The 114,012-nt window shown below is 59.3% G+C and carries 103 protein-coding genes, 1 tRNA gene and 1 pseudogene (1 of these 105 only partly in view); 50 read left to right on the top strand and 55 right to left on the bottom strand.

The window, feature by feature from the left end; genetic code table 11:
- On the bottom strand, positions 1-120 hold the 5' end (the start) of the coding sequence (locus tag Q0859_RS17470) for an anti-sigma factor (RefSeq protein ID WP_299153625.1). It extends 573 nt beyond the left edge of the window; 120 of the gene's 693 nt are visible here — the first part of the coding sequence; it begins with the start codon at positions 118-120; its stop codon lies off the left edge, out of view.
- Positions 117-674 carry a sigma-70 family RNA polymerase sigma factor gene (locus tag Q0859_RS17465; RefSeq protein WP_299153622.1) on the bottom strand — a complete coding sequence of 186 codons (558 nt, stop codon included), beginning with the start codon at positions 672-674 and terminating at the stop codon, positions 117-119. The genes Q0859_RS17470 and Q0859_RS17465 overlap by 4 nt, the downstream gene beginning before the upstream one ends.
- Positions 675-790: 116 nt before the next feature.
- On the opposite strand from Q0859_RS17465, the gene Q0859_RS17460 reads away from it, so the two are divergent.
- Complete coding sequence (locus tag Q0859_RS17460) at positions 791-1,642, top strand: DUF4394 domain-containing protein (protein WP_299153620.1); 852 nt, start codon at positions 791-793, stop codon at positions 1,640-1,642.
- A gap of 941 nt (positions 1,643-2,583) precedes the next feature.
- On the opposite strand, the gene Q0859_RS17455 is transcribed toward Q0859_RS17460, so the two are convergent.
- From Q0859_RS17455 to Q0859_RS17445, 3 genes are all read right to left on the bottom strand, one after another.
- The gene (locus Q0859_RS17455) at positions 2,584-3,489 is read right to left on the bottom strand and encodes a malectin (protein WP_299153618.1); all 906 of its coding nucleotides are present in this window, start codon (positions 3,487-3,489) and stop codon (positions 2,584-2,586) included.
- 414 nt (positions 3,490-3,903) lie between these two features.
- Positions 3,904-5,406 (bottom strand): alanine/glycine:cation symporter family protein, encoded by a 1,503-nt coding sequence (locus tag Q0859_RS17450; RefSeq protein WP_299153615.1) that lies wholly within the window; start codon positions 5,404-5,406, stop codon positions 3,904-3,906.
- Positions 5,407-5,466: 60 nt separating this feature from the next.
- On the bottom strand, positions 5,467-5,901 hold the full coding sequence (locus Q0859_RS17445) for a universal stress protein (RefSeq protein WP_299153613.1): 435 nt from the start codon (positions 5,899-5,901) through the stop codon (positions 5,467-5,469).
- 496 nt (positions 5,902-6,397) lie between these two features.
- Between Q0859_RS17445 and Q0859_RS17440 the strand changes: the two genes are divergently transcribed.
- From Q0859_RS17440 to Q0859_RS17425, 4 genes are all read left to right on the top strand, one after another.
- Positions 6,398-8,128 carry a type I secretion system permease/ATPase gene (locus Q0859_RS17440; protein ID WP_299153609.1) on the top strand — a complete coding sequence of 577 codons (1,731 nt, stop codon included), beginning with the start codon at positions 6,398-6,400 and terminating at the stop codon, positions 8,126-8,128.
- Positions 8,128-9,441 (top strand): HlyD family type I secretion periplasmic adaptor subunit, encoded by a 1,314-nt coding sequence (locus tag Q0859_RS17435; RefSeq protein WP_299153606.1) that lies wholly within the window; start codon positions 8,128-8,130, stop codon positions 9,439-9,441. The genes Q0859_RS17440 and Q0859_RS17435 overlap by 1 nt, the downstream gene beginning before the upstream one ends.
- A 442-nt stretch (positions 9,442-9,883) precedes the next feature.
- Positions 9,884-10,417: a helix-turn-helix domain-containing protein gene (locus tag Q0859_RS17430; protein ID WP_299153604.1), complete on the top strand. Its 534-nt coding sequence runs from the start codon at positions 9,884-9,886 to the stop codon at positions 10,415-10,417.
- A gap of 295 nt (positions 10,418-10,712) precedes the next feature.
- Positions 10,713-11,597: an NAD(P)-dependent oxidoreductase gene (locus Q0859_RS17425; RefSeq protein ID WP_299153601.1), complete on the top strand. Its 885-nt coding sequence runs from the start codon at positions 10,713-10,715 to the stop codon at positions 11,595-11,597.
- A 65-nt stretch (positions 11,598-11,662) separates the two neighbouring features.
- Here Q0859_RS17425 and Q0859_RS17420 read toward each other — a convergent pair whose 3' ends face one another.
- The 3 genes from Q0859_RS17420 to Q0859_RS17410 form a co-directional block, all read right to left on the bottom strand.
- A complete protein-coding gene (locus tag Q0859_RS17420) occupies positions 11,663-12,832 on the bottom strand; it encodes an amidohydrolase (RefSeq protein ID WP_299153596.1) in 1,170 nt (389 codons plus the stop codon).
- Positions 12,833-13,557: 725 nt separating this feature from the next.
- On the bottom strand, positions 13,558-14,958 hold the full coding sequence (locus Q0859_RS17415; protein WP_299153595.1) for a hypothetical protein: 1,401 nt from the start codon (positions 14,956-14,958) through the stop codon (positions 13,558-13,560).
- Positions 14,959-15,138: 180 nt separating this feature from the next.
- Complete coding sequence (locus Q0859_RS17410) at positions 15,139-17,733, bottom strand: G8 domain-containing protein (protein ID WP_299153593.1); 2,595 nt, start codon at positions 17,731-17,733, stop codon at positions 15,139-15,141.
- A 332-nt stretch (positions 17,734-18,065) separates the two neighbouring features.
- On the opposite strand from Q0859_RS17410, the gene Q0859_RS17405 reads away from it, so the two are divergent.
- Positions 18,066-18,821 carry a LysE family translocator gene (locus tag Q0859_RS17405; protein ID WP_299153589.1) on the top strand — a complete coding sequence of 252 codons (756 nt, stop codon included), beginning with the start codon at positions 18,066-18,068 and terminating at the stop codon, positions 18,819-18,821.
- A 340-nt stretch (positions 18,822-19,161) separates the two neighbouring features.
- Here the strand turns inward: Q0859_RS17405 and gap (Q0859_RS17400) are convergent, their stop codons facing one another.
- The 3 genes from gap (Q0859_RS17400) to gap (Q0859_RS17390) all read right to left on the bottom strand — a co-directional run bounded on the left by gap (Q0859_RS17400) (position 19,162) and on the right by gap (Q0859_RS17390) (position 21,519).
- Complete coding sequence (gap, locus tag Q0859_RS17400; protein ID WP_299153587.1) at positions 19,162-20,166, bottom strand: type I glyceraldehyde-3-phosphate dehydrogenase; 1,005 nt, start codon at positions 20,164-20,166, stop codon at positions 19,162-19,164.
- Between the two features lie 129 nt (positions 20,167-20,295).
- Positions 20,296-20,439 (bottom strand): hypothetical protein, encoded by a 144-nt coding sequence (locus Q0859_RS17395; RefSeq protein WP_299153585.1) that lies wholly within the window; start codon positions 20,437-20,439, stop codon positions 20,296-20,298.
- A 78-nt stretch (positions 20,440-20,517) separates the two neighbouring features.
- Positions 20,518-21,519 (bottom strand): type I glyceraldehyde-3-phosphate dehydrogenase, encoded by a 1,002-nt coding sequence (gene gap, locus Q0859_RS17390; protein ID WP_299153583.1) that lies wholly within the window; start codon positions 21,517-21,519, stop codon positions 20,518-20,520.
- 205 nt (positions 21,520-21,724) lie between these two features.
- Between gap (Q0859_RS17390) and Q0859_RS17385 the strand changes: the two genes are divergently transcribed.
- From Q0859_RS17385 to Q0859_RS17365, 5 genes and pseudogenes are all read left to right on the top strand, one after another.
- On the top strand, positions 21,725-22,693 hold the full coding sequence (locus Q0859_RS17385; protein ID WP_299153580.1) for a DUF808 domain-containing protein: 969 nt from the start codon (positions 21,725-21,727) through the stop codon (positions 22,691-22,693).
- A gap of 344 nt (positions 22,694-23,037) precedes the next feature.
- Complete coding sequence (locus Q0859_RS17380) at positions 23,038-23,469, top strand: universal stress protein (RefSeq protein WP_299153578.1); 432 nt, start codon at positions 23,038-23,040, stop codon at positions 23,467-23,469.
- Between the two features lie 12 nt (positions 23,470-23,481).
- A pseudogene (locus tag Q0859_RS17375) lies at positions 23,482-25,037 on the top strand (alanine/glycine:cation symporter family protein).
- 453 nt (positions 25,038-25,490) lie between these two features.
- Entirely contained in the window at positions 25,491-26,798 is a 1,308-nt protein-coding gene (locus tag Q0859_RS17370; protein WP_299153576.1) for a sulfatase-like hydrolase/transferase, read from the top strand.
- A gap of 82 nt (positions 26,799-26,880) precedes the next feature.
- Positions 26,881-27,699: a glycosyltransferase gene (locus tag Q0859_RS17365; protein WP_299153573.1), complete on the top strand. Its 819-nt coding sequence runs from the start codon at positions 26,881-26,883 to the stop codon at positions 27,697-27,699.
- A gap of 267 nt (positions 27,700-27,966) precedes the next feature.
- Here Q0859_RS17365 and egtD read toward each other — a convergent pair whose 3' ends face one another.
- The 6 genes from egtD to Q0859_RS17335 all read right to left on the bottom strand — a co-directional run bounded on the left by egtD (position 27,967) and on the right by Q0859_RS17335 (position 34,251).
- Positions 27,967-28,932: an L-histidine N(alpha)-methyltransferase gene (gene egtD / locus Q0859_RS17360; protein WP_299153570.1), complete on the bottom strand. Its 966-nt coding sequence runs from the start codon at positions 28,930-28,932 to the stop codon at positions 27,967-27,969.
- 2 nt (positions 28,933-28,934) lie between these two features.
- Positions 28,935-30,194 (bottom strand): ergothioneine biosynthesis protein EgtB, encoded by a 1,260-nt coding sequence (gene egtB / locus Q0859_RS17355; RefSeq protein ID WP_299153568.1) that lies wholly within the window; start codon positions 30,192-30,194, stop codon positions 28,935-28,937.
- A gap of 601 nt (positions 30,195-30,795) precedes the next feature.
- Positions 30,796-32,124: a hypothetical protein gene (locus Q0859_RS17350; RefSeq protein ID WP_299153566.1), complete on the bottom strand. Its 1,329-nt coding sequence runs from the start codon at positions 32,122-32,124 to the stop codon at positions 30,796-30,798.
- Entirely contained in the window at positions 32,124-32,894 is a 771-nt protein-coding gene (locus tag Q0859_RS17345) for a methyltransferase domain-containing protein (RefSeq protein WP_299153563.1), read from the bottom strand. Before Q0859_RS17345 ends, Q0859_RS17350 begins: the two co-directional genes overlap by 1 nt.
- Entirely contained in the window at positions 32,891-33,292 is a 402-nt protein-coding gene (locus tag Q0859_RS17340) for a GtrA family protein (RefSeq protein ID WP_299153560.1), read from the bottom strand. The genes Q0859_RS17345 and Q0859_RS17340 overlap by 4 nt, the downstream gene beginning before the upstream one ends.
- A gap of 2 nt (positions 33,293-33,294) precedes the next feature.
- The gene (locus tag Q0859_RS17335; protein WP_299153558.1) at positions 33,295-34,251 is read right to left on the bottom strand and encodes a glycosyltransferase family 2 protein; all 957 of its coding nucleotides are present in this window, start codon (positions 34,249-34,251) and stop codon (positions 33,295-33,297) included.
- Between the two features lie 252 nt (positions 34,252-34,503).
- On the opposite strand from Q0859_RS17335, the gene Q0859_RS17330 reads away from it, so the two are divergent.
- From Q0859_RS17330 to Q0859_RS17320, 3 genes are all read left to right on the top strand, one after another.
- On the top strand, positions 34,504-37,284 hold the full coding sequence (locus tag Q0859_RS17330; protein ID WP_299153556.1) for a protein kinase: 2,781 nt from the start codon (positions 34,504-34,506) through the stop codon (positions 37,282-37,284).
- 87 nt (positions 37,285-37,371) lie between these two features.
- The gene (locus tag Q0859_RS17325; protein WP_299153554.1) at positions 37,372-38,307 is read left to right on the top strand and encodes an aminotransferase class IV; all 936 of its coding nucleotides are present in this window, start codon (positions 37,372-37,374) and stop codon (positions 38,305-38,307) included.
- A gap of 191 nt (positions 38,308-38,498) precedes the next feature.
- Positions 38,499-39,731 (top strand): Tm-1-like ATP-binding domain-containing protein, encoded by a 1,233-nt coding sequence (locus Q0859_RS17320; protein WP_299153551.1) that lies wholly within the window; start codon positions 38,499-38,501, stop codon positions 39,729-39,731.
- On the opposite strand, the gene hpaR is transcribed toward Q0859_RS17320, so the two are convergent.
- Positions 39,728-40,165 (bottom strand): homoprotocatechuate degradation operon regulator HpaR, encoded by a 438-nt coding sequence (gene hpaR / locus Q0859_RS17315; protein ID WP_299153549.1) that lies wholly within the window; start codon positions 40,163-40,165, stop codon positions 39,728-39,730. The two genes, Q0859_RS17320 and hpaR, sit on opposite strands and share 4 nt — an antisense overlap.
- A gap of 159 nt (positions 40,166-40,324) precedes the next feature.
- On the opposite strand from hpaR, the gene hpaE reads away from it, so the two are divergent.
- From hpaE to Q0859_RS17285, 6 genes are read left to right on the top strand one after another with little or no spacing between them, the layout of a single operon-like run.
- Positions 40,325-41,836, top strand: a complete 1,512-nt coding sequence (hpaE, locus tag Q0859_RS17310) for a 5-carboxymethyl-2-hydroxymuconate semialdehyde dehydrogenase (RefSeq protein WP_299153547.1) — start codon at positions 40,325-40,327, stop codon at positions 41,834-41,836.
- Positions 41,836-42,819 carry a 3,4-dihydroxyphenylacetate 2,3-dioxygenase gene (hpaD, locus tag Q0859_RS17305; RefSeq protein WP_299153545.1) on the top strand — a complete coding sequence of 328 codons (984 nt, stop codon included), beginning with the start codon at positions 41,836-41,838 and terminating at the stop codon, positions 42,817-42,819. Before hpaE ends, hpaD begins: the two co-directional genes overlap by 1 nt.
- A gap of 48 nt (positions 42,820-42,867) precedes the next feature.
- Positions 42,868-43,503: a paraquat-inducible protein A gene (locus Q0859_RS17300; protein WP_299153543.1), complete on the top strand. Its 636-nt coding sequence runs from the start codon at positions 42,868-42,870 to the stop codon at positions 43,501-43,503.
- Positions 43,504-43,514: 11 nt separating this feature from the next.
- Positions 43,515-44,147 carry a paraquat-inducible protein A gene (locus tag Q0859_RS17295; RefSeq protein WP_299153701.1) on the top strand — a complete coding sequence of 211 codons (633 nt, stop codon included), beginning with the start codon at positions 43,515-43,517 and terminating at the stop codon, positions 44,145-44,147.
- The gene (locus Q0859_RS17290; protein ID WP_299153541.1) at positions 44,140-46,224 is read left to right on the top strand and encodes an MlaD family protein; all 2,085 of its coding nucleotides are present in this window, start codon (positions 44,140-44,142) and stop codon (positions 46,222-46,224) included. The genes Q0859_RS17295 and Q0859_RS17290 overlap by 8 nt, the downstream gene beginning before the upstream one ends.
- A gap of 2 nt (positions 46,225-46,226) precedes the next feature.
- Positions 46,227-46,793 (top strand): ABC-type transport auxiliary lipoprotein family protein, encoded by a 567-nt coding sequence (locus Q0859_RS17285; RefSeq protein WP_299153539.1) that lies wholly within the window; start codon positions 46,227-46,229, stop codon positions 46,791-46,793.
- Here Q0859_RS17285 and Q0859_RS17280 read toward each other — a convergent pair.
- From Q0859_RS17280 to Q0859_RS17265, 4 genes are read right to left on the bottom strand one after another with little or no spacing between them, the layout of a single operon-like run.
- Positions 46,790-47,434: an ABC-type transport auxiliary lipoprotein family protein gene (locus tag Q0859_RS17280; protein WP_299153537.1), complete on the bottom strand. Its 645-nt coding sequence runs from the start codon at positions 47,432-47,434 to the stop codon at positions 46,790-46,792. The genes Q0859_RS17285 and Q0859_RS17280 overlap by 4 nt on opposite strands.
- Positions 47,431-48,759, bottom strand: coding sequence for an MlaD family protein (locus tag Q0859_RS17275; protein WP_299153535.1), 1,329 nt, complete (start codon positions 48,757-48,759; stop codon positions 47,431-47,433). The genes Q0859_RS17280 and Q0859_RS17275 overlap by 4 nt, the downstream gene beginning before the upstream one ends.
- Before the next feature lie 24 nt (positions 48,760-48,783).
- A complete protein-coding gene (locus tag Q0859_RS17270; RefSeq protein ID WP_299153532.1) occupies positions 48,784-49,560 on the bottom strand; it encodes an ABC transporter ATP-binding protein in 777 nt (258 codons plus the stop codon).
- On the bottom strand, positions 49,557-50,681 hold the full coding sequence (locus Q0859_RS17265) for an ABC transporter permease (protein ID WP_299153529.1): 1,125 nt from the start codon (positions 50,679-50,681) through the stop codon (positions 49,557-49,559). The genes Q0859_RS17270 and Q0859_RS17265 overlap by 4 nt, the downstream gene beginning before the upstream one ends.
- A gap of 222 nt (positions 50,682-50,903) precedes the next feature.
- Between Q0859_RS17265 and Q0859_RS17260 the strand changes: the two genes are divergently transcribed.
- The 4 genes from Q0859_RS17260 to Q0859_RS17245 all read left to right on the top strand — a co-directional run bounded on the left by Q0859_RS17260 (position 50,904) and on the right by Q0859_RS17245 (position 56,357).
- On the top strand, positions 50,904-52,466 hold the full coding sequence (locus Q0859_RS17260) for a peroxidase family protein (RefSeq protein WP_299153526.1): 1,563 nt from the start codon (positions 50,904-50,906) through the stop codon (positions 52,464-52,466).
- Positions 52,467-52,654: 188 nt separating this feature from the next.
- Positions 52,655-53,620 (top strand): hypothetical protein, encoded by a 966-nt coding sequence (locus Q0859_RS17255; RefSeq protein ID WP_299153524.1) that lies wholly within the window; start codon positions 52,655-52,657, stop codon positions 53,618-53,620.
- Between the two features lie 51 nt (positions 53,621-53,671).
- Complete coding sequence (locus Q0859_RS17250) at positions 53,672-55,504, top strand: peptidoglycan-binding protein (RefSeq protein ID WP_299153523.1); 1,833 nt, start codon at positions 53,672-53,674, stop codon at positions 55,502-55,504.
- A gap of 85 nt (positions 55,505-55,589) precedes the next feature.
- The gene (locus Q0859_RS17245; protein WP_299153521.1) at positions 55,590-56,357 is read left to right on the top strand and encodes a hypothetical protein; all 768 of its coding nucleotides are present in this window, start codon (positions 55,590-55,592) and stop codon (positions 56,355-56,357) included.
- Here Q0859_RS17245 and carB read toward each other — a convergent pair whose 3' ends face one another.
- From carB to Q0859_RS17225, 4 genes are all read right to left on the bottom strand, one after another.
- The gene (gene carB, locus Q0859_RS17240) at positions 56,358-59,690 is read right to left on the bottom strand and encodes a carbamoyl-phosphate synthase large subunit (protein ID WP_299153519.1); all 3,333 of its coding nucleotides are present in this window, start codon (positions 59,688-59,690) and stop codon (positions 56,358-56,360) included.
- A 145-nt stretch (positions 59,691-59,835) separates the two neighbouring features.
- Positions 59,836-60,201: a hypothetical protein gene (locus Q0859_RS17235; protein WP_299153518.1), complete on the bottom strand. Its 366-nt coding sequence runs from the start codon at positions 60,199-60,201 to the stop codon at positions 59,836-59,838.
- A gap of 128 nt (positions 60,202-60,329) precedes the next feature.
- Positions 60,330-61,571, bottom strand: coding sequence for a cyclopropane-fatty-acyl-phospholipid synthase family protein (locus Q0859_RS17230; protein WP_299153516.1), 1,242 nt, complete (start codon positions 61,569-61,571; stop codon positions 60,330-60,332).
- A 65-nt stretch (positions 61,572-61,636) separates the two neighbouring features.
- Entirely contained in the window at positions 61,637-62,401 is a 765-nt protein-coding gene (locus Q0859_RS17225) for an alpha/beta fold hydrolase (RefSeq protein WP_299153514.1), read from the bottom strand.
- 75 nt (positions 62,402-62,476) lie between these two features.
- Here Q0859_RS17225 and Q0859_RS17220 point away from each other — a divergent pair, with 75 nt between their 5' ends.
- Positions 62,477-62,851: a hypothetical protein gene (locus Q0859_RS17220; protein ID WP_299153512.1), complete on the top strand. Its 375-nt coding sequence runs from the start codon at positions 62,477-62,479 to the stop codon at positions 62,849-62,851.
- A gap of 65 nt (positions 62,852-62,916) precedes the next feature.
- Here Q0859_RS17220 and glyA read toward each other — a convergent pair whose 3' ends face one another.
- Entirely contained in the window at positions 62,917-64,212 is a 1,296-nt protein-coding gene (gene glyA / locus Q0859_RS17215) for a serine hydroxymethyltransferase (protein ID WP_299153510.1), read from the bottom strand.
- Positions 64,213-64,383: 171 nt separating this feature from the next.
- On the opposite strand from glyA, the gene Q0859_RS17210 reads away from it, so the two are divergent.
- A complete protein-coding gene (locus tag Q0859_RS17210) occupies positions 64,384-65,145 on the top strand; it encodes an NAD kinase (RefSeq protein ID WP_299153508.1) in 762 nt (253 codons plus the stop codon).
- Positions 65,142-66,389: a Coenzyme F420 hydrogenase/dehydrogenase, beta subunit C-terminal domain gene (locus Q0859_RS17205; protein WP_299153507.1), complete on the top strand. Its 1,248-nt coding sequence runs from the start codon at positions 65,142-65,144 to the stop codon at positions 66,387-66,389. Before Q0859_RS17210 ends, Q0859_RS17205 begins: the two co-directional genes overlap by 4 nt.
- 50 nt (positions 66,390-66,439) lie before the next feature.
- Here Q0859_RS17205 and Q0859_RS17200 read toward each other — a convergent pair whose 3' ends face one another.
- The 3 genes from Q0859_RS17200 to Q0859_RS17190 are packed head-to-tail and all read right to left on the bottom strand — an operon-like array spanning position 66,440 to position 68,022.
- Positions 66,440-67,000: an SCO family protein gene (locus tag Q0859_RS17200; protein WP_299153505.1), complete on the bottom strand. Its 561-nt coding sequence runs from the start codon at positions 66,998-67,000 to the stop codon at positions 66,440-66,442.
- The gene (locus tag Q0859_RS17195) at positions 67,001-67,561 is read right to left on the bottom strand and encodes a hypothetical protein (protein ID WP_299153504.1); all 561 of its coding nucleotides are present in this window, start codon (positions 67,559-67,561) and stop codon (positions 67,001-67,003) included.
- Positions 67,558-68,022: a hypothetical protein gene (locus Q0859_RS17190; RefSeq protein WP_299153502.1), complete on the bottom strand. Its 465-nt coding sequence runs from the start codon at positions 68,020-68,022 to the stop codon at positions 67,558-67,560. Before Q0859_RS17190 ends, Q0859_RS17195 begins: the two co-directional genes overlap by 4 nt.
- A gap of 172 nt (positions 68,023-68,194) precedes the next feature.
- On the opposite strand from Q0859_RS17190, the gene Q0859_RS17185 reads away from it, so the two are divergent.
- A complete protein-coding gene (locus Q0859_RS17185) occupies positions 68,195-69,211 on the top strand; it encodes a hypothetical protein (protein WP_299153501.1) in 1,017 nt (338 codons plus the stop codon).
- An 11-nt stretch (positions 69,212-69,222) separates the two neighbouring features.
- On the opposite strand, the gene Q0859_RS17180 is transcribed toward Q0859_RS17185, so the two are convergent.
- From Q0859_RS17180 to Q0859_RS17155, 6 genes are all read right to left on the bottom strand, one after another.
- Positions 69,223-70,617: an SPOR domain-containing protein gene (locus tag Q0859_RS17180; RefSeq protein WP_299153499.1), complete on the bottom strand. Its 1,395-nt coding sequence runs from the start codon at positions 70,615-70,617 to the stop codon at positions 69,223-69,225.
- Positions 70,618-70,685: 68 nt separating this feature from the next.
- A complete protein-coding gene (upp, locus tag Q0859_RS17175; protein WP_299153497.1) occupies positions 70,686-71,318 on the bottom strand; it encodes a uracil phosphoribosyltransferase in 633 nt (210 codons plus the stop codon).
- A gap of 141 nt (positions 71,319-71,459) precedes the next feature.
- Positions 71,460-72,629 (bottom strand): phosphopentomutase, encoded by a 1,170-nt coding sequence (locus tag Q0859_RS17170; protein ID WP_299153494.1) that lies wholly within the window; start codon positions 72,627-72,629, stop codon positions 71,460-71,462.
- The gene (locus Q0859_RS17165; RefSeq protein WP_299153492.1) at positions 72,629-73,936 is read right to left on the bottom strand and encodes a thymidine phosphorylase; all 1,308 of its coding nucleotides are present in this window, start codon (positions 73,934-73,936) and stop codon (positions 72,629-72,631) included. The genes Q0859_RS17170 and Q0859_RS17165 overlap by 1 nt, the downstream gene beginning before the upstream one ends.
- Positions 73,933-74,334 (bottom strand): cytidine deaminase, encoded by a 402-nt coding sequence (locus Q0859_RS17160; RefSeq protein ID WP_299153699.1) that lies wholly within the window; start codon positions 74,332-74,334, stop codon positions 73,933-73,935. Before Q0859_RS17160 ends, Q0859_RS17165 begins: the two co-directional genes overlap by 4 nt.
- Positions 74,335-74,352: 18 nt before the next feature.
- The gene (locus Q0859_RS17155; protein WP_299153490.1) at positions 74,353-75,444 is read right to left on the bottom strand and encodes a cupin domain-containing protein; all 1,092 of its coding nucleotides are present in this window, start codon (positions 75,442-75,444) and stop codon (positions 74,353-74,355) included.
- A gap of 191 nt (positions 75,445-75,635) precedes the next feature.
- On the opposite strand from Q0859_RS17155, the gene Q0859_RS17150 reads away from it, so the two are divergent.
- From Q0859_RS17150 to Q0859_RS17140, 3 genes are all read left to right on the top strand, one after another.
- Positions 75,636-77,909 carry an NADP-dependent malic enzyme gene (locus Q0859_RS17150; RefSeq protein WP_299153488.1) on the top strand — a complete coding sequence of 758 codons (2,274 nt, stop codon included), beginning with the start codon at positions 75,636-75,638 and terminating at the stop codon, positions 77,907-77,909.
- A gap of 145 nt (positions 77,910-78,054) precedes the next feature.
- Entirely contained in the window at positions 78,055-78,309 is a 255-nt protein-coding gene (locus Q0859_RS17145; RefSeq protein ID WP_299153486.1) for a hypothetical protein, read from the top strand.
- Between the two features lie 215 nt (positions 78,310-78,524).
- Complete coding sequence (locus Q0859_RS17140; RefSeq protein WP_299153481.1) at positions 78,525-80,414, top strand: AMP-binding protein; 1,890 nt, start codon at positions 78,525-78,527, stop codon at positions 80,412-80,414.
- Between the two features lie 254 nt (positions 80,415-80,668).
- Here the strand turns inward: Q0859_RS17140 and Q0859_RS17135 are convergent, their stop codons facing one another.
- Positions 80,669-81,100 (bottom strand): hypothetical protein, encoded by a 432-nt coding sequence (locus Q0859_RS17135; protein WP_299153479.1) that lies wholly within the window; start codon positions 81,098-81,100, stop codon positions 80,669-80,671.
- On the bottom strand, positions 81,097-82,725 hold the full coding sequence (locus tag Q0859_RS17130; protein WP_299153476.1) for an AMP-binding protein: 1,629 nt from the start codon (positions 82,723-82,725) through the stop codon (positions 81,097-81,099). Before Q0859_RS17130 ends, Q0859_RS17135 begins: the two co-directional genes overlap by 4 nt.
- A 107-nt stretch (positions 82,726-82,832) precedes the next feature.
- Here Q0859_RS17130 and Q0859_RS17125 point away from each other — a divergent pair, with 107 nt between their 5' ends.
- The 3 genes from Q0859_RS17125 (at position 82,833) to Q0859_RS17115 (ending at position 85,157) form a co-directional block, all read left to right on the top strand.
- A complete protein-coding gene (locus Q0859_RS17125; RefSeq protein ID WP_299153474.1) occupies positions 82,833-83,474 on the top strand; it encodes a Type II secretory pathway, pullulanase PulA in 642 nt (213 codons plus the stop codon).
- 194 nt (positions 83,475-83,668) lie between these two features.
- Positions 83,669-84,331 (top strand): Hint domain-containing protein, encoded by a 663-nt coding sequence (locus tag Q0859_RS17120; RefSeq protein WP_299153472.1) that lies wholly within the window; start codon positions 83,669-83,671, stop codon positions 84,329-84,331.
- A gap of 166 nt (positions 84,332-84,497) precedes the next feature.
- Complete coding sequence (locus Q0859_RS17115; RefSeq protein ID WP_299153469.1) at positions 84,498-85,157, top strand: dimethylsulfonioproprionate lyase family protein; 660 nt, start codon at positions 84,498-84,500, stop codon at positions 85,155-85,157.
- 70 nt (positions 85,158-85,227) lie between these two features.
- Here the strand turns inward: Q0859_RS17115 and Q0859_RS17110 are convergent, their stop codons facing one another.
- From Q0859_RS17110 to Q0859_RS17070, 9 genes are all read right to left on the bottom strand, one after another.
- Positions 85,228-87,429, bottom strand: a complete 2,202-nt coding sequence (locus Q0859_RS17110; protein ID WP_299153467.1) for a 3-hydroxyacyl-CoA dehydrogenase NAD-binding domain-containing protein — start codon at positions 87,427-87,429, stop codon at positions 85,228-85,230.
- A 93-nt stretch (positions 87,430-87,522) separates the two neighbouring features.
- Positions 87,523-88,734, bottom strand: a complete 1,212-nt coding sequence (locus tag Q0859_RS17105) for an acetyl-CoA C-acetyltransferase (RefSeq protein WP_299153465.1) — start codon at positions 88,732-88,734, stop codon at positions 87,523-87,525.
- Positions 88,735-88,839: 105 nt separating this feature from the next.
- The gene (locus tag Q0859_RS17100) at positions 88,840-89,472 is read right to left on the bottom strand and encodes a glutathione S-transferase family protein (protein ID WP_299153464.1); all 633 of its coding nucleotides are present in this window, start codon (positions 89,470-89,472) and stop codon (positions 88,840-88,842) included.
- 310 nt (positions 89,473-89,782) lie between these two features.
- Complete coding sequence (locus Q0859_RS17095) at positions 89,783-90,940, bottom strand: acyl-CoA dehydrogenase family protein (RefSeq protein WP_299153462.1); 1,158 nt, start codon at positions 90,938-90,940, stop codon at positions 89,783-89,785.
- A 27-nt stretch (positions 90,941-90,967) separates the two neighbouring features.
- Positions 90,968-91,180 (bottom strand): hypothetical protein, encoded by a 213-nt coding sequence (locus Q0859_RS17090; protein WP_299153460.1) that lies wholly within the window; start codon positions 91,178-91,180, stop codon positions 90,968-90,970.
- Between the two features lie 274 nt (positions 91,181-91,454).
- Entirely contained in the window at positions 91,455-93,236 is a 1,782-nt protein-coding gene (locus tag Q0859_RS17085) for an acyl-CoA dehydrogenase C-terminal domain-containing protein (protein ID WP_299153457.1), read from the bottom strand.
- Between the two features lie 90 nt (positions 93,237-93,326).
- Positions 93,327-93,728, bottom strand: a complete 402-nt coding sequence (locus Q0859_RS17080) for a MerR family DNA-binding transcriptional regulator (protein WP_299153697.1) — start codon at positions 93,726-93,728, stop codon at positions 93,327-93,329.
- A 193-nt stretch (positions 93,729-93,921) separates the two neighbouring features.
- Positions 93,922-94,707: a hypothetical protein gene (locus tag Q0859_RS17075; RefSeq protein ID WP_299153454.1), complete on the bottom strand. Its 786-nt coding sequence runs from the start codon at positions 94,705-94,707 to the stop codon at positions 93,922-93,924.
- A gap of 118 nt (positions 94,708-94,825) precedes the next feature.
- On the bottom strand, positions 94,826-95,206 hold the full coding sequence (locus Q0859_RS17070) for a MerR family DNA-binding transcriptional regulator (RefSeq protein ID WP_299153452.1): 381 nt from the start codon (positions 95,204-95,206) through the stop codon (positions 94,826-94,828).
- 132 nt (positions 95,207-95,338) lie between these two features.
- On the opposite strand from Q0859_RS17070, the gene Q0859_RS17065 reads away from it, so the two are divergent.
- From Q0859_RS17065 to Q0859_RS17055, 3 genes are read left to right on the top strand one after another with little or no spacing between them, the layout of a single operon-like run.
- Positions 95,339-95,767: a PaaI family thioesterase gene (locus Q0859_RS17065; RefSeq protein ID WP_299153449.1), complete on the top strand. Its 429-nt coding sequence runs from the start codon at positions 95,339-95,341 to the stop codon at positions 95,765-95,767.
- A complete protein-coding gene (locus Q0859_RS17060; RefSeq protein WP_299153447.1) occupies positions 95,764-96,264 on the top strand; it encodes a PaaI family thioesterase in 501 nt (166 codons plus the stop codon). The genes Q0859_RS17065 and Q0859_RS17060 overlap by 4 nt, the downstream gene beginning before the upstream one ends.
- Positions 96,265-96,269: 5 nt before the next feature.
- Positions 96,270-97,583 (top strand): MATE family efflux transporter, encoded by a 1,314-nt coding sequence (locus tag Q0859_RS17055; RefSeq protein WP_299153695.1) that lies wholly within the window; start codon positions 96,270-96,272, stop codon positions 97,581-97,583.
- 52 nt (positions 97,584-97,635) lie between these two features.
- Here the strand turns inward: Q0859_RS17055 and Q0859_RS17050 are convergent, their stop codons facing one another.
- The 3 genes from Q0859_RS17050 to Q0859_RS17040 are packed head-to-tail and all read right to left on the bottom strand — an operon-like array spanning position 97,636 to position 99,457.
- Positions 97,636-98,679 (bottom strand): quinone-dependent dihydroorotate dehydrogenase, encoded by a 1,044-nt coding sequence (locus Q0859_RS17050; RefSeq protein WP_299153444.1) that lies wholly within the window; start codon positions 98,677-98,679, stop codon positions 97,636-97,638.
- On the bottom strand, positions 98,676-99,113 hold the full coding sequence (locus Q0859_RS17045; protein ID WP_299153441.1) for a DUF1330 domain-containing protein: 438 nt from the start codon (positions 99,111-99,113) through the stop codon (positions 98,676-98,678). The genes Q0859_RS17050 and Q0859_RS17045 overlap by 4 nt, the downstream gene beginning before the upstream one ends.
- Positions 99,110-99,457 (bottom strand): DUF952 domain-containing protein, encoded by a 348-nt coding sequence (locus tag Q0859_RS17040; RefSeq protein ID WP_299153438.1) that lies wholly within the window; start codon positions 99,455-99,457, stop codon positions 99,110-99,112. Before Q0859_RS17040 ends, Q0859_RS17045 begins: the two co-directional genes overlap by 4 nt.
- Before the next feature lie 141 nt (positions 99,458-99,598).
- On the opposite strand from Q0859_RS17040, the gene Q0859_RS17035 reads away from it, so the two are divergent.
- Positions 99,599-101,158, top strand: coding sequence for a 5'-nucleotidase C-terminal domain-containing protein (locus tag Q0859_RS17035; protein ID WP_299153436.1), 1,560 nt, complete (start codon positions 99,599-99,601; stop codon positions 101,156-101,158).
- Positions 101,159-101,304: 146 nt separating this feature from the next.
- On the opposite strand, the gene Q0859_RS17030 is transcribed toward Q0859_RS17035, so the two are convergent.
- Positions 101,305-102,000 (bottom strand): NAD-dependent deacylase, encoded by a 696-nt coding sequence (locus Q0859_RS17030; RefSeq protein ID WP_299153434.1) that lies wholly within the window; start codon positions 101,998-102,000, stop codon positions 101,305-101,307.
- Positions 102,001-102,065: 65 nt separating this feature from the next.
- On the opposite strand from Q0859_RS17030, the gene Q0859_RS17025 reads away from it, so the two are divergent.
- Positions 102,066-102,776 carry a site-2 protease family protein gene (locus Q0859_RS17025; RefSeq protein WP_299153432.1) on the top strand — a complete coding sequence of 237 codons (711 nt, stop codon included), beginning with the start codon at positions 102,066-102,068 and terminating at the stop codon, positions 102,774-102,776.
- Here Q0859_RS17025 and Q0859_RS17020 read toward each other — a convergent pair.
- Positions 102,773-103,735: a LysR family transcriptional regulator gene (locus Q0859_RS17020; RefSeq protein WP_299153429.1), complete on the bottom strand. Its 963-nt coding sequence runs from the start codon at positions 103,733-103,735 to the stop codon at positions 102,773-102,775. The two genes, Q0859_RS17025 and Q0859_RS17020, sit on opposite strands and share 4 nt — an antisense overlap.
- A 149-nt stretch (positions 103,736-103,884) precedes the next feature.
- Here Q0859_RS17020 and Q0859_RS17015 point away from each other — a divergent pair, with 149 nt between their 5' ends.
- From Q0859_RS17015 to Q0859_RS16985, 7 genes are all read left to right on the top strand, one after another.
- A complete protein-coding gene (locus Q0859_RS17015) occupies positions 103,885-104,775 on the top strand; it encodes a carbon-nitrogen hydrolase family protein (RefSeq protein ID WP_299153428.1) in 891 nt (296 codons plus the stop codon).
- An 82-nt stretch (positions 104,776-104,857) separates the two neighbouring features.
- On the top strand, positions 104,858-105,076 hold the full coding sequence (gene infA, locus Q0859_RS17010; RefSeq protein WP_005978431.1) for a translation initiation factor IF-1: 219 nt from the start codon (positions 104,858-104,860) through the stop codon (positions 105,074-105,076).
- A 9-nt stretch (positions 105,077-105,085) separates the two neighbouring features.
- The gene (locus Q0859_RS17005) at positions 105,086-105,655 is read left to right on the top strand and encodes a Maf family protein (protein ID WP_299153426.1); all 570 of its coding nucleotides are present in this window, start codon (positions 105,086-105,088) and stop codon (positions 105,653-105,655) included.
- Positions 105,652-106,674, top strand: a complete 1,023-nt coding sequence (locus tag Q0859_RS17000; protein WP_299153424.1) for a ribonuclease E/G — start codon at positions 105,652-105,654, stop codon at positions 106,672-106,674. The genes Q0859_RS17005 and Q0859_RS17000 overlap by 4 nt, the downstream gene beginning before the upstream one ends.
- On the top strand, positions 106,671-106,841 hold the full coding sequence (yacG, locus tag Q0859_RS16995; protein ID WP_299153422.1) for a DNA gyrase inhibitor YacG: 171 nt from the start codon (positions 106,671-106,673) through the stop codon (positions 106,839-106,841). Before Q0859_RS17000 ends, yacG begins: the two co-directional genes overlap by 4 nt.
- A 105-nt stretch (positions 106,842-106,946) precedes the next feature.
- Positions 106,947-107,021: transfer RNA gene (locus tag Q0859_RS16990), tRNA-Phe, on the top strand.
- Positions 107,022-107,290: 269 nt separating this feature from the next.
- A complete protein-coding gene (locus tag Q0859_RS16985) occupies positions 107,291-108,106 on the top strand; it encodes an RES family NAD+ phosphorylase (RefSeq protein WP_299153420.1) in 816 nt (271 codons plus the stop codon).
- A gap of 25 nt (positions 108,107-108,131) precedes the next feature.
- Here the strand turns inward: Q0859_RS16985 and Q0859_RS16980 are convergent, their stop codons facing one another.
- Complete coding sequence (locus tag Q0859_RS16980; RefSeq protein WP_299153417.1) at positions 108,132-109,772, bottom strand: RNA-directed DNA polymerase; 1,641 nt, start codon at positions 109,770-109,772, stop codon at positions 108,132-108,134.
- A 153-nt stretch (positions 109,773-109,925) separates the two neighbouring features.
- On the opposite strand from Q0859_RS16980, the gene Q0859_RS16975 reads away from it, so the two are divergent.
- Positions 109,926-110,273 carry a DUF3768 domain-containing protein gene (locus Q0859_RS16975; protein WP_299153415.1) on the top strand — a complete coding sequence of 116 codons (348 nt, stop codon included), beginning with the start codon at positions 109,926-109,928 and terminating at the stop codon, positions 110,271-110,273.
- A gap of 955 nt (positions 110,274-111,228) precedes the next feature.
- On the opposite strand, the gene Q0859_RS16970 is transcribed toward Q0859_RS16975, so the two are convergent.
- Positions 111,229-111,570, bottom strand: a complete 342-nt coding sequence (locus Q0859_RS16970; protein WP_299153412.1) for a helix-turn-helix transcriptional regulator — start codon at positions 111,568-111,570, stop codon at positions 111,229-111,231.
- Positions 111,571-111,716: 146 nt separating this feature from the next.
- Between Q0859_RS16970 and Q0859_RS16965 the strand changes: the two genes are divergently transcribed.
- Complete coding sequence (locus Q0859_RS16965; protein ID WP_299153409.1) at positions 111,717-111,941, top strand: hypothetical protein; 225 nt, start codon at positions 111,717-111,719, stop codon at positions 111,939-111,941.
- Between the two features lie 115 nt (positions 111,942-112,056).
- Entirely contained in the window at positions 112,057-112,194 is a 138-nt protein-coding gene (locus Q0859_RS16960) for a hypothetical protein (RefSeq protein WP_299153407.1), read from the top strand.
- A gap of 162 nt (positions 112,195-112,356) precedes the next feature.
- Here the strand turns inward: Q0859_RS16960 and Q0859_RS16955 are convergent, their stop codons facing one another.
- The gene (locus Q0859_RS16955) at positions 112,357-112,758 is read right to left on the bottom strand and encodes a hypothetical protein (RefSeq protein ID WP_299153405.1); all 402 of its coding nucleotides are present in this window, start codon (positions 112,756-112,758) and stop codon (positions 112,357-112,359) included.
- 319 nt (positions 112,759-113,077) lie between these two features.
- Here Q0859_RS16955 and Q0859_RS16950 point away from each other — a divergent pair, with 319 nt between their 5' ends.
- On the top strand, positions 113,078-113,980 hold the full coding sequence (locus tag Q0859_RS16950; protein WP_299153403.1) for a hypothetical protein: 903 nt from the start codon (positions 113,078-113,080) through the stop codon (positions 113,978-113,980).
- Positions 113,981-114,012 lie beyond the last annotated feature (32 nt).

Genomic DNA, 114,012 nt, shown 5'->3' with positions numbered 1-114,012 from the left:
GGCGGCAAAGACGGGATCAGACATGGCACGCTCGCGCGCCTCGTCAAGGGCGGCGTCTTCGAGAAGCCCGATAGCATATTCCGCAGCCAGCATGTCATCTGTGTCCGGATTGTCGATCATTGGCTCATACACTCCCGCAGGGCGATCAATCCGCGCCGCAACCAGGTGCGCATGGTGTTGAGCGGCACCCCGGCTGCGTCGGCCAGGTCAGAATAGCTGTAGCCCTCAAGGTAGGCTCCCTTTATCGCGGTTGCCCGGTCCTGTGGCAGAGTGGAGATGCACTCGGCCAACCGACCGGCCTCTGACGCGGCGATGGCCGCTTGTTCGGGCGTCGCGCCGGGGGCGGCCAGAACATCGTGATAGTCTGCCAGATCCTTGTGGCTGCGCTGCGCACGCAAGCGGTCGATGGCCGTGTTGCGTGTGACCGTGATCAGCCAGGTCATCGGCGAGTGGCCAGTTACGCGGTAGCGCCCGGCATTGTTCCAGATCTTGATGTAGGCGTCCTGCATGGCGTCCTCCGCAATGGGCGTCTTTCCCAATACACGGACGCAAACGGCAAAAAGTTTCGCGCTGGTCGCTTCATAAAGCGCCTCGAACGCAGAGCGATCCCCCAAAGCGCATTTGGCAATCATGGCCTCAACGTATTCCGGAGTCAGAGTTTTTCCGCCTGTCATGGGTCCATCAGAAAAAAAATGACGCACAGCTGAAACTTTCGTCCTCGATCCCACGTGACTTAGGCAATCGATCTGCAAATGCGCAGGTCATTGCAACCGAAAAGGACGACAACATGATGATCCAGAAGACCGCCGCCGCCGCTGTGCTGACACTTTCGCTGGCATCGCCGGCCTTGGCGATGGGGCACGCCGGAACCAAGGGCTATGCGTTGGCCGAAAACGGCAGCACGCTTGTCACCATGGCCGACATCGCAGCCCTTGACCAGATCCAGACGTTTGCGCTGGACACGCCCGTGCGCGCGATTGCCTACCGTCCCGTGACCGGGCAGCTCCTGGGCTATGCCGATGGTGCGATCTACAGCATTGATCTTATGACCGGAAAGCTGACGGACCTTGGGGCCGCCTTCATGGAGGATGCCGTAATCGGGGATGGCGCTGTCGCGTTTGACTTCAATAACCAGATTGATGCTGTGCGCGCAGTGGGTGCGGATGGGGCAAACCTGGTTTATTTCCCCGATGGGTTCGGTGATGGCGATGAACGGGCCAATTCGGTGCGTCGCTTTTCGGACGCATTCTATGTGGAGGGTGACAGTTCTGTGGGTGCCGATCCGTTGATCTTTGCAAATGCATATACGAATGCAATCGCCGGGGCGACGGCGGCATCCACAGCCCAATATGCACTGGACGCCCGTGCCAATACGCTTGTCACGCTCGCCAACAATGCAGGAGAGCTGGCAACCGTGGGTCTGCTGACGATTGATGGCAAGGCTGTCGATGTGACCGACGCCGGTGGCTTTGACATCGTATCACCCACGGAGGGCACTGATATGGCCTATGCCGTGTTGCAAATCGACGGCGAAGATACGGCGGGTCTCTATCTGGTCGATCTTGGCTCGGGTGCGCTGACCGATCTTGGTGACCTCGGCCTGAGTGGCTTTACCGGCTTTGCTGTATCACAAGGTATGTAAGGAACGTTGGGTGAGGTCTTGTTTTGACCCGCCTTGTGACAGTGAAGGAAGTGCCTCTGGCCAAGCAAGGCTGGGGGCACTTTTTTTACCAGCGGTGTTGAAGACTTATCGCCGGTACCGCGTTCCAAAACAGTCTATATTGGTGATCAGTCGGGCGGGGATGACAGGAACAGACCGTAGGGTTCCAGCAAATCTGGCGGAGCTCTCCCGTGGAACCGGCGTCGGATGAGTGATCTGTCAATGTCTGCCTCTGGAGAGCCGCAAAGCCGCGTGCGATAACTCCTCCAAAGCCAGCTCCGGGCGGTACGCAAGGCATTGCGACCATGCCGCGATGCATCCGACGTTGGGTATTGAGTCCAATTTACCGGATGCTGTACTGCAGCAAATGTCCGCTACAGTAATTCGCGCACGTCGGGACTGATCGTGGAGACACATACATTTGGATGTGTGATCCATGGTAGTTCTGTTTTCGTGTTCGCTCTCGTTTCGATCATGGGTTTGGTGGTCCACGGAAAGCGAACTCGGGTAGATTCGAATGTTCGGGCACCTCCAATACGTTTGTTTCTGCTGCTATGCGCACGCGCTGCATCTATCTGGGGCTTGCTGCATATGCTGGCCTAAATGGTTTAGAGCGGGGTTGGTTCGAGGAACAGATTTCCTGTCCTTCGCCGTGGCCGGAGCCTCGATCGATCAGGGATCTTCGTTGAGGTACTAAGGTGGCGAAAATCAAAGACTGGACCCGTCGCGGTTTCGTTCCGCCCCAAGTGCTCGTTTAAGCCACCTTACGCTCGAATGCGACGGGCTTTCCAGCCCTGACCCTATGTGCGAGCAAAGGCGCGGATCGTTTCAGGAGGCAGGGTGGTTTCAATGGGTCTTTGCGCGGATCACCTCAGATAATGTTCAGGGCAAGCACTGGTGATCCAAGGCGTAGATCGGGTGCTTCAAAAACTGAGATCGTCATAGAGTGAGCCTTGTGAAAACCCCTTATCTTTGACCTCTTCAGCTTCCCATACCGAAAAGCCGGAGATTTTCGGGTTCTGAACTTCTCCGCTGATCCGAATGGTGAGCGATCCATCGTCCACCGCCACCTGACCGACCAGATCAAGGGCAGTGTTGAAGCCCGCCTCATCCGTGATGTCCAGATTGTTGAAAACAAGTTCGTCTTCCACGAAGACATCAAACACACGTTTGCCGGATGTCGCAGCACCAGACCAAATTTCGGCAAAATTCAACTCGACATCATAGGTGCCGTTGTCGACTTCCAGATCATAGGTAAGGCTGTTCGCGCTCCAGCGTTCCGACTGATAAAGAGCGTCATCGCCTGTTGTACCAGCGATATCTGTGCCGGTTTGATGCGACCGACCGTTATTGAAATCGTCGGCCTGATATTTTACGCCGTTTTCTGCTGTAAACGCATCGCCGCCCGCATTCACCGCATAGACCAGCGTTGGCAGGGGGGCCGCTCCGCCGTCGGTCGTGTCGCCGGTTTCATCCAATTCGAAGGTGAATAGCTGCCGGGTGCCATCTTCGCGGTCACTCAGTCCAAAGGACAAAGTGCCATTGGCCGGATCATGGCCTGCACCAACATTGATTGTGAAGATATTGTCCACCGTATTTTCGTTAAAGACATATTGTCCGTTATTGTCGCGCGGGCCGTTATCGTCGTGGATGATGATTGGGTAGGCGTTTCCCATGAAGGTCACCGCATCGATGTGCCTGCCGTTGGACCATTCGCCCTTGGTATCAAGCAGCCTCGCATAGTCAAACTCAAGGTAGAGGTCACCCGAGGTCGGATCATAAGTTGCTGCGGACAAGGGTGAGATGTGGTCGGTGGCCAATTCGAACATGTTTCAATTCTCCTACAGATGGGACAGGTGGCGTGACGGGTCCTTGTATCGAACCGGCGCGGCGCAACTGTCAAAGATCTTTCGACTATCAATAGGTTGAGGGCGAGATGCTGCCAAAACGCATCTGGTGGCGCGCGACAATTCTCTTAGATGGCCGCAGCTTGCCAGCGTCTGGGACTTTCACAGCGTTGGTCCAGGTATCGGGGGGGGTGGTGCCGCTGCCGCAACGTATACGAGCGCCTTATGTGGCTTTGCCTTCAGGGTTGGGCCGTCAATATGGCTCAACAACTCTTGCAACCAGCAACTGTTCGGTCTGCTCCGCACAAGCTTGCATTTTTCACTGGAGCAAAGTCCCCAACATCAGCGATATGTATCGACGTGCATATCGTTGATGTTGGCGACGTTTCCTTTTGTTCAGTGGCTATATCTCTTGATCTCGCCGTTGGCCAAACGTGCCTTATAGCTTAGCATTTCACGCCGCACGATTGGTGCGAGGAAGTACAGACCCAGAATGTTCGGCACACAGATCAGGAAGACCAGAGCGTCCGAGATATCCAGGATCGGTCCCAGTTGCACCATGCAACCCAGTGCCACAAACGCGCAGAACATCAGCTTGTAGATCGTCTGCCCCATATGGCCTTCACCAAATAGATAGGTCCAACCCTTCAACCCATAGTATGACCACGAAATCATTGTCGAGAATGCAAAAAGCAACGCACCAAAGGCCAGCGGTAGCGGGAACCAGCTGATCTGCCGCTCAAAGGCAGCCGATGTCATCGCCACGCCTGTGGCATCACCGGCAAAGTTCGGGTCCGCAACCTGACTTGTTCCGATGACCAGTGCCGTGATCGTACAGATGACAATGGTATCAATGAACGGCTCCAACAGCGAAACGTAACCTTCGGTCACGGGTTCTGGTGTTCTCACGGCGGCGTGCGCGATGGAGGCCGACCCGATGCCCGCCTCGTTCGAAAAGACGGCACGTTGGAAGCCGATGATCAGTGCACCAATCGCACCACCTTGCACGCCTGCACCTGTAAATGCACCGGAGAAGATATTGCCAATCGCAGCGGGGATCGATGTGAAATTCATCAGGATGACGATGATCGCGAACACGCAGTAAAAAATCGCCATGAAGGGGACGATCTTTTCCGTCACGCGGGCGATGGACTTGATACCACCTATAATGACCATGAAGACGACCGCGGCGAGGATCAGGCCGACCAACCAGCCCAGCCCGTCAAGTGCGCCCCCTGCGACGGTATTCAACTGCACATAGGCCTGATTGGATTGGAACATATTGCCGATGCCCAAGGCACCAACAAAGATACCGATCGCATAGAACGTGCCCATGAACCTTCCGAAACCGCCCATGCCGCGTTCTTCAAACCCTTTGCGCATATAATACATCGGGCCGCCCGACACGGATCCATCGGGGTTTTCCTGCCGGTATTTGACCCCTAGCGTGCATTCTACAAACTTGGTGGACATGCCCAGAAAACCCGCGACAATCAGCCAGAAGGTGGCCCCCGCGCCACCAATCGTCACGGCCACAGCAACCCCACCGATGTTACCAATGCCGACCGTGCCAGACACGGCTGTGGCAAGCGCCTGAAAGTGTGACACCTCACCTGGACTGTCGGGATCGGCATAGTCCCCACGGACGAGTTGGATCGCGTGTTTGAAGCCGCCGATGTTCACGAAGCCCATATAGAATGTGAAGAATACCGCCCCGATCACGAGCCATAAGACAACCAGCGGAAGCCCGGCTCCCAAAACGGTGATCTTGAAAAACACGAAACTGCCGATCGCTGATGCGATGGGTGCCGTGATTTCGTTGATTGTATCGTCAAAGCCTGCATGTGCGGCCAATGTAGAGAGCAGTAGAGCCGTAAGCGTTGCCAGGAACCTCATCATAACTTGTCTCTCCATTTTTTTGTTGGCTCACCACCTGTGGGTGACCTTTGCAGCGGGGTATCAGGGCACGACGACAACAGGTACGGGCGAGGTCTGGACCAAATTGCCCGCAACGCTCCCGAACAGCAGGTTCTTGATGCCCGACTGCCCACGCCGTCCGATTACAATCTGCTGCACACCAAAGTTTTCCGCGAGTTTGATCAGTGTTTCCGCTGGTGGCCCATGCCGGACAACCGTTTCATACTCGATGCCCTCGGTCGCCAGCTGCTTTGCTGCGGGTTCGACGACGCCGGAGGTCGCCCTGTCGATCTCTTCCTCGCGGCGCATGTGACGCTCTGCGTTCTCTTCGGGTGTATTGAATGAATAAGGTGACCATTCGATGACGTATGTTATGATCAACTTTGCGCCGCCAAGCTTGGCCCGCTCACTTGCATACCGAAGTGCCCGCTGGCCACCGTCACTACCATCTATCGCAACTAAGACCGAATTCGTCATAAGACTTCCTCTCAAACTGCATCTGGCTTTGGCTGCATCGCCTGCAAACGGTAGAAAACCAACACAGCTTGTCAGGAAGTGTTGATCAAAAAACACATTTAGACAAGCCGCGTGACTCATAAGGTCGATATGGACGCAAGATCGACTGGAACAATCAGGCCAAAGCGGCACATCAGGTACAAAGTGTGCGTAGATTCTGAGCAGAGGACCGTAATGCATGACGGCTGAGGTCACGCTTATCGCGGAGCTTGATGAAGGCGACATAATCGTGGCGTGGCGGGCTCAATTCCTGAAATGTTGCCCGGACAGGTCGGCATAGGTGGATCCGGGGTCCGGAATTGCCCGTTGAAGCGGTAACGGCAACGGCTGATTTTATCACTCCTTACAGGTTTTCGGCGGAAATCCGACGTGAATGCGTGGTGACGCAATAAGGCCGTGACATTCCAGATATCGGCGATCAGGTTGCGAAAAAATCGATCAGTGTGGCGTTGAACAGATGAAAGCGAATACCAAACCGGGGTTTCCCGAGCTGCGCGAAGCCCGCCGGGAAGGCATCTGGCTTTTGTGGGCTGTGTTCCTGTTCAGCATCTTTGTGAACCTGCTGATGCTCACAGGCCCACTGTTCATGCTGCAAGTCTATGACCGGGTGCTGGGATCGCGTTCCGAAGAGACGCTGGTGGCTCTTTTTGCGCTGGTGGGTGCGCTTTATGGCCTGATGGCAATGCTGGATTATGCGCGTGGGCGGGTGCTGGCGCGCTTTGGGGCACGCTTTCAGTCACGGCTGGATGATCGGGTTTTCGATGCGGTGCTCAAACGCGCGTTGTTGCCCAAGGAACGTGCTAACCCGGCCAGCGGTTTGCGTGATCTGGAATCTGTTCAGGGTCTTTTCACCTCGCCGGTGATGTTGGCGCTTTTTGATATCCCCTGGACGCCCTTCTTTCTGGGCGCGATCTTTATTTTCCATCCCTGGCTGGGCTGGGTGGCCGTTTTTGGGGGTGGGATGTTGATTGTCATCACGCTGCTGAACGGATTTTTGACGCGGAGCAAGACGATGGAGGCCCAGACCGCCTCCAGCCATGCCAGCGGTTTTGCCGAACAGGCCCGCCGATCCTCCGAGGTCGTGCGGGCACAGGGGATGGGTCCGGCGGTGTCCGCACGCTGGCACAGCATGCGCGACGTGTCCCTTCAGCAGACGATGAAATCCAGCGATTGGACGGGTCTGTTTTCAGCTGCGACAAAGTCCTTCCGGCTGTTCCTGCAATCCGCCATGCTGGCCGTGGGGGCCTATCTGGTGTTGCAGGGGGAAATGACGGCCGGGGCGATGATCGCAGGCTCTATCTTGCTGGGCCGCGCATTGGCACCGATTGAGCAGACCATCGGGCAATGGGCAATGGTGCAGCGTGCGCGCGCGGCCTGGTCCGCGCTTGGCGCTTTGTTGGAAATCACGCCGCCAGCCCCCAAAACGCTGACCTTGCCGCAACCCGAGGCGAATATCTCCTTTGCGGGTGTGTCCGTCATGGCCCCGGGGGCCAAATCCCCGACCCTGAGAAACGTCTCTTTCTATCTAGGTGCGGGGGAGGCTTTGGGGATCATCGGCAAAAGCGGGTCGGGCAAGACGACACTGGCCAAAACACTTTTGGGCCTGACACGTGTGGCGACCGGAGAAGTGCGGTTCGGCGGAGCAACGCTGGATCAATATGATCCCGATGATCTCGGATCCTATATCGGCTACCTGCCACAAAACGTCGTGCTCTTTTCGGGAACGATTGCGGACAACATCGCGCGCATGTCGACCGAACCTGATGGGACAAAGGTTGTCGAAGCCGCAAAGCGGGCCAATGCCCACGACATGATCCTGACGCTGCCGGATGGGTACGATACGATTGTGCACGGCGATGACAGCCAGTTGTCGGGGGGGCAGCGTCAGCGGATTGCTCTGGCCCGCGCGTTTTACGGGGACCCGGTTCTGTTGATCCTGGACGAGCCCAATTCCGCGCTGGACAATGATGGCTCTTTGGCGCTGAACCGCGCGGTCAGTGAATTCAAGGCGAGCAATCGCGCAGTCATCATCACAACGCACCGCCCCTCTGCGATTTCCGAATGTGACCGGCTGATGGTCATTGATGGCGGGCAGGTCAAGGCGGACGGCCCTCGCGACGAGGTGCTGAAATCCATGGTGAGCAACGTGCAGAAAATCAAACAGTCTTTGGCAACGGCAAACGAATAATGAACGCATCCCCTCAAATACCCGGGACATGGACGGCAAAGGGTCCTTTGTTCGTCGGCGCTTTGGCACTGCTGATCCTGGTCGGCGTGTTGGGCGTGTGGAGTGTGCAGGCCCGCATCTCAGGGGCCGTCATCGCCTCGGGCATGATCCAGGTGGAATCGAACCGTCAGGTGCTCCAGCATCCCGAGGGCGGTGTCGTCGGGGCCCTTATGGTGAAGGACGGGGATCAGGTTGCCGCCGGGGACGTGGTGTTGAAGTTTGACGATACACGGCTGGTGTCCGAGTTGGCGGTCATCGAGGGACAGCTTTTTGAAATCCTCGCCCGCAAGGCACGGCTAAAGGCCGAGCGGGACGGGCTTTCGGCCTTGGTGGTCTCGGATGAATTGCAGGAACTGGCCGCCGAAGACCCCGAAGTACAGGCGCTGATCGACGGGCAGGCGCAGCTGTTTGAGGCGCGCGCCACATCCTTGCAGCAAAGTTCCGAGCAGATCCTTGAACAGATCGCGCAGGCCGAAAACCAGATCGAAGGGGCGTCTGCACAGCTTGCAGCCCTGGAGACGCAACAGGGCCTGATCGAGAGCGAACTTGGCGACAGCCAGCAGCTCTTTGAAAAGGGCCTTACGCCGGCGTCGCGCGTTTCTTCGCTGCAACGGGAACAGGCGCGACTGTTGGGAGAGATCGGCAGCACCACTGCCAGCGTGGCGCAATTGCGCGGGCAGATTGCCGCGTTGAATATCGAACGCATCGCGCTGACCTCGCGTCTGCGCGAAGAGGCGATCACCGCCCTGCGTGACCTCCAGTTTCAGGAAGTGGAACTGGTGCAGCAACGCTTGATCACCAAGGATACCCTGTCCCGCATGGATGTGCGGGCTCCGGTCAGCGGCGTGGTTTACGGCAGCCGCATCTTTGCCCTGCAATCGGTGGTCTCACCCGCAGAAGCCATCATGTATATCATCCCGCAGGACCAGCCGATGGTGGTCTCGTCTCGGGTTGATCCCATCGATGTGGATCAGGTCCATGTGGGGCAGGATGCGTCCTTGCGTTTTGCCGCGCTGGACCAGCGCATGACGCCGGAAATTTTCGGGCAGGTAACGAAACTGTCCGCAGATGTGTTTGTCGATGAGGCCACAGGCGCGTCCTATTATCAGGTCGAACTGGTGCCCAAAGAGGGCGAGATGACGAAACTGAACGGCCAGATCCTGTTGCCCGGCATGCCGGTCGAAGCCTTCATCACAACCGCCGAAAGATCGCCACTGAATTACCTGTCCAAACCGCTGACCGACTATTTCACCCGGGCCTTCCGCGAAGGCTGAGGGCCGGACGCACCAACATCAAAAAGCGGGCTTTCGAGTTTGGTGCGGACGATATCGGTGTTGCAATTCCACCGAAAGCTCTTGGGGTCAGAACCGATTGATCTCAAATATGCGGCCCGATTGACGGCTCGAACAACGAGCGTCGAACATGTTTGACCTTTGCTGGTCGAGCGACGCAAAAATGGCAGGTCCTGAGCGGGGCTATCCTCGTCAAGCTTCGCAATAAATGCAATTGCTGCAATATGCGCGAATGGCGGCCTCTTGGCGGCGGCACCGCACCTTTCAGGGTAAGATGAATGTCTGCAAGGGACCGACATCGCCTCAGAGATCTTTGGAACACAAACAGTTTCTTTCGCTTGACGAAGAAGCAATCAAGCGTCGTCGGGTCCACGGTTCTGCGGAGCGGTCGTCGATGATTTTCAAACACGGTACTCCGCTTGGCATGAAAAGCTTTATTGTCCAGAAACTTTTGTCCCTCGTGACTGTGATCAGCGAGGCGCGCACGCCGTTGACCTTTTCCGAACTGGTCGCGCAAACGGGGCTGAACAAGAGCACGCTGCATCGTCTGCTCAGCATCGCGGCTGATGAACAGCTGGTGCAGCATGTCAAAGAGTCCAAGGTCTATCTGCTCGGCCCCAAGGTGTTCGACCTCGTGCGCAATGCCTATGCGGGATACGACATTCAGGCGGTCGCCTTGGACGAGATGATGCGCCTGCATGGTCTGTTTGAGGGCAATCTGACCCTTGGGGTGCAGAATGGAACCGATGTCGTGTACTTGCGCCTGATTGAGGCCAAGGGATCATTGGGCGGGATACAGCGCCCCGGCATGCTGGAACCTGTGCATTGTTCTGCCTCGGGCAAAGCACTGATGGCCTACCTGCCGCCCGCCGTGCGGGACGGGATTACCCGATATCGAGGCATCGTCAGTGTCTTTCTTGACCCGTTGGACTGGAGTGTCGCGAAACAGCGTGAGTGATACGGACGTGGTCCTTTGCTGCACCCAAGCTGCGACGCAACGTGTTCGTACATGCGAGAAGGCCGTGTTTGCGCGCAAAACGCCGCATATGTGATCGGGACAGTCTTTTCTTTCCCGTTGAGCGACTGGCTCTGTATTGAAGGTGGGGGGACGCACGCCGTCTAAATGACTCTTGCGACGGGGTCCGGCCAACAAGCGACGGTTGACCTGCAAGGTCTTGCCGCCCTTGGGGCTTGTGGTTCATCTTTGCCGTTTGGTGCGACGGGCATCAAGATACACATTATTGGAGGGCGCAATGCGGGTACTTTTTACAGGTGGAAGCGGCAAGGCAGGCAAATGGGCCATCCGGCACCTGCGGGCGCGGGGCCACCGCGTGGTCAATCTGGACCAAGTGCCCTCGGGGCTGGACTGCGCTGAATTACTGGTCGACCTGTGCGATGCGGGCCAGGTGATCGGAGCCATGAGTCAGTTCACAGACGGCACGGAACTGGACGAGGGGACGGGCGTTCCCACTTATGATGCCGTCGTGCATTTCGCCGCCGTCCCGCGTGTTATGATCGGCACTGATGGCGAGTGTTTCCGGCAAAATAGCCTGAGCACATACAATGTGATTGAGGCGGCCGCGAAACTTGGCATCCCGAAGGTGATCTTTGCAAGCTCCGAGACCACCTATGGCATTTGCTTTGCAGATCGAGAGCTGAAGCCCGATTTCGTGCCCGTCGATGAGACCCATCCGACCGTGCCACATGACAGCTATGCCATGTCCAAAGTCTGCAACGAGATGACGGCGAGGTCGTTTCAGGCGCGCACGGGCGCGGACATATACGGGTTGCGGATCAACAATGTGATTGAGCCGGATGAATATGCCGGGATGTTCCCCGCCTTTGTGCAGGACCCGGCGCTGCGTCGTCGAAACATCTTTGCCTATATCGATGCCCGAGACCTGGGGCATATGGTGGATTGCTGCCTGAAAACGGATGGGTTGGGTTATGAGGTGTTCAATGTGTCCAATGATGACATGTCGGTGGACCTTACCGCTGACGAGGTGATCGCACGGTTCTACCCCGGTGTCGAAGTGCGGGGCGAGATGGGACCGAATGAGACGTTTTATTCGAACAAGAAGGCCAAGGAGATGGTGGGCTTTGCGCCGAAACGTTCCTGGCGGGACGTGTTGCGCTAACTGGTCCCGCGTCTTGGGTTCGCCATGATGCAACAAACTGTGCGTCTGCGCGCGTGGGTGCGGCCCTAGCCCCCTTGCGCATCCCTTAGCAAGTTGCGCGCTATGCGTTCAAAGATTGCGCTGCCGATCGGGATGAGATCATCGGGAAAGTCATAGTCCGGGTTATGCAGGGCGGCATGATCTTCGCCCGGTCCCAAACACAGCATGGCCGCCTTTGCCCCCCAACCGAACACGCCAAAATCCTCGGACGCTCGCATGGGGACGTTTTCCTCGCCATGGGGGACACCGATTGCATCCATCGCCTTGGTCGCCACGTTATAGGCCTCCGGGTCATTTACAGATGCGGCGAAGTGGTCGTGAACCTCGAACGTCACGTCCAGCCTGAATTCCTCTGCCACTGAAGTGGCAAGGGTACGCGCCGCCGTCTCAAGGCCGTCCAGACCTGCATCACCGGCCGTGCGCAGGGTTGCGAAAATCTCGGCCTCACCCGGAGCGATGCCAAATGTCGGCTCTCCGATATTGGCATGGGTAATTGTCACGAGGCGGAAATCATCGTTGCGCGGGCCGCCCTCACCGTGGCCCAGAGCATCCAGCGCGGGGATCAGTTTGGCGACCGCCAATGCAGGCGACACACCGTCCTGCGGATCGGCGGCATGGGCGGTTTTCCCTTTCAGCGCAATCTTCAGACCCAGAGATGCACAATTCATCAGCCCGACACGGGTAGAGACAAACCCAAATGGGCTTCCCGGCTCGTTGTGAATGGCAAAGGCCCAGTCCGGTTTGATGTCTTGATAGGCGGGGTCCGCGACAACCGCCTTTGCGCCGCTTCCATCTTCCTCGGCGGGTTGGAACATCAGGACAACGCGGCCTCGTACCACCGGCCTGCGCGAGATCAGACGGCCCAGGGCAAGTAGCATGGTCATGTGCCCATCATGGCCACAAACGTGGCTTTTGCCCGGGATTTGTGAGGGCCACGCGATGGTATCATTGCGTTCGTGGATGGGCAGGGCGTCAAGTTCGGCCCGAAAAAGCACTGTCGGGCCATTCTGTCCGCTGTCGAAAATTGCAGCCACGCCATGGCCGCCAAGCCCCGCAATGATGCGCGTGGGGTTCATTGGCCGCAGTGCTGCCACTATGGTCTTTGCGGTTTCCATTTCTTCGCCGGAAACCTCGGGGTGGCGGTGAAGCGCGCGGCGAAATTCGGTCAGTTCAATCAGGTCACTATTTGTCAGCATTTTTCGCTCTGTTTTCGAATTCGGAACCGATGATCCCTTTGGTTTCAGATCACAGGGCAAGGGTACACTGTTGAAACTGTGAATAACATCGTTCAGCCCTGCCGCCACCCAAGGTGGAAACCTAAGTCCTGCCGCGAAAGTTCACTTCTCTAATCGGGCGTTTGGTGGCCTGCTGCTGGTTTCGTGGACGGCAACTTCAGCTTTCATAGCTCGCAGACCCAATGGCGAGCGCTGCTGCAGGCTTCCATGCCGATCAAACAGGGCTCTAGCTTCGCAAACGCGACGGCCATAGCTTCCTCGTCTTCGCTCGGAACGGTTAAGCGTGGTTCTTTCGGTCCAGTCTTCTGATCTTCAACCGTTTTGCGCTTGCGCCACTGTCTTGGGATTAGGCCCCAGTTCCCGGCTCAGTTCCGGGATCGAAGCTTGCGATCATTGTATCGCTGCTCGGACAGCGTGCGTGGTCGTGACGCTGCCATGACGAATTTGTCCCATAGTGTTTCCTTCCAGTCTTGCGAAAGGATCACACCATCAAACCGCGGGATCAAACACCTAGGTCAGATGTTGAACTGTATAACGCAAGAAGCCCGCCATAGCAGCGGGCTTCTCTTCTGTGTTTTGGACGGAACAGGATCAGACGTCTGGTTTCCAAATCAGATGCCGGGACGGTGTGGTCCCACCAGATGAAGCGGTATCGCAAGTTTGATCCAATGCGGTGTCCGCTCTGATCATGCGAGGAAGTCGAACATATCTGCTCTCGAGAATTGATCGCCACCTTCGGTCAGGATGCCCAGCATCCCGACATCGGAAATATCAATGATCTCGCCTGATCGGGCGTCCTTCGTATAGTCCAACGCAAAATCACGTGCGAGATCATCACCGATCGACTCTGCAATACCGTCAGCAGGTCCACGGACAGAACTGTTGTTATTCTGGTTTTCCAAGGAAATGAGGAGTGAGTCCTCAACAAAGCTGTCTTCGATGGAAGAGAGCGTGCTTGTATCCAGCCCGGTCATCAGGATGTCGAAGGCCTTGTCATGGAGGTCCTCATAAAAGCCCTGAACGGATGGGTTCGTGACGGACTGACCCGCTCCGGATGTGCTGTTGTTGAAGAACGCGCGTCCCGGATCCCGCACGATGTCCAATGTGTCATCACCATCATTGTCGCCGCCATGTGTGACCTGTGAAAACCCACCCTCCAAGAGCCATTGGGCTTTTGCGATCTGGTCTGGACCCTGTGCGTCATCAAGCCAATCGGAGACGACCTGGCCTGCGAACGTCGTGGGTCCGCCAGAGACAACAATCATTTGCTCGTTGTTGTCGAAGGCTGTCTCCAGCGACGCCGTCATATCCCGTGTCAGAGCAAATTCACCTGCGCCCACGTCGATGTCAGACCGTGGGGAATAGACGGGTATATCATAGGCGTCAGACGCAGCCGAGGCTACCTTTTCGACATCGTCAAACCATTGGCGTGCACCACCCCGATCCGTGTCGATGAATGCGCCTTCCAAGATCATAGTTTCGGAGGAGCCTGTGATATTGGCATCGCTGTCCGCGATGTTCTTCGCACCCAACATCAATGCCGCAGTGGACGCCGCATCGTCAATTTCACTGATGTCATTTGCCACCCAAAGCCGAACGCCCGCAAAGTCATTTTCAGTACCGATCGATTCCCCTTCAATTGGGTCAGGGTCAACCGGTGTGGGATCCGGGTCGGGATCAGGGTCAACCGGCGTGGGGTCAGGATCCGTGTCTGGTTCGATGCTGAACGAGACAGTCTCTGACAGCAGCGTCTCACCTTGTCCGCGAGCACCGGAAAACACATCAAAGCTGAATTCGAAGGTACCCGCAGAAAGTGCTTCACCCGTCAGGAAGTCACCGTTGGAGTCACCAAACAACGCATAGGGTTCAACATTCTCCAAACGCGTCTGATCGCCCAAGTTCAGGCGCATACTTCCAACCTCATCGGCCAATGTTGCGTCATTTACTTCGACGGAAAGGGTCACGTCCTTTCCGGCCAAAAGGTCTTCGGAGATAGCCTCGCCCGGTGTGAGCGTTGCAATAGCAGAATCCGTCTCGGTATCGATGATTGAGATCGTCAGATCATCGATAGTCAATTGAGGTTGCATCTGGTCGTTTCCTTCTTCTGGATGGGGCAGAGGCCCCGGGTTAAAGCTGTTCAGGTCTCATCCAATGACATTATCGGTGACTGGGTTTTGGGGGTGGTCAGCGCGGGAGGCTTTATGCGCAGCCGGATCCCGCCCCGGTATTTTGCTTTGCAACGTCATGCGGTCATTGAGGTGGCGGGATCAGACAATCTCGATCCCGGTGAGATTGAGAAATGGTTCGAGATTGATATCGGCCGTGGGATCATCACCCTCCAGGGTAAGAGTGAAGTCGTTCTGATGCGGGCTGTCCTCCTGGCCGACCTGGAACAGTCCCTCGTTGATCACCAGAAGGTAGTCCGTGACCAAATCGATATCTTGGGTATCTTCGACGATCAGCGCGCCGCCATTCACAATGATCCCGGCCACCTCTGCATCGGTATCCAGCACGAGCGTTTCGCCTTCACCCACGACCACGATGTCACCAACATCCGGGAGTGATCCTGCCCAGGTTGACGCATCTGACCAGCGCGCGTCATCCGGGGCGATGTCCACTGTGTCCGAGGTGGATTGCGCACGCTCTGGACGGGTGATCTGATCGGCATCCACGGTGCCGTAAGGGACCGTTCGGCCCAGATCACGGGGTTCGCTGGCATTGTCCCCCTGATCGCGCCCGCCACCAGACACCACCGTTATGCTGTCAGAAAAGGAGCGTTGATCGATGGCCGGGCTGCCGCTGCTGCTGTCATAGTCAAATTCGGTGGCAACGAGCTTGAGGTAGGTGTCTCCGCCTTGCCGGAAGACAGATGATCCGGTCGCCTGCATCAAAGCGTCAAGGCTATCGACGCTATCAGCCCCCTGGATGGATGTATTTGGCGACAGATCAACGTAGCGCAAGACGACGGATGCGCCGAGCGGCAGATCGGTGACATCGACCGAAAAACGAGAGTCCGGTGCGCCCTGATGATCAACCGTGTAGATCAGATCCTGATCTGCAAAAACAAGAAATTCCGTCCGGTCATCAGCATTCAGATTGGAAAGCTGCGGACCATCTGAGCGCGTGACCGTCATGGGAACGCTGGTGCTGGTATGTTCCAGAACACCGATTGTCGTGCCAACGGGGTTCACCCATGCGCCAATGGATTGATCATAGGTTGCACCCTCTCCCGCATTGAATCCAGGCTGATCCACCCTGACGAACTGGCCGCCGACATCGTCGATGCGCGGTGTAAGGATCTGTCCCGGCGTGCCAGTGATCGACCCGTCAATATCAACAAGCCCTACAGAGAAGGTGCCTTGCTCATCCGTGATCCCCTGACGATCCCGATTGGTAAAGGGGTTGGTGCCATCGTTCTCAAACGTCACATTTTCGATACTGTGCCGGGTTGAGTTATCAACACCGATATGTTGCGAAAACGCGCCGTCATCGGTGCCCGAAAATCCGGCGAAATGACTGTCACGGATCGCGAGCGCCTCGTCATAGAGCGAGATGCCATGACGCTCTCCTCCCCGAATTGGGCTGCCATCATCATTGTCAGATGCACCAACGATCAAGCTGTCTTCGACGGTCTGCAATCCGCGCAGGAAGGTTGCGCGCCCGTTATCCGCCAGGATCATGTTTTCGAACGCGCCGCCAAAGCCGCGAACCCAAACCGCATCACCACCGGATTTATAGCCCTCGAAATCCTGGATGAGATAATCCACCGCGTTGTTCTGACCATCGCGTTGGGTGATGTGGAACGGCGTATTCGGAGAAACCGCACCCGTCGTTTCATCAACCTGTCCACCGATCCGCAGCGCGGATTGATTGTTCGCGTGCGCTACGTTCCCCTCGAAGATGCCGAAGGCCTGGTCACGCGGCACATAGCCATCATAAAGCCCCGTTGCCGCGGATTGGTCGATCACGGCCTCTCGCGATAGGACCCAAAATCCGCTGTGATCAGAGCCGACAGCCCGGTTGCCGATGAGGTGATTGTCAGGGTTCTGAATCCAGAAACTGGAGACCGCAGTGGCATCCGACGCGATCGGGGCGTCACGAACGTTGTCCGCGGCCCGCTGAACAAATGCAAGGTTGTCGATAAGGACGTTGCCAAATTCCGCCCCATCCTCAAGGAAGTAGCCGTGTCCGATCGTGTCAAAAACGACATTGTCTTCCAGCCAGGCATTCTGGGTTCCGTGGATCGTGACCCCCTTGTTGTAGCTGTGATGGATGGACGAGTTTTCTACGTATTGACCCGAGACATCCGCCTGAAGGTGCCAATGAAGGGGATAGCGTCCAAGCGCGCCTTCCTGCCCCATCCGCGCAAATTCTGCACCGGAAATGTGTATGTCAGCACCATCCATAACCATCGAATGGCCGCCAAAGCCGTCTTGGGTACTGTCCTCATCGCCCTGGATCGTGACATTGCGACTGAGCAGGGCGACCTCTGCGCGCTGATCAACCGTCCACTCCCGCGCATCCTGACCTGATTTGCCGTTCTGATAGGTTTGGGCATCGCCGAAATGGTCGTTGACAAGGGGTTGATCCAGCACAACCGTTCGCCCACCGTCCCGCACCTCCACGATGGTGCGTTCCTCGGCGTCTTCCATATTCGTTCCGGTGGATGCGATGGCGATCCGGTCGCCAACCTCCCAGCCTGTCTCAAGCTCCAATTGCAGGACATTTTCTCCGCGCCCGGCGGACTGGTTAAGCTGGGTCCAACTCTCTTTTTCCGCGTCCGCGCCGTGAACTTCAATTCTGCTGCCTTCTCCGATGGCCATCAGGAAGGCGTCGTTATTCTCAATTTGGGTGACGGGCATCATCGTTTCTCCAAGATGTGTTTCCGACAAAAGTCTGGCCGTCACGGACTTGATCGGGCACCATGGCAATGGATCACCATGCGTCCAGATCTGCGGCTAACCTCTGTCTTCGACAGTCGTGTTGTTTCTCACACTCGGTATTGGTTGGAGGGCACGGCCTCCAACGATCATTCGGGATGCGGGGATTCTGGCAATTCCGTGCTGGAGATTCCGGAAGGCATTGGCAAAATTTAGCCCGTAAAAATACCAACTTAGCCAGAGGCATGTAGTTGCCGGTCCCTGTGGGCAATTCCGGCCATTTTCCGGAGGGGCGAACACGGTTGCGTGAAGTGATGAACGCGTTCGCATGCTGCGCGCGGTTGATCATCAATCAGATTTGCGATGTGGTGGCAGATGACAGCATCGACACCGTGACCGCGAGCGGTCGGTCAAAACATACGCGCCATGTAAAGTGGGGATTGGGAATGACATTCGAGACCTGGTTGTCCTATGCCGTCGCCTACACCGTTCTTTCGCTGATACCCGGCCCAAGCGTTTTGATGGTCTTGGGGCAATCTTTGTCACGAGGCATGGGAGCAGCCCTTTTCTGCATCCTCGGTGACGTGCTTGGCGGGGTTGTCGTGATGTCTGCCTCGTACATTGGACTTGGCGTGATACTGGCAACGTCAAGCGCAGCGTATCAGGGCCTCAAATGGGCTGGAGTGGCGTACATGGCGTGGTTGGGCATTTCCCAGATTATTGCGGCGCGGCGGCTTGTGGAAGGTGACCTTCTGGAAACCGCGCATTCGGTCCCACGGGCTGCAAGCCTGCGTGCCGGTTTCCTGACCGGCACTCTGAATCCCAAGGCGATCCTGTTCTACGTCGCTTTTCTCGCTCAGTTCATGGATACGGCCTATCCGATGACTCCACAATTCCTGATCCTGATGGCCACCTCCATGATGGTGGTGTTCATCGTGCTGGCTGGATATGCGTTGCTGGCGTCGCAGGCGCGAGAGATGATGCGCAGCATCAAGGCTCGAAAGCGAATGGGCTATGGAAGCGGTTCCTTACTCCTCGGGGGTAGCGCGTTGATGGCGACCAGCCGCTAGAGCAAATATTGACCGAATGCTGCGAACGACCGGAATGTGCCCACCCTGTGAGTTCATGTGAGGCCCGGCAAATGCCTGCTTCAATCTGTTTGAATTGCCGTCTTGAACCTCTGAGCGTACCTCGCTGGTGATATGAAAAGCATGCCCAGCAGAAATTTCGATGGCATGATGGCCACGCAATCAGGTGCGCGAATGGTTTTTTCCGGGCAAGCCGAATGCAAACTGCATCGCGAACGATGATCATCTGGGATCAAAACTGTTATCCGCTGCGAAAAACCAGATGTGCTCACAAAAAAGGCACCGCCGGGACGGTGCCTTTTTCGAAAGAGAGACTGTTGGTTTACAGATATTTGCCCATCTCGACAGCGGTATCGCCCATCCGGTTGGAAAAGCCCCATTCGTTGTCGTACCACGACAGGATCCGCACCATGTTGCCGCCCATGACCTTGGTCTGATCTGTGGCAAAGATTGACGAGTGGGGGTCGTGGTTGAAGTCCATCGACACCAGTTTCGCGTCCGTCACCTCAAGCACGCCTTTCAGAGGGCCGGCAGCCGCAGCTTCGGACATCGCGGTGTTGATCTGCTCGGCGGTGACATCGCCATCGACCTCAACTGTCAGGTCCACACAAGACACGTTGGGCGTGGGCACGCGGATTGCAACGCCGTCCAGCTTGCCGTTGAGTTCGGGCATTACGAGGCCCACGGCCTTGGCCGCCCCGGTTGAGGTCGGGATCATCGACAGGGCCGCCGCGCGGGCGCGGTAGAGGTCCTTGTGCATCGTATCCAGCGTCGGCTGGTCGCCGGTATAGCTGTGCACAGTGGTCATAAATCCGCGCTTGATGCCGAACGTGTCGTGCAACACCTTGGCCACGGGTGTCAGGCAGTTGGTCGTGCAGGATGCGTTCGACACGATCACATCATCGCCCGACAATTGATCGTGGTTTACCCCGTAAACGATTGTTTTATCCGCGTTTGTGCCAGGGGCCGAGATCAGAACCCGGTTTGACCCGTTTTCCAGATGTGCCTGGCAGGCGTCTTTGGATGTGAAGATGCCCGTGCATTCCAGCACAATATCCACGTGGCCCCAGGGCAGGTCGGCAGGGTTGCGCATCGCAGAGACCTTGATCGGGCCGGTGCCCACATCGATACTGTCCGCGCCGGTTTTGACCTGCACCGGAAAGCGGCCATGCACGCTGTCGTATTGCAGCAGGTGTGCATTGGTCTCGACCGGACCCAGATCGTTGATCGCCACGACCTCGATATCCGTCCGCCCGCTTTCGATGATCGCGCGCAGCACATTGCGGCCAATGCGGCCAAATCCGTTAATCGCAACTTTGATGGCCATGATAGCCCCCGTATCTGGTGTCAGAATGCAGTTTCAGGCACGCCGCGTCTGGCGTTGCGTGCCGTTATCGCTAACAACGCCATTTGGGCAGAGGTGTCAACCGGGCAGGGCGGATCGCCGCCCGTCTGCTCAGCGCCAGAAAGCCATCCATTCCAGCAGTTCGGCCAGCTTTTTGGCAAGGAAAATAAGGTGTTCGTTCCCGTACAGTGTCACGTCGACAACGATTGCGATCACGATGATCAACCCAAGGAAAAATGCGATGCGGTTGGTCATGGCGCGCTGCGGTCCTGAAACGAAAAAGGCAGCGCCGTTGTGACAGCACCGCCTCATCCTTGCAAGCCGTGTGCGCGCCTAGTTCAGCCGTCCCATCGCGACGGCCACATCCGCCATACGGGCCGAAAATGCCCATTCATTGTCATACCAGGCCAGCACCCGCACCAACCGCTTGCCCACGACCTTGGTCTGGTCGGGCGCAAAGATAGACGAGTGTTCGGTGTGGTTGAAATCGACGGACACCTTTGCCTCGTCGTCATAGGCCAGCACCCGGCCCATCGGCCCGCGCGCGGCGTCTGCCATGGCCGCATTCACCTCTTCGACCGTCACATCACGCCCCGCCTCGAACGTGAGATCCACGGCCGAGACATTGGGCGTCGGCACCCGCATGGAGGTGCCATCGAGCTTGCCTGCAAGATTTGGCAACACCTCGCCAAGTGCTTTGGCGGCCCCGGTCGAGGTCGGGATCATTGCCATCGCCGCCGCCCGCGCGCGGTACAGATCGTCGTGGCGGCGATCCAGGGTTGGCTGGTCCCCTGTGTAGCTGTGGATCGTGGTCATCACCCCGCGTTCGATCCCGAATGCCGTGTCCAGCACCGATGCCAGCGGTGCCAGGCAGTTGGTGGTGCACGACCCGTTCGAGATCATTCGGTCATTGGCCGCCAGCAGATTATCGTTGACCCCGAACACGATGGTCTTGTCCACGTTCTTGCCCGGGGCGGACAGCAGAACCTTGCCCGCACCGCGATCCATGTGGACGGCGGCCTTGTGCCCGTCATTGAATTTCCCGGTGCATTCCAGAACCACATCCACACCCTCCCAATCGAGGCTGCTCATGTCGTAGGTCGACATCATCCGGATCGGGCCGCGCCCCAGATCCATGGTGTTGTTCGCAACCGTGATATCGTTTGGGAACCGGCCATGAATGCTGTCATATTTCATCAGATGGGCCGCGGTTTCGAGCGGCCCCGTCGCGTTCACGGCTACCACGTCGATGTCGTTTCGCATGGAGGTGACGATGTGGGACAAGGTACAGCGCCCGATGCGCCCGAACCCGTTAATGCCAACTTTGACTGTCATAAAACGTGGTCCTTCGTGCCGCGCCGCGTTAAGTGTTTCGGAACTCTTAGCGGTCACACCTTGGCCTGAGAACCCTGAAAGGGGCGAAAAAACAAAGTGTTAGCGATAAAGGTGTCCAATGGTATACAGTTGGCGCTAACACGTGGTGGAACTTTTTGGCCTGTCGGACGCTAACACGAACAGGCATACAATCGGAGCGGGCAATATGAGCGGTCTTTTGGCACTTTTGGACGATGTGGCGGGAATCGCCAAGATCGCGGCGGCCAGTGTTGATGACGTCGTTGGGCAGGCGGTCAAGGCAGGGTCCAAGGCCGCAGGGGCCGTGATCGACGACGCGGCTGTGACTCCCAAATACGTCCAAGGCTTTTCCGCAGACCGCGAATTGCCGATCATCTGGCGTATCGCCAAGGGCTCCATGATCAACAAGCTGGTCTATTTGCTGCCTGCCGGTCTCGCCTTGTCCGCCCTTGCACCCTGGGCCATTCCACCGCTGTTGATGCTGGGTGGCGCATATCTCTGTTTCGAGGGCGCAGAAAAGGTCACCCATGTGCTGGGGTGGGGGCACGGGCACGAGGATTACGAGGGCAAAGAGAACGAAGTTCAGGACCCCGCCCATCTTGAGGAAGAAAAAGCCAAGGGCGCGATCAAGACCGACTTTATCCTGTCCGCCGAGATTATGACCATTTCGCTGGCCGCAATCCCCGAGAGCAATTTCTGGATGGAAGCCGCGACGCTGGCCGCTGTCGCCATTATGATCACCGTTGCCGTCTATGGTTCAGTCGCGCTGATTGTGAAGGCGGATGATGTGGGGCTTGCCATGTCCAACCGGGGTCGTCTGGGCCTGACCCGCGTGCTTGGGCGCGGCATCGTCAAGGTGATGCCGGGGTTTATGAAAGCGCTGACAATCATCGGCACCACGGCCATGCTGTGGGTCGGCGGGTCGATCATCGTGCACGGGCTGGCCGAAATGGGCTGGCACGGCCCCGAAGACGTGATCTATGGCGCGGGCAAGTCGGTGGCGGCGGCGCTCGGGGATGCGTCCGGTACGGTGGCGTGGTTCACCAAGGCCGCAATCGACGGCGTGCTTGGTCTGGCGTTGGGTTTTGTGCTGATCCCGGTGGGTGAGAAAGTGATCACGCCCCTGTGGCGACGCGTGGCACCGAAGGCGATTTAAGGGGCAGGGGGCGCAGGATGTCCGGCCCACGCCGCGCTGCATCACTGCAAACCGCGTCGTCCTTTGGGAAAGACCAAGCCACCAACTGATCCACTGCACACAAGACGCATCAGGCCATTCGCGACCTCGCCAAGGGCAGCAACGACACAACGCGATTTCATGTCAAAGGCGCGTAACTGGCGAACAAATGTCGGATATGCCCTCATGTTTCTGGCCGCAAAACGAAACGTTGGGTGGAATTTCATTCTGTAGCGTACGGTCGACCCGATGGGAGGCGTGCCGGATCAAGCGGCTCCCCGACCAGAAAGCCTAGTCATAAGGCCAAATTATCAGGGATGAAGAATATGAAATTAGTTATTGGACTTGATGGTCAGAGTTCGGGGAAGAAAGCCCTTGAATTCGCCACCGGCGTCGCGGCGAACAGCGAAACCTGTGAGTTGATCGTTGTTTATGTGATCGAATGGTCGCCGTTTTCCTTTCAGACAGCCGAAGAGAATGCGCAACGCCATAAACGGCGCGAGGAAGAGATTTCAATCGCGATGGAACGCGTCGTCGATCCGGCTGTCGCTGCGCTGAAAAAGGCGGGGCATTCGGCAAAGGCGATTGTGCGCCACGGTGATGTTGCCGACACCATTGATGAGATCGCCCATTCCGAAGGTGCCTCCCAGATCGTCGTTGCACGCTCGAGCGCGGGTGGGCTGACGTCGCGCCTGTTTGGCAGTTCAACCGCAAATCTCGTGATGAACGCGCGCGTTCCCGTCACTGTCGTCGCATAAGGATTTGATCAAATAAAGTACTTTCAATCACTTCTCCGGGCTTTTGTGGCCTATATCGTCGTCGCATTGCCCGCGTCTGCCCAAGACGCCGCCGCCTCGCTTGATGCTCGCGTAAACGAAGCGTTTTCGAACGCAACAGGCTGGTTCGTCAACTTCATATTCATGTCGGTCCCGGGCACGAATTTCCCTGGATCGTGATGTGGCTGGTCGTCGGTGCCACCATCTTTACAGTTTACTTTGCTGGGGTGCAGTTCCGGTTCTTTGGCCATGCCATCAGTTTGGTCAAGGGCGGCTATTCCGACCCCGGAGATGCGGGCGAGGTGAGCCACTTTCAGGCGCCTGCCACGGCCCTGTCGGGCACAGTCGGTCTGGGCAACATTGCAGGTGTCACGGTGGCTGTCGGGATTGGTGGGCCGGGCGCGACGTTCTGGATGATCCTGGCCGGTTTGCTGGGTATGGCGTCCAAGTTCACCGAATGCACCTTGGGTGTGAAATATCGGAACGAGTACCCCGAGGGGACCGTTTCCGGTGGCCCGATGTATTGCATCTCGAAAGGGTCTGACGAATTGGGCCTGCCCGGCGGCAAGATCCTTGCAGTGCTGTTTTCGGTGTTCTGTATCCTTGGCGCGTTGGGTGGCGGAAACATGTTTCAGGCCAATCAGGCGCATGCGCAGATCACGCAGATCTCCGGCGATTTCCCGGGCTGGATCACGGGGCTTTTCTTTGCGGCTTTGGTCTTTGCCGTCATCGTGGGCGGGATCAAATCCATCGCGCGGGTCACCGAAAAAATCGTGCCGTTCATGGGCATTCTCCATGTGGGGGCCGCGATTATCGTCTTGATCGTGAACTTTGACATGATCGGATAGGCCTTTGGTCAGATCTTTGCAGGTGCGTTCACGGGTCTTGGTGTGGTGGGCGGATTTGTCGGCGCGTTGATCCAGGGGTTCAAGCGTGCGGCGTTCTCGAACGAGGCGGGTGTGGGTTCCGCAGCGATTGCTCATTCGGCGGTAAAGACCAAAGAGCCAATCACCGAAGGCTTCGTATCCCTGCTGGAGCCGCTGATCGATACGGTTGTGATTTGTACGATGACGGCGCTGGTCATCATCATATCGCAACAGTTGATCATCGATGAGGCCACGGGCAACTACATGCTCAACGAAGCGGGCACAGCCATTGCGACCGTGGATGGTAATGGAGGGGTGGCGCTGACCTCGGCGGCCTTTGAGTCCGCAATTGGGTGGTTCCCGTTGGTACTGGTCGTTGCTGTGGTCCTGTTTGCGTTCTCCACCATGATCTCGTGGTCGTATTCCGGCCTCAAGGCGTGGACCTACCTGTTTGGCGAAAGCAAGATGACTGAGCTGATCTTCAAGATCATCTTCTGTATCTTCATCGTGATCGGTGCGGCGGCCAGCCTTGGGCCGGTTATCGACTTTTCGGATGCGGCGATCTTTGCGATGGCGGTCGTCAATATCTTCTGCCTGTACTTCCTGATGAAAGTGGTGCGTGCCGAGTTGACCTCCTACAGCGCACGCCTGAAATCGGGCGAGATCAGAAAGTTCACCCACTAAGACTGACGATCCAAAACCAGATGGGGGCCGCGCGTTGTGCGCGGCCTCTTTCATGTCCAAATCGGCCCAAATCTGGACCCCATGCGGCGTGGATGTGGTTGATGCGACACATAATGCCCAACTTGCCGCCGTCCCGACCTCAATAATCAAGGGCATCTCTGGGTGTAATACCCTCCGCCTCACCGACCGTCAGAACGTCACGGGGCTCAAAGGTCTCCCGGTGGCGTTGGATCAAAGCCAGTTGGGTCTTTTTAGTGCAAACTCCATGAGCACGAGTTGCTTGGTAAGGCCGCCTTTCTGATGCGTGCATATACCTGATACCCACGGATCGGGGGCGCACCCATACACCCTTGTCCCTTGAAATACGGCTTAAACTGTCCGACAACGAGGCCAATAGCAGTCCCGCCACCAATGGCAGGGTCACAAACGGCATGGCAGACGGGGCGGTAACAGGTGTCTCAATCAAAAAAGAACATTGTCTTTTTCAGTTTTGACGATGCATTTTCGTTTTGGCGGTATCGCAATATTTTCGGGGTCGAGCTGAAGACGCCCAATCTGGATCGCATCTGTGCGGAGTCCACCGCGTTTCATGCGGCCTATTGCCAGTCGCCGCTGTGCGGCCCCTCGCGATCAAGCTTTATGTCGGGCAGGGCCCCACCCGAGACAGGTATCTATGACAACAAGCAAAAGGTATATGACACCGTCCCGCCCCAAGAAATGTGGCAGTACAAACTCAAGGAAAGCGGCTATTTCTGCTCGTCAGGGGGCAAGGTGCACCACGGGTTTCGACCGCTGCCCGAACACGTTCAGAAAATCCTCTATTCGGATGAGCGCAAAGGCTTTCGCATCGACATAAAGCTGCGGCCCGAATTTGCGCAGTCGCGAAACGGGGGCAGTGGCGGTGGCATTTCGACCACCGATCCCAAGGATGACGGGTATTACTACGACGCCCAAAGTGCGGACTCATTCATCGAGTTCCTGGACAACTACGAAAGCGACCAGCCGTTTTATCGCGAGGTCGGTTTTTTCAGTCCTCATAGTCCGTTCATCACCCCTGTGCCCTACAAACAGATGTATCCTTTCATGGAGTTCGAGTACCCGCCCGAATGGCAGCGGGGGTTTGAACGTGGTCCCTATGCGGACGCAGTGCTTGGGCCCACATTCAAGACCCATGATCGGCGACATTGGCGCAAAAGTGTGCGCAACTATTTTGCAGCGTTTTCACATGGTGATCACCATCTGGGCCGGGTGTGGGATGCGCTGAAGGCGTCAAAGCATGCCGAAAATACCATTTTCGTTATTTTAACGGATCATGGGCATCATCTGGGCGAAAATGGCCGTTTTGGGAAATCGACATTGTGGGAACAGACCTCGCTTGTGCCCCTGATCGTGCACGATCCAACCGACCCGACCGCGCGGGTGGTGACGGACCCTGTCGCCTTGCTGGATGCAGGGCCCACGGTGCTTGATTACGCAGGGTTGGATCCAGGTGAAAACGAGATCCGTAAGTCGCTACGGCCCATCGTTGAAGAGGGGGCAGGCGACCCGGATCGCGCCGTGCCGACCTTTAACCCGCACGGGTCCGCAATCCGCAAGGGCAAGTATCGCTATATCAGGTACAATGACGACACGACCGAGCTTTATGACCTTGAAACCGACTGGTGGCAGCAGGAAAATCTGGGCGCGATACACCCGGCGCATGCCGAAATGGCGCAAGCGCATGTGGAATGCTGTCGGGCGCACGGACTGGTGTTGGAGTGACCGTGGCGCGGTCAGAATTCAGACTGTGCAACGCAATTATCGTTGATTATGCTGCACATGGCCGACAGGGAGAGACGTGAACATGCACATGATTTATCAGACCCGTTATTCATTCTTTAACCCCTCGCCGGGCTGGCGGTCCAAGGCCAGCAAGGACATGGAAATCCTGTTCGACACCGAGCGGTTGAAGCGGCGGCAGTACTTTTTCGAGAAGGTGACGTTGCGCTCGCTGGCCGATCAGACCAACAAAAGCTTTGTGCACAACATTCTGAGTTCGACGTTCCTGCCCAAGACCTTTCAAAAGCAGCTCAAGGCGATGTGCGGGGACATGCTTGGGGACCGGGCGCATGTGATGTTCTGCGACCCTGATCCGACGCACGTGCATTTTCGCACCTACCGCTGGCAGCATTTTACGGCCGATCCCTGGTCCTGTCAGGTGGTGCTTGATGACGATGATGCACTGTCGGTCGACTTCAACGAAAAGCTCCACGCAGAGGCGGCAGCGGCCAAGAATTTGCGCGCACGGGGCGAAAAATATTCTTGCATTTCACATGCTTGCGGTCTGACGGGGTTATTCAAGAACGGCAAGCTCAGTTTGCATCCAAGGGTCAGTGCCACAACCAATCTGGGCCTTGCGATCGTTGCGCCAAGCCCGTCGCGCTACAGCCTTTATGATATCTCGCACAAGAACATCATGCGCGACCGACCCACGCGCGTTCTGTATTCACAGCGGCCCTATTACATCCGTGCGGTGCATGACGATAATGACAGTCGCGGCTTGTATGACAAACCGTTGGTGCCGGATGACCAAATCCCCGAGATGTTTGAATATTTTCCGCTTTTGCATGACCTGTCCAAGGACTGGGTGACCGACTTTTCCCCGCAAGCCAAGGCGTCCTGAATGGGTCGCTTTGCCGGGGACGAACGCTCAACCTGAGGTCAGGCGTACCCGTGCGCTCAATGGGCTGACGGCGATATCAAAGCGACCTTTGTCTTCTTTGGGCTGATCAAGTGCGGATGCTAACGCATCGCCATCTTCTGCCCGAATGTGCCAAATTGCTGCTTCGCAAATCCGCAATGGGGTCCGCGAATGTACTGGCGATAACAGATGTTCTGACGCTGATCGAAGATGTGCGGCCCGGAACCGTGCGCCCGGACCATCTATGATCTAGACAGGGCTTTGTGCTTTCAGGACAGCGACCGCGAAGTTGGTTTCGGGGTCGGTCACCACCTCGTGCACGGCCCACCCCGCGGCGTCGGCAAGGTTTTCCAGACTGTCCATCGTATATTTACGGGACTGACTGACGGCGATGGACTCTTGATTGGCAAAGCGAATGTCCTGCCCGCCAAGCGACACGTGATGATCGACCTGTGCCATCAATGACATCTGGATCTGTGCGGCGTCCGCGTTCCACTCAGCGATGTAGTCAAACCGGTCCACATCGAAATCAGCACCCAATTCAGCGTTCATCCGCGTCAGGATGTTGGTGATGAAGCGGGCCGTCACACCCGCCTTGTCATCATAGGCATCGATCAGGACCTGGGGGTCCTTCACCAGATCGGCCCCGAGGATGAACGTCTCGATCCCCGGCCACGCGCGGGCGCGGACCAGCAGGGCAATCGCATCCAGGGGGTCGAGGTTCCCGATGGTCGAGCCGGGAAAAAACCCAACCTTGGGCAGGTCGTGCAAGGCGGCGGGCAGTGCGATGGGGTTGGCGAAGTCCCCGACCGTGGGATGTACCGCCAGATGTGGATAGCGGGTGTGCAAATCGTCCGCTGTGGCGTGCAGGAACGCGGCGGAAATATCGATTGGCACGTAGGCTGCGATATGCGGGCCCGCGTCGAGCAGCAGCCGGGTCTTGATGCTTGCGCCTGATCCCAACTCGACCAGCGCGCCGCCTTCAGAGATGTAACCCGCCAAGTTGGCGGCATGGGCCCGCAAGATCGAGATCTCAGTGCGGGTCGGGTAATATTCCGGCAGGCCAGTGATCTCTTCGAACAAGGCGCTGCCCGCATGGTCATAGAGCCACTTGGGCGGCAGGGATTTGCGCGCGCCTGTCAGCCCGTGGATCGCATCACGCAGGAACGCGCGCGCTGTTTCATTGTGCAAAGAGGGGGTATTGGCGAGTGTCATGGTCATACATCCTTTGCCAGGCGCAGGCCCAGCATTTGCCAGCGTTGATGGGGGTAAAAGAAGGTGCGGTAGGTTGGGCGCATCTGTTCGCGTGGGGTGACGCAGGACCCGCCGCGCAAGACCCGCTGATTGACCATGAACTTGCCATTATATTCGCCAAGCGCCCCTTCGGGCGGGCGAAAACCGGGATAGGGCGCGAAATCGGAGGCTGTCCATTCCCACACACCGCCCCAGATGCCCGCGCCGGGCAGAGGGCGCAGCGCGCCGATAGCGCCTGCATCGCCCATCAGGTTGCCGGTGATGGGCATGGCACGAAATGCGACCTCATGTTCGGCCTCTGTGGGCAGTCTTGCCCCGGCCCACCGGGCAAAGGCGTCGGCCTCATAATAGCTTATGTGCACAACCGGCGCGTCCAACGCCACGGGCTGTGGACCCCGCAAGGTATAGGTCCACCATTGATCGTATTGCTGCCACCAATAAAGTGGATGCTCCCATCCTTCGCGCGCCGCGACCGCGTGACCTTCCATCAGCCAATGGCGCGCATCGCCGTAGCCGCCATCCTGCATGAAGGCGATCCAGTCGCGGTTGGTTACGGGGCGGTCAGCAATGTCGTAGGGGCGCAGGAACACCTTGTGGCGCGGCCCCTCGCAGTCATAGGAAAACCCCGACCCCCCATGCCCGATATCGACCAGCCCACCGTCATGGCGGGTGAATGTCAGTTCCACCTCGTTCGTGACGGGCAGCGGTTCGGGATCCTTGTAGATCGGCAACAGCGGATTGAAGCTGAGGCCATGCAACAGGTCGGTGACCAGCAGTTCCTGATGCTGCATTTCGTGATGGCACCCAAGCTCGACCAAGGCGGCAATGTCGTCGGTATCGTCCCGCGCGCCTGACATGAGGGTCGCAAGACTGTCCTCCACATGGGCGCGATAGTCGCGCACCGCCTGCCCATCCGGGCGCGACACAAGGCCCCGCCGATCACGTGCATGCCGTGGACCGGCCTGGGTGTAGTAGCTGTTGAACAGAAACGCGAAACGGTCGTCGGGCGAGCAATAGGCGGGCAGGCGCGGTTTGAGGATGAACTCCTCGAAGAACCACGTGGTGTGGGCCAGGTGCCACTTTGCGGGCGAGGCATCCTCCATGCTTTGCAGCATCATGTCCTCGGGGTTCAGGGGGGCGACCAGCGTATCTGTGCGCGCCCGCGTACGCTCGAACAAAGACAGCGCCTCGCGCGGGTGGATGTGGGCAAGGGATGTTGTCACTGTCGATACTCCGGTCTGTTGGCAGGGGCGGGACCCACGAGCCACGTTCGGTAGGATATGTGCGGGCGAGGCGGCAAAAACAGGCCCAGGCAGCCCAACTTGTCGTGAGAACGCGGATATCTGCTTGTTTTGATGCAAGGGTGGTGACGGCTGTGGTGATCGCACCTGCAAATCCGAACGTTTTTGGGTTTCTGTGCGAAATACTTCGCCGCATCGGAGCGAAAACGATCCACGCGTGCACAAATGAGGGATGATGGGCTGGGTCAACATGTGCATCCCTCTGACGATCCTCGGGGTGGGTGGTTTGCGCCGTGCTGCGGGGGTGGTATGCGTCAATGCGGGGCCTGTCTGATCGCTCGGCCAAGGGGCACCGCATCACTCAATCCGGTGAAGTGCTGTTGCCTCAGGCCCAAGGCGGGGAGCGATGCATGCCTGCGTTACCGCAGCCATGGTGTTGCCCGCTGCGATCTGCCTTCGTCCTTTGCCCATGTGCTGTTCGCCCCGCTTTCTGTCGCCTTCAGCACGCAGGACCTCGCAGTTCGGGTTGATGTGATCGGCACGGATCACGCAGCAATACGCGGAATCTGAGGCTTGATTATGCTCAGTTCTGATCCAGGTGCAGCGCCGTGTCTGAACAACTTGCGTCTGGCGCACAGAGCGTCACAGTTTTGCCTGTCAGATAGTGCAGCCGAAACACCAGCGCGGTTGGGTCCTGCACCCCGGCCAACTGCGCCGAGGGATACTGCATCACATCGCCTGCAATTTCCACCGGCCCCTCGACAGCTTTGACCGCAGGTGCCAATGCGCGCGTCTCGGCCTGCCAGCCGCGATAGGTGGTGTATTGCACAAAGGTTTGCAGCAGGTAGCTGCCCACGACCAACAGCACGAAGTTAAGCACCAACCGGGCTGCCAGATTGGGCGTCACGCTGAGGACTTGTGCTGCGCGCACGATGATCACGGCGTAAATGATCCACGCAAACAGAAAGGACCGGGCAGGCACAATCGCCCCCATCTTGAGGATCTGCACCACCACCAGTGCCATGCCCATCCACAATCCGGCATGCAGATACAGCGCCTCTTTGGGGACGTGGCGCGCCAGCACCAGCGTCCCACCCACAAGCATTGCCAGATGGAACCAGACGGCCGGGGCAAAGCTGAAGCTCGCCTTGATCATCAGATCACTGAGGGATTGGGTGACAAGCGGGATATTCTGGATCATCCCCGCGATATCAGAGGCCGGGGACGCCGCGCGCCAGGCCGCCAAGGGCACGCCGAAGATGCCGTGAACCTGATAATTGATCGTATAGACAATCAGGACCGCCGCCGCGAAGGAGGCGACGAACACGCCAAGCAGCCCGGCCAGGTCGCGCACTGATTTCTCAGGGCTGCATATGAGCGCCATGGCGAGGATCAAAAGCGGATAGGTCGTGTAGGACATAAAGCTCGCCACGACAAAGATGGGCATCAGCAGCCGATGCGTGCGCGGGCGCAGGACGCACCCAAGCAGCCCATAGACCGTGACCAGTGCGAGGCCGGGCATCAACGTGTTGAACCACAGCGATATCAGCGTTGCAGGTGGTGCGACCAGGATCAGCAAGGCCAGGATCGGCCCGTGGCGCGCAGCCCCGGTGGCTGCAAAGGCGATACTGGCCGCAAATCCCGCCCAAAGGGCCTGATAGACCACGAAATTCAGCCACGCCGGAGTCACGACCTCGCGCAGATGCCACAGATAGTTCAGCCACCGCCCCTCATGCAGCGTCTTGGGCCAGAACCCGGATGGATCGGCCAAAAGAGCGGGGAAATCGTCATAGCGCAGCATCGGGTCGCGCAGGTTGGGCAGGCTGACCAATAGGGCGGCGATGACGGTGATGGCCATCAGCAGCCACAGACCCCGCGCGGTCGGGATCGCAATGGCCGTGGCCGGGGGCATTATGACAGGCTCGTGCGGGTGTTCATCCGCCGGGCATTCGCGGCCAGCACGGCGGCGCGGGCCTGCGCAATCCGCGTGACAGCCCCTTGGGGCAGGTTGGCCACAACCGCGCGCCGCGCCCGCCACGCCAGATCACCGGCGTTTTTGACCTGCACGCCATCGGCAAGCGCATGGGTGCGGATCGCCTCGGGTAGGTGCGCGGCACCCGCCTCGTTCACATAGAGGATGGCGTTGTAGCGATACCATGGCTCAACCGAGCGATCGGACTTCAGATGCGGGCGCAGGCAGTCATAGGCCTGATATCCGCGCGCTTCGAACTTGGCTTGCCAAAAGGAAAGGGGCTGTTCGTTGACGTGAAATTCGCCCCCCTGTCCGACAACGGCTGCCGAAAACAACACTCGGTCCGAGGCGTGAGTGAGGCTGTCCACCAGCGCATCGGAGGCGGCGGTTGGCAGGTGTTCCCCGACCTCAAGGCTTTGGGCCAGATCAAAGCGGCGGTCAAGATCCAAAGGCTGGGTCAGATCGCCTGCGTGGAACAGGGCGGCATCAATTGCCAACTGGCTGCGGTCGACATAATCGCCGTCCACACCCAGCACATCCGAGGCACCCGCGCGCTGCCATTCATTCAGCCACACGCCGCGCCCGCATCCAAGATCAAGCACGCTTTGCGGAGCCAGCCACTTGGTCATCAACGTGGTCAATGCTTTGGCCGAACGCCGCGCGCCCTGATCAATATAGTCGAAGAATGTATCGTTATAAATATGCGTCATTGGGAAGTCTCCGCAGGATTTGATCCATACGCGAAAACCCACCGCGACATGATCAGGTAATTCTGGATTGGTAGCACAAGCGTCACAATCACCGCGGCACCCCAATGCGGCAGGCCGAGCGCGGGCTGTGCAATACCGGTGATAAGCGCAGAACTGAGCAGCCCGCAGCCTATCATTGCAACAAATCGCGTGATCTGTGGCCCATCCTTGAGGGGCGCGCGAAAGGTAAAGGCGGCTTGGCCTGCATATTGTACAGCAACGGCCAGCAGGAACGCGGTGCTGTTGGCAACAGGTTGGGCGAACGCGAGTGCCAAAAGGCCGAGATAGAGCGCGATGTAAAGCAGAGCGACCGTCGCCCCGACGCAGGTAAAGCGCAGAATTTTTGCAGGGTGCCCCATGATCACGCCCGTGTTTGCAGCCGGGCCGAGGCGTCCACAACCGTGCGCGACTCCTCCGCGATGAAGTAAAGGGGGCGGTTTTTGGCCTCGACATAAAGCCGTCCGATATATTCGCCCAGGATGCCCAGTGTCAGCAATTGCACGCCCGAGAATGCCGCAATCGCCAGCACAACCGAGGCCCAACCGGGCGCGGTCTGGTATAGGATCAACGAGCGGAACACGTAGATCATCATCAACCCGGCCACACCGAGGCTGACAAAGGACAGCCGTGTCGCCAGCTTGAGCGGTTTGGTGGAAAATGCGGTCATCGCATCGATGGCAAAGCGCAGCATCTTGCGGAACGGGTATTTGGTTTCGCCCATGTGCCGTGGGGCGCGGGCGTATTCGATGCCAATCTGGCTATAGCCGACCCATGCAAACATGCCGCGAATGAAGCGCGCCCTTTCGGGCATGGCCAGAACCGCATCCAATGCGCGGCGGCTGACCAGCCGGAAATCACCGGTGTCCTTGGGGATCGGCACATCCGACATGGTGTTCAACAGGCGGTAAAACACATGCGCGGTGGTACGTTTGAATATCGTCTCACCCTGCCGTTCGGCGCGCCGCCCGTAAACCACATCGTGACCCCGGTCCATCATTGCCATCATGTCAGCCAGCAATTCAGGTGGATCCTGAAGGTCCGCATCAAGCATGAAAATGCGTGCACCGCGTGCCGCTTCAAGCCCTGCGGTCAAAGCGACCTGATGCCCGCGGTTGGAGGACATGCGCAAGCCGCGCAGTTGCGGGCAGGTCGCCTGCGCCTTGGTGATGGCCGCCCATGTGCCGTCGTTCGACCCATCATCGACCAGCACGATTTCGGCGCGATCCTTGTAGGGCTCAATGGCCTGAACAAGCCGATCCACCAGATAGGGCAGCGACTCTTCTTCGTTCATGCACGGAACCACAACAGACAAATACATGTGCTTTACTCCAACTTACGAAGACCTGTTTGCCTGTGGTTTGTGGCGATTATTGGACCAAGGTTGGAAAAATACTGTTCACAATCAATGAACAACGCCACCCTCGGTTGTGATCTTGGAAAATAGTGCCCTATCCTTGTCGCAGGTCAGTCGATCTGCTTAGTCTTGCGCTGTGCCTTGGCGAGATGTGCGGGGCTTGGCGGCAGTGCTGCATTTTTTTGAATGAATACGGCTTTGCATTAAGGAATTATGATGGCTGATCTCAGCACCGAGCAGATGTCGTTTCTGACGACCCACCTTGCCTACGACTCCAAGGGATACTTTGCGAAACGCAACATGGCCGCCCGGCTGAAGGAGTTTTGGCGTCGCCGCGACAAGGCCGAGGCCGAATTGGGGGTGCTGCCACCCGAACATCCACAGCGCGCTGTCGTCGAAAAGGGGATCGCGGACGCCACCAAAAAGGCCGAGAGTGGCGACCTCAAGGGGGCTTACGGCGACCTCAAGGCGATCAAGGAAAGCGCGCGTGCGGCGGCCAATACGGTCAAGAACGGTCTGAACCCGGGGGTGATCGGCGCGGATATTGCAACGCTCAGGAACAAGATCCAGACGATGTTAACGGCCAAGCAGGCGCTGATCCTTGATACCGACAGCCAAAGCCAGGACGTGATTGACCGCTGTGCCTTGATCATCGATCCCGCCACCGGCGCGGATCGCGAAGAAATCCTTGGCCTGCTTGGGGCGGCGCAACGCGAGAAGCTGGTCTTGATCGGACAGATGGATGCGCTCCAGACGGCTGTGTCCGGGCGGCTGGACGCGTACGGCGCGATGCACGCCAGTGCGCCGATGGTCAAATCGCTGATCGGATTGATCGGGCACAACATGGCGCTGCTGAACAAGGAACAGCCCGGACGGCTGCCCATGAGCTACAATGGGGACTACATGGCCGCCCACGAGACGGCGCGCACACATCACCTGAGCGGAAACGGAGCCGAGTTGCGCACTGAACTGGAGGCGCAGCTCAAAGAGCGGCGTCTGGCTCTGCTGAACGCCCTTGCGGCCAAAACGACACCCCCACCGATGGAGGTCAGTACCAGCACAGATGGTGACGGGACCGCCCTGACAGGTGATGCGGCCAAGCAAGCCGAGGCCGACATGGCCGAGCGGTTCAAGGTGGTCGAGGCAAGGCAGGCGGAACGCTGGGCGCAGGCACAGGAGCAATACCGCCAAGCGGTGTTGCAGGACAATTTCGCCCTTGGGCTAACGGATGCGGTGGGTTTGCCAACCAACAGCAAGACACGCGAATTTTCGACCGTAGATTTCTTTGAGGACATGGATATTGATTTGACCGACACCAGTCGCACCGCAGACGAGATGGCGTTGGTGGCGGGCAATGGGATCACATCAGCATTGCAGAGCCTGCTTGCCACCCCGGGGCCCATGCCGGACGAGGCGTTTGAAATGTGCGCGCGTGGCTACGAGGACTGGTGTGTGGAGGCCGCACGGGCCTCCGGCATCGCGTTTGATCCCGAGAACCCCAAAGACACCGATCCGGATCAGCTTGCCCGGCTTCAAGCTGCGGCCAAAGCAATGAACAAGGCCGCTTTTGATGCCTTCCCGAACAAGGCGGCCTTTGACGACACCGGCACACCGACCTCGTTCGTGATGGACGGTGTGACCTTTGACGACATCACGTTTCTGGGGCGCGGGGGCGGTGGCAAGGTCTTTCGCGCGGTCCATCCGGTTACCGGTGCGCCTGTTGTTCTCAAGACTCCCATTGCGGCCAACTTTGACGCGGGCAGCACGGATGAAACCATGCACGAGAATTTCCGCTCCGAGGCGTTGAATCATCGCGCTGCCACGGGCGGAGAAGACGGGGAATGCCACGACAATATCCTCGACATGAAGGGGATGGTGCTGGCCCCCAATGGTATCCCGCTGATCGTGATGGATATGGCGGATGCGGGCGATGCACATGCCTATACCGACGCGATGGCCGCTTGCGAGGATACGGGCCTGATGTCCGAAGACGCCCGTCAGGCGATGATGGCGGCCCAAATGCGCGATGTCGTCAAGGGGATGCAGGCCATGCAGCAGGGGGGCATGACGCACCATGACCTGAAAGAAGCGAACATCTTTCTGACCTCGGACGGGACCTTCAAGGTGGCGGATTTCGGATTGGCCCATCATGTCGACAGCGGCACGGATGTGGTGAGCGACCTGGACGAATGGACGCCCGGCTATCAGCCGCCCGAATTACAGGGAGAGGGGGATGTGACCCAAAAATCCGACAACTTCACCTTGGGTGAAATCCTGCAACGCATCACCGACCCGATCCGCAAGCAGGGGGAATACAGCGAAAGATTTTCCAGTTCGAACCCGGTTGCGAACCAGAAAGTTGACGGCGCGGGCGAGGCGACATCGGCCTCTGCGCTGGATCGTCTGATCAACAGCCTGAAGCAGCCCGATCCCGCCAAGCGCCCCACTTTGGATGCCGTTTTGATGTCGAGTTATTTCGACGATATCGATTCCAGCTATACCGCCGAAAATGTGGATCGCCTCAAGGCGGCGACAGCCGAATATGCGCGCACGGCGGGTCGTAAAACAGGTGAGATCGCTGCGCATATCAACGCATTGAAGGGTGATATCCAGCGCCTCGAGCTGAGCAAAACAGATGCGTTGATCGAGGTTCAGATCAGTCACTTTGAGCGCTTGCAAGCCGACCGTGAGAGCGAACTGGCCGTCACAAAATCAAAAGTGGCAAATGCCTTTGATGAAATGAAAAAGGAGCAACTGGGCCAGCGCGTGGCAAGTCTTGAGAAAACCATCGCCGGTATCGCAGAGAAAATTACTGGTTTCCGGCAGAAACTTGGCGCCCCCAAAGACCGGGTGGAGATCGAGGCCATCGACAAGAAAATCGCGGCCACACGTGCCGAGATCATCGCGATGGAAAAGCAGATCGCGGAGATCCATGACGATCCGCGATACGCCGCCATGCTTGCCGAGCTTGCAGAGGCCAACGCCGCCTTTGCCTGATATGCGTGCTGCCGCTGCGGATTGCGCTGTTGTCGCATCATCACCTGCGCCATGTTGGGGCCTGACCATATCTGCGAAGGACCCGACATGACCGACACACATATTTCGACCCATGATGCGGCCATGGATGCGCGCAATGACGACATCCTGATCTATGTGGACGGGGCCGTGGTGCACCGGGACGAGGCCAAGGTGTCAGTCTACGATTCCGGTTTTATGCTGGGCGACGGGATCTGGGAGGGGATGCGGCTCTATGACGGGCACATCTCGTTTCTGACCGAACATCTGGACCGGCTCTATGAGGCGGCGCTGTACCTCGACCTTGATATTGGCAAGACGCGCGGTGAGTTGACGGACGCGATCTGGCAGACGCTGAATGCCAATGCGATGACAACGGATGTGCATATCCGCCTGATGGTCACACGCGGGCGCAAGAAAAAACCGTTTCAGCATCCGCATCTGAGCGTCTACGGACCTACGATTGTGATCATTGCTGAACACTCCAAACCCGACACAAGCATCGTGGATCGCGGCATTCGCTTGCACACGGTGCCCCATCATCGTGGCCTGCCGCTGACGCAGGATGCCAAGCTGAACTCGCATTCCAAACTGAACTGCATCATCGCGCTGAACCACGCGGTTCGCGCTGGTGCTGATGAGGCGCTGATGCTTGACCCGTTTGGCTTTGTGAACACCACCAACGCCTGCAACTTCTTTATCGTGCGCAAGGGGGCGGTTTGGACCTCGACCGGGGATTACTGCATGAACGGCATCACCCGCCAGAAGGTGATTGACCTGTGCCGCGCCAACAACATCCCCGTGTTCGAGCGCAACTATTCCCTCGTCGATGCCTACGGCGCGGACGAAGCGTTTTTGACGGGCACGTTCGGGGCTCAGTCGCCCGTGTTCGAAATCGATGGACGCGTGATTGGGGGCGGCACTGCGGGGCCTGTCTTTCACGCGATCCGCGCGCATTACAAAGCATTGATTGCCGACGCCGGTGCAGCGGAGGCCCCGCTTTGACTGTGCTGGCAGATCTGAGGAGGCGGCCTTTTGAGGTGCCGGACGTGCCGCACACGGCAAGAGGTGACCGGGCAGGGTGAAGTGATGGCGCTGTCGGATAACGGACATGACAATGTCCTGTAGGCCCACAGATAAGGGCACGAAGGTCAGGCGGCCTCACTCGAACCTCAGCCTGTGAAAGGGATGCGCCCATGGCACGCAAAACCGTTCTGGTGATCGGCACCTATGACACCAAAAACGACGAGCTGACGTTTCTGGCTGAGGTGATCCGCGGACAGGGAGGGCAGGTTGTCACGATGGATGTGTCGGTGCTGGGCGATCCTGCTGCGCCCACCGATCATTCCAAACACGACGTGGCCGCCGCCGGGGGCAGCTCGATTGCGTGGGCCATTGCGTCGGGCGAGGAAAACGAGGCGATGCAGATCATGGCAAAAGGCGCAGCAACCCTGACCGTGCGTCTCTTTGCCCAAGGTGTCTTTGACGGGGTGATCGTCTTGGGCGGCACCATGGGCACGGATCTCGCCCTTGATGTCTGTGCGGCCCTGCCCTTGGGCGTGCCCAAATATATCGTTTCGACCGTGTCCTTCTCTGCGCTGATCCCACCGGACCGGGTGGCGGCGGATGTGCAGATGATCCTGTGGGCAGGCGGCCTTTATGGGTTGAATTCGGTCTGCAAGGCCACGTTGGCCCAAGCCGGGGGGGCGGTGTTGGGGGCGGCACGCGCGGCCCGGAAACCGCAGAGCGGCCCGCCTCTGATCGGGATGATGTCGCTTGGCACGTCTGCCTTGCGCTATGTGATCCCCCTCAAACCTGCGCTTGAGGCGCGTGGATACGAGGTGGCGGTGTTTCACGCGACGGGTATGGGGGGCCGGGCCTTTGAAAGCCTTGCCGCGCAGGGGGCCTTTGCCTGCGTGTTTGATTTCTGCACCCAGGAGGTCGGCAACCATCTGCACGGCTCAAGCATATCGGCCGGGCCTGACAGGCTGACAGGCGCGGGGTTGGCCGGGACACCCCAACTGGTGGCACCGGGCTGCTACGATCTGGTGGATATTGTGGGCTGGGCACCCGTTCCCGACAAATGGAGCACACATCCCCAACGGGCCCACAACCGCCTGCTGACCAGCGTGGTGATCGATGCGGATGAACGCGGTGCCGTCGCCCACGCCCACGCCGCGCAATTGGCCAGGGCGACGGGACCGACCGCGCTGTTGCTGCCCGAGCGGGGGTTGGGCGAATGGGACCGGGCGGGGGCGGATTTGTACAACCCGTCCGGCCTTGCGCAATTCCTCGACACGCTTGAGGCCGATGCCCCGGCAAACGTGGATGTGCACCGCATTGATGCGCATATCAATGACGCAGCCTTTGCGGACCTCGCCTTGCAGATCTTTGACGGATGGCGGGCGGATGGGACGGTGCGCCCTTAACCACGCGCGCCGGGGTCCAGACGGGCCAGCAAGTCCAGCAAAGTCTCGTATTGCGCATCGCCCAGTGTTTCGCGAAAGCCTGCAACAATGCGAGCGGCCTGTGCGGTGTGGTCATCGATGATCTTCTGGCCTGCATCGGTAATCTGGATGAACTGACGCCGCCGGTCATCGCTGTCGCGGGTCTGGGTGATCAACCCCTTTTCGCGCATCGTGGTCGCAATCCGGGTCAGGCTTGGAAACAGCAGGCTGGCCCGGTCCGCAAGGGTGGATGTATCCAGCGGCCCGTATTCGGACAGCACCCGCAACACCCGCCACTGCTGTTCCGTGATCCCGGTATCGGCCAACATGTCACGGATCGGGGCCATGACCCCTTCGCGCGCACGGATCAGCGCAATGGGCAAGGACCGCGAGGTTGAGGGAAGTCGGGGGGGCATCTGGATCCTTCAATACGCGCAACATGTGCTGTCTGTGCTGCCAGGTCGAGCGTGACAGTGTAGGTCGCATTTACGCCCTTCACAATAATTAACATGTTAAATAAGATGAGTGCTGGATCAGCCGGGGCTGGTCCCATCCTTGCAGCCGGAGGCCCATGAATGAGCGCGTTGGACGACAATCTCACCAAGCTGGGCGGCTATCTTGATCGGTTCCGTGCGTACGGAATTCCCAACCGGATCGCCGGGCAGGATGTGGCCGGGTCAGGCGGGGTGTTCCAAACCCACACGCCCGTCGACAAGAGCGTGATTTGCGACGTTGCCCATGGCACTGCGGCGGATATCGACAAGGCTGCTCGGGCCGCCGCGGCAGCCTTTGCCGACTGGCGTGACATGCCCGCCAAACAGCGTTGCGATATCTTGATCAGGATCGCCGAAGGGATCGAGGCGCGCGCCGAAGAGATCGCCTTGTGTGAATGCTGGGATACCGGTCAGACCATCAAATTCATGTCCAAGGCAGCCCTGCGCGGGGCCGAGAATTTCCGCTATTTTGCCGATCAGGTGGTGCGTGCGCGCGACGGGCAACACTTGCCATCGCCCACGCTGATGAACGTCACAACCCGCGTGCCCATCGGCCCTGTCGGAGTGATCACGCCGTGGAACACGCCCTTCATGCTGTCCACATGGAAGATCGCGCCGGCCCTGGCGGCGGGTTGCACGGTTGTTCACAAGCCGGCCGAAGTCTCACCGCTGACCGCGCGCCTGCTGGTCCAGATCGTCGAAGAGGCGGGTCTGCCCCCCGGTGTGCTCAACACCGTCAACGGCTTTGGTGACGAGGCAGGCAAGGCGCTGTGTGAACACCCGCTGATCCGGGCCATCGCCTTTGTGGGCGAAAGCCGCACCGGCAGCCTGATCACCAAACAGGGGGCGGATACGCTCAAGCGCAATCATCTTGAGCTGGGGGGCAAGAATCCGGTGATCGTGTTTGAAGATGCGGACCTCGATCGCGCGATGGATGCGGTGATCTTTATGATTTACTCAATCAACGGAGAGCGGTGTACGTCCTCGTCCCGCTTGCTGGTGCAGGACACGATTCGATCCGAGTTCGAGGCCAAATTGGTCGAGCGTGTGAACCGCATCAAAGTGGGTCATCCGCTGGACCCGGCAACCGAGATCGGCCCGCTGGTCAGCAAGGAACACTTCGACAAAGTGACCCGCTATTTCGACATCGCGCGCGAGGATGGGGCGAGGGTTGCTGCCGGTGGTACTGCCGTCGGTACCGAAGGTTATTTCGTACGCCCCACCTTGTTCACCGATGCCACCAACGACATGCGCATCGCGCAAGAGGAGATATTTGGCCCCGTCCTCACCTCTATCCCCTTCAGAACCGAGGAGGACGCGTTGCACATGGCCAATGACACGGCCTATGGGCTAACGGGCTATGTCTGGACCAACGATCTGACGCGTGCCTTGCGCTTTACCGACTGCCTCGAGGCGGGAATGATCTGGGTCAATTCGGAAAACGTGCGCCACCTGCCCACCCCCTTTGGCGGGGTCAAGGCCAGCGGGATCGGGCGGGATGGCGGCGACTGGTCCTTTGAGTTCTACATGGAGCAAAAGCATGTCGGCTTTGCCACTGGCCAGCACAAGATCACTAGATTGGGAGCCTCCTGATGCCCGTCCCCGCCCCGAACCTCTATCCCGATTTCAACACGATCCGGCTGAGCCACGTCTGCCTGAACGTCGCTGATCTGGCTGCAAGCCGCGCGTTCTACACAGATATTCTGGGCCTTCAGGTCACGGACGAGACCGATGCCCACGTCTATCTGCGCGCGATGGAGGAACGCGGCCATCACTGCGTGATCCTGCAAAAGTCCGATCAACCCGGCACGGTTGAGGTCATGGGTTTCAAGACATTTGACGAGGACGATCTGGACCGGGCCGAGGCTTATTTTGCGGGCAAGGGGCACCCGACCGCGTGGATTGAACGGGCGTATCAGGGTCGAACCCTCCTGACCTCGGACAACGCGGGCATCCCGCTGGAATTCTATCACCAGATGGACCGCCTGGCCCCGATCCACCAGCAATACGCGCTTTATCGTGGGGTCAAACCGCTGCGTATCGACCATTTCAACTGCTTTTCCCCGGATGTGGATTCGTCCGTCGCGTTCTACGGCGATATCGGTTTCCGGGTGACCGAATATACCGAGGATGAGGACAGTAAAAAGCTGTGGGCAGCGTGGATGCACCGCAAGGGCGGGGTGCATGATATGGCCTTCACCAACGGGACCGGGCCGCGCCTGCATCACGTGGCGTTCTGGGTGCCGACCCCGCTCAACATCATTGACCTGCTCGACCTGATGGCGACGACGGGGCATGTGGGCAATATCGAACGGGGGCCGGGGCGGCACGGCATCTCGAACGCCTTTTTCCTTTATATTCTGGATCCGGACGGGCACCGGATTGAGATCTATTGCTCGGATTATCAGACAGTCGACCCGGATCTGGAACCGATCAAATGGGATCTCAAGGACCCGCAGCGCCAGACCCTTTGGGGGGCACCCGCGCCGCAAAGCTGGTTTGAACATGGCAGTGCCTTTGTGGATACGCCAACGTCTGAGCCTGCGCTGAAGGCGACTCCCATCGTTGCACCCTGATGATCCATCACGCCTGTGCGCGCCTGCGAAACCTGCTAAATCAGAGGAATGAGCACAGCGCCCCCGATTCCCCTCGACAAGCTGATCGTGTGTACCCATTGCGATGCGGTCTATGCGCTTGAACGGCCCTCGGCGGGGCAAAAGGCGACATGCGCGCGTTGTGGTACGGTGCTGATCACGCCGCGGCGCAAGGCAGGCTTGCAGATCATCGCAGTCTCCAGTGCGATTGCGATCCTGATCGTGGCGGCGACCGTCTTTCCGTTCCTGTCGATTTCAGCGGGGGGGACCACCAATTCGGTGTCGATCCTTGATGCGGCATTGGCCTTCAGCGACGGGCTGTTGATCGCGCTGGCGCTGGCGACGGCGGCGCTGATCATTTTTGTGCCGCTCGCGCGGGTCTTGCTGACGCTCTACGTGCTGATCCCCATCGTACTCGATTACCCGCCCGTGCGCGGGTCGACACAGGCGTTCCGCTTTGCCGAGGCACTGCGGCCCTGGTCGATGGCCGAAATCTTTGCGCTTGGCTGCGCGGTGGCGTTGATCAAGATCAGTGATCTGGCGGATGTGACCTTTGGGCCTGCTTTCTGGATGTTTTCGGTGTTGGTTGTGTTGGTTGTGGTGCAGGATAATTTCCTGTGTAGGTGGTCGGTATGGACGTCGCTGGACAGAACGCGCAAATCCTGAGCGCCCGCGAGATGGGCGTCGTGGCCTGCCGACGCTGCACCAAGGTGTGGCCTGCGGGCACGACCACCTGCGGGCGTTGCGGCAGCGCGGTTGTGGCGCGTGATACGCTCAGCCTGCAACGGGTCTGGGCGCTGTGGATCGTGGGGTTCATGTGCTACATCCCCGCCAACATGTACCCGATGCTGCAAACGCGCACCCTGCTGAGCGTGCAGGAGGACACCATCGTGGGCGGCGCGATCGAACTGATCCACTACGGCTCTCCGGGGATTGCGTTCATCATCCTGTTTGCGAGTGTCGTGATCCCCATCGGCAAGTTCATGGCCATCGGCTTTCTGGCCATTTCGGTCACGCGGCCCTCGGCTGTGTCCAACCATCACCGCCAGGTGCTTTATGAAGTGGTTGAATACATTGGGCGTTGGTCCATGATCGACATCTTTGTGGTTGCCATCATGTCGTCGCTGGTTCAGTTAAATACATTGGCGGCCATCAATCCGGGTCGCGCCAGTTTGTTCTTTGCGCTTTCGGTGATCTTTACGATGCTGTCCGCGCAGGCCTTTGACAGTCGCATGATCTGGGATGCGCGGGCCGCTCAGAAACGCGATGAGGGTGCCGAGGGGCAAAAGGGACAACCTGCACATGACTGACACGCCCCAACCTGTGAAGATCGAACCCGCGCGCCGCTCCGTGTTTGGGGGTGCGTCCTTTGTCTGGATTATTCCGCTTCTTGCGCTGACCATTGCGATGGCTGTGGCATGGCAAAGTTACAATGATCGCGGCCCGCTGATCGAAATCCAGTTTGAAAACGGCGCGGGCATCAAAAAGCGTGATACCGAGCTGCGTTACCGCGATGTGACCGTGGGCGTTGTCGAGGATGTGAAGTTCACGCCGGGCCTTGATGGTGTGGTGGCCGCGGTGCGTGTGGACAAGGAAATTGCCCCTTTCATCGACGTGGGCGCAAGTTTCTGGATCGTGCGCCCAGAACTGAGCGCGCAAGGGGTCAGCGGCCTCGATACCGTTCTGACGGGTGTCTATGTCGAGGGCGCGTGGGACAGCGAAATCGGCCCGTCGCAGGCCAAGTTCAACGGGCTTCGGGATACGCCCCTGTTCCGCTATGGCCGCGAGGGCTTGCAGATTGCGTTACGCACAACAGGGCAGGGCAGTCTGACCGATGATGCCCCCATTACATTTCGTGGCATCGAGGTGGGGCGGGTCGGCAAGGCTCAGATTTCCCAAAGCGGCAATTTCGCCATCGCCGAGGCGATCATCTATCATCCTCACAGCCGCCTTATTTCCCGCTCGACCCGGTTCTGGGACACCTCCGGGTTTACCTTTTCGGTTGGTCCCGGCGGGGCCGAGATCGACTTTCAGTCGGTTGCCACGTTGCTGAGCGGCGGGTTGACCTTTGACACCTTCGTGTCCAGCGGGGCGCGCGTGTCGGACGGTTATATGTTCGAGGTGTTCGAAGATTCCGAAACAGCGCGGGCGAGCCTGTTCAACGCTTCCGAAGTGCAGCCCCTTGAGATGCGCGTGGTGTTCGAGGAAAACATCTCCGGCCTTGCGGTGGACGCCCCGGTCGAGCTGAGCGGGTTGCAGATTGGCCGTGTGCAGGGCCTGTCCGGTGTCATCGACGAGGACGAGTTCGGGGATGAACGGGTGCGGCTGAACGCGTTGCTTTATATCCAGCCATCACGCCTTGGCCTGCAAGGTGAAACCACCAGCGCGGCCGCCCTTGAATTCCTGAACAAACGGATCGAGGAAGGGCTGCGCGCCCGTCTTGCGGCGGCCAGCCTGTTTGCGGGTGGGCTCAAGATTGAACTTGTGCAGGTCGACGATGCGCCGCCCCCCGCGGGTCAGATCCGGCAGGGCGGTATCCCGATCATTCCCACCACCGAAAGCGAAGTCTCGGATGTGGCCGCCACCGTCGAAGGGGTTGTGGCCCGTATCAACAATCTGCCTGTCGAGGAATTGCTGGACAGCGTGATCCTGTTTCTGAACAGTGCGCGCACTTTTGTGGCCAGCGAAGACCTGCAAGGCATGCCCGAGGCCGTTACCGGATTGCTGGGCGATGTGCGCGGGATCGTGACCTCAGAGGATGTGCAGGATATTCCGGTCAGGTTGAACGCGACCCTGAGCCGCTTTGAGGCCATATTGGCGCAGCTTGAGCGTGACCAGTTCACTACCCAGCTTATTGCGGCCGTGGATGCAGCGGCTGCCGCTGCCGAAGGGGTGACTGCATCGGTGTCCGGCGTGCCTGCCCTGATTGCGCAGGTCGAAGAGATTGCCGCCAAGGCGGCTGCCCTCCCGCTTGAGGAGTTGACCCAAGAGCTGACCGGGCTGACTGCATCCGCCAATGCGGTCCTGTCCACGGATGCGGCGCGCGCATTGCCTGCTGACCTTGGTGCGGCGCTGAACGAAATCAACGCGACCTTGCGCGAATTGCGCGAGGGCGGCGCGGTCGCAAATGTAAATGCCACATTGGTCTCGGCCCGTGATGCGGCGGACGCGGTTGCGCAGTCCACGCAGGATCTGCCATCGCTTGTGGCCCGTGTGAGCGCCGTTCTGGATCAGGCCAGCCGCACGATTGCAGGCTATAACAAGGGCGAGGCGCTCAGCCGGGATGCGCAGGTTGCCTTGCGCGATCTGTCAGAAGCGGCCAGCGCCATCGCTGCACTTGCGCGCACCTTGGAACGCAATCCAAGCGCGCTTATTCGGGGAAGATGACGATGATGGGGATTTTGAAACCGGCCTTGGCCGCCGGGCTGATGCTGCTGGCAGCATGTGGGGCCTCGCCCGACCTTTATGCGGTGACGGCCCCCGAGGTCGCCCAGACGCAGCGCATCGCCTTTCGCAGTGTCGAGGTGCGCGATGTGTCCTTGCCCGCCTATGCAAGCGCCAACGAGATCGCCGTGCAGGACGAAACCGGCAAGCTGGTGACCGATGCCGCTGTGCTGTGGGCGGACGCCCCCGCGCGCGCGGTTTCGCTTGAGCTGGCCCGCAATATCGCAGCTCTGTCCGGTGCGCGCGTCGCCCCCGAGCCGTGGCCGTTTGAGGCCTTCCCGGATGCCCGTCTTGACGTGCGCTTTGAAACACTGGTCGCCAACGCGGCGGGTCAATTCCGCGCCACGGGTCAGTACTTTGTCAGTGTCGCGGACGGGCGGCGCGAACGCTCGGGCGTGTTTGATCTGAGCGTGCCTTACGCAGTCGATGGCGGTCCCCAAGCGATTGCCGCTGCACGGGGGCAGATCATTGCGGACCTGTCGTTGTTCATCGCACGGAACGGGTTGCGCTAGCGCCCCGGAGCGTGCCCGGCGATCTTGCGGATGCTCCATTCCACGGCATCGCGCATGGTATCCCCCAAAGCCTCGTCAAAGGCACCCGCCACATCCGGGGCCGCATCCGTGGGGGAGGCCACAAATTCCTCAAACGATCTTGACGCAATGATCCGATCCGTAAAGGCATCGATGATCTTGATGTTCAGGCGGACGTCGATTTGCAACGCTTCTGACAATGCGCCGGTCGGGACGGTTGCCTGAAATTCGCGAATGTCGGTGACGATCAGATAATCGGCGCGCAACCCGATGGTCGAACTGCCCACGGCTGGCACCTTGCCGGTATTCTCGAAACTTTCGATCAACAGCGCCTGCACGATCAGGGGGGCACGATCGACCCACCGCGCACCCGGCAAATATTGCACCTGAAGGGGTGTGGGCTGCACGGCGATCTGGTCCGTATTGACAGCCGCTGTCGCGGTGGGTGTGTCCACGACAATCTGATATTTAAGGTTGGGCAAACCCGGATCAAATGTGCTTTTGGGGGTCAGAACAAACACTTCTGACGGGATCGTCGCCTGATTGAGGCTGGCAAGCCCGGCGCATCCTCCAAGCAGGATCATTGCGGCAAGGAGGGCGGGCAAACGGCGGGTCGTTTTCATCGGTTGAACTCTGAATTTTGGGTGCCAAGCAGGAAACGGGCGGGATCCCGTTCGATCTTGTTCACAAGACGTTCGAGGTTGGTGACCAGCCCGCGCGCCTCTTCGGTAAGGCGCAGGAATTCAGGCAGGCCAAGGCGTAGAAAGTCGGACAGTTGGCGCTGGTTGCCAGCGACCACATCCTCAAGCGCGCCGGTGAAATTGGCCGCAGAGCGGGAGGCGGCGACCACCTCGGTCGAGATCGTGTCGATGCTGCCGGACGCATTGGTGATCGTGCTGGTAAAGGCGGTGGCCGCGCCGCGCAGGTCCGCGATGATCGCGCTGACGTCATTCTCGATGATCGTGTTTGCCATCGCGAATGTCTGATCGGCAGTGCCAAGCGTGGTGGACGCATCCTGCATCGTCGTGTCGATCTGGGCGAGCGTTTTGGTCGCACTCTCAAAGGCACCTGTTGCACTGCGCAAGGTATCCGTCCCGTCATCGGCCAATGTGTCAAGGCGTGCGGCAATACGGCTGGTGTCCTCACCCACGCTTGTGATGACGCCGTTCGCCGTCAGGATCGTCGTGCGCGCGTCCCGGGCCAGTGGGGTCAGTTCGTCTACCGTGAAGGTGTTGATGGTGTTCAATGTGCCTTTTGCGGTGTCCAATGCGCTGGTGGCGCGCATCAACGTCTCATCTGCGGTGTCGGCCAGCAGATCAAGCCGTTCGGCAAAGCCCGCCACATTGCGCGCCGCACTGCCAAGGTCGGCAGACAGGCTTTCGAAATCGCGCAGCACTGTGTCCAGCCGCCCCGAGGACACCGCCAGATTTTCGAGAATGCTGGCGACTGCCATCTTGTTGTCATCGTCAAAGACGTCGTTGATGTTGTCGAGCAGGGTCACGGCCCGGTCCAGCACCTTGGGTGCGCCGTCAAAAACTGATTGGAGTGCCGTCCGCTCGGACGGGATCATACCGTCGTCGGGCAGGGGGGCGGATTGTTCATCCCCCCCTTTGAGGGCCACATAGCTTACCCCGGTCACGCCCTGGGATTGCAGGCGTGCGATGGTGTCTGCATTCACGGGCGTGTCCGCGCTGACCTCGATCTGGACCCGTACGTGATCGGCATTTTCCCCATCCAGTGCGATGTCGATCACCTGCCCGACCGGCACCCCGTTATAGCGTACGTCGCTGGCAGACCCGAGGCCCGTCACATCGTCGAACCGGATATCGTAATAGGCGTATTGGCGATCCACCTCGACCTTGGCGAGCCATAATAACAGCCCGAGTGTGCCCAGAATACCTGCCAGCGTGAACAGCCCGATCAGCATGTAGTTGGCTTTGGTCTCCATGTGGCAGCGGCTCCTTTTTTCCGGTCAGGTTTTGCTTTGCGCCGCGCGCGCGCGCGGGCCGGTGAAATATTCCTGGACCCACGGGTGATCCACATCTGTCATGCCCTCGATGGGCCCCTCGACCAGCACCTTCTTTTCCGCCAGTACCGCAATTCTGTCGCAGATCGCATAAAGAGAGTCGAGGTCATGGGTGACCATAAAGACCGTAAGCCCAAGCGAGCGTTTCAACTCATCGATCAGATCGTCATATGCCGCCGCCCCGATGGGATCGAGGCCTGCGGTCGGTTCGTCCAGAAACACGATTTCAGGATCCAGTGATAGTGCGCGGGCAAGGGCCGCACGTTTGCGCATCCCCCCCGACAACTCGGATGGCAGCTTGCCGCAGGCCAATGGCGGCAATCCCACGAGGCTGATCTTGAGCTGGCCCAAGGCGCACATCAACGCATGGCTGAGGTTCAAATGCTCGCGCATGGGTGCCATCACGTTCTGCATGACCGTCAGCGAAGAAAACAGCGCCCCGTCCTGAAAGGCGACACCCCATCGCCGCTCAGCCTGCAAGCGTTCCGCCCGGCTGCCGTGCAGCACGTCCGCGCCCAGCACATTGATGGTGCCGGCGGCAGGTTGGTTGAGGCCGACAATGGTGCGCAACAGCACGGATTTGCCCGTACCGGACCCACCCACGATGCCCAGCACTTCGCCCCGCCACACATCCAGATCAAGGTTGTCATGCACGACCTGAGTGCCGAACCGGTTGACCAGCCCGCGCACCTTGATGACCGCTTCGCGCTCGGTGTCGCTCACAAACCGATCTCCGCAAAAAAGATGGAAAACATTGCGTCGACCACGATCACCAGAAAGATGGATTGCACCACGGATATAGTTGTCTGATGCCCCACACTGTCCGCCGATCCGCGCACCTGCATGGCCTGCCAGCACGACACGACCCCGATCACGGCGGCAAAGAACGGTGCCTTGATCATGCCGATGGCCAGATGCCAGACATCCGTGTTTTCCTGAAGGCGTGTGACGAACATGCCCGGGCTGACGCCCAACTCGATCCAGCTCATCAATGCACCGCCGATCAGCCCCGAGATATTGGCGATGAACCCCAGGATCGGTAACATGATGATCAGTGCGATGACACGGGGCAGCACCAGAACCTCCATGGGGTCGAGGCCAAGGGTGCGCATCGCGTCCAGCTCTTCACGCACCTTCATGGACCCGATGGATGCAGTAAAGGCCGACCCCGACCGCCCCGCCACAATGATCGCCGTCAGAAGGATGCCAAGTTCGCGCAGGATCGAAATCGCGATCAGGTCCACCACAAACACCTCGGCCCCGAACTGACGTAGTTGCGAAGCCCCCTGAAAGGACAGCACAACCCCAATCAGAAAGCTCATCAGCACGACGATCGGGATTGCGTTGAACCCGGCGTCCTGCATCTGGCTGACAAGGGCGGCGGGGCGCCACCGTCTGGGGCGCAGAATGTTGCCAAACAGGCTGGCCAGCATCTCGCCCGTGAAGCTGAGCAGGGACGCCATCAAGGCCCCCACACCCGCCGTTTTCGCACCAACGACAGAAATCCACACGAGCAAGCCGCGCGGAATGTCCTCGACCCCTTTTTCTGACGGCAGTGCCTCGCGCACGGTGCGCAACAGGGCGGTGCGATCTGCGTCAGCCCCGGTCAGATCGACGGTCACGCCATCCCCTTCCAGACGCGCCTGCAAGTGTGCAATCAGCCACGCACCGCCCGTATCCAGCGCGTCAAGGGCGCTCAGATCAAGGCGGAGCGACGGGCCATTGACGGTGGTGCCGGAAAACGCGTCTTCGACAAGGTTCAGGTACTGCGTCACCAATCGCCCGGTCAGCCGCACAGTCGGCTGTCCGTCGCGATCCTCAAAGGTGAAGGTGGGCTGTGCCATAACGGGTCCCGACGGTGTAAGGCTTTGCATTTGATTGTATTTTCGCGATCTGATCAGATCATAGCCGAGGACCACACGAAACGCCATGCGGTCTGTGGGGGTGGGCGCATTGGCGGATTCCCGCGGCCCCTAAATGGGGGCGGCGTTCAACTATTGCTGGAAATGCACGCGGTGTTGGGAGATGATCACCGGATTATTCATCCTATTTTCGAGCGTCCCATTATGCCTTCTTTCTCTTATTCCATCCGCAAGATCCTCTTTTCCATCGTCGAGGCGATGCCGCCTCTGGATGCGTGGGTGAACCGTTGGGCGATCAATCGCGTCGTCAAACGCGCCCGCTTTCGCCCCCATCCGCTCAGCACGGAACGGGATTATGTGTCGTGGCAAGGCCTGACCGATCGCCGGTGGAGCGCGCGGCATCTGCCGCCCCGCCCTCGCGAAAATGCGCCCGATCCGACAGCCTTGCGCGATCTGTTTGCGCGGCGTGCGGGTGCGCAACGTCTGTGCCCCAAATCGACCTGCCTGTTTCCCGCCTTTGCCCAGTACCTCACAGATGGATTCATCCGCACGGAATCCGAAACGCTGACTCCCGATGGGCATGGGCCGGAGAGCCGGCTGAAACGCAACACCTCCAACCACGAGATCGACCTGTGTCCGCTGTATGGGCGCAGGCAGGATCAAACGAACGCCTTGCGCCTGAAATCGTCCGATGCGGGCCAGCGGGGCCGCCTCAAATCGCAGATGATCAATGGCGAGGAATACGCGCCCTTCCTCTATGCCAAGGGCAAGCTGGACCCGCAATTTGCCGTGCTCGATCCGCCCTTGGGCGACAGTTCCATCGACGATGCCCGCCGCACTACCCTGTTTGCGTTTGGAGGGGACCGGGCCAATTCGGTGCCGCAGGTCTCGATGCTCAACACCTTGTTCCTGCGTGAACACAATCGGCTTGCAGGCGAGATCGAGGGCGCACATCCCGGCTGGGACGACGACCGCGTGTTTGAGACGACCCGCAACGCTGTGATCGTGTTGTTCATCAAGATGGTGGTCGAGGACTACATCAACCATATCTCGCCACTGCCTTTTACCTTGCGTGCTGATCCGTCGGTGGCGTGGCGCGCGCCGTGGAACAAGCCCAACTGGATCACCACTGAATTCAGCCTGCTTTATCGCTGGCACGCCCTGATCCCCGACCAGGTCAAGTGGGGCGGAGAGATGCACCCCGTCCACCACACCTTTATGAACAACGCGCTGCTGATTGATCATGGGCTCAAACGCGCCTTTTCCGGCGTCAGCCAAACCCAGGCCGCCGAGTTGGGGCCGCGCAATACCGCCGAACATCTGCTGCACATCGAAGAGGCGTCGATCAGGCAGGATCGGTTCTGCCAGCTGGCCAGTTTTTCGGATTATTGCGCCTATATGGGGCAGGACCGGCCCGCGACCTTCGAGGCGATCTCGTCCGACCCGGAGGTGGCCGCCGCACTGGCCGAACACTATGACAGCCCGCGCGACGTGGACTTTCACGTCGGTCTGTTCTGCGAAGATCGGGTGCCCAACAGCCCGCTGCCCAATCTGGTGCTTTTGTTTGTGGCTCTGGACGCGTTCAGTCAGGCGTTCAGCAACCCGCTGTTGTCCGAACACGTGTTCAGACGCGAGACGTTCTCGGGGCCGGGATGGGACGCGATCCACAGCACCGATACGATCCGCGATATCGTTGAACGCAATGTAGAAGGCGGCGTGGCCGGGACCTTTATCGCGATGACGCGGGATGAGTGGCGGCCCGAATAACCTGGCCAAATGGGCAGTGCGCATCGCTGTCCAAGGCTGTGGCCGATGCGCCGCACTGCGTTCAACTTATGGGTGCGAGGGCCATAAAACCGTTGGCGTAAGCGCCGTGCGGTAGTTTTCTGTTCATATAAATACCGATTGTTAGTTCTCGTTTTTTTGCTCGATCCATTTTTCAAAAGGAGCCTGTCGTGTTTCCTTTCAACTCCAAACCGTTGGCCCGCCTGTGCGCCGTGACATTTGCCTTGCTGGTCTTGTCGGCCTGTATCCGCCCCGGTGCCAATGAATTTGCGGTCTATCAGGCCTCGTTCAATCAGTCCTATCAGGTCGGCCAATCCGTCCTCGACAAGCTGGCCGTGGCCGAACGCAAGGCGTTCGAAAATGGCCGCGCACCCATCACGCCCCGCACTGTCTACTTTGATCCGGATGAGGCGCGGTATCTTGCGCCGGGTATTGATCCGCCTGCGACGGCCTCCTTGCGCAAGTCGCTGGACATACTGAACACCTACACCCAGACAGTCTCGGGGTTGGCCACAGGGGAGTCCGCGACGACGCTGGCCAATCGCCTCACCCAGATCGGAACGCAAGCGACGTCCTTGGGCGCACGTGTCGTTGCCCCGGTTGGGCCCGGACAAAGGGCTGTGATCGACAGTCTGGCCACCCGCGCGCAGCCCTTGCGCGCGCTTGAGCCTGCAACGACGGCCGCCTTTGGTGTGCTGACCCGTGCAGAGTTTCAAAAGACGGTGGTCGAACAGGCACCCACCATTGATGCGATATTTGACAAGCTGATTGCGCTGACCGGCACCACGGCGGCACCCGGCGCGGGCGGCAAGATCAGCACCGATCCCAAACGCGCCTGCTTTGAGGCGGCGACGACGTCGATCTTTTGCGTGCTGATCGGGGACTTGCTTTTTGACCGCGACACGATCAGCGGCCTGCGTGGGTTTTCGCAAGCCGAAGTGGCGCGGATCGAAGGGTTGCAGGTGTTGTTGGCCAATTGGGTTGTCCTGCTGGAAAACACACGCATCGCCTTGGCCCAATCGGTCGATGCCATCGAAAACCGTCAGTCCCGCGCGAATTCGGCCAGTATTTTGCAGACCATTGCCGAGATGGACGCGGCGGCCCAAGGGGTGCGCGCCGCCCTCGCTGCTCAATAGATTACGCCCCTATTTTCAGGGCACCAGACATTTCAGAGGAGGACATTTGATATGGTCACGCTTGAGGATATCCTCGCGTTAAAGGACGAGGCACGCCAGAAATACGTCAAAGCCAGCGCCGAGAACCGCCAAGAGGAGATGGTGCGCCTTGAGGCGCTCTATGATGACCTGAAACGGGCCGAGCAGCGGTTTCGCCTTGGTCAACTGGCCAATGCTGCCGCCGAGATTGCAGGGCTGGCGGACCGGTTGGATCAGGCCACGGGCGAGTTGCAACATAAAGTCGACACGATGTTCCTTGAAGACCTCAAGGCGGCGGCGGATGCGCTTGCGGAAAAGGCGGGAACGATGATCCGCAAGGTGCGTCACCACCCCGCACCTGAAGTCGATCCGGACCCGACCCCTGTTGTCGCGACCCCTGCGCCGGATCCGAACCCGCTGCCTGTGGTAGATAGCCCGGATGGTCCACCTCTCACGGCCAAGGACTACCAGGCCTGCTTTGACGCGGTGCAATTGCGCGACGCGTGGCTTGATCGGATCGACGGTGTGGTTGATCTGATGACGAAACCTGATCGCACCATTCGCTATCGGCGGGTCGAGCAGATGACGGGCGTTCCGTGGTGGGTCGTGTGCATCATTCACATGCTTGAGGCGAGCGCGAATTTCAAATTGCATCTGCACAACGGTGACCCGCTCAGCGCGCCAACCGTGCGGGTCCCTGCGGGGCGTCCCGAAAGCTGGCGGGTGGGCATGACGTGGGCCGAAAGCGCTGCGGACGCGTTGATCGGGGCGGGGCGCAGCCTTGGCAGTGTCACTGATTGGTCCGTTGGTTCTGCCCTCGAGGTGCTTGAGCGCTACAACGGTCTTGGCTATCGCAAACGTGGCCGGATGAGCCCCTATTTGTGGAGCGGGTCCGAGTATTTCGACAAAGGGAAATACGTTGCGGACGGCAAGTTTGATCCCAATGCGGTGTCCCAGCAGGTTGGGGCGGCCTGTTTGCTCAAGCGTATGATTGACCGGGATCTTGTGACGCTGTCGGCGCAACGCAAGGTGATCTCGGTCGCGCCTGCCGGGGTGCTGGGCAGCACCGATATGGCCACGCTGGATCTCAGCCCCTTTCCGCATGCCGCTAAGGAGATCGATTTTCCCGGCACACACAATCAACACTTTGGCAAGGGCACCGTCGGCATGACCGCCCGACGCATTCAGGAATGGTGTGATCTGCATGGGATTTCCACGGCCATTGACGATGATTTTGGCGAGGGAACATTAAAAAGCGTGTCCCGTTTTCAGCAGCGCAACGCCCTGCCGGTCACGGGCGAGGTGGACCGCGAAACATGGCTGTTGCTGACCGCGCCGATGCGTCGTGCCCTGATGCCCGCCACCGTCGAGGCGGATTTGAACGCCACTTACCTCAAGATCGCGCGCCAGCACATCGCCCAGACCCCGCAGGAGCGTGCGGGCCAAAACCGTGGCCCTTGGGTGCGCCTGTATATGAAGGGGCGCGAGGGGGATGCGCAGCTGTGGTGTGCGGGTTTTGTGTCAACCCTCGCCGCCCAGGCCGCGCGTGATATGGGCATCAAGATGCCATTCAAACGGCAGGTCAGCTGCGACCAACTGGTCAAGGACGCCAAAGCGGCGGGCCGATTCCTTAGCGAGGCGGCGGTAAGGGATGCAAACCTGCGCCCCTCCAAGATCTTGCCGGGCATGCTGTTTGTGATCCGTAAATCGGCCAATGACTGGAACCATGTTGGCATCGTTTCAAACGCGAACCGGGGTGATTTTGATACTATCGAAGGGAACACAAATGGCAGCAATAACAACGGTGGCGAGGCCAAGGCATCGACCCGAAACTACGTGAAAAAGGATTTTATTCGTCTGGTGTGACAGGTGTTAAGCGCGCGGTAAGGTCGATGGGCTACTGAATGCACCCATGCGGACGCTGTTATCATATCTGCTTTGTTGTCTGGTTATGGTGCCGATGTCCGGGGCGGCGCAGCCGGTCTCGATGGTGCATGTTCTGGATCAGGTGGTATTGACGCATCGCATTGCCAAGTCGGCCTGTCTTGTCCTCATGGGTGCCGAGGCGGATATACATGCCGAGGATATCGAGAGGTCTTCGACCGCTCTTGATGCGGGTCTGGAACGCCTTTTGGCGACCAGCGGGGCCGAGGATCGAAATCAGATCAAAAGCCTGCGCGATATCGGGCACACGATGTCCCTGTCAGCCAAACAGGTCGCGGCAGGTGATATGCACACCGTTCCTGCGGGTCTGCTTTTGCGTTTTAACCCGATTGTGTCCAACACGCTTGGCGACATCGCAAGCCGGACGAGCGTGCCTACCGCGTTGAAGGAGATGCGATCCGCTTACCGCGCGGTGCACCGGATGCGCGCAATATCCCAACAGGTACAGCGTGACTTATGTTTGCTGGAGACCGATCTTGCCTGGTCGGGTGCCGCAGATGTCATGGCAGACCATATTGTTGAGTTTGAACAAACGCTTGAGGATTTGATAGACGGCAACCCCGCCAGGTCCATTATCAAAGCACCCAGCATTCATATCAAGATCACGTTGGGCAAAGTCGCCAGCAAATGGGTCACGTTGGCCCCCATTCTGCGGCAGGCCGCACGAGACGATCCTGTCGATATGCGCGATATCCAACTGGCGTCGGTTCTGGGTGATGCGATCCTCAGGAATTTGAACGACGTCGCAGTCCGGTTTGACAGGCTGATCGAGTGATCAACCCTGCAGTGCCTTTACCCCGACATCGCCTTGCGCTTGTTCGCGAATGGCGAGTGCGGCCGCATAGGCCCCTGCCGCCGTGGTGAAATAGGGGATCTTGTCGTAAAGCGCGATAGAGCGGATTGATTTGGAATCCTCGACTGCCTGCGCCCCTTCGGTCGTGTTGAGGACCAGTTGGATCCGCCCGTCTTTCATCATGTCGGTGACGTCCGGGCGGCCCTCATAGACCTTGTTCACCACGCCGCAGTTGACCGCCTGTTCAGTCAACCAGGCCGAGGTGCCCCGGGTCGCGACAAGCGTGAAGCCGAGGCCTGTGAGGATGTGTGCGGCCTCAAGCATCTCGGGCGTTTTGTCCATATCCTTGATCGAGATGAAGGCACAGCCGCTGTCGGGCAGCACCATCCCTGCGCCCATCTGCGCCTTGAGGAAGGCGCGCCCAAATGTGCGATCCCAACCCATGACCTCACCTGTGGAACGCATTTCGGGACCCAGGATCGTATCGACGCCGGGGAAGCGCGCAAAAGGCAGCACGGCCTCTTTTACCGAAAACCACGGCATGTTGGGGTCGGCCAGCGTCATCGGATCGCCCAAGGGCAGCACCGCGTCATAGCTTGTGTTTGCATCATAAGGCGCGCGCAGCGGGAAGTTGGACAACGGCTCGCCTGCCATGATGCGCGCCGCGATAGAGGCAATTGCACTGTCGGTGGACTTGGCCACAAAGGGCACGGTGCGCGAGGCCCGTGGGTTCACTTCGATCAGGTAAATGTCGTCGCCCTGCACCGCGAACTGGATGTTCATCAGGCCAACCACGTTCAGCGCCTTGGCGAGCGCGCGGGTCTGTACTTCGATCTCGGCGATCACGTCCTTGCCAAGCGAGTAAGGGGGGAGCGAACAGGCGCTGTCGCCCGAGTGCACGCCCGCCTCTTCGATGTGCTGCATGATGCCGGCGACATGCACGTCGGTGCCGTCACACAGCGCGTCCACATCCAATTCGACGGCGCCGGACAAATAGCTATCGAGCAGCACGGGGCTGTCGCCCGACACCACCACGGCTTCGGAAATATAGCGGCGCAATTGGCCCATATCGCGCACGATTTCCATGGCCCGGCCACCCAAGACATAGGACGGGCGGATCACCAGTGGGAAGCCGATATCTTCTGCGATTTCAAGTGCTTCATCGTCTGAATGCGCAATCCCGTTCTTAGGTTGTTTCAGGCCAAGATCCTGCACCAGCTTTTGAAAGCGCTCGCGGTCTTCGGCCAGATCAATGGCATCGGGTGTGGTGCCAAGGATTGGGATACCCGCCTCTTCCAACGCATTGGCAAGTTTCAACGGGGTCTGCCCGCCAAACTGCACGATCACACCGTGCAATGTGCCGTTTTCCTGCTCGACGCGCATGATTTCCATCACGTGTTCAAAGGTCAGCGGCTCGAAATACAATCTATCGGACGTGTCATAATCGGTCGATACCGTCTCGGGGTTGCAGTTGATCATAATCGTCTCATAGCCCGCATCCGTGAGCGCGAAACAGGCGTGACAACAGCAATAGTCAAACTCGATCCCTTGCCCGATCCGGTTTGGGCCACCGCCCAGGATCACGACCTTCTTGCGATCCGAAGGGCGCGCCTCGCATTCGGCATCGCCGAACACAGGGGTTTCGTAGGTCGAGTACATGTAGGGCGTCTGCGCCTCGAACTCAGCCGCACAGGTGTCGATCCGTTTGAACACGGCGTGTACCCCAAGGCTGTCACGTGCCGTGCGGACATATTGTTCGGACTGTTCTGTCAGCGTGGCCAAACGTGCATCGGTGAAGCCCATCATCTTGAGCGCGCGCAGGCCCTCTTCGCTGTCGGGCAGCCCGTCACGGCGCACGCTGTCTTCGGTGTCGACAATCTCGCGCAGACGCGCGAGGAACCATGGGTCAAACATCGTGACTCCGTGGATTTCATCGTCCGACAGTCCGTGCCGCATGGCCTGTGCGATCAGGCGCAACCGGTCCGGTGTCTGGATCGAGATGGCTTTGACCACGGCCGCCTTGTCCGGCGCGCCAGGAATGTCGATATCATCAAGACCGGTGAGCCCGGATTCCATGGACGCAAGCGCCTTGAGCAAGGATTCGTGGAAGGTGCGCCCGACGGCCATCACCTCGCCCACAGACTTCATCGCGGTGGTTAGCGTTGCCTCGGCCCCTGGGAACTTCTCAAAGGCGAATTTGGGAATCTTGGTGACGACATAGTCGATGGTCGGCTCGAACGATGCGGGCGTCACCTTGGTGATGTCATTGTCCAACTCATCGAGCGTATAGCCTACCGCCAGTTTGGCCGCGATCTTGGCAATCGGAAACCCTGTCGCCTTGGACGCCAGCGCAGAGGAGCGCGACACACGCGGGTTCATCTCGATCACGACCATGCGCCCGTCTTCGGGGTTGATCGCCCATTGCACGTTGGACCCACCCGTTTCGACGCCGATCTCGCGCAGCACCGCAATCGAGTGATTGCGCATGATCTGGTATTCCTTGTCTGTGAGCGTCAGGGCAGGGGCCACGGTGATGGAATCCCCTGTATGCACGCCCATCGGGTCCACGTTTTCGATGGAACAGACGATGATGGCGTTGTCGGCCGTGTCTCGCACCACCTCCATCTCGTATTCTTTCCAACCGAGCAGCGATTCATCGACCAGGATTTGACCCACGGGGCTGGCATCCATGCCCGAGCGGCAGATCGCCTCGTAATCATCGCGGTTGTACGCAACGCCGCCGCCCGTGCCGCCAAGGGTAAAGGCGGGGCGTATGATGGCGGGCAGGCCGATGTCTTCGAGCGATTGCAAGGCGATCGCGACCCCGGCGGCGAGATCCTTTTTGCCGTTCGCATCAACAGGTGCGGTCACGATGGTGGCGCGGGGATTTTCGATGCCAAGGCGGTCCATCGCCTCACGAAACAGCTTGCGGTCTTCGGCCATTTCAATGGCTTCGCGCTTGGCCCCGATCATCTCGACGCCGAATTTGTCCAGCACGCCCATCTCTTCGAGTGCGAGCGAAGTGTTCAGCCCGGTCTGCCCGCCCATCGTCGGCAGCAGCGCATCGGGGCGTTCTTTTTCGATGATCTTGGCGACGACCTCGGGGGTGATCGGTTCGATATAGGTGGCGTCCGCAAGCCCGGGGTCGGTCATAATGGTGGCCGGGTTCGAGTTGACCAGAACAACCCGGTATCCTTCTTCGCGCAGGGCTTTGCAGGCTTGAGCGCCGGAATAGTCGAACTCGCAGGCCTGGCCAATGACGATGGGGCCTGCGCCGATGATCATAATCGTGTTGATATCGGTTCTTTTTGGCATGCTGACCCCCTGCGTGCAAATTGTCTGCGTTATAGGGATGGGGTCGGAAGGTGCAAGAGGTTGGAAGGGGTCGTAGCCCTGAATCTGCGATCCGCGTGCGGGTTCACATCGTTTTGCCAGTGGGGCGCAGGGCTCCCTGCGGGGTTTAGCCGCCGATCAGCCGGCTGAAGAACGAGCGCGGCTTGGCGGCGGGTTCTGGCGTCGCCTCGATCTGGCCGCGGATAGAGGCCGGAATGGCCGTGGGTGGTGATGTGATTTCTGCCTCGAACTGAGGGGCCGAGCTGGCCTTGAGCACCGGTTTGGCGACGGCAGGTTTGCGTGGTGCAGGTGCGGCACCGCGCAGATGCGGGGGCTGTTGCAACTCGGATTTCGGCATCGCCATGCGCAATGTGACAGCTCTGGCAAATGTGTCCTTCTCCTCGGCGATCAATTCCTTGATCGACTTCATGGTGAAGGCGGTCGGCTCTTTGGCTGACACGCTTTTCATGGGTTCGCGTTGACCGTATTCCATTTGCTGTCCTCCCGATTTGCGGGTCCGTCTGGTGTTGCACAGCGCAAGCGAGGGGCCTGCGCACGCCAAAGCTGCCCGCCAATCGTGGTTATTTCGTGGTCAGATCGTGGAAGTAAGGCGGCACCTGCCTACTGTGCCATTTCGCGCACAGGTGTCGGTTTGGCGGCGGTGTCGGCTGCATATATATAGTCGCGCGTCAGGGGGACCGCCGTGCGCTTGTGCGCCAGTTGCAGGTGGTAGACGGCTTGCATCTGGTGTTCGAATGCGAGGATACAGACCGTCAGATAGTATCGGAACATGCGCACGAACCGGTCGTCATACATGCTGCTGATCTCATGGATATTTTCATCAAAACGGTTGCGCCATTGCCGGATTGTCCTGGCATAATGAAGCCGCCAGATTTCGATATCGGTTTGCCACAGCCCCGACTTTTCCATGGGCAATGCGAGTTCGGACAGCGAGGGGACATAGCCTCCCGGAAAGATATATTTGTTGATCCACGAACTATGCGCCATCGGCGGCGCGGATCGCCCGATTGTGTGAACCAGCGCAACTCCGTCGGGGTCCAACAGGTCGGCTACACGCTCGAAATAGGTGTCAAAGTTTGGCACCCCTACATGTTCCAGCATCCCCACAGATACGATCCGGTCAAAGGTGCCGCTGACGTGGCGATAATCCTGAAGGTTAAAATGGATGCGGTCCGACAGCCCCGCCGCATCCGCCCGTTTCTGCGCGGTGGCGAGCTGGTTTTCGCTGAGTGTGATGCCGGTGACGTCACACCCGTATTCCCCCGCAAGGGTCAACGCCATCCCGCCCCACCCGCACCCGATGTCGAGCACACGCATCCCCGGCCTGATGCACAACTTGGCAGCGATATGGGCTTTCTTGGCGGCCTGGGCTTCTTCCAGCGTCATGGTGTCATCGCGGAAATAGGCGCAGGAATATTGCATGTCGGCGTCCAGAAACATCGCATAGAGGTCGTCGGAGATATCGTAATGGTGTGCCACGTTCTGGCGCGAGGCGCGTGGCGCGTTGCGCTGCACAAAGCTGCGCATGTGAAACCGTGCCCGGTCAGCCATCAGCATCCAAGACGGCAGCCTGCCGGAGAATCGGTTGCGGATGATGATCTTGAGCACGTCATCCAGCGTGCACTCTTGCGGTGTGATCCGCCCGTCCATGTAGCCCTCACCCAAGCCCAGATCAGGGTTCAGGATCAGGGCGCGCACTGTGGTGTTGCCTGTCAGTGCCAAGTGGGCCTCGTCCCCGGTGGCGGGGCCATAGTCGCGGGTCGTTCCATCGGGATAGGTGACGCTCAGGCGGTCCTGCACAATCATACCCGTCAAAAACTGGTCCAGCAGCTTGTCCCACATTGCCTTACCCCTTGATCAACCGTCTGGTCGTAAAGTTGGTATTGCAGGGGGGGTTAGGTCAAGGGCTAGACCTCCTGTGCATCCAGATAGGCGCGGACGGTGCCTTCAAATGCGCGGGGATCTTCGGCGTGCAGCCAATGTCCGGCTTTTGGAATCCTGGCAAAGCGGGCGTGGGTGAACAGCGCCTGAATCGCTGCGCGGTATTGCGGCGCGACATAATCCGACTGCCCGCCCGACAGAAACAGGGTCGACCCGTGGTGCTGGCCCTCGACGTCCGGAAAACCAAGGATCGCGTCCATGTTGTCGGCCAGTGCATCCAGATTGAGCCGCCACCTTCTGCCGCCAATATCAAGCGATTGGGTCAGGAAACTGCACAGGGCCGGGTCGACCCCATGGCTTGCCAGTTGTGCATTCGCATCCGAGCGGCGTGTGACTGCGTTCAGATCGACCGCCCGCATTGCCTCAATGAACTGCATCTGGCTGTGATCATAGCGAACAGGGGCGATGTCTCCGATCACCAGCCGCCGCAGCGTGTCGGGCCGCATCAGCGCCAACACCATCGCGGCTTTGCCCCCCATGGAATGTCCGACGACATCCACTGGCCCGCCAAGGTGGTCTATGACCGCGGCCAAATCGGCAGCCAGATCCGCATAGCCATGATCATCCGACCAGAAACTATGGCCGTGGTTGCGCATATCGACCGTAATCACCCGGCGTGTGTCGGCCAGCCGCTTGGCGATCACCCCCCAGTTGCGCCCCGATCCATAAAGCCCGTGGGCAATCAACAGTGGTGTACCCGTCTCGGGGCCAATCTCTGAATAGGTTAACATATCCATGGCTTAACGCGGAAACCTGCGTCGAGCCAGAGGGATTGAGCGGACCCTTGCCACGGGGTACAAGCCCGCATGGAGACCCAAGAGACGATCAACGCCCGCGCCACCCGCGTGCGAACTGCGCTGCGCACTGCTTTTGGTGTGAAGGCCAAGTCGCTGGACGCTGCCCTGCGCCGCACAGGACGGCGGTTGCCAAAACGCCTGCACGCAGAGGCGCGCCGGATCGTTGAGGCGCAGGCCCTCGGTGGGCAGCCCAAGCTGATGCGGCAGGTCGATGGCGGGGCGCTGGACAGGGCAGAAACCCGCATTCTCACTTTTCTAGGTGGTATTGACCGGCCTGATCGCCGCAAGGGGATGTGGCTTGGTATCGCTGGTGTCGTGGCCTTCAACATCCTGCTCATCGCGGCTGGGTTGGTGGTGTGGATGGTCTGGACCGGGCAGATCTAGCCCACTGCGGAAACGCAAAAGGCAGGCCAGAGCGGCCTGCCTTTTCATGTCTGTTCCGTTGTTGATCAGAGGTTCGGATAAAGCGGGAATTGCGAGCACAGGGCGGCGACTTCGGCCTTTACCCTTTCCTCGACGGCGCTGTTTCCCTCTTCGCCATTGGCTGCCAGCCCATCCACAACCTGATTGATCCAGTCGCCGATCTGGCGGAACTCGGTCTCGCCAAAGCCACGTGTTGTGCCCGCAGGGGACCCAAGGCGGATACCACTGGTGATCGTCGGTTTTTCATCGTCAAAGGGTACACCATTCTTGTTGCAGGTGATGTGCGCGCGGCCCAGTGCCTTTTCGGTGGCGTTGCCCTTGACCCCTTTGGGGCGCAGATCGACCAGCATCACATGCGTATCGGTGCCGTGGGTGACGGTATCAAGCCCACCCTTGTGCAATTGGTCCGCCAACGCCTGGGCGTTCTTGATGACCTGCTGCTGATAGGTCTTGAAGGACGGGTCCAGCGCCTCACCAAAGGCCACGGCCTTGGCGGCAATCACATGCATCAGCGGGCCACCCTGAATGCCGGGGAAAATGGCCGAATTGAATTTCTTGGCCAGCGCCTCGTCATTGGTCAGGATCATGCCACCGCGCGGGCCACGCAGGGTCTTGTGGGTCGTGGTGGTCGCCACATGCACATGCGGGAATGGGTCGGGGTACTCTCCGGCTGCGATCAGCCCTGCAAAGTGGGCCACATCGGCCAGCACCCATGCACCGACCTTGTCCGCAATCTCGCGGATGCGGGCAAAGTCGATGACGCGCGGAATGGCTGACCCGCCCGCGATGATCATCTGGGGTTTGTGTTCCAGCGCCAGCGCCTCGATCTGGTCATAGTCGATGTCCAGCGTGTCGCGCCGCACCCCGTATTGGACCGCGTTGAACCACTTGCCCGATTGGTTCGGCTTGGCCCCATGGGTCAGGTGTCCGCCTGCATCCAAAGACATGCCGAGGATCGTATCACCCGGTTGCAACAGCGCCTGAAACACGCCCTGGTTGGCTTGCGATCCGGAATTTGGCTGTACATTGGCAAAGCCGCAGCCGAAAAGCTGCTTGGCCCGCTCAATAGCGAGGTTTTCGGCGACGTCCACATATTGGCAACCCCCATAATAGCGGCGACCGGGATATCCCTCGGCGTATTTGTTGGTCATCACTGACCCTTGCGCCTCAAGCACGGCGGCGGAGACGATATTTTCGGACGCGATCAACTCGATCTCGTCACGTTGGCGGCCAAGTTCGTCGCGGATGGAGCCGAACAGCTCGGGGTCGCGATCTGCGAGGGTTTGAGTGAAAAAGCCGTCGGTGCGATGGGGCGCGTTCATGGGCACTCTCCGTGTCTGCGTGAATCGGGTATCTTTGGTGGTTTCGTATCGGAAACCGGAGCTGTGGCAAAGGATGTAAAGCGACGAAATCGCCTGTCTGGGCGGCAATGCTGGTAAGGGGCGAAAATATATGGTTCTTTTGGCGCACAACGCACGCCATAGGAAACTCCGATGCCGCTCAAAATCGCCTTTGCCGCCAGCCGGGCTGCGGTCGCACAAACGGCACGGGCGGTCCTGACCGGGCGCTATGGTGACATTGATCCGGCCAAGGCGGATGTGATCGTGGCCCTTGGCGGGGATGGGTTCATGCTGCAAACCCTGCATGACAGCCGCGACATGGGCGCGCCGGTTTATGGGATGAACCGGGGCACGATCGGGTTCTTGATGAACGAATACGGTGAAAGCGACCTGATCGCCCGGCTTGAGGCGGCCGAAGAGGCGGAATTGAACCCGCTCAGCATGACGGTGCAGGACATCCACGGACATCAGCATCAGGCGCTCGCGATCAATGAGGTCTCGCTGCTGCGCGCGGGGCCCCAAGCGGCAAAATTGCGCATCACGGTCGATGACCGTCTGCGCATGGACGAATTGGTCTGCGATGGCGCGCTCGTGGCGACGCCAGCCGGGTCTACGGCCTACAACTATTCCGCCCACGGCCCCGTCCTGCCCATCGGTTCGGACGTGCTGGCCCTGACGGCTGTCGCCGCCTTTCGTCCGCGTCGCTGGCGCGGGGCCTTGCTGCCCAAGATGGCGCATGTGCGCTTTGATGTGCTTGAGGTCGACAAGCGCCCCGTCATGGCCGAGGCGGATTCACGCTCCATCCGTGATGTGGTGTCGGTCGAAATCCAGTCCGAACCCTCGGTCGTGCACCGCATCCTTTTCGACCCTGGCCACGGGCTTGAGGAGCGGCTGATCTCGGAACAGTTCGCGTGACTTTGCGCGACCCCGCACCGCGCAGCCTGTGCACGGATTGCGGGGTGTCGCGGATGAAGGATCCTTCGGCCTGCGGCACCGCCTGTCAGTTCATAAAACCCGACTATCCGGGGATGGAGCGCGCCGTGCATGGGCGGGCGCGCGGGTCGGGGGATGAGTTGTTTTTCGGCCCCTTCCAGTCCATGCACCGCGCCCGCATGGCGACCTCTGCCAAGGGCGCGCAATGGACAGGAATCACCACGAGCCTCGCCGCCGATCTGATGCGAAAGGGCAAGGTTGATGCCGTGTTAACCATGGTGCCGGATGCAGAGGACCGCTGGAAACCGCAGCCTGCCTTGATCACCGATGCGGACGACATGGCCCGCGCACGGGGCATGCGTATGGGGTATGCGCCGCTTCTTGCGCTGCTTGAGGACGCACAGGCGCGCGATTTCAAACGGCTGGCTGTGATCGGCATTCCTTGCCAGATCCATGCCCTGCGCAAACTCGAAGCGGATCTTGGGTTTGACCGGCTTTACGTGATTGGCACGCCTTGCTCGGACAACACCACGACCGAGAACTTTCACAGCTTCCTTAAGCTGCTGGATGAAGATGCGGGCGCGATCACCTACCTTGAATTTCGGGCCGACTACCGGGTCGAATTGCGGTTCGAGGATGGGCGGCAACGGCTGATCCCGTTCCTGAGCCTGCCGATCTCCGATCTGCCCCCCGACTTCTTCCCGCTCACCTGTCGCACCTGCGTGGACTATACCAACGCGCTGGCCGACATCACGGTGGGCTACATGGCCGGGCAAGGCGATCAATGGGTGATTGTGCGCAATGCGCGCGGGGCCGAAATGCTGGAGGGGCTGGGCGACCGGATCATCCTCAGCGCCCCGGACAGCAAGGGGAAGCGGCACGCCGCCGTCAAAGGGTTCATCGCCAACACCGCGCGCGCGGCGGGTGGGTTGCCATTGCGCCGGATGCCCAAGTGGGTGCGTCCCATCGTCACTTGGCTGCAACCGCGTACCGGGCCGCGCGGCCTCGAATTTGCGCGCACGCGGGTCGAGATGAAGGCGGCCGAAACCATCCTGCACCTGCGTCACTCGCTGCCTGCCAAGATGAAAAACATGATCCCCGACCATGTCTGGCGGATTGCGAAACCCTATGACCTCACGCCAGAGCCGGACGAGTGCCATGATCTTCTTTTGACCAAAAATACCGCGGGGGAGGCCGCAAGGCCGGGGGCAGAGCCTCCTAAATAGATAAATCCCCGCCTCTGGCGGGAGGGCAGGACCGCAACCAACGCTGATACCTAACTCTTAGGTTCCAGATATCCGCGCGCGATGCCCGCAACCTGCGCCACATCCAGGACGGGGGGCAGCAAGGTCAGCGTCTCACCCGATGCGTCCAGCAAATGTACAAAACTGCCATGGGCGTAAATCCAGCCATATTCAGGGTCTTCAAACAGCTTGGTGATCTCGATGTTGAACCCGTCATAGGCCGTCTGGAGGGCCGCTTCATCGCCGGTCAACCCAATGAAATCAGGGTGAATTGCGGCGAGCGGTGCGCCCATCGTCTCAACCCGGTCCTGATCAGGGGCGACGGTGATCATCACCGGCGTCACCTCAATCCCGTCTCGTGCAAGTTCATCGACCACCTGTGCCATCAAGGGCAGGGCCGCCGAACAGATGTTAAGGCAATTGGCATAACCAAAGAACAACAGCTGCGCCCGCCCGTCCGGGTCTTCTTGCGTGCGGGTCTGCCCATGCTGGTCAATCAACGCATAAGGCCCGCCGATCTCAACCGGAAACGGGCTTTGCCCGGCGGCCGGAAAGGCCGCCAGGCCAAGTGCAAGTGTCAACGCACGCAGCATTCAGAAATTATCCGCAATAAAGGCCTGATCGACCTCAAGCCCGAGACCCAGATAGCCTTCGGTGGCGATGATCTCCTTGATACGCGGATCACGGCGGAACCACGGGCCTTTGCCTTTGGCCTCGGGATAAGTCTTGGCCCAGACCTTGGTCCATTGGTTCGCCTTGATCTTATCGGCGTCCGCGACCTTGATGGTTTGCAGCAGATAGACGTTGTTGGCCCCGAGTTCAGGGTCATCAATCATCAACCCGTCCACGGTGACCTGCTGCCCGCAAAACGGGGCCAGCTCCACCGCCGCACCGGTAAAGGCGGGCTGGCTGTTTTTCATCGGCAGAACCAGAACATCATCGGCACTGCGCACAAGGCCAAGCTGGCGTTTGCCGGCCCCGCAATCCTCCGGGCAGTCGCCGGTCAGGGTGCACAGCACATCCACGACCTGGGCGTCAAACTTGGCAGGCACCTCGGCATAAAGGTTCCAACTGCGGGCTTCAGAGCCTTCGGAAAAATCCTGCGCGGCGAGCGGGCTGGCGATCAGCGCCAGACATGCAATCAGATGTTTCATTTGTTGGGATCCGGGATCGAGAATGGGGGAACGTTGCCAAAATCATCGTGGTTCACGTTGGTGATATCCATGTCCGAAACCACTTCGGACACCACGAGGTACTTCAGCCCGTCACGCTCATACAGCATGCCGTCTGCTTCGACTGTGTGTGCGGCGAGGTTCAGGATTGTGTCCCCACCTGCCGTTTCGGTGTCATCACCGACCTTGAGGACCATATAAACGGTCCCGTCCTCGGCCAGCAGCCCGACCGGGATGCCCCCCGCACTGCACCACAGCGCACAGGTATGGTGGGCGGATCCGACAACCGCATCGGGGCTGCCCATGACGCCGGAGTAATAACACCATGTATCAATGATTTCACCGGTCACCTGCACCCGCGTGCCTTCGGCGGCATGCCCCGCAATCGGGGCGATGAGCAGCGCAATGGCCGACGCTAGTCCTGTTAAAATCTGGGATCGCATGAACCCTGCCTTTCCTTAGGTCAACTTCCCCCCACCGTAAGCACCAGAACGCGTCCGTCAAATCACGCTTTTTCGATTTGGGCGGATTCGTGATCGCTTGGCGGACCGGTGCGGGCGTGATAAGAAGAAGCACAACAACGAGGCATATTTTGGCCCGCGCAGTACGACAGGCATGACAGCACTGACCAAATACGACCGGCTTGAGGCGACGGGCCTGTGGCGGACAGCGCAGGATGCGCAGCGGCGCGAGGTGATCGTGTCCATTGGCGATGCCACCCTTGTGATCTCTGATCTGAACGACAAGGCGATCACCCACTGGTCCCTTGCAGCCGTGGAACGGGCGGTAGGCACCTCCGGTGCAGGCGCGATCTTTCACCCCGACGGAGACCCGTCCGAAACGCTGGAGCTTGGCCCGGAAGAGGGCGAGATGATCGCCGCAATTGACACGCTGCGCACGGCCGTGGCCCGCGCGCGTCCCCACCCGGGGCGTTTGCGCTGGCTTGGTGTCGCGCTGTCCGCATCCGCCGTCGCCGCGTTGGCAGTGTTCTGGCTGCCGGGCGCTTTGGTGGATCATGCCATGCGCGTTGTGCCCCCCGTCAAGGAGGCCGAAATCGGCTCCGCCTTGCTGGCCCGGATCGAACGGGTGTCCGGCGTGCCCTGCCGCAGCGCCGAGGCGCGCCCGGCACTGGCCGCACTCGCCGGGCGCACGGGAGCAGCCCGTCTGGTGATCGTGCCAGACGGGGTGCGCGACGGCTTGTCCCTGCCCGGCGGCACCATCCTGCTCAATCGGGCCCTGGTCGAGGATTTCGAAGAGCCGGATGTGGCCGCAGGTTACGTTCTGGTCGAGCAGGTCCGCAGCATCATCGCCCCGCCGTTGCGGGATTTGCTGGAATATGCAGGCACCCGCGCCACCGCCCAGTTGCTGACGACGGGCAGCCTGCCTGCAAGCGCACTTGATGCCTATACCGAGGCGCAATTGGCCACGCCGGCCACGACCCTCGCGCCTGATATTATCTTGCCTGCCTTTGCAGCGGCCAAGGTGCGCAGTTCACCCTATGCGCGGGCACGCGACATTTCGGGCGAGGAAACGCTGGCCTTGATCGAGGCTGATCCGATGGCCGATGTGGCCTCGGACCCGATCATGCGCGACCGGGACTGGATCCAGCTTCAGGCGATCTGCGAAGACTGAGCGCCGCTGCCTTATTTGCGAATGAACGCATCCCCAAAGCCCGCCGCACGGCTGCGGTTCAGCCCGTTGTTCAGCGTCGAGGACGAGGTGAATGGCCCGGCAAGCACAACCTGATAGGTCTTGCCCTTGCGCGTCAGTTTGCCAATGCGTGCGGGTAACCCGGCGCGTGAAATCCGTTGGGCGGCCGCCTTTGCATTGGCGGGCTGACCATAGGTGCCGACCTGAACATAACGACCCGGCACGGCCACTTGCGCTTTGGCTTTGCGGGTCGGGGCAGCCTGCTGACTCGCAACCGGGGCAGTGGCGGCGACTTGCGGGGCTGGTGCCTTGGCCTTGTTGCGCACAATGCGTTTCATCAGCGTCCCGTTACGACGTACAAGGGTCACGGTCCCTAACTCGCGGGTCTGTGTCGTCTGATCCGTATAGGGATAGACAAGTGGAACCTTCGAGGTCACGTCGCGGCCCGTGGGCTGGTCGATCAGACGGCGCGGCACGGTGTTGGTCCAGATGAGCCGCGACCGGGCGATGCCTTCGAGGTTTTGCTCGGCACGGCGCGGGTTCAGCCGGTCATCCTCCCACACAGGGCGGTAGCCCTCGGGGACAACTTTGGGGCCGCCACGCTGGCGGGCGTCAAACACATGACGGGGCACAACGCGGGTTTCCTGGCTTGTCGCAACCGAGGTCGAGATGCCTCTGCTGGAGGACCGGGTCACGGGCTGCGGACCACAGCGCACAGGGGCCTTTTCACCGGAATTGATATAGCGGCCACTGATCGGCGAGGCCCCCGGGCAGGCTGGTACATGCTGTTTCACAACCGCGGTGCGGGGTGCCGGGGCTGCTGTCACGGGTTTTGGTTTCGGCGTTGGGGTCACGACGACCTTGGGCGCGACGGGCGTTGCCGCAGGGGCGGGGCGGCGCACCTGAACGCGTTGCACAGGCTTTGGCGCTGGTGCCGTGACCACGCGGCGGGTGAGGGGTTGTGTCACAACCGGGCGCGGGGTGGTGGCCACGCGGGCGGGGGCAGGAGCAGCAGGCGCGCGCACGACAGGTGCCGGGGCGGTGGCCTGCGGGGCGGGGGTCGGCACCGTAATCTGCTCGACACCGGACGCGTTTGCCGATTGCTGAGGGGTGGTGCGCGCCGCCTGGGCCGCATTTGCGCTCAACGTCGGGGTCTGGCCACAGATCAGACGACGTTGGCGGTTCACCCGGGGCACCCAGGTCACATTCCCGTCGATTCCGGCCCGAATATAGACGCACCCCTGGCTGTCGACGTACTGTGACCCTTTAAAGGAGGCTGGCGGAAATTCCGCTGGCGCCTGAGCATTGCGTAGATTCTGAGCATGCGATGCGCCGATCCCGAAAGAGGCCGCAATCACCGCCAGCGCGACAATTCTTGTAACTTTCATCATATCCCCCACAAGATATGGATGAAACGATGCCTGAATGCGCGATCAGAGTAAAGACGCCAGCACAGCTATTTGGTGCCAAACATGCGATCTCCGGCATCCCCAAGGCCGGGAACGATATACCCAACCTCGTTCAATCGCCGATCAACCGCGGCTGTGACGATCGGAACGTCGGGATGGGCCTCTTTCATGCGCGCGATTCCTTCGGGGGCGGCCAGCAGACACAAGAACCGTATGTTGGTCGCGCCCGCCTTCTTGAGCAGATCAATCGCCGCCACGGATGAATTGCCGGTGGCGAGCATCGGATCCACGGCAATCACCAGACGGTCATCCAGACCCTCGGGCACTTTGAAATAATACTGAACCGGCTCCAGCGTCTCTTCATCGCGGTACAGCCCGACAAAGCCGACGCGGGCCGAGGGGATCAACTCCAGCACACCGTCAAGCAGACCATTGCCCGCGCGCAAAATGGAAATCAGCGCCAGTTTCTTGCCAGCCAGTGTCGGGGCGTCCATCGGTTCCATCGGCGTATCAATATGTTTGGTGGTCATGGCCAGCCCGCGGGTGACTTCATAGGCCAGCAGCTGGCTGATCTCACGCAGCAATTGGCGAAACACCGCTGTGGGCGTAGTCACATCACGCATGAGGGTCAGCTTGTGCTGAACAAGGGGATGGTCAACGACGGTCAGATGATCAGACATGAGGCACGCTCCTTTGCTGGGGTCCTTCTGACGTGCGCCAGGACGTAACACAATCCCCCTTCCTTTCGCCAAAAATACCTCGGGGGAGGCCTTTGGCCGGGGGCAGAGCCCCCTGAATAAAAGGTGTGCGCCGTCAGGCGCTCATCGGGGCCGAACGCCCAAGTGGCGCGCGACCAGTGCGGCCACATCGACAAAACCCATCAATCCAAGGGGCGCGCCATCCCCGCCCTCAACCAGAACCGGAACACGTTCGCGGGTGTGATCGGTGCCAACCCATGTGGGGTCATTGCCATGATCTGCGGTGATCACCAACATGTCGCCATCCCGCAACCGCGCTCGCAAGCGCCCAAGTGCGGCATCGAACCACTCCAGGTGACGGGCATAACCCGACACATCGCGGCGATGCCCGTAAAGACTGTCAAACTCGACAAAGTTGGCAAAGGTCAGGCTGCCTTCCTCGGCACCATCCACCAAATCAGACAGATGATCCATCAGGGCCGCATCGGTCCCCTTACGGACCTCGTCAAATCCCTGCTGAGAGAAGATATCCCCCACTTTGCCAATCCCATAGACGCGCGCGCCACTGTCCTGCACCCAATTGGACAGGATGGGTGCGGGCGGGGTGATGGCAAAATCACGTCGGTTGGCGGTCCGCTCAAACGCCCCCTCCACCCCTACAAACGGCCGCGCAATCACGCGCCCCACGCGCATTTCGTGCAACACCGGGGCCACCGCACGACACAGATCCAACAGGCGGTCGAGGCCAAAGTGGTCTTCATGTGCAGCGATCTGGAACACACTGTCCGCAGAGGTATAGCAAATCGGATAACCCGTCCTGATATGCTCCGCCCCGCAGGTCGCCATGATGTCCGTCCCCGAAGCATGACAATTGCCCAAAATGCAGTCCACACCGGCAGCCGCACAAACGGCCTCCACGACCTCAGGCGGAAAGGCAGGCTGCGCGTCGGGAAAATAATGCCAGTCCCACGGCACGGGCACGCCTGCCAGTTCCCAATGGCCCGAAGGAGTATCCTTGCCACGGGACCGTTCGGTTGCTGCCCCAAACCGCCCCGGCGCAACCTGCGCCCCATTGGCCAGCGCCATCGCATCCAGCACGCCCATCTCGGTCATGTTGGGAATGGCCAGCGGGCCGGAACGCCCATCCTCCGCCTGACCCGCCGCACAGGCCTCAAGGATATGACCAAGCGTGTTGGCACCGGAATCGGGCACCGTTCCATTGAAATAGTCGCCCGCATCCGGGGCACCGCCAATGCCGACCGAGTCGATGACAACCAGAAACGCGCGGCCCATCACCCGACCCGATCTGCGATCAAATCAGGTATCGGTGCGGCGCGCGGCCCGACTGTGATCGCGGCGCGCAAGGCCGCCTCAGCCCGGTCTGCATCCGCAGCGCGGGCGGCGTGGATCACCGCAAGCGGTTGGCCGCGGTCCACCTTTGTGCCAAGACGCACAACATCGCGCAGACCCACGGCAGGGTTGATGGTGTCGCTTTCAACCGCGCGCCCGCCGCCAAGGTCCACAACAGCCAGACCCAAGGCCTCACCGTCTATGGCCGCGACAAACCCCTGGCCTGTGGCGGAAATTTCACGGATCACCGGGGCTTCGGGCAGGAAGCGGGCAAAGTTTTCAACAAACTCGACCGGGCCGCCCATGGCCGCAATCATCTGACCAAACCGCTCTGCTGCGTGTCCGTCCGCGATGGCCTGCGCAATCGCATCCGCTCCGGCCTGCACATCCGCCGCCAAGCCACAATTGGCCAGCAATACACCCCCCAAAGAGGCACAGATTTCAATCAGCGGCCCCTGAGTCTGCCCAGTCAGGACGGCCATCACCTCGGCCACCTCAAGCGCGTTGCCAAGGGCAGGGGCGAGCGGCTGGCTCATATCCGTGATCAGGGCGGTGGTCTTGCACCCGGCCGCATTGGCGGTCTTGACCAACGCATCGGCAAGGCCGCGCGCTTCGTCCATGTCTTTCATAAATGCGCCCGACCCGACCTTGACGTCCAGCACCAAGCCATCCAGCCCCGCCGCCAGCTTTTTGGACAGGATCGAGGCGGTGATCAGATCAAGGCTTTCCACGGTCGCCGTTACATCGCGCACCGCATAAAGCCGCTTGTCCGCGGGCGCGATATCCGCGGTGGCCCCGACAATGGCACAGCCCGCGCGAGTGATCACATCGCGCAACCGCCGCTCGTCAAGATGGGTGGCCACCCCCGGAATGGCGTCCAGTTTGTCGAGCGTTCCGCCGGTATGGCCCAAACCCCGCCCCGAGATCATCGGCACATAGGCCCCGCACGCCGCCAGCGCCGGGGCAAGGATCAGGCTCACACAATCGCCCACGCCCCCGGTCGAATGCTTGTCCAGCACAGGCCCCGGCAGGTCCCAGTCCAGCACCCGGCCACTGTCACGCATCGCCAATGTGAGGGCCACGCGACCCACATCGCCCAACCCGTTCAGGCAGACCGCCATCGCAAAGGCCCCCGACTGGGCATCAGTGACAGACCCATCGGCAAGGCCCTGGGCAAACCAGTTCAACTCGTCCCGGGTGGGGGTCTGACGCTGACGTAGCTTTGCAATGATGGTGCGCGCGTTACTCATGCATCACCCTCCATATGGGCAGCACCAAACGCACCGGGGAGCAGTTCGGCCAATGTCATCACCTGCTGAACCCCGCCCGTGGTGGCCATGGTGACGCGCACATCGCCCGCCCCGAATTCAGCCAGTTTCTGACGGCACCCGCCACAGGGCGTTACCGGCATCGGGCTGCCCGCAACCACATAAACCTCTGCAATCTCACGCGCGCCATCGGCAACCATCGCGGCAATGGCACCGGCCTCGGCACAGGTGCCTTCGGGATAGGCCACGTTTTCGACATTGCACCCGGCATAGATCGCACCGGAAGGCGTGCAGATCGCCGCCCCCACCTGAAAATTGGAATAAGGGGCGTGCGCGTTTTCCCGCACCGCCAATGCCCGGCTTTTCAGATCGTCACGCATATCACTCATATCCCAGCCTCATTCCGCAACCGCATGCGTGGCAAACACACCGGGCAGCGAAACCTCCAACAGTTCCAGATCATCCGAAGGCTCTGCATAGCGCACCGCCATCCCCGGTGGAACAACAAAGGCATCCCCGGGGGCCAGGAGGACAGGCGCATGACCCGCCCCCTCAAGGGTCAGGGCACCTTCCATTACAAAGGTGAACAGAATGTCACTGTCATGGGTGGACCAACCGGCCGGGCCGGATGCCCGACGGGCCACCTGCACGCCGGCAACACCGTTCGTACCGGCACTGATGCCCGTGTCACGCGCCTCAAACCCCGCAATCCGGAACGGAGCCCATTTGGCCTGATCCACTTTATGATGCACAAAGCGCTGCCCCTGAAACCGACGATCCGGCTTTGCAGGGCCATTGGGCAGAACCATGTCGTGATCAATCGTGGTGATGTGTTCGGCAGGCACACCAATCTCGATCACCTCGATATTGTCACTGGCAAAAAGGACACGGTGGCGGATCTCGGGGGGCTGGATCACGCAACAGCCCGCTTCAAGACGAAACGGCTCCCCTTGATCCTCATAGACCAGATCAACCCAACCCCGATAGCAAAAGATCAGCTGAAAACCGACGGTGTGATAATGCACCGTGTCCGGTACAGGGCCGCCATCGGGAATGCGAATGTGGCTGGCAATGATGGATCCACCAAGGCGATCCGGGATCAGATCACGATAGTGCATGCCCGCACGGCCAATCACCCAAGGGGCCTGATCGGCAAGACGGCGCACCACAAAGCTGTGAGCAGTGTCGGGCATCACAAGGGGCGGGGTCAGCAGGTCAATTTCGATCCTTGTGCCATTGGGGGCGTGCAGCACGCACGCACCATCCGCAAACGCATCGGGCGCATCGGTCAGAATACGCACCGTCCCCGCAGGCTCGCGCGCCCCTGTCTCAAGACGCAAACGCAAGCCATGGCCGGAAAACACGGCCACCTGCGGGTCGTCGGCTGGATAGATCATGTCCATCCGCATCCCCAAAACAGACGTAAAAAACGCAATGTCATCGCGCAACACCTTGCTGGGCAACCGTATTTCGGCCCGCGTCTCGCTCATCGGAATATCCCCTTCATCTTGCCAAATAAACTCTGGGGGAATTGCGAATGCAATGGGGGCAAAGCCCCCCGAAACATCGCGTGCGCGCCAGCGCTCCTTTGGATCACGATTTGCGGCGATTGACCAAAGGTCAATTGGCGACCTGCCCAAAACAGTTTAACGCTAAACCAAATACCCAAGAAGGGGGCCACATGTCTGACCAACCAAATCTGCGCCAGGCGGCGCTGGATTATCACGAGTTCCCAAAACCGGGTAAATTGGAAATACGCGCAACCAAACCGATGGCCAACGGGCGTGACCTTGCGCGGGCCTATTCACCGGGCGTCGCCGAAGCCTGTCTTGAAATCAAAGAGGACCCTGCCAACGCCGCACGCTTTACCGCGCGGGGCAATCTGGTGGCGGTGGTCTCGAACGGGTCCGCCGTTCTGGGGCTGGGCAATATCGGCGCGCTGGCCTCAAAACCGGTGATGGAGGGCAAGGCCGTCCTGTTCAAGAAATTCGCGTCGATCGACTGCTTTGACATCGAGGTGAACGAAACCGACCCCGAAAAGCTGGCTGACATCGTCTGCGCGCTTGAACCGACCTTCGGGGCGATCAACCTCGAAGACATCAAGGCCCCCGACTGTTTCGTGGTCGAAAAACTCTGCCGCGAGCGGATGAACATCCCCGTCTTTCACGACGATCAGCACGGGACGGCCATTGTCGTCGGGGCGGCGGTGAAAAACGCGCTGCATGTCGCGGGCAAAGCGTTCGAGGATATCAAGATCGTGTCCACGGGCGGCGGTGCTGCGGGCATTGCCTGCCTGAACATGCTGGTCAAGATGGGGGTGAAGCGCGAAAATATCTGGCTGTGCGACATCCATGGGCTGGTCCACGAGGGGCGCGAAGTCGACATGAATCCGGCCAAGGCCGCCTTTGCCCAAGCCACCGACAAACGCACATTGGACGACGTGATCGATGGGGCTGACCTCTTTCTGGGCCTGTCGGGTCCGGGCGTGTTGTCCCAGGACAACGTGGCCAGGATGAGCAAACAGCCCATCATCTTTGCGCTGGCCAATCCCACGCCCGAAATCCTGCCTGATCTGGCACGAGAGGTCGCCCCGGATGCGATCATCGCGACGGGCCGCAGCGATTTCCCCAATCAGGTCAACAATGTGCTGTGTTTCCCGTTCATCTTTCGCGGCGCGCTTGATGTGGGGGCAACAACCATCAATGACGAGATGCAATTGGCCTGCATCGACGGCATTGCCGCTCTGGCCCGCGCCACCACGAGCGCCGAAGCCGCGGCCGCCTATCAGGGTGAGCAACTGACCTTTGGCCCGGATTATCTGATCCCCAAACCCTTTGACCCGCGCCTTGTCAGCATCGTCAGCTCGGCTGTCGCGCAGGCGGCCATGGACACCGGCGTGGCGACGCGGCCCATCGAAGACATCGAAGCCTACAAAACCCGGCTGGACGGCTCGGTTTTCAAATCTGCCCTGCTGATGCGCCCGGTTTTCGAGGCCGCCCGTGCCACAGCGCGCCGGATCGTCTTTGCCGAAGGCGAGGATGAGCGGGTGTTGCGCGCCGCCCAGGCCATGGTCGAAGAAACCACCGAACGGCCTATCCTGATCGGACGCCCCGAGGTGATCGAGGCCCGCATCGCGCGGGCGGGACTGACCATCAAGCTGGGTGACACGGTTGATCTGGTGAATCCCGAAAACGATCCCCGCTACCGCGATTATTGGGAAACCTATCACGAATTGATGTGCCGTCAGGGTGTGACCCCCGATCTGGCGCGCGCCATCATGCGCACCAACGCGACGGCGATTGGCGCGGTCATGGTGCACCGCGACGAGGCGGACAGCCTGATCTGTGGCACCTTTGGCGAATTCCGCTGGCACCTCAATTACATCCAGCAAGTGCTGGGGCGCGATGGGCATCACCCGGTCGGGGCGTTGTCGATGATGATCCTCGAGGATGGCCCGCTTTTTGTCACCGACACCCAGGTGCATCTGCACCCGACCCCCGAAGAGATCGCCGAGATCGCCGTGGGGGCCGCACGCCATGTGCGCCGGTTCGGGGTCGAGCCACAGATCGCGTTCTGCTCGCAATCCCAATTCGGCAATCAGGGAGACGGATCAGGGTGGCGGCTGCGCGAGGCGATCCGCCTTCTGGACGCGCAGGGGCATGATTTCTGCTATGAGGGCGAAATGAACATCGACACCGCCCTCGATCCCGAGTTGCGCGCACGGCTGTTCCCCGGCAACCGGATGCAGGGTGCGGCCAACGTGCTCGTCTTTGCCCATGCCGATGCCGCGTCGGGCGTGCGCAACATCCTCAAGATGAAAGGGGGCGGCCTTGAAGTGGGTCCGATCCTGATGGGAATGGGCAACCGCGCGCATATCGTGTCTCCGTCCATCACGGCGCGGGGGTTGCTGAATATGTCCGCGGTCGCGGGCACGCCGGTGGCGCATTACGGCTAGTATATCGCCTGCGACGGGCAGAGGCGGGGACGACCCCCCGTCGCGCGCCACCGTCCCCGCGATTTTGGGACGGAGAAGAGGGACAGACCGTGCAATTCGCCTTCTGCACACTATCTGTCTCACAAGCAATTTTTGAGGACCGCCCATGAGAGTTTTCATCAGCCTATGTGCCGCATTTGTTCTGACGGGATGTGCGGACACCGTGAACCAGACAAGTGGTACGATTACAGATCGTGGTCGCACCTATGACACGGTCACCCGGACCTTCCAGCGCAGCGATGGCAGCACCTACAGCCGCACGACCATCTATGTCGGTGCCGAACGTGTCAGTTGCCGTGCCGGGGATCGCCGCGATTGCCGGACCGCACTGCTTGATACCTACAATCGGAATCGCGACTGAGGCTTTGCAAACCGCGCGAGGGTGACTTTGCAAACTTTGTCCTGATTTCCAGATTTGTGCGTAATGCGCATCGATTTGCAAATTTTTGCAGGCGAGCCCTGCTGATATTTGCAAATTTCTGTACCTGAGCAGGGTGACAGTCCTCGCGCCCTCTTGCCCGGAGACGTCGCGGCGGCGTACCCCTTGTCGCACGGTTTGGGACGGAGGAGAGCGTCGTGGGATATCGCGCAGAATATGACAGTTGGAAAGCGAACCCTGAAAGGTGGTGGATGCGGGCCGCCGAGGCCATCGACTGGATCGTGCCCCCGACCCAGGCGCTGTTTGAGCGCGGCGACCATATCTATGAGTGGTTTGCCGACGCGCAGGTCAACACCTGCTGGAATGCGGTGGATCGCCACGTCGAGGCTGGCCACGGCGCGCGTGTCGCCATTGTCCATGACAGCCCCATCACCGGGACCTCGGCCAGGATCACCTATGCCGAACTCCAGACGCAGGTGGCCACGCTAGCAGGTGCCCTTGCGGCGCGCGATGTCGGCCTTGGCGACCGGGTGATTATCTATATGCCCATGGTGCCAGAGGCGCTTGTGGCAATGTTGGCTTGCGCCCGTCTAGGTGCGATCCATTCGGTGGTGTTTGGCGGTTTTGCCGCGAATGAACTTGCGGTGCGCATTGATGACTGCACCCCCAAGGCGATCATCGCGGCCTCATGCGGGGTCGAACCGGGGCGCGTTGTGGCCTACAAGCCGCTGCTCGACGGGGCTATCGACATGGCCGATCACACACCCGAGGTCTGCGTCATTTTGCAACGCGACCAGGCCCCCTGCGATCTTGGTCCGCGCGATGTGGACTGGTATGCAGCCCAAGCGGGCGTGACCCCAGCCGAATGTGTGCCCGTGCGGGGCGATCACCCGGCCTATATCCTTTACACCTCTGGCACGACGGGTGCCCCCAAGGGCGTTGTCCGCCCCACTGCGGGGCATCTGGTTGCGCTGAACTGGACGATGAAGAACATCTATCAGGTGGATCCGGGCGAGGTGTTCTGGGCCGCCTCGGATGTGGGTTGGGTCGTGGGCCATTCCTATATCTGCTACGCGCCGCTGATCCACGGGAACACGACCGTCGTGTTCGAAGGCAAACCCATAGGCACGCCTGACGCGGGCACGTTCTGGCGGGTGATTGCGGAACATAACGTCAAATCCTTTTTCACCGCCCCGACGGCCATCCGCGCCGTCAAACGTGAGGATCCCAAAGGGGTGGAGCGCGCCAAATACGACCTGTCGGGCTTACGTGCCCTGTATCTCGCGGGCGAGCGGGCGGACCCCGACACCATCGAGTGGGCACAGGATATGCTGGGCGTACCCGTTTATGACCACTGGTGGCAGACCGAAACCGGCTACACCATCGCAGGCAATCCTGCGGGGCTTGAAGCGCTGCCGGTCAAGGTCGGTTCGCCCACCGTCGCGATGCCCGGCTATGACGTGCAGATCCTTGATGATGCAGGCCACCCTGTTGCGCCCGGAGAGTTAGGGGCGATCGCAATCAAGCTGCCCCTGCCGCCCGGCACGCTGCCGACCCTGTGGAATGCCGAGGCGCGGTTCAAATCCTCCTATCTCAACGCCTTCCCCGGATATTATGAAACGGGCGATGCGGGGATGATGGACGAGGACGGCTACCTTTATATCATGGCGCGCACCGATGACGTGATCAACGTGGCGGGCCATCGGCTGAGCACGGGTGCCATGGAAGAGGTCCTGGCCGGGCACCCGGATGTGGCCGAATGTGCGGTGGTTGGCGTCACCGATGCGCTCAAGGGGCAGGCCCCTCTGGGCTTGCTGTGTCTGACCACGGGTGTGAACCGTCCGCACGGCGAGATCGTGGCTGAATGTGTGCAGCGGGTGCGCGATCAGATCGGCCCTGTTGCTGCGTTCAAACAGGCGCTGGTGGTGGATCGTTTGCCCAAGACCCGGTCGGGCAAAATCCTGCGGGGCACTGTGGTGAAGATCGCGGACAATCAGGCGTTCAAGATGCCCGCGACGATTGATGATCCGGCGATCTTGGACGAGATCAAAGTGGCGTTGCAGAGTATTGGGTATGCCAAGGGTTGACCCGTCTGGCACGGGTCGTACGCGCAATGGGCGGTGCACCCCTGAGTGTGGACGAAGGGTTAAGTTGTGATGGTTCGAGGCGGCCCTTGGGGTATGCAGGTCAGCGCGCAAGATGATCACTCGTGGTGCCTGGAAGCGGCCATGCAGACCCCGATCAACCTGCGAAAGAGCACACCAAACAGCGACGCACCCAGATGGGGGTGTTTTGCCAGATACGCGTCACAGATTGGACCAGTTCAGGTCTGCCTCAGAGGTTAAGGGGTGTTGCGAAAGGCCGCCGCCTCCTGCACGAGGATACGCGGGCAGTGCGTGGCGGTGTAGGCTGGTGCGATGCGCCCCTGCTCGGTTCTGGCGGAGGTGATGGCCATGCTCTCTTCCAGCGCTTTGCTGAAAACTGCCAGGTCCAGCTGTGCCTGCTCCGCCCGGATTTTCGCATCGAGCGCATCCAGCATGTCAGCGCTGCTAGGGTCTGCGCTGACGTGATCATAGATTGCACAAATCCGGATCATGGAATAGCGAGTCACAAGGTCGGTAACCGCCAGTCCGTCGCTGAGAGCAAGCCTCGGCGGGAGGATGATCAGTGCCAGCAACAGTGCCAGTGTCATGCGGGCGCATAGCTGCGGGCAGGCTTGCCCTTGGGCCTTGTTCCTGCCCCGGCCCTGTTTGGTTTGGTCTTGCTCGCTCATAAGGTTGCAGCCTGCTTGCGCAGCTCGAATTTCTGGATCTTGCCCGTCGAGGTCTTGGGCAGTTCCTGAAAGACGATCTGCTTGGGGGCTTTGAACCCTGCCAGCGTTTCGCGGGAAAAGGCGATCAGATCCGCCTCGGTCGGTGATGCGCCGGGTTTGAGTTCCACAAAAGCGCAGGGCACCTCGCCCCATTTGTCGTCCGGTTTGGCCACCACGGCGGCAAGGTTCACGTCCGGGTGACCCATCAAGACCCCCTCGACCTCGACGGACGAGATGTTTTCGCCGCCTGAGATGATAATGTCCTTGGCCCTGTCCGCGATCTGGATATAGCCGTCGTCGTGCTGGATCGCGATATCACCGGAATGGAAATACCCGCCCGCGAATGCCTCTGAGGTTGCTTCGGGGTTCTTGAAATACCCTTTCATCACCGCATTGCCCCGGATCATAATCTCGCCTTGGGTGGTGGCGTCCATGGGCACCTGGGCCATGTCCGCATCCATCACCGTGATGTGTTCCATCATCGGAAAGGCAACACCCTGGCGAGCCTTGATCGCGGCCTTGTCCTCTTGACCCAGCCCGTCCCAATCCTCGCCCCGCCAAACGCATTCCGTCACATGCCCGTAGGTTTCGGTCAGCCCGTAGACTTGTGTGACGTTGAAGCCGAGCGCCTCGACCTTGGCCAGCGTCGCCGGGGCAGGGGGCGCGCCAGCCGTAAAGACTTCGATCACGTGGTCAAAGGGGCGGCGCTCGCCCTCATCTGCGTTGACCAGCATGTTCAGTACAATCGGGGCCCCGCCAAAATGTGTGACGCCATGATCCGCGATGGCATCATAGATCGGTTTGGCCGCAATATCCCGGCAGCACACCAGTGTGCCGCCGAGCAGCGGCATCATCCACGTGTGGTTCCACCCGTTGCAGTGAAACAGCGGGACAATCGCCATAAAGACGGGGTGCAACTGCATGCGCCACGAGATCACCGTGCCCATCGTCATCAGGTACGCACCGCGGTGATGATAGACGACGCCCTTGGGCCGCCCCGTCGTGCCGGAGGTGTAGTTGAGCGCGAGGCTCTCCCATTCATCGCTCGGCATGTGCCAGTTGAAATCGGGGTCGGCGGCGGACAGGACCGCCTCATATTCGGGGTGTCGCCCTGTGGCGGGCCAGCCATGGGCGGTGTCGGCCACCTCGATGATGTGGGGGTGGGGGCCGCCCATCTTCTCAATCGCCGCCTCGGCGAGGTCGAGAAACTGGGGGTCGACCAGCACCACCTTCGCCTCTCCGTGATCAAAGATGTAGGCCACCGTATCTACATCCAGACGCGTGTTGATCGTGTTCAACACCGCGCCGCAGGCAGGCACGCCGAAATGCGCCTCGGCCTGGGCGGGCAGGTTCGGGATCAGGGTCGCGACCACATCGCCGGGTTTGACGCCCATGCCCGCAAGCACTGATGCCAGCCGCGTGCAGCGATCGTGGTATTCGGCGTATGTGACGCAGTGGTCGCCATAGATCACCGCGGTGTGGCGGGCAAAGACCTGTGCAGCCCGTGCCAGATGCGACAGTGGCGTCAGCGCCACATAGTTGGCGGCTGTCTTGTCCAGCCCGGTTTCGTCTGACATCCACCCCATGACGTGGCCTCCCTGCTGCGTCGTGCTGGTGCAAAGTTATGGCGAGGGTGGTGCGAAATGGGAAGGGGTGGATGGACCTCTGATCGCGGTCGGGTAGTGTGGCAGGCATGATCCTGAGCACCGGCCGATCCTATATCTTTGTTCACGCGCCCAAGACGGGCGGCACCGCCATGGCGCTGGCCCTTGAGGGGCGCGCGATGAAGGATGACATCATGCTCGGGGACACGCCCAAGGCGTTGAAACGGCGCAAACGGGTGGTGGATGTGCAGACGCGGGGGCGGCTGTGGAAACACTCAACCCTCGCGGACATTGATGGGCTGGTGCCGACGTTGGAGGGGCTGTTCGCCTTTACCATGGTGCGCAACCCGTGGGATCGGATGGTGAGTTACTATCACTGGCTGCAAGGACAGAGTTTTGATCACCCGGCCGTGGCCTTGGCGGCTCAGCTGCCATTCGCAGAGTTTGCCTGCGCCGCTCAGGTGCGCGCATCCATGCAGGCCAGCCCTGCGCGGCACTATATGACAGACGCAAGCGGGGCCGAACGGTGTGATCTGTACATCCGGCTGGAGGCTTTGCAGGCCGATGCGATCCCGTTGTGGGATCACCTTGGCTTTCAACTGGAGATCGGGCGCGCCAACGCGTCCGTGCGTGATGCGGATTATCGGACCTATTACACAGATCAGGCGCGGGCTGCAGTCGCCCAATTCTGCGCAGAAGATATCGAGAGATTCGGCTACACCTTCGAGTGAAGTACACGCCATACGCGCAATTCGCGGTTCATTGTCGCCAAATTTACCTCAAATATGAGCTAATGCGATCATTGTTGTTCAAGCCCAGAACAATGCCCCATTTGTGCCCAGATCAGGACCGATCTGCGCCCTGAGAATCACCCCAGATAGAGACATCAAAGCAACCGGCGCATGAGAGGCGTCGCACCATGGGGATGGATGAGATGTTTGGATGGAAAGGCAAGGACAAAGGCACGCTGCAGCGGATGGCGGAAACGTCGGCTGCATGGGATGGCGGCGTGATGACGACACGCGGTTTGCTGGCGGGCACACGGGTGGCGACGTCAATGGGCTGGCGCGGTGTCGAGGCACTGGCCCCCGGCGATCTGGTCCTGACCTTTGATGCGGGCGCGCAGCCCCTGGTCGAGGTCCGCCGCGATACTTTCTGGGCCGCAGATGCGATGGTGCCTGCCGCCTACGCCTCGGTCCATGTGCCAGCCGGAGCGCTTGGCAACGGTCAGGACATGGAACTGCTGCCCGATCAGGGGGTGCTGATCGAAACCGATGCCGCCTGTGACGCCATGGGCGATCCCTTTGCTGTGGTCGCTGCCAAGACCCTGGACGGGTTCCGTGGTATTACCCGCATCGCGCCACGCACTCAGGTCGAAATCATCACCTTGGTCTTTGCACAGGAACAGGTAATCTATGCCGAAGGTGGCGCGCTGCTGCATTGCCCGCCCGCGCATATCCGGCTGTGTCAGATGGGTGCGATGAATGGCGGCTACGAGGTTGTGCCCGCCCGCGACGCCGCATTTCTGGTTGAGTGCATGATGGTTGAAGACAAGATGGGAACCAGCACCCTTTACACCTCCGCCTGATTGGGAGGGCGCGCGCATCTGGAGGGCCGCGCCTTACCCTTTTTCGCTTTGGTCCGACATCACCGCGATGTTGGACCTTTGCCCGTCATCGCCCATTGCGCGACTGCTGGAATCACGCCATTGATCCGCCCTGCTGATCCCTGCATCCCGGCGAGTGTGCCTGCCCATGTCCCTGCCCCCCAAACTATCCGACTTTCCTGACTGGATCTACGTGCTGCGCGATGCGTATGATTTCTATCTGCGCATGTCGGCGGGCGGCAGTGGCAAGATCCGCACCCATCAGCGATCCGTGCGCGAGCGTATCAACCGGGTGATCAAGGCCGACGCCGAAATGCGCTTTGCCCCGCCCGAGGGCAAGCCCGTCACCGGGCATTTGAACCGCGCCTTGGCCAATGGTCGCGTTGAACGCCACGGCCCTTTCATTCGGTCCCTTGAGGCGATCCAGCACACGTTCACCTGGCAATATGGCTATGAAAAGGTGCCGCGCGGGTTGGAACGCAAGTTCGCCTATGCCGAGCTTGTGGGACCCAACGGGCCGGTCATCACCAATGAGGTGATCCTGGGGCTGGTGTTGTTTGCGCCCGGCTGCACGTACCCCGCACATGCCAACAGGGGGATTTCCGAAAGCTATATTTGCCTGTCGGGGGCGGTGTCAGAGAATGATCAGGGGGTCTATGGCCCCGGCTCGCTGATCTTCAATCCGCCCGACACGGTGCACCGGATCACGGTAGCCGACTTTCACCCGGCGCTGTTGCTTTATGCGTGGGAAGGAACGCCCGAGGATCTGGCGGAACAGAAGATGGTGTTCACCCGCAAGAGTGGGTGACCTTGAATCGTGTCCCGCAAGGGCGGGTGATGGAAAAAAGGGCCCCGCATCTGCGAGGCCCTTCGTTGATTTAAGCGGCGGCAGCGGCGTCTTTGGGTCCGAACCGACCATAGAAGCTTTGGTTCTTCTCGGCCATTTCGCGCAGCAGGGCAGGGCACTTGAACCGCTCTCCATACTTGGCCTCAAGCTGGTCGCAGCGTTCGGCCGCATAAGGTGTGCCGATGATGTCCAGCCATGACAGCGGACCCCCCGACCACGGCGCAAAGCCCCAGCCCAGGATCGCGCCTACATCACCTTCGCGGATGTCCATCAACACGCCTTCTTCCAGCGCACGCACTGCTTCGAGAACCTGAGAGAACAGCAAACGGTGCTGTACCTCGGTGACTTCGGGCTGATCATCCGCCAACGGGTACTTTTCGTTCAGTCCGTCCCAGATACCGATGCGCTTGCCCTTGTCGTCATACGCGTAAAAGCCCGCATTGGCCTTGCGACCCAGACGGCCCTCTTCCTCGAGCCAGAAGATCAGATCGTCGGCCCCCGACTTGGGATAGGCATCACCCATGGCCGCCATCGTCGCACGGGCAATCTTGGCACCCAGATCAATGGCCGTCTCGTCGGTCAGTTGCAGCGGGCCAAGGGGCATTCCCACCAGTTTGGCCGCGTTTTCGATCAGTGCGGGCTCGACACCTTCGGTGACCATGCGCGCGCCCTCGTTCACGTAAGGAATGATGCAGCGGTTGGCATAGAAGAAGCGCGCGTCGTTGACCACGATCGGCGTTTTGCGGATCTGGCGCACATAGTCGAGCGCTTTGGCCACGGCCCGGTCACCGGTGTTGGCACCCTTGATGATCTCGACCAGCAGCATTTTTTCAACGGGCGAGAAGAAGTGGATGCCGATGAATTGCTCCTGATTTTTCGACGCCTTGGCCAGTTCCGAAATCGGCAGGGTCGAGGTGTTGGAGGCAAAGATGCAGTCATCGGGAATGATCGCTTCGACCTTGGCGGTGATCTCGGCCTTGACCTTGGGGTCTTCGAACACGGCCTCGATGATCAGATCGCAGCCCTTGAGCGCATCCAGATCAGGTGTGGCGGTGATTTGGGCCAGCAGAGCGTCGCCTTTTTCCTGCGTGGTCTTGCCGCGCTTGATCCCACCTTCGACATATTTGGCGGTATAGGCTTTGCCCTTGTCTGCGGCCTCTTGGTCACGGTCGATCAGCACGACCTCGATCCCGGCTTGGGCTGACACGAGCGCAATGCCCGCGCCCATCAGGCCCGCGCCCAAGACGCCCAACTTCTTGACGCGCTGATCTGGGACACCTTCGGGGCGCACAGCACCCTTTTCCAACGCTTCCTTGTTCAGGAACAGCGAGCGAATCATGGCCCCCGACGAGGGGTTCATCAGGATGTTGGTGAACCAGCGCGCCTCGATCTTGAGGGCAGTGTCAAAGGGTACAAGCGCGCCCTCATAGACGGCACTCAGCAACGCCTTGGCGGCGGGATAGACGCCTTGGGTCTTGCCGTTGACCATGGCCGCGGCACCCACAAAGGTCATAAAACCCGCAGGGTGATAGGGCGCGCCACCGGGCATTTTGTAGCCCTTGGCATCCCATGGTTTCAGGATGTCTGCGTCGCCTGCATTCAGCACCCATTCGCGGGCCGCCGCGACCGGATCATCGACAACTTCGTCCACGAGTACGCCCTTGGCTTTGTCCGGGCTCAGCATCTTGCCTTCGAGCAGCAAAGGCGAGGCACCCATGGCACCCAGTTTACGCACAAGGCGGGTCGTGCCGCCCGCACCGGGGAAGATGCCGACCATGATTTCGGGCAGGCCGACCTTGGCCTTGGGGTTGTTGGCCATAAAGATGCGGTGCGTGGCTAGCGGCAATTCCAACCCGATACCAGCCGCCGTGCCGGGCAAGGCAGCGGCGACAGGTTTGCCGCCCTTGTTGGTCTTGGGATCCATCCCTGCGCGCTCGATCTTGCGCAACAGGCCGTGCATTTTCATCGTGCCCTCGAACAGGCCCTTGGCAGGCTCGTCGCCTGCATCCTCTTTCATCTTGGCCAGCAGGTTGAGGTCCATGCCGCCCGCGAATGTATCCTTGCCGGACGTGATCACGATGCCTTTGACGGCATCATCGCCAAGGGCGTCGTCCACCAGGTCGTTCAGCGTTTCAAGCCCTTCGAAGGACATGACGTTCATGGACTTGTCGGCTACATCCCACGTGATCGTGGCGATGCCGTCGGCGTCCTTTTGCATGGTGAAATCGGTCATCAGTGATCTCCCTTCTTGAGAGTGATATTTTATATTCTAGCTATCGATGCAGGGGGCGGCGTGCGCAGTGACCCGTGCGCGCCGCGCGCGGTCTCAGACCCGCTCGATAATCGTGGCGGCACCCATGCCCGAAGCGATGCACAAGGTGGCAAGGCCAACCTCTTTGTCCGCACGCTCCATCTCGTCCAGCAGCGTGCCGATAATCATGGCACCTGTGGCCCCCAAGGGGTGGCCCATGGCAATAGACCCGCCATTCACATTGACCTTGTCGTGGTCCACATCAAAGGCCTGCATGAAGCGCAACACCACCGAGGCAAAGGCCTCGTTCACCTCGAACAGGTCGATGTCCTTGATGTCCATGCCGTGATCCTTGAGAATCTTTTCGGTGACGGGCACAGGACCCGTCAGCATGATGGTCGGGTCGGTCCCGATCTTGGCCGTGGCGCGGATACGGGCGCGGGGCTTGAGGCCCCATTTCTCGCCAAATTCCTTGTTGCCGATGAGCACCGCAGCGGACCCGTCCACGATACCGGACGAGTTGCCCGCATGGTGGATGTGATTGATCCGCTCAAGGTGGGGGTATTTCATCAGCGCGACCTTGTCGAAGCCGGGCATGACCTCGCCCATGGCCTGGAACGCGGGGTTCAGACCGCCAAGGCTTTGCATGTCTGTCTGGGGGCGCATGTATTCGTCATGGTCCAGAATGGTCAGACCGTTTATGTCCTTGATCTCGATCACGGATTTGGCAAAGCGGTTGTCGTCCCAAGCAGCCTTGGCGCGCTGTTGAGAGGCGACGGCGAGCTGATCCGCATCGTCGCGCGTGAACCCATATTCGGTGGCAATGATGTCGGCGCTGATGCCCTGGGGCACGAAATAGCTGTCCATCGCGATGCTGGGGTCAGCCGCTATGGCGGCTCCGTCGCTGCCCATGGCCACGCGGCCCATCATTTCGACACCGCCTGCGATATAGGCCTCGCCTGCACCGCCGCGCACCTGGTTGGCGGCAAGGTTCACCGCCTCCATGCCGGACGCACAGAAACGGTTGATGGCAAGACCCGGAATGCGCTGATCAAGGTCCGAGGCCAGCACGGCGGAGCGGGCCAGACAGCCGCCCTGTTCCATGACTTGGGTGACGTTGCCCCAGATCACATCCTCAACCGCGTGACCATCAAGGTTGTTGCGTTCCTTGATCGCGTTGAGGGTTTGGGCGGACAGACGAAGTGCGGTGACCTCGTGCAGTGCGCCGTCTTTGCGGCCCTTGCCACGGGGGGTGCGCAGCGCGTCATAGATGTAGGCTTCGGTCATGTTGGTTGTCCTTTTGCCAGAGGCGGTCAGTGTCTTTGTCTCTGCCCCAGTTGGGGTGGACCGGTCGGTCTATTCAAGAGTGACGTCGCGACCAATCACGTAAACTCAGGCGCGATCTGCGGGTGAGCCGGGCATGAGGTCGTAAGGGGCCTTCCACCCCGGCAAGGTCGAGATGTTTGTGAGCCAGCGATCAATGTTGGGCCAATCCGCGCGGTCAAACCCGAACGGTTCGGGATAATAAAGATATCCACAGCAGCTGAGATCGGCATTGGTGAGGCCGTCACCCACGATCCAGTCGCGCGCCTCAAGATGGGTGTTCAGGACGGCATAGGCCCCTTTGAGCCGACCCAGATTAAAATCGATCACCGGTTGGGGGCGTTTGTCTTCGGGCAGGAAATTCATCAGGAACCGGGTCACCCCGGCCATCGAGGACAGCTTGTGATTGTCCCACAGCACCCACCGCAACACTTCGTACCTGTCATCGCCGGTGCCACCATGTTTGCCGGATTTGTCACTGATATATTGCTGGATCACGCCCGACTGGCTGAACCGCCTGTCACCGTCGATCAAAAGCGGCGCTTCGCCCATGGTGTTGAGCGCGCGGTATTCATCGCTGCGCGCGGCACCACCGAAGAAATCGATATGGACGGCCTCCCATTCGAGACCCGAGAGTTCCAGCGCCAGCGCCGCTTTGTAAGAGTTGCCGCTTTCGCCAAAGCAGTGAAGTTTGAGGGTCATGGTATTGTGCCTTTTCTTGAATTCCTGAAATTGAGAGAGGGCGGAACCGGGGGTTTCACACCCCCGGACCCCCGTGGAGTTTATCTGGCAAGATGAAGCTGGATCTGTTCACTCCGCGTTAAGGTTAATGCGCGATCCTGGGTAGGCATGGTAGGCTGGAGAGCTGAGCCATGTGCAAGGTGAAGCCCCAACGTCCCGCTCGATTGCAGCCGGATGGCGGGGTGGATCTTGCATGCTGATCCCCTGTTCATCTTGCTGGACAAACTCCCCCCGGAGGGTCGCTCAGACGCAGGTGCGATCGCGGCGGGTTTCAAAACGCCCTCGCAATCAGCTCTTTCATAATCTCGTTTGTGCCGCCGTAAATCCGTTGCACCCGTGCATCGGCCCACATCCCGCCGATGTCGTAATCCTGGGTGAAACCATAGCCGCCATGCAATTGCAGGCATTCGTCCAAAACCCAGGCCTGAGTATCGCTGGTCCAGTACTTGCACATGGCAGCCTTGTCGACGGACAGCTCCCCGCGCAGATGTTCGGCCATGCACTCGTCAAAGAAGGCGCGGCTGACCATCGTCTTGGTCTTGGCTTCGGCCAGCTTGAACCGGGTGTTCTGGAATTGCATGATCGGGCCGCCAAAGGCTTCGCGCTCCTTGCAATATGCGATGGTGCGCTCAACCGCGCCTTCCATCGCACCCACTGCGGAACAGGCGATGATCAACCGCTCTTGCGGCAGTTGCTGCATAAGTTGATAGAAACCCTGGCCCTCCGTCCCGCCAAGGATATTCTCGGGCGGGATTTCGATGTTGTCGAAGAACAATTCGGACGTGTCCGAGGCGTGCATCCCGATCTTGTCGAGGTTGCGGCCCCGCTCAAACCCGACAGCCCCGTCTGTTTCCAGAACGACCAGAGATACGCCTTTGGATCCCTCATCCGGGTTGGTCTTGGCCGCCACCACGATCAGGTTCGCATGCTGGCCGTTGGTGATGAAGGTTTTGGAGCCGGTCAGCCGATAGGCGTTGCCGTCCTTGATCGCGCGGGTCTTGATCGCCTGGACATCCGATCCGGTCGAGGGTTCGGTCATCGCGAGCGCCCCGACCATCTCGCCCGACACCATCTTGGGGAGCCAGCGTTGCTTTTGATCCTCGGTGCCGTAATTCAGGATGTAGTGGGCTACGATCCCCGAATGTATCCCATGGCCCCAACTGGCCAGATTGGCGCGCGCGCCTTCGATCAGAATGGCAGCCTCGTGGCCAAAATCACCGCCTGCGCCACCGTATTCCTCTGGGATCGAGGGGCACAGCAGTCCGAGCTCACCGGCCTGCTGCCAGGTCTCGCGGTCCATCTCGCCCTGCTTGCGCCAGCGTTCAAAGTGCGGTGCCCACTCATTGGTGATGAATTGCGCCGTCATGTCGGCAATCATCTGATGTTCGTCGCTCATCCAGCCCTGAGGGCTGTGATCGAGATCCGTCATATCTTTCCTCCCTGAAAGATGTGCTGATCAACGTTTGCGCGCCTCCAACTCGGCGTTGAACAGGCGCATCCGGGCAGTCAGGTTTTCCTCGTTTGTGACGCTGTCGAAATTCTCAAACAGAAACGACAGTGCCTCGCCCTCATCCAAGCCTGCCTCAGTCGCGAACCGCTTTAGGCGGCGGTAGCCATCTTCGGTCATGGCAACCGGGAAACGGCGGGTCAGGCGAAAGCGTTTGGGCATCTAAATTCGCTTCCCTATCTGGCCTGTCGCTATACTAATGATAAGCGCAAGGCCGGACCAAATGAGATGGGGATAAACCTGACTTTCGAGGGTTAGGTCAATATCGGGCACAGGTAGTGTACCCTCAACATAGATGACACCATACCCAGCTCGCACTAGCAAGAGGATGAAGGCCAAAGCAGTAATGCTAGTGATAAAATTTAATAAAGACTTCATTGTTAGCTGGGTGTCCCTTGGTAGAAGAAGGCGGGGGTGTCCCCCCGCCTTACCGAGTTTAGAAGTTGGCCGCATCCAGCGCCATCACGGTGTCGCCGCCTGTTTCAATACGGGTCAGGTGCAGGGCCGTGGCAGGCAGTTGGCGCGCCATGTAATAGCGCCCGGTGGCCAGCTTGGTCTCGTAGAACTCGGTGTCCGAGGTGCCACCATCCAGTGCAGCCTTGGCGGCCTTGCCCATACGCGCCCACATCAGGCCGAGGCAGACATGGCCGAACATGTGCATGAAATCATAGGACCCCGACAGCGCGTTGTTGGGATTGCTCATACCTTGCTGCATGAAATACATGCCCGCCGCCTGAAGGTCCTTGGATGCCGCCTTGAGCGGGTCAAGGAACTCCTTGTCAAAGGCTTCGTCCTGACCTGCATTTTCCTTGATGAAGGATTTGACCAGCTCAAAGAACGCCATTACGTGCTTGCCGCCGTCCTGCGCCAGTTTGCGGCCGACTAGGTCGAGTGCCTGAACGCCGTTCGCCCCTTCATAGATCATCGCGATCCGGGCATCGCGGGTGTATTGCGACATGCCCCATTCCTCGATGTAGCCGTGCCCGCCATAGACCTGCTGGGCTTTGATTGTCATGTCGTAGCCGACATCTGTCAGGAAGCCTTTGATGATGGGCGTCAGCAGCGACACGATCCCGTCTGCATCCTTGTCCTCGCCCCGGTGGGCGGCATCAATCATCGTCGCCGACCACAGGACAAAGGCGCGCGCACCTTCGGCAAAGGATTTCTGGTCCATCAACGAGCGGCGAATATCGGGGTGCACGATCAGCGGATCTGCGGGGCCGTCGGGGTTCTTTACACCCGTCACGTCACGGCCCTGAAGGCGGTCCTTGGCGTACTCAAGCGCGTTCTGATAGGCGACCTCGGCTTGGCTCAGGCCCTGCATGCCGACGCCGATGCGCGCTTCGTTCATCATGGTGAACATGGCGCGCATGCCCTTGTGTTCTTCTCCGATCAGGTAACCAACCGCGTTGTCGTAGTTCATCACGCAGGTGGAGTTGCCGTGAATGCCCATTTTCTCTTCGATGTTGCCCACGGCGACGCCGTTGCGGGCACCAAGCGAGCCGTCTTCGTTCACGAGGAACTTGGGGACAATGAACAGCGAGACACCCTTGATCCCCTCGGGACCACCGGTAATCTTGGCCAATACGAGGTGGATGATGTTGTCGGCCATGTCGTGTTCACCGGCCGAGATAAAGATCTTCTGACCGGAGATATTGAAGGACCCGTCCTCTTGTGGTTCGGCCTTGGTGCGCATGAGACCCAGATCGGTGCCGCAATGGGGTTCGGTCAGGTTCATGGTACCGGTCCACTCGCAGGACACCATCTTGGGCAGGTAGGTTTCTTTCTGCTCTTGGCTGCCGTGCGCCAGAATGGCCGAGGCCGCACCATGGGTCAGGCCCTGATACATGGTGAAGGCCATGTTGGCGGAACTGAACATCTCGCCCACGGCTGTGCCCATCACATAGGGCATGTTCTGGCCGCCAAATTCCTCGGGCATGTCCAGCCCGGGCCAGCCGCCTTCCTTGACTTGCTCAAAGGCATCCTTGAACCCGGCGGGCGTGTAGACGACACCGTTTTCCAGGCGGCACCCTTCTTTGTCCCCCACGACGTTCAGGGGGGCGAGCACTCCGGAGGTCAGCTTGCCCGCTTCTTCCAGAATGGCCGACGTGAAATCGGCCTCAAGCTCGTCATAACCGGGAATCCCGGCCTCGGTGACGTTCAGGACGTCATGCAGGATGAATTGCATGTCTTTCGTGGGGGGGGTGTAGCTGGGCATCGTCGTCGTCTCCCTAAGTGCTGCGGCACATGTCTGGCCGCGTATCTCGTCATCGCCACATATCCGTGGCGCAGTCTATCGCGCTGCCGTTTATTCGGCAGCGTTTTTCGTTGTGCTCATCGAAGCGAGCATCTTTTCGCCCCACTTGAGCTGGTTCTTGAGGTCATCGATGGCCTCGGTCAGTTCATTGCGCTGTGTTTCCATGTCCGACAGGCGGTCACGGGCAATTTCGTAGGTGCGGGTCAGCTGGGTCTGTTGCTGGTCGCCCATGTCATAAAGATCCAGCAATTGGCGGATCTGTTCGAGGCTGAAGCCAAACCGTTTGCCACGCAGGATCAGCTTGAGCCGGGCACGGTCCCGTTTGGTAAACAGCCGCTTCTGGCCTTCCCGGATCGGGAAAAGCAGTTCCTTTGCTTCATAAAATCTCAGGGTCCGAGGGGTGACGTCGAAGGCATCACACATCTCGCGGATCGTTGCTGTTTTATCGGTCATCGGATTTCTCGCTATCGCCGTTACGGTCACGACATGGGGCAGCTTGGGATTCGTTGCAACCAGACTATGACGTTGACGTAAACTGTACGTCACGTCATTTGCGAGGTTGACGTGTTTGTGAAGCACGTCAAGCAAGGCAATGGGCACACCGGCCCCCTAAAAGCGCAAAGATCAACGCGACAGCGCCGCCGGACTATCGCCGCGTGATCGCATCGCCATCGGGTGTTGCAGCGGTCGTCTGCATCCACATTTGATCCAGCGCATCAACCTTTTCAGGGCAGATCGAGGCGGCCTGCGTCCAATAGCGCCCGGATTCCACGAAATACCCCAACTCTGCCTCGCGCTGTTTGGCGCGGTGGAAGGCGTCCAGATCGAAATGCGGTGTCGCCATGATCCCCATCGTCGCGCCGCTGAGGGTGATCGTGGGAAACAACAGGCGGCTGTCACCGCGCGGGGCACGCAGGCAGGCGCATCCCTGTTGGGCGGCGTGGGCCATAAGCCGTGCGGATTTGGCCTCCAGATTGCGCAAGGTGACGTCGTTGCGCAGCGGGTCGGCTGTGCCCGTGCCATAAAAATGCGCGCGGCCTGTGGTGGGGTAAACCATATCGCAGCCATAAAATACCAACGCCGTCGGGTTGAGTGCTGCGAGCGCCCAGTACCCCGCGGAAAAGGCCATCGTGCCGCCCGCATAGACGACACCGCCATAGTGATTGTTGGCGGGCACATAGTCGGCGGCCCCTATCGACGACTGGCCGGGTGCCAGATGTGGCGGCTTGCGCGCCTCGGGAAAATCATCAGGCGAGATGTGATGATCCCAGTCCGTGCGCACCCGCCATGCGTTGTTGATTACCACGATTGCAGAGAACAGCGCTTTGGGCAGGGTGCGGGCCTCAATCACGTTGGGCGCACTGCCAAGGATCAGCACCGTTTTGGCACCTGTCGTCATCGCATGGCCGCCCTTCACGCTCACCTGGTTCATGTGAAGGTGTAGGTCGTCGCGCTATGGGGTCAATCGTGGATCCCGTTTTTGGCGCTTCGGTGCAGGCTGCCCGCCCGCGGGACCGGGCCGTTCTGGGACAAAACTGACCAAAAAGGGCTCAGGCGTCGGTGCTTGTGATCTGGTCTGCGACGCTGTCGCGCAAGTTCTTCAACTCGTCGCGGGCTTCGTCGAGCTGCGCGCGCTGCTCGTCCAGTTCCTTGAGCTGCCCATCGGCCAGCTTGATCCACGCGCGCATCTGCGCCTCGGTGCCTTCGCGTTCGTAGATCATCAGCCATTGGCGAATATCTTCGAGTTGAAAGCCGAATTTGCGCCCCCGCAGGATCAGCTTCATCCGTGCACATTCACGTGCACCGTAAAACCGGGATCGCCCTTCGCGGTCGGGGTGCAGCAACTCTATATATTCGTAATAGCGCAGCGTGCGCGGCGTCACATCAAAGCGCGCGCACATCTCCTTAAAGCTCAAGCGGTCGTCTGCCATAGCCAAACTTTCTCCAACCCTGGTCAAAAGCCTACGGTGCACACGCCTCAAGAGCAACAGCCGCCTTGCCCCCAAGCAGGCGCGTGCCCATAACGTGATAACGAACCCCAGGAAACAGACAAGGCAGGGCGTATGTCCGACCCAGACAAGCTGAAATTGGCCCGCCAGTTTATCGAGGCCATCCCTCATTCGCGCGATCTGGGCATGACCCTGACAGAAATGCACGACGGTGTGGCGGTGATCACGATGCCCTTTGATGACCGTCTGATCGGCGATCCCGAGACGCGCGTGATCAGCGGCGGGGCCGTATCGGCGCTGATGGATACGTGTTGCGGGGCGGCCGTGATGTGCCATCCCTCGAATATGGGCGGAACGGCCACGTTGGACTTGCGCATCGACTACATGCGCGCCGCCACGCCCGGTCAGGCGATCACCACCCGCGCCGAGTGTTATCACGTCACCCGCTCTGTGGCATTTGTGCGCGCGACAGCCTCGGACGAGGACACGGACAATCCGGTTGCCACCGCCACAGGCGCCTTCACGGTGGAGGGCAAGCGATGAAGAAACCCGAACCCGTCCAGGTCGTCAAACAACGCCGCGATGCGGCGCTGCATGCGTTGGTCGATCATGTGCCTTACATCAAATACCTTGGGCTGGGTTTTGATCGGCGTGGGGATGAGTTGACGGGCGTGTTGCCCTTTGACGAAAAACTGATTGGCAACCCGCTGCTGCCCGCCCTGCATGGCGGGGTGACGGCGGCCTTTCTTGAGGTCACGGCGATCATCACCCTGTCGTGGTCGTATCTGTGGGAAGACATCGAAAGCGGGAGCCTCGATTTTGATATCGGGGGTGAGATCAAGCTGCCGCGCCTGCCCAAGACGGTAGATTTTTCCGTGGATTACCTGCGTTCGGGTCTGCCGCGCGATGCTTATGCGCGCGCCCGGATCAACCGGGCGGGGCGGCGCTATGCCTCGGTGCATGTGGAAGGATGGCAGGACAATCGGGACAAGCTGTTTGCCCAGGCCACGGGGCATTTCGTGATGCCGCAGCGTCGGTGACGACGCTGGAACCACCTGCGCCGCTGACCCATCGGCGGGTGTTGAAGATCGCGCTGCCCATCGTGTTGTCCAATGCGACCGTGCCGATTTTGGGCGCGGTAGATGTGGGCGTGGTTGGCCAGATGGGCGAGGCGGCCCCGATCGGTGCGGTCGCGATGGGCGCGATTATCCTTACGACCGTATTCTGGATATTCGGATTTCTGCGCATGGGCACCGTCAGCCTTGTGGGGCAGGCCGCAGGGGCCGGGGATGAGGCCGAAGTCAGCGCGTGGCTGACCCGCGCCCTGATGGTGGCTGGGGCGGGGGGCGTTGCGCTGATTGCGCTGCAAGGTCTGATCTTCTGGGCCGCGTTTCAGCTGTCCCCCGCCAGTGCAGAGGTCGAGAGCCTTGCACGCAGTTACCTTGCCATTCGCATCTGGACGGCCCCGGCGGCGATTTCGATCTATGCGCTGACCGGCTGGCTTGTCGCGATGGAGCGGACGGGGGCTGTATTCTGGATCCAGTTGCTGATGAACGGGCTGAACATCGCGCTGAATTTCGTCTTTGTGCTTGGTTTTGGGTGGGGCGTGGATGGCGTGGCCATTGCAACGGTGATTGCAGAACTGACCGGGGCAGCCTTGGGGCTGTGGTTCTGTCGGGGGGCGTTTCAGCATGTCGCATGGCGGGACTGGCCGCGCATTTTCGAACGCTCAAAGCTGGTGCGTATGGCGCTGTTGAACACGGATATCCTGCTGCGCTCGGCGATGTTGATGATCATCTTTTCGTCTTTCGTGTTCATCGGGGCGCGGTTTGGCGATGTCACGCTGGCCGCAAATGAGGTGCTGATCCAGTTCATGTACATCACGGCCTATGCCATGGACGGGTTCGCCTTTGCCGCCGAGACGCTGATCGCCCGCGCCTATGGACGGCGTGATCCGGCCAGTGTGCGCCGATCCGCCGTGATGACAAGCATGTGGGGCATGGTCGTTTGTGCCACGACGGCATTTGCGTTCTTGCTGGTCGGCCCATGGTTGATTGACGTCATGGCCAAGGACACCGCCGTGCAGGTCGAGGCGCGCGCGTACTTGTGGTGGATGGTCATCGCCCCGCTTGTGGGCTGTGCGGCCTGGATGCTGGATGGGATATTCATCGGCGCGGGCCGGGGGCGCGACATGCGCAATATGATGGCACTGTCATTCGTGATCTACTGGGTGGCCATTTTCACCTTGCTGCCGATCATGGGCAATCACGGTTTGTGGGCAGCGCTGCTCGTGTCGTTCATCGCGCGCGGGGTGACATTGGGTGCGCGCTATCCGGCGCTTGAGCGTGGTGCTGTGTGAGAACCGGGGCGCTGCCCCGGACCCCGGAGTTTTTTGGCAAGATGAAGTGGGATCAAAGCCAGATGTCGGTGTCTCGCCCAATGGCATCTGTGACGGAAGCGAAGCCGTCCTGGGCCAACAGTTCATCAAGACCTTCTGCAATCTTCGCCCCAAGGCTCAGCCCGCCATAGACGAGACCGGTATAGAGTTGCAAGGCTGAGGCCCCGGCCCGGATTTTGGCGTAGGCATCGGCCGCTGATGAGATCCCGCCCACGCCGATCAGGGGGATATCCGTCAGTTTGTGCAGTTTGGCCAGCACGCGTGTGGATTTCTCAAACAGGGGTGCACCGGACAAGCCTCCCTTTTCGGAGGCGTGCATACTGTGCAATCCTGTGCGATCCAGCGTCGTATTCGTACAGATGATCGCGGCGACGCGCCCATCCGTCGCCACCTTGGCGATGTCTGCGAGATCCTGATTGCTGAGGTCCGGCGCGATCTTGAGGAAAACCGGGCAAGTACCGCGCACCCGCATCACCCCGTCCAGCAGGGCGGCAAGTGCCATAGGCCCCTGCAAGTCGCGCAATTTTTCGGTGTTGGGGCTTGAGACATTCACGGTCGCAAAGTCGATATGGGATGCGCAGTGTTGCAGCACCCGCGCAAAGTCCTCGGCCCGATTGGCGCTGTCCTTGTTCGCCCCAAGGTTCAGCCCCACCGGAATGCTCTTGGGGCACCTGGCAAGCCGTGTGCCAATCGCCTCCATCCCGTCATTGTTGAATCCGAAGCGGTTGATGGCGGCGGCGTCCGCGGTCAGTCGAAACAGGCGCGGTTTGGGGTTGCCCGGCTGGGGCAGGGGAGTGGCCGCACCCACTTCGATCCAGCCAAAGCCTGCTTGGCTCAGCGGGGTGATGGCAATGGCATTCTTGTCGAACCCGGCTGCCAGCCCCACGGGGTTGGGCAGGGTCAGACCCGCAATCGTCGTGCGCAACCGGGCGCTTGTGATCGGCCCGGGTCGTGCAACCAGTGGTGTGTGCAGCGCGCGCAAGGCAAAACTATGGGCTGTCTCCGGATCGATCCGGCGCAGGGCAGCGGTGCCAAGCCGCTCAATCGCAGCCTTCATCCGAACGTGGCCCCGGACCCTGTCGGGGCGCATCGGATCAGTCTGGATGTCCGCACAGCGGCCTGACGGTGCACCACTGCGCGTTGGTAGTCGGGGTCAGACACCATCGCCAGAAACGCATGCGCTGTGGGGTAGCGCGCGATGAACACCGTATCCCAAGCCTCATCTGCAGGGCCGATCAACGTGGTCTGGAATTGGCCCCGCCAGATGACCTGACCACCGACCTCGAGCAGAACAGGGCCAGAATGTTTGCCATAAAGCTTGTAGGCCTCGGCCCCCGTCAGCCCGTCGCGGGCCAGTTCGTGATCGCCGGGATAATTGGCCAGATCGTTGAAGGCGACAAGGTTCAGCATCTCGATAGGTTGATCCCGATCAAGATCCTTGAACGCGTCAAACTGCGCGCGGGTGGGGTCGTTGTGATGATCGCTGCTCATGCGTCAAATCCTGCGCCTGCGGGGAACTGATGCACACCGTCAACGATGGGCAGGGGTTGGGCCCAGTGTACGTCGCCCAGCTCCAGACGGCGATAAAGATGTGGGAACAGCGCACCACCGCGCGAAGGCTCCCATTTCAGATCGTCACCAAGGCTGTCCGCCTCAACCGCGATCAGGAACAGGTCATCGACGCCGACAAAGTACTTGGCGGCGGTTTCACCCGCCTGCGCGGCTGTTGAAAAGTGGATATAGCCATCGGTCACATCAATCGGTGCGCCGGTCGTATGTGTGTTTTGACGCAGTACGGCCCATTCGTCCGCACGGAATATTTTATAAATCAGCATGGCCCCGTCATGCCGTTCGCCTGTCTTTTGGTCAAGGGTCCGCTGGCAGGGCATCGTCGGGTCAACCGGGCAACGGGGGCTTTGACTCTTGCCTCAGGATGCGGTCACGATACCGGCATAATCAAATCAGGGGAGACTTCCATGAACCGTCTTTTGCTTAGCGCGGCAGCACTTGCGATCAGCGCAGGTATGGCATCTGCCGAATACACGCTGAATATTCTGCACACCAACGACATGCACAGCCGGATTGAATCGATCAACAAATACGATTCGACCTGCAATGCCGAAGGCGAAGCCGAGGGTGAATGCTTTGGCGGGATTGCCCGCGTCAAATCCGCACTTGATACCAAACGCGCCGCCTTGGACAATCAAAACGTGATCGTGCTGGATGCGGGTGATCCGTTCCAGGGATCGCTGTTTTACACCACCTACAAAGGGGCCGCCGAGGCCGAGTTCATGGAACAGATGGGCTATGACGCCATGGCCGTCGGCAACCACGAATTTGACGATGGGCCAAAGGGGCTGGCCGATTTTGTCGATACCGTCAGCTTTCCGGTGATTTCGGGCAATCTGGATCTCTCGGGCGAAGCGTTGCTGAACGGCAAGGTCGACGATCACGTCGTACTTGAGGTCGGTGGCAAGAAAATCGGTATCATCTCGGCACTGGCCACGGACACGGTCGAAACCTCAAGCCCGGGCGAGAACGTGGTGTTCCAGGACGAAATCGAGGCACTGGCCCAGGATGCAGCAACCCTTGAGGCCGAAGGCGTTGATATCATCATCGCCCTCAACCACGTGGGCCTGAACAAGGACCTCGACATTGCGGCGGCGGTTCCGGCTATTGACGTGGTGATCGGCGGGCACAGCCATACCTACATGAGTAATGATGACGAGGGCACGCCAGCTTACCCGACCATGGTCGATGGCACACCTGTCGCCCAAGCCTATGCCTATACCAAATATCTGGGCCACCTGAGCGTCACCTTTGATGATGAGGGCAATATCACGGCAGCCTCGGGTGATCCGATTGTGCTGGACGCATCCGTCACCCCGGATGAGGCGTTCCTTGCGCGCATCGCGGAAATGGGCGCGCCCATCGAAGAGATGAAGACCCGTGTGGTTGCTGAAGCCGCCGATGTGATCGAAGGCGGACGTGACACATGCCGGGCGCAGGAATGTGCCATGGGCTCTCTGATTGCGGATGCGATGCTGGCGCGGGTGGCCGATCAAGGCGTTGAAATCGCGATCCAGAACGGTGGGGGCATCCGTGCTTCTATCGATGCAGGCCCGGTGACCATGGGCGAAGTGCTGACCGTGCTGCCGTTCCAGAATACGCTGTCGACGTTCGAGGTGTCGGGTGAAGCCATCGTTGCCGCGCTCGAAAACGGGGTTGGTCAGATCGAGGATGGCGCAGGCCGGTTCCCGCAAGTGGCGGGCATGAGCTATGCCTTTGACGCGTCCAAACCGGCAGGTGAGCGGATCAGCGATGTGATGGTGGGCGGTGCGCCCATCGACAAGGCCAAGGTCTATGGCGTGGTGTCCAACAACTACGTCCGCAACGGCGGTGACGGCTATGCGATGTTCAAGGATGCGGCCAATGCCTATGATTTTGGCCCCGATCTGGCGGATGTGACGGCTGAATACCTGGCCGAGCAGGGCCCGTTCACGCCCTACACAGACGGGCGTATCACAGCCAAGTAAACGATGTTCAGGCGCGGCACGTCCGCGCCTGACACCCGTCCCCTTCCTTTCGCCAGAAATACCTCGGGGGAGGCCGCAAGGCCGGGGGCAGAGCCCCTTCACAAACGACACCTCTGCCACGTAAGGCGGAGGTGTCCTCCGCCATCCTAGCCTAAAATCTCGTCAACCCAGGCCGGAACGGTTTGCGAGGCCTTGCCCGGGCGGGTGTCTTCGAACAAGGCGACCGTCTCACCCGGATCAAGATTCATCTCGACGGTTTTAGCCCCGATATGGGTGGCCATCTGCACGAAACCAGCCGCCGGATAGACATTGCCCGACGTGCCGATTGCGGCAAAAATGTCAGCGGCGGCAAGAGCCCGTTCGATCCGCTCCATGTGATAGGGAATTTCGCCGAACCAGACGATGTCGGGGCGGGCACGAGGAGCGGCGCAAGAGGGACAAACCCCGCCCACACGCATCTCAAGAGGTGCAGGCCAGCGATGATCGCAGGCCCTGCATAGCGCCGAATTCAGCGCCCCGTGCATGTGGATCACGTCCGAACTGCCCGCCTTTTCATGCAGATCATCCACGTTTTGCGTCACCAGCGTGACATCGCCCTGATGTTCGGCCTGCAAGCGCGCCAACGCAACATGGCCCGCATTCGGCGTTGCGGTTGCGGCCTGCGCGCGCCGCGCGTTGTAGAAATCGACCACCAGTTGCGGGTTGCGCGCAAAGCCTTCGGGGGTGGCGACATCTTCGATGCGGTGCTGCGCCCACAGCCCACCTTCATCGCGAAAGGTGCCAAGCCCGCTTTCCGCCGATATACCAGCGCCGGTGAGGATCACGATAGAAGGATGTGCCATATTCTCGCTTTGATTGTTTGCTAGATCGTCATGTGACCCCGAGAGCACCCCAGAGGCAAGATCGCATGCACCAAATCGAAACGTCAATTCTGCGGCTGCGCGGACCCTGGGGTGTCCCGATCGAGGTGCAACCCTCGATCCTGTTCCTCTTGTTCCTGATCATTGGCGTCCATGCGGGCGGCGGGGCCGCGGCGATGATCGATGGTGTGATCATTGCGGCCATTCTGGTGGGATCGATCTTGCTGCACGAATTGGGCCACGCCTGGGGCGCGCTGGTGCAGGGGGTTCGCGTCTCACGGATCACGTTGCATGGCGCGGGCGGGACATGTCTGCACGCAGCCGTCCCTGCGCGCCCGTCCGAATTCATCACCGTCATGGGGCCTTTGGTGAACCTTACCCTGTGGGCGGTCCTGTCGCTGCTGGCCGAAGTGATCTGGGCCACCCAACCCACGCCCGGCGCTGGCAATCAGTTCCAGCTGGCTGCGTGGCTGTGGTTTGCAGCCGAATTGAACCTGATGCTGTTCATTCTCAACATGATGCCGGTGCAGCCTTTGGATGGGGGCAAGCTGGCTTTTTTTGCCTTGTCGCGCGCCCTTCCTGACGGGCGCGCCCTGCAAGTCGCCGGGGCGTTTGGCGTCGTCTTCAGCGTGATCTGGGTGCCTGTGATGCTGGTGCTGTTTGTCACCTTCGGCTTCGTGTTTTTGTTTTTGCCAAGCCTGCGGCTGCACTGGTCCATGCTACGCGAGGGGCAGAGCCGCACCCGGACGCAACCCTAGCTGTCAAGCAGGCGCAATTCGCCCGCCAGCCATGGCAACTGGCTGAGTGCGGGTTCGATCATGTGCGTCTGCATCAGCCTGCGCATGGTCTGGGCCACATCGGTGGGCACGTTGCCCGCCCAATCCGCACTGGCATAGAGCGATATCGTACGCGAAAATGGCTTGAAGGGCAGCGGAAACGCCTCAACCTGATCATGGAAGCGGCCTGCGCGCATGAAGCCAAGCGGGGTGGTGACGCTCCACCCGATCCGACGGGCCACCATGGCCATCAGAGCCAAATGGCTGCCGATCTCGAATCGGTCGACCAAGTCGAGCTTTTGGCGCGCCAGATGCGCCTCGATCTGGCGCGAGATCAACTGATCCCGCTCGTAGCGCAACAAGGGCAGATCATGCAGCCGCGCCATCGGGTTTTCAGGGTCAATCATCCCCTTGGGGGCCACAAGGATAAACGGATCGCGCGCCAGCGGGTATTCCAGCACCCCGTCGCGCATCGCCCCGTCACTGGCAGAGATCGCGATGTGCAGCCGTTTGTCCGCGATGGATTGCAGGATTTCATGGCTGGGGGCCGTGGCCAGCGTGAATTTGCAGCGTGTCAGGCTGTCCGCCAGGATCGTGACCAGACGGGGCGTCAGGTCATTCTCGAAATCGTCAATCACGCCGATGGACAGGGCTGACAGATGCGCCAGATCCATGACGGTCAATTCCGATTGGGCCAGCCGCAATTGCGACAACGCCGCCTCGGCCCGCGCAAGAAAGCTGTGGCCCGCGGGCGTCAGTCGCATGGGGCGCTTGCCATGGTCGATCAGATCTGTGGCCAGTGCCGTCTCAAGATTACGCAACTGCTGGCTGACGGCGGGCTGGCTCAACCCTGTCACATTGGCTGCCTGTGCGACGGACCCGGTGGCAGCAAGGGCTTCGAACACTTCAAGACCACGGAGGGTGACGCCTTTGCTCAGCATGCGGGGTCCTTGGATTTAGATTTTGGTTTGGCAAATTCATATCCCGGCTCTTTTAGGAAATAAAGCGGTCATGCGCGTGCAAGATTCGGGTTTTGCGATGATAGCTTGCGCTCTTGTCTTGTCCTTGGACGCTCTGGCACTGTGCGCCAATGAAGATCGCAACCGCCGCCTACCCGTTGGATGTGCTGCCCGATTGGGCCGCATATGAGGATAAATTGACTCGCTGGGTGGCCGAGGCGGCGGATTATGGTGCGCACCTGTTGGTGTTTCCCGAATATGGCGCAATGGAGTTGGCGACGCTTGCGGGCCTTGATGTTGCGGCTGATCTTGAGGCGTCTTTGCATGCGGTGGCTGACCGGCTTGGCGATGCGGATGCGCTGCACGCCCATTTGGCCGATCAATTCGGTGTGCATATTCTGGCCGGTTCCGGCCCTGCAACGACCGCACTGCCCAAGGGTGTGACCCGCCCCGTCAACCGCGCCCGCCTCTTTGCGCCGGGTGGGTCTGTGGGGGTGCAGGACAAACAGATTATGACCCGGTTCGAGGCCGAAACATGGGATGTGGTGCCGGGTGGTCCCTTGCAGGTTTTCGAAACCGCCCTGGGCAAGATCGGCATACTAATCTGTTATGACAGTGAATTTCCGCTTTTGGGGCGCGCGCTGATGGATGCGGACCTGATCCTTGTCCCTTCGGTGACCGAAGCGTTGACAGGCTATTCCCGGGTGCGCATCGGCGCGCAAGCCCGTACGCTGGAAAACCAGTGTGTGACGGTGATGGCGTCGGTCGTTGGCACCGCATCGTGGTCCGAAGCGGTCGACATATCCGTCGGTGCAGGGGGCATTTTTGGCCCGCCGGATGTGGGGTTTCCCGACACTGGGGTCATCGCACTTGGGCAGATGAACACGCCCGGCTGGGTCTACGGCGACGTCGATCTTACCGCCATTGCCCATGTGCGCGCCAATGGGGGCGTGTTGAATCGGCGGGACTGGCATGCCCAAATGGGGCGCGATGATCGGGCAATCGTGACGTCTTTGACCTGATTAGCCCTTGAATTATGGGGACGACAGGCGCATTTAGTGGCGCGTCCGCATCCGCGCGGGCCTGTGTAATCAAGGAGAGACCATGGCCAAGGAAGATACGCTCGAATTTCCCGGTGTCGTAAAGGAACTCCTGCCCAATGCGACGTTTCGGGTCGAGCTTGAAAATGGCCATGAGATCATCGCACACACGGCAGGAAAAATGCGCAAGAACCGGATCCGCGTTCTGGCGGGGGACAAGGTGCAGGTCGAGATGACCCCCTATGACCTGACCAAGGGCCGCATCAACTACCGTTTCAAGTAACCACGTTTCGTGGCTTTTGTCCTAGGGTCAGGAAGCCCGCGCCGCCTTGAGTTGCTGGCGCAATTGGGCGTGGTGCCGGATGCGGTGCGCCCGCCCGATATTGACGAAACACCGGCCCGGGCCGAGTTGCCACGCCCGTATTGCGCCCGCATGGCTCGCGAAAAGGTCGCTGCCGTCGTCGCGGATGCTGATGACGTCGTGCTATGCGCTGATACGACCGTCGCATTGGGTCGCCGCATCCTTGGCAAACCCGCAGATGCGGACGAAGCAGCGGCGTTTTTGCATCTCATGTCGGGCCGTCGCCACCGTGTCATCACTGCCGTTGCCGTGCGCAGAGGACCCCAAATGTGGGAGGTCGACGTGGTCAGCACGGTACGTATGAAAAATCTGTCAGCTGCCGAAATCACCGCCTACCTGGCCACCGGAGACTGGGAAGGCAAGGCGGGGGGCTACGGCATACAAGGCCCCGCCGGTGCGTTGATTCCGTGGATCAGTGGGTCATTTACGGGCATCGTTGGACTGCCCTTGGCAGAAACCGCGGGCCTCTTGCAGGCCGCAGGCATGAAGGTATGGGCATGAAGGGACGTCAGATATTGCTGGACCACATCGCGGGCCGCGAGGCGGCCGCGCTGATGGTGGACGGGGTCCTTAGCGACCTCCTGATCGAAGGTGACCCGCCAAGCCCCGGCACGATCTACCGCGCGGTGACAGATCGCCCGGTCAAAGGGCAGGGCGGCATATTTCTGAAAACCCCGGACGGGTCCGCCTACCTGCGCGGGGTCAAGGGGATCGGGCAGGGCGAAGTGTTGCAGGTACAGGTCACCGGCTACGCCGAACCCGGTAAGGCCATCCCGGTCACCCACAAGCTGCTGTTCAAAAGCCGCTATGCGATTGTCACCCCGGATACGCCGGGCCTGAACCTGTCGCGCCGTATCCGGGACGATGATGTGCGCGATACATTGATGGAACTGGCCCATGAGAGCATGGACGGCTGCGACATGGGCCTGATCCTGCGCTCTGCTGCCGCAACTGCCGCGCCCGACGACGTTGCCGAAGATATCGCCGCCATGCGCGCGTTGGCCGAGCAGGTGGTCGGCGATGAGGGCACGGACCCCGAGGCGCTGACCCTCGGCGATGCGCCGCACGTTCTGGCGTGGCGCGATTGGGTCGATACAGCCGATATCGTGACGGACGAGGGCTGCTTTGAAAGCCATGGCGTGCTGGATGCCATCGACGCGGCGCAGGGTGCCCGCGTGCCTCTGGGCGGCGATATGAGCATGTTTGTCGAACCCACCCGCGCTTTGGTGGCCGTGGATGTGAACACCGGCGCAGATGGGTCCTTCGCTGCCGGTCTGCGCGCCAATATCGCCTGCGCGCGCGCCTTGCCCGCCGCGTTGCGCGTGCGAGGGCTGGGCGGGCAGATCACCCTTGATCTTGCTCCCATGCCCAAGAAAGAACGGCGTAGTTTTGAAGCCACCCTGCGCGCCGCGTTCCGCGCGGATGATGTGGACACCGTGCTGGCCGGGTGGACGCCTTTGGGGCACTACGAGCTGCAACGCAAACGTGCGCGCTTGCCACTGTCGGAGGTGCTGTCGTGACATGTCCCATCTGCCAGAATGAGACGGCAAAGCTCTATCGCCCGTTCTGTTCGCGCCGCTGTGCAGATGTGGATCTGGCACGCTGGATGAGCGGTGGTTACGCGGTCCCTTCCGAACGGGAAGAGGACCGAGGTTTGCCGGATGATGAGGTGCCAACGACGCACTGATCGCACGATTTTGCGCTTGTGGGTTTTTTGTTTGTTTTCCTATGGACAGCGTAGTGTCTTCGTCCTATCACGCGTCCACCCCAGAAGGCTTTGACCTTCATTTGTGCCCGGGTAGCTCAGGGGTAGAGCAGTGGATTGAAAATCCTCGTGTCGGTGGTTCGATTCCGCCCCCGGGCACCATTTAAATCAGCAAAAACAGTAACTTGCCGGGTTTCTGCATTGCAGCGCAAACCGTTGGAAATCCCAAAATACCCTATCACAGTGTTAGCACAGTCGGAAAAACATGAGTTAGCACAGTTAGTTGTGAGCGCCGCGCCGTGCACCTAGCACAGTTCTAGCACAGGCACCTAGCAACGCTCCGTGCCGTGCTTATGGTGCTTCAAGTGCTGGATTGTGAAGCTAGCACGCTGATTTATATTAGGAATTGAGTTATTAGAGGAGCCGTTAAGTTGATCCCACCTGAATATGACATTGAAGAGCTAAAGAAGGCTCTTTTACGCGGTGGTATGACTGACCTTCGATTTTCGACATCGTTTGCTGAACGCATCGTTTCCGCCACGTTAAATAGTGAACAGTTCGAGACGTTGAAAGAAGGATTTGATTTGTTCCGAGCAAGAAATGACTATGAGGAGGATGGCGTAAGCGATCCTGGGCGAATTCACGTCTATCCGCTAGGAGGCGACGAGGTTTGTGCGCCGCCAGCAGAGAAAACCCAATTGGGACGATTCAATGCGCCCCGTGCACCGGTTCTTTATCTTTCAACTACACCTGAGGTTGCGTTGGCCGAGGTAAGAGCGTTGCCATCTGACACATGTACTGTAGCCCATTTTAAAACCCAGAAGCCGTCTAAAATCGGCAAATTGCTTTTGCATGGGAGGGAACCGCTTAGTGTATTGTTAGAAGATGAGCCATCGTCAGAAGGGCTGGAACAATGGCTTCTAGCCCGAACTGCGGAGTTTGTTTCACGTAGTGTTGGGGTTGATGGTAGAGATTTGCATTACCGTGCGTGTGTGCTGATCGCTTCCGCGTTCCAAGAAGCTGGTTTTGACGGTGTTGCATATCGAACGTCTTTTTGGTCGTCAGGTTGGTCCGACGAAGAAAAGTCAAAAAACGAAAATCATGTGCGAGCAGCCAATATCGTGTTCTTTGATCCGAATGCTGCAAAGCCGCAGAGCTCCTTCTTACGTTCAATTAATTGGAAGCGCCCTATTGCGGAGCAAGCTGGAAATAGTGTTTGGAGAGCAAAGCCTGAAGAGGATTCCTGACAGTCAACTACAGGCTTAAGCAGCTTCACATAGCCCCGTGGTCGTCGAACTGTGCCAAGAAGTCTTCTGCGTCCATCTCTGGATCTTGATCAAAATCATCTTCGTCGTCATCGTATCCATAACGAGTGCGGCTGATAGCTCTTTTGCCCTCCTCGCGAACCTTTGAAGAGTGCTCTTTCAAGTCAATCAATTTGATTTGACGCGAAGCCAGGTGCTCAAACTCCTCCGCATTCGATCCGGAAAACGCAGCTTTTGAGAAGCCTTGGGATTTTGCAACCAAGTTCACTAACCAATTGCTATCTACGGACGACAATGGTGCTCCCAGTGCCAGTTTGGGTTTCCGCCCGATTTTTTCGTCGACGAACGCTTGTACAAGCAGTGCTCTGATATGCGCGTTTCTTGATTTGGAAAGCTCAGCAATCATGTCAAACGGTAAGTCAATGTTGCAAACCAAAAGCAGCCAAGTCATCCACAAAACCTCATGGTGATGGTCTAGTGCAAGGCCACGTTTCACAATTATCCCTGCGACCGCAGACCATCCTTCCCTATCCATTTGCAGATCTAACGCGCTGCGCTTGGCAACTAACAAACAAGCATAGTCTATCGTATGAGGGTGCTTGAGGATAATCCTCTGTATGTTTTGTTCAGCAAATTCCCAATCGGGAGATTGATATATTTTGCTTTCATCGAAAGCCCTGAAGAGTATTTTGATCGGGCTGTCTGATCCGACTGCTTGAGCTGTGTCGACGGCCTCAGTGATTGCCCTCTCCAGCTTCGCGTGTAACGACGGTAATCGAAGCATCGGTAATGGGCCAAACCCCGAACCAAAATTCATATGATCGCGCAGTCTCTGCGCCCACAGATCGTTAATCGGCTCCAGACTTGATTGAATTTTCGTCTTCTGGTCGTTCAGGTTAAGTTCATAGGTAGCCAACAGTTCCCGAAGCGATGATAGGACTGATTGTGCGTCATGTTCGGAACGCAGCCCGATGTAGTAGTCATCGACATGTCGAACTGCACCAACGATCAAATCGCCAACTTTCTGCTCCAAATCGTTATCGATCCTGGCCAAGATAAACTCTGCCACAAGTCGGTAAGCATCTGGGCCAACCAAAACCCCTCTAGTATTGCCTCTTTGTCCGTTCCGTATGAAAAAATCTAATGCGTTGAAACTATTGACTGCCGAGTCTTTATTCGTATCGCCCTTCGATGCTTCGACCCCATGGGCCGCCCAAGCAATCGAATGAGTGTAAAGGCTTGGAAAACACTGTGCGATATCTGCTTTCAGCACAAACGGAGCATACTTTAAGTTTTTCGATGCGCGTTTAGAGAGTTCTGACAACGATGGCACCTTAACCGCACGTTCGTCCGTGGGGTTCATTATTTTGGGGAGGCCTATTGAATAGGTGGACAGACCATAGTTCTCCTCAAACTTTGGCCAATTACGCCAAATAAAGCTGGAGATATGAAAGTACGAAATGATGTTCGGCGTACCAAAGAACCGACGACTTCCGTCATGTTTCGTGCCGCTGTACCGTACAAACTCTGTTTTTCTTTCGTGGTACTTTTTGTTGTCGAGATCGGCAGTTATCCCATGAAAAGCGCGTTTTGCATCTTTAGAGACAAAACACGGAGGCAGTGTCTCGGGATAGAGCCCTAAGTTCATCAGATGAAAACGCGAGATCACAACGGCATCACTTCGAATAGTTTCCTTATCGGCAGCATCTATGATTTTTGGGTAACCAGCAATGTGAAGTCTTCAGTCGCTTTCCCAATCATATCGCCATAACGCAGTTGGACCCCGCAGTATGAGGTCCACATGGTATCAGCGACGGTTCAACTTACGGCCCAGCAGAACGACCAGTTCCGACGATGCGATCCCAGCGTTCCAGGGACGCGGTTCCTAACAGCGGGTATCATCGAACTGCTCTCACGGAACAAGGTGGATGGCGATGAGATCGTGCAGATTGTCAGCGAGTTCAACGTATTCACCGAAGGCAATGACCCACACGGGGAGCATGACTTTGGCACCTTTGAATATTTGGGTGAAACCTGCTTTTGGAAAATCGACGCGTATGACAACGACTATTCCATGGGCTCGGATGATCCAACGGACCTAACCAAAACGCGCCGTGTGCTGACGATCATGCTGGCGGAGGAATACTAATGGTGGAGCCGGATCAACTGCCCAAGCCACGATGCAAATCCTGCGGTTCCGCCGTTGTCCTGCGGGATGCATATGCGTGTTGGGACGAAAACCAACAGGAATGGACGCTTCACAGCTGCTACGATGATTTCCGCTGCGAGAACTGTGATGCGCAATCCAAACATGTGGATTGGTTGGTCTGAACAGGTTCTTTTGCGGAGAAGTTCTTGCAAAAAGTTTCGTCAGGAAAGTTTTACTGAGTTTTTACCAGCTTAAGACGTTCAGCTGCGTTGCGTTTCAGCGCTTGCGTAGATTTTTTACCCTATTGAAATAGTGCAGTTATTTTTCGAGAAACGTGATTAAATCAAGGTTTATGGGCGGGTATCTCGGCATCAGAACTAGCTCGATTCCTACGGCCGATTGCGGTAAGGCATCTAAGTTGGCTGTATTTGGATAGTTGAACCATGAGACGTGTATACAAGCTACTCAAACCGATCATTGATGTAATTGACACGGTTCTGAAGCCATTCGCGTGGCTAACGGCGATATTTCTATTTGCAGCAAATCTATGGTCAGACTTACCAGAATCGAGAGTCTTTAGAGTTGTTGAATGGATACAGGGTCAACTTCTTCCCGAACCTAGGATTGTCGAACAGACATCGCTGTATGTTTACTACGAGCTTGGTCCAGATATGTCCCTGACACGCGAAGGAAGATTGTCGCCTATTGATCCTGCAGTACGGTCAACTTATGAAAATCTTGAAGTAGGCGACAACCTGTTTGCTAGCTCAACTGTTCGAATACGAAATGAACCCACAGCAAGTGGAAGCGTCATTGGACGGTTAGCAGCAGGTGATTGCGCTCGCGTTGTAACGAAGGACCATCCATTGACACGCGAACAACTTGGTTCTGCCATTACTGGTGGTTGGATACAAATAACTGATTGTACGAGCGGTTTCGTCGGTGGAGGCGGGTTCTAACCTTGATCCTCTTGCAGCACCTGGCCCAACTTCAGCAGTAGGTTCAGCTGTCGATCATCCATATCAGAGATCATCGAATTTGCCTGCATGAGAAGCCGTTGCCGTGCATCGCTGATATCAGCATCATCCACATCGAAAAACTCCCGCATGGGCAGCCCCAGCACGTTGGCGATGTCATAGAGGGTGGAAAAGTTGGGCGCAGTTTTGCCTCGCTCGATGTTGGATATGGTCTCGAACGCTTTGTCTATGGCTTCCGCCAGCTGTGGTTGGGTGAGACCCTTTTGGGTTCGTGCAGCCTTCACGCGCAACCCGATGTTTCGTTTCAGTTGATCACTCATAACTCGGTTTATAAATCCGTGTAAAGCTCTTGCCCATGCAATGGTGTTTCGTTACTTGTGAGGAATAACGGATTTATGAGCCGATATTTGGTGTGAAACATGATGTTTTGCGCCCAGTGACGCTCACCCTAATGTTGGAGACATATATGAGATTCACCGTTTTGGTTGCCCTGTTCACTGTGTTTGGTGCTGCTGCGGTGGCAGACACTGCCGAGCCAACTGTTTGTGAGGAAGTCAAAAGCCCAGACCCAGCAGTGAGCCCAGATGGGTTTGGTCAAGCAGTGGGCGAACGTGGTGAAACCAATGCAGAAACCCAAGAAGGTGACGCCTATACCGGTGATCCCGCATATGGGGATTGCGATGGTCGCTGATGCTGAGATGTGTTTGTTGGGCTGTTTTACCTCTCTGTGACACGGGCTCCAGCAAGCATTCGACTGAGGGCTTGGACATCAGTTCGAGCCCTCCTTTTTTGTCGGCGGTGTCCCAATGCTGCTGGTGATCAGTGCGATCCTACTGCTGTTTGTGCTGTTGGCTTGGCATTTGCTCAGCAAGGAACCCATCAAACTGAGGTATCTGTTTGGTTTGGGTGTTTTCATCGTAGCGATTTATTGGGCCGTTCTTTGATACTTGGTCGATAAGAACTCCAAGAAACTTTCGTGAGGGAAGTTCTGGAGAGTTTTTCCGGCGAAAATCATCAGTGTTGGTTCAGCATAGCTGGGTGTTGGCATGCAACTTTTGAACAACAACGCATTGATTTCATTGAGCTCTAGATGTGGTTTTCTTGATCTAATCAAGCTTCTTAGGTGCAACTGCCGTCATGCCTGCTGCAACTGGGCGCAATGTTGTCGCCGGTTCCATTGGGTTCTTTGATTTTTGGCTTGCTGGGTTTGACCTGCTGGAGCGAAGCTCATCCCAAAAGATGAATAGGTGAAACCACAAATCTATGGAACCGTGCCGACGGCGTAAGCCGGAGGTGTTGGTGACTTGGATTTGGTAGACAACTGCGTAGCAGGTGTTGCCCGGTAGGGCTTGTTGATCAGTATTGCCACCAAAGGAGACATCTGCGCTAGCGCCACAGATGTAATCCAAACCTGCGCTGTTTGTTGCAGTCATCGCTGACGCTCTTCTGCCAAACAGCTGGGTTTGGCTCTTGAGCTCTTGCTTCGCGTGTTTGGCTGCAATTTCCATCCAAAAGGCGTAACTAAAACTACTTTATATATAAGCATTAAAGTTGCACCTTCGGTGCGAATTTCCGACCAGCTTGACGGCCAGTTGCATCTCGGATTCTGCGGAACCACGCAGTATTTGTCAAAATACAGCGCACCAAGAGCATAAATAGTCGTGAGCCAAAGAGCTCGCTCCGATTGTTGGTCCAAGAACAATCTCGAAGTGTCAAAAGGGGCAATCCCACGGGGTTGCCCCGAACCATTCCCCGTAAGTTAAATGTGTCGATCCAATCCCTTGGCTTTCCATAAATAGCTTTGACATTCGAGATTGGAAAACAACGATGAAACACCCAAAATCAATTTATACCGTCAATGCCTTCGCGGGCAGTGGCAAGACGTACCGAGCCCTGCGTTGGTCGCTCACAGAAGCGATGATCCATCAACGCAAAACCGTGATGGTGTTCAAATCAACCAAGTTGATAAATCAAGCCCATGCGGATGCTGTGGCGTTCGCAGCGGAAAACAACTGGCCGTTGCCCATAACTGCGATCCATTCGGACCTGCTGCATATGAGGCGCTCCAAAATATCCGTTGGTACGCTGATCCAGCAGCATCTTGAAGATGCTCAAGTGGATCAAGGTGAGCTGCTGATGATCACGGAAGTGGCCTTCTTGCAGCTTTTGCATTGGCCCAAGCGATATCAGTGGACCTGCATTTTCGATGAAATCCCACAGGTCGATCCAACGATCAAAAAGAACCTCCCGGAGAACCATCATTTGCTGACCCAGCACATGAGTTTTGTTCCCGACGGTGACAAATACTGTAGAGTTGAAATCGCCGCTGGCAGCAAAACCGCGTTGACGGCGATTGCTGAAAACCCAAGCCGAGACGATGTCAACACAGTGTTGGCTCCCTACGCTCAGCGTTTGATCCACCCCAATTACGACAGTTGGGTTTTGAATGATCAGCTGCAGAGGTTGTTGAACCAACAAGGTGATCCAAAGTCACGGCAGCTGGAACTGTTTTCCCTGTTATTGCCATCTGTGTTCGGCACAGGTGCTCAACGTGAGGCCAATGACACAAAGATCGTCGATGCCTTCGATGATGTGATCATTATGGGGGCTGGCTTTGACATCTCCTTGATGTCACATATTTGGCATGGCCTCGGCGTTGAGTTCCAACCTCACGCAGAGCTGACCTGTAACCCGTCACGGCCTTTGAGACAGACAGCATTGTTTTGCTAAGGGAGTGTCTTTCGCTCATCGTAACCCTTGGA

It is taken from the genome of uncultured Tateyamaria sp. (assembly GCF_947497045.1).
GTDB lineage: Bacteria > Pseudomonadota > Alphaproteobacteria > Rhodobacterales > Rhodobacteraceae > Tateyamaria.
This window is presented reverse-complemented; position numbering and strand designations above follow the sequence as displayed.

Excerpts from the sequence above, each read along its gene's own strand:
- Q0859_RS17465 (WP_299153622.1), bottom strand. The coding sequence starts at position 674 with ATGACAGGCGGAAAAACTCTGACTCCGGAATACGTTGAGGCCATGATT.
- Q0859_RS17460 (WP_299153620.1), top strand. The coding sequence starts at position 791 with ATGATCCAGAAGACCGCCGCCGCCGCTGTGCTGACACTTTCGCTGGCA.
- Q0859_RS17455 (WP_299153618.1), bottom strand. The coding sequence starts at position 3,489 with ATGTTCGAATTGGCCACCGACCACATCTCACCCTTGTCCGCAGCAACT.
- Q0859_RS17450 (WP_299153615.1), bottom strand. The coding sequence starts at position 5,406 with ATGATGAGGTTCCTGGCAACGCTTACGGCTCTACTGCTCTCTACATTG.
- Q0859_RS17445 (WP_299153613.1), bottom strand. The coding sequence starts at position 5,901 with ATGACGAATTCGGTCTTAGTTGCGATAGATGGTAGTGACGGTGGCCAG.
- Q0859_RS17440 (WP_299153609.1), top strand. The coding sequence starts at position 6,398 with ATGAAAGCGAATACCAAACCGGGGTTTCCCGAGCTGCGCGAAGCCCGC.
- Q0859_RS17435 (WP_299153606.1), top strand. The coding sequence starts at position 8,128 with ATGAACGCATCCCCTCAAATACCCGGGACATGGACGGCAAAGGGTCCT.
- Q0859_RS17430 (WP_299153604.1), top strand. The coding sequence starts at position 9,884 with ATGAAAAGCTTTATTGTCCAGAAACTTTTGTCCCTCGTGACTGTGATC.
- Q0859_RS17425 (WP_299153601.1), top strand. The coding sequence starts at position 10,713 with ATGCGGGTACTTTTTACAGGTGGAAGCGGCAAGGCAGGCAAATGGGCC.
- Q0859_RS17420 (WP_299153596.1), bottom strand. The coding sequence starts at position 12,832 with ATGCTGACAAATAGTGACCTGATTGAACTGACCGAATTTCGCCGCGCG.
- Q0859_RS17415 (WP_299153595.1), bottom strand. The coding sequence starts at position 14,958 with ATGCAACCTCAATTGACTATCGATGATCTGACGATCTCAATCATCGAT.
- Q0859_RS17410 (WP_299153593.1), bottom strand. The coding sequence starts at position 17,733 with ATGCCCGTCACCCAAATTGAGAATAACGACGCCTTCCTGATGGCCATC.
- Q0859_RS17405 (WP_299153589.1), top strand. The coding sequence starts at position 18,066 with ATGAACGCGTTCGCATGCTGCGCGCGGTTGATCATCAATCAGATTTGC.
- gap (WP_299153587.1), bottom strand. The coding sequence starts at position 20,166 with ATGGCCATCAAAGTTGCGATTAACGGATTTGGCCGCATTGGCCGCAAT.
- Q0859_RS17395 (WP_299153585.1), bottom strand. The coding sequence starts at position 20,439 with ATGACCAACCGCATCGCATTTTTCCTTGGGTTGATCATCGTGATCGCA.
- gap (WP_299153583.1), bottom strand. The coding sequence starts at position 21,519 with ATGACAGTCAAAGTTGGCATTAACGGGTTCGGGCGCATCGGGCGCTGT.
- Q0859_RS17385 (WP_299153580.1), top strand. The coding sequence starts at position 21,725 with ATGAGCGGTCTTTTGGCACTTTTGGACGATGTGGCGGGAATCGCCAAG.
- Q0859_RS17380 (WP_299153578.1), top strand. The coding sequence starts at position 23,038 with ATGAAATTAGTTATTGGACTTGATGGTCAGAGTTCGGGGAAGAAAGCC.
- Q0859_RS17365 (WP_299153573.1), top strand. The coding sequence starts at position 26,881 with ATGCACATGATTTATCAGACCCGTTATTCATTCTTTAACCCCTCGCCG.
- egtD (WP_299153570.1), bottom strand. The coding sequence starts at position 28,932 with ATGACACTCGCCAATACCCCCTCTTTGCACAATGAAACAGCGCGCGCG.
- Q0859_RS17350 (WP_299153566.1), bottom strand. The coding sequence starts at position 32,124 with ATGCCCCCGGCCACGGCCATTGCGATCCCGACCGCGCGGGGTCTGTGG.
- Q0859_RS17345 (WP_299153563.1), bottom strand. The coding sequence starts at position 32,894 with ATGACGCATATTTATAACGATACATTCTTCGACTATATTGATCAGGGC.
- Q0859_RS17340 (WP_299153560.1), bottom strand. The coding sequence starts at position 33,292 with ATGGGGCACCCTGCAAAAATTCTGCGCTTTACCTGCGTCGGGGCGACG.
- Q0859_RS17335 (WP_299153558.1), bottom strand. The coding sequence starts at position 34,251 with ATGTATTTGTCTGTTGTGGTTCCGTGCATGAACGAAGAAGAGTCGCTG.
- Q0859_RS17330 (WP_299153556.1), top strand. The coding sequence starts at position 34,504 with ATGGCTGATCTCAGCACCGAGCAGATGTCGTTTCTGACGACCCACCTT.
- Q0859_RS17325 (WP_299153554.1), top strand. The coding sequence starts at position 37,372 with ATGACCGACACACATATTTCGACCCATGATGCGGCCATGGATGCGCGC.
- Q0859_RS17320 (WP_299153551.1), top strand. The coding sequence starts at position 38,499 with ATGGCACGCAAAACCGTTCTGGTGATCGGCACCTATGACACCAAAAAC.
- hpaR (WP_299153549.1), bottom strand. The coding sequence starts at position 40,165 with ATGCCCCCCCGACTTCCCTCAACCTCGCGGTCCTTGCCCATTGCGCTG.
- hpaE (WP_299153547.1), top strand. The coding sequence starts at position 40,325 with ATGAGCGCGTTGGACGACAATCTCACCAAGCTGGGCGGCTATCTTGAT.
- hpaD (WP_299153545.1), top strand. The coding sequence starts at position 41,836 with ATGCCCGTCCCCGCCCCGAACCTCTATCCCGATTTCAACACGATCCGG.
- Q0859_RS17300 (WP_299153543.1), top strand. The coding sequence starts at position 42,868 with ATGAGCACAGCGCCCCCGATTCCCCTCGACAAGCTGATCGTGTGTACC.
- Q0859_RS17295 (WP_299153701.1), top strand. The coding sequence starts at position 43,515 with ATGGGCGTCGTGGCCTGCCGACGCTGCACCAAGGTGTGGCCTGCGGGC.
- Q0859_RS17290 (WP_299153541.1), top strand. The coding sequence starts at position 44,140 with ATGACTGACACGCCCCAACCTGTGAAGATCGAACCCGCGCGCCGCTCC.
- Q0859_RS17285 (WP_299153539.1), top strand. The coding sequence starts at position 46,227 with ATGATGGGGATTTTGAAACCGGCCTTGGCCGCCGGGCTGATGCTGCTG.
- Q0859_RS17280 (WP_299153537.1), bottom strand. The coding sequence starts at position 47,434 with ATGAAAACGACCCGCCGTTTGCCCGCCCTCCTTGCCGCAATGATCCTG.
- Q0859_RS17275 (WP_299153535.1), bottom strand. The coding sequence starts at position 48,759 with ATGGAGACCAAAGCCAACTACATGCTGATCGGGCTGTTCACGCTGGCA.
- Q0859_RS17265 (WP_299153529.1), bottom strand. The coding sequence starts at position 50,681 with ATGGCACAGCCCACCTTCACCTTTGAGGATCGCGACGGACAGCCGACT.
- Q0859_RS17260 (WP_299153526.1), top strand. The coding sequence starts at position 50,904 with ATGCCTTCTTTCTCTTATTCCATCCGCAAGATCCTCTTTTCCATCGTC.
- Q0859_RS17250 (WP_299153523.1), top strand. The coding sequence starts at position 53,672 with ATGGTCACGCTTGAGGATATCCTCGCGTTAAAGGACGAGGCACGCCAG.
- Q0859_RS17245 (WP_299153521.1), top strand. The coding sequence starts at position 55,590 with ATGGTGCCGATGTCCGGGGCGGCGCAGCCGGTCTCGATGGTGCATGTT.
- carB (WP_299153519.1), bottom strand. The coding sequence starts at position 59,690 with ATGCCAAAAAGAACCGATATCAACACGATTATGATCATCGGCGCAGGC.
- Q0859_RS17235 (WP_299153518.1), bottom strand. The coding sequence starts at position 60,201 with ATGGAATACGGTCAACGCGAACCCATGAAAAGCGTGTCAGCCAAAGAG.
- Q0859_RS17230 (WP_299153516.1), bottom strand. The coding sequence starts at position 61,571 with ATGTGGGACAAGCTGCTGGACCAGTTTTTGACGGGTATGATTGTGCAG.
- Q0859_RS17225 (WP_299153514.1), bottom strand. The coding sequence starts at position 62,401 with ATGTTAACCTATTCAGAGATTGGCCCCGAGACGGGTACACCACTGTTG.
- Q0859_RS17220 (WP_299153512.1), top strand. The coding sequence starts at position 62,477 with ATGGAGACCCAAGAGACGATCAACGCCCGCGCCACCCGCGTGCGAACT.
- glyA (WP_299153510.1), bottom strand. The coding sequence starts at position 64,212 with ATGAACGCGCCCCATCGCACCGACGGCTTTTTCACTCAAACCCTCGCA.
- Q0859_RS17210 (WP_299153508.1), top strand. The coding sequence starts at position 64,384 with ATGCCGCTCAAAATCGCCTTTGCCGCCAGCCGGGCTGCGGTCGCACAA.
- Q0859_RS17200 (WP_299153505.1), bottom strand. The coding sequence starts at position 67,000 with ATGCTGCGTGCGTTGACACTTGCACTTGGCCTGGCGGCCTTTCCGGCC.
- Q0859_RS17195 (WP_299153504.1), bottom strand. The coding sequence starts at position 67,561 with ATGAAACATCTGATTGCATGTCTGGCGCTGATCGCCAGCCCGCTCGCC.
- Q0859_RS17190 (WP_299153502.1), bottom strand. The coding sequence starts at position 68,022 with ATGCGATCCCAGATTTTAACAGGACTAGCGTCGGCCATTGCGCTGCTC.
- Q0859_RS17185 (WP_299153501.1), top strand. The coding sequence starts at position 68,195 with ATGACAGCACTGACCAAATACGACCGGCTTGAGGCGACGGGCCTGTGG.
- Q0859_RS17180 (WP_299153499.1), bottom strand. The coding sequence starts at position 70,617 with ATGAAAGTTACAAGAATTGTCGCGCTGGCGGTGATTGCGGCCTCTTTC.
- upp (WP_299153497.1), bottom strand. The coding sequence starts at position 71,318 with ATGTCTGATCATCTGACCGTCGTTGACCATCCCCTTGTTCAGCACAAG.
- Q0859_RS17170 (WP_299153494.1), bottom strand. The coding sequence starts at position 72,629 with ATGGGCCGCGCGTTTCTGGTTGTCATCGACTCGGTCGGCATTGGCGGT.
- Q0859_RS17165 (WP_299153492.1), bottom strand. The coding sequence starts at position 73,936 with ATGAGTAACGCGCGCACCATCATTGCAAAGCTACGTCAGCGTCAGACC.
- Q0859_RS17160 (WP_299153699.1), bottom strand. The coding sequence starts at position 74,334 with ATGCGTGACGATCTGAAAAGCCGGGCATTGGCGGTGCGGGAAAACGCG.
- Q0859_RS17155 (WP_299153490.1), bottom strand. The coding sequence starts at position 75,444 with ATGAGCGAGACGCGGGCCGAAATACGGTTGCCCAGCAAGGTGTTGCGC.
- Q0859_RS17150 (WP_299153488.1), top strand. The coding sequence starts at position 75,636 with ATGTCTGACCAACCAAATCTGCGCCAGGCGGCGCTGGATTATCACGAG.
- Q0859_RS17145 (WP_299153486.1), top strand. The coding sequence starts at position 78,055 with ATGAGAGTTTTCATCAGCCTATGTGCCGCATTTGTTCTGACGGGATGT.
- Q0859_RS17135 (WP_299153479.1), bottom strand. The coding sequence starts at position 81,100 with ATGAGCGAGCAAGACCAAACCAAACAGGGCCGGGGCAGGAACAAGGCC.
- Q0859_RS17130 (WP_299153476.1), bottom strand. The coding sequence starts at position 82,725 with ATGGGGTGGATGTCAGACGAAACCGGGCTGGACAAGACAGCCGCCAAC.
- Q0859_RS17125 (WP_299153474.1), top strand. The coding sequence starts at position 82,833 with ATGATCCTGAGCACCGGCCGATCCTATATCTTTGTTCACGCGCCCAAG.
- Q0859_RS17120 (WP_299153472.1), top strand. The coding sequence starts at position 83,669 with ATGGATGAGATGTTTGGATGGAAAGGCAAGGACAAAGGCACGCTGCAG.
- Q0859_RS17115 (WP_299153469.1), top strand. The coding sequence starts at position 84,498 with ATGTCCCTGCCCCCCAAACTATCCGACTTTCCTGACTGGATCTACGTG.
- Q0859_RS17110 (WP_299153467.1), bottom strand. The coding sequence starts at position 87,429 with ATGACCGATTTCACCATGCAAAAGGACGCCGACGGCATCGCCACGATC.
- Q0859_RS17105 (WP_299153465.1), bottom strand. The coding sequence starts at position 88,734 with ATGACCGAAGCCTACATCTATGACGCGCTGCGCACCCCCCGTGGCAAG.
- Q0859_RS17100 (WP_299153464.1), bottom strand. The coding sequence starts at position 89,472 with ATGACCCTCAAACTTCACTGCTTTGGCGAAAGCGGCAACTCTTACAAA.
- Q0859_RS17095 (WP_299153462.1), bottom strand. The coding sequence starts at position 90,940 with ATGACGGATCTCGATCACAGCCCTCAGGGCTGGATGAGCGACGAACAT.
- Q0859_RS17090 (WP_299153460.1), bottom strand. The coding sequence starts at position 91,180 with ATGCCCAAACGCTTTCGCCTGACCCGCCGTTTCCCGGTTGCCATGACC.
- Q0859_RS17085 (WP_299153457.1), bottom strand. The coding sequence starts at position 93,236 with ATGCCCAGCTACACCCCCCCCACGAAAGACATGCAATTCATCCTGCAT.
- Q0859_RS17080 (WP_299153697.1), bottom strand. The coding sequence starts at position 93,728 with ATGACCGATAAAACAGCAACGATCCGCGAGATGTGTGATGCCTTCGAC.
- Q0859_RS17075 (WP_299153454.1), bottom strand. The coding sequence starts at position 94,707 with ATGAACCAGGTGAGCGTGAAGGGCGGCCATGCGATGACGACAGGTGCC.
- Q0859_RS17070 (WP_299153452.1), bottom strand. The coding sequence starts at position 95,206 with ATGGCAGACGACCGCTTGAGCTTTAAGGAGATGTGCGCGCGCTTTGAT.
- Q0859_RS17065 (WP_299153449.1), top strand. The coding sequence starts at position 95,339 with ATGTCCGACCCAGACAAGCTGAAATTGGCCCGCCAGTTTATCGAGGCC.
- Q0859_RS17060 (WP_299153447.1), top strand. The coding sequence starts at position 95,764 with ATGAAGAAACCCGAACCCGTCCAGGTCGTCAAACAACGCCGCGATGCG.
- Q0859_RS17050 (WP_299153444.1), bottom strand. The coding sequence starts at position 98,679 with ATGAAGGCTGCGATTGAGCGGCTTGGCACCGCTGCCCTGCGCCGGATC.
- Q0859_RS17045 (WP_299153441.1), bottom strand. The coding sequence starts at position 99,113 with ATGAGCAGCGATCATCACAACGACCCCACCCGCGCGCAGTTTGACGCG.
- Q0859_RS17040 (WP_299153438.1), bottom strand. The coding sequence starts at position 99,457 with ATGCTGATTTATAAAATATTCCGTGCGGACGAATGGGCCGTACTGCGT.
- Q0859_RS17035 (WP_299153436.1), top strand. The coding sequence starts at position 99,599 with ATGAACCGTCTTTTGCTTAGCGCGGCAGCACTTGCGATCAGCGCAGGT.
- Q0859_RS17030 (WP_299153434.1), bottom strand. The coding sequence starts at position 102,000 with ATGGCACATCCTTCTATCGTGATCCTCACCGGCGCTGGTATATCGGCG.
- Q0859_RS17025 (WP_299153432.1), top strand. The coding sequence starts at position 102,066 with ATGCACCAAATCGAAACGTCAATTCTGCGGCTGCGCGGACCCTGGGGT.
- Q0859_RS17020 (WP_299153429.1), bottom strand. The coding sequence starts at position 103,735 with ATGCTGAGCAAAGGCGTCACCCTCCGTGGTCTTGAAGTGTTCGAAGCC.
- Q0859_RS17015 (WP_299153428.1), top strand. The coding sequence starts at position 103,885 with ATGAAGATCGCAACCGCCGCCTACCCGTTGGATGTGCTGCCCGATTGG.
- infA (WP_005978431.1), top strand. The coding sequence starts at position 104,858 with ATGGCCAAGGAAGATACGCTCGAATTTCCCGGTGTCGTAAAGGAACTC.
- Q0859_RS17000 (WP_299153424.1), top strand. The coding sequence starts at position 105,652 with ATGAAGGGACGTCAGATATTGCTGGACCACATCGCGGGCCGCGAGGCG.
- Q0859_RS16980 (WP_299153417.1), bottom strand. The coding sequence starts at position 109,772 with ATGAACTTAGGGCTCTATCCCGAGACACTGCCTCCGTGTTTTGTCTCT.
- Q0859_RS16975 (WP_299153415.1), top strand. The coding sequence starts at position 109,926 with ATGGTATCAGCGACGGTTCAACTTACGGCCCAGCAGAACGACCAGTTC.
- Q0859_RS16970 (WP_299153412.1), bottom strand. The coding sequence starts at position 111,570 with ATGAGTGATCAACTGAAACGAAACATCGGGTTGCGCGTGAAGGCTGCA.
- Q0859_RS16965 (WP_299153409.1), top strand. The coding sequence starts at position 111,717 with ATGAGATTCACCGTTTTGGTTGCCCTGTTCACTGTGTTTGGTGCTGCT.
- Q0859_RS16960 (WP_299153407.1), top strand. The coding sequence starts at position 112,057 with ATGCTGCTGGTGATCAGTGCGATCCTACTGCTGTTTGTGCTGTTGGCT.
- Q0859_RS16955 (WP_299153405.1), bottom strand. The coding sequence starts at position 112,758 with ATGGAAATTGCAGCCAAACACGCGAAGCAAGAGCTCAAGAGCCAAACC.
- Q0859_RS16950 (WP_299153403.1), top strand. The coding sequence starts at position 113,078 with ATGAAACACCCAAAATCAATTTATACCGTCAATGCCTTCGCGGGCAGT.